Source organism: Alloalcanivorax sp., from assembly GCF_964221125.1.
Taxonomy (GTDB): Bacteria; Pseudomonadota; Gammaproteobacteria; order Pseudomonadales; family Alcanivoracaceae; genus Alloalcanivorax; species Alloalcanivorax venustensis.
The window spans coordinates 1-90,521 of the sequence record NZ_CAXPXK010000033.1 but is presented as its reverse complement, the minus strand read 5'-3'; the positions used below and the strand labels follow the sequence as shown (position 1 = coordinate 90,521).

General features: G+C 65.7%; 84 protein-coding genes, 2 tRNA genes and 1 other RNA gene. 53 read left to right on the top strand and 34 right to left on the bottom strand.

The window, feature by feature from the left end:
• From ACEQZD_RS04665 to bioD, 6 genes are all read left to right on the top strand, one after another.
• The coding region (locus tag ACEQZD_RS04665; RefSeq protein WP_370184297.1) for a TonB-dependent receptor domain-containing protein at positions 1 to 470 on the top strand (470 nt) is incomplete at its 5' end.
• 109 nt (positions 471 to 579) lie between these two features.
• Positions 580 to 1,749, top strand: coding sequence for a biotin synthase BioB (gene bioB / locus ACEQZD_RS04660; RefSeq protein ID WP_194854929.1), 1,170 nt, complete (start codon positions 580 to 582; stop codon positions 1,747 to 1,749).
• A gap of 19 nt (positions 1,750 to 1,768) precedes the next feature.
• Entirely contained in the window at positions 1,769 to 2,926 is a 1,158-nt protein-coding gene (bioF, locus tag ACEQZD_RS04655; RefSeq protein ID WP_335629203.1) for an 8-amino-7-oxononanoate synthase, read from the top strand.
• A complete protein-coding gene (gene bioH / locus ACEQZD_RS04650) occupies positions 2,914 to 3,732 on the top strand; it encodes a pimeloyl-ACP methyl ester esterase BioH (protein ID WP_370184296.1) in 819 nt (272 codons plus the stop codon). The genes bioF and bioH overlap by 13 nt, the downstream gene beginning before the upstream one ends.
• Entirely contained in the window at positions 3,695 to 4,513 is an 819-nt protein-coding gene (locus tag ACEQZD_RS04645) for a methyltransferase domain-containing protein (protein WP_370184294.1), read from the top strand. Before bioH ends, ACEQZD_RS04645 begins: the two co-directional genes overlap by 38 nt.
• Positions 4,506 to 5,162: a dethiobiotin synthase gene (bioD, locus tag ACEQZD_RS04640; RefSeq protein WP_370184291.1), complete on the top strand. Its 657-nt coding sequence runs from the start codon at positions 4,506 to 4,508 to the stop codon at positions 5,160 to 5,162. Before ACEQZD_RS04645 ends, bioD begins: the two co-directional genes overlap by 8 nt.
• A 31-nt stretch (positions 5,163 to 5,193) precedes the next feature.
• On the opposite strand, the gene ACEQZD_RS04635 is transcribed toward bioD, so the two are convergent.
• Positions 5,194 to 5,814: a YbhB/YbcL family Raf kinase inhibitor-like protein gene (locus tag ACEQZD_RS04635; RefSeq protein WP_214012374.1), complete on the bottom strand. Its 621-nt coding sequence runs from the start codon at positions 5,812 to 5,814 to the stop codon at positions 5,194 to 5,196.
• A gap of 259 nt (positions 5,815 to 6,073) precedes the next feature.
• Between ACEQZD_RS04635 and ACEQZD_RS04630 the strand changes: the two genes are divergently transcribed.
• Together ACEQZD_RS04630 and ACEQZD_RS04625 are read left to right on the top strand one after the other, a co-directional pair.
• Complete coding sequence (locus tag ACEQZD_RS04630) at positions 6,074 to 7,822, top strand: alkaline phosphatase D family protein (protein ID WP_335629199.1); 1,749 nt, start codon at positions 6,074 to 6,076, stop codon at positions 7,820 to 7,822.
• The gene (locus ACEQZD_RS04625; protein WP_370184287.1) at positions 7,819 to 9,885 is read left to right on the top strand and encodes a metallophosphoesterase; all 2,067 of its coding nucleotides are present in this window, start codon (positions 7,819 to 7,821) and stop codon (positions 9,883 to 9,885) included. Before ACEQZD_RS04630 ends, ACEQZD_RS04625 begins: the two co-directional genes overlap by 4 nt.
• A 9-nt stretch (positions 9,886 to 9,894) precedes the next feature.
• Here the strand turns inward: ACEQZD_RS04625 and ACEQZD_RS04620 are convergent, their stop codons facing one another.
• Both ACEQZD_RS04620 and ACEQZD_RS04615 read right to left on the bottom strand, forming a co-directional pair.
• Complete coding sequence (locus ACEQZD_RS04620; protein WP_335629197.1) at positions 9,895 to 11,034, bottom strand: alpha/beta fold hydrolase; 1,140 nt, start codon at positions 11,032 to 11,034, stop codon at positions 9,895 to 9,897.
• 101 nt (positions 11,035 to 11,135) lie between these two features.
• Positions 11,136 to 11,606, bottom strand: coding sequence for a flavodoxin family protein (locus ACEQZD_RS04615; protein WP_335629196.1), 471 nt, complete (start codon positions 11,604 to 11,606; stop codon positions 11,136 to 11,138).
• Between the two features lie 143 nt (positions 11,607 to 11,749).
• Here ACEQZD_RS04615 and ACEQZD_RS04610 point away from each other — a divergent pair, with 143 nt between their 5' ends.
• Positions 11,750 to 12,349: a hypothetical protein gene (locus ACEQZD_RS04610; RefSeq protein WP_335629195.1), complete on the top strand. Its 600-nt coding sequence runs from the start codon at positions 11,750 to 11,752 to the stop codon at positions 12,347 to 12,349.
• A gap of 342 nt (positions 12,350 to 12,691) precedes the next feature.
• Here ACEQZD_RS04610 and ACEQZD_RS04605 read toward each other — a convergent pair whose 3' ends face one another.
• Positions 12,692 to 13,183 (bottom strand): Lrp/AsnC family transcriptional regulator, encoded by a 492-nt coding sequence (locus ACEQZD_RS04605; RefSeq protein WP_142948284.1) that lies wholly within the window; start codon positions 13,181 to 13,183, stop codon positions 12,692 to 12,694.
• 274 nt (positions 13,184 to 13,457) lie between these two features.
• Between ACEQZD_RS04605 and ACEQZD_RS04600 the strand changes: the two genes are divergently transcribed.
• Positions 13,458 to 15,143 (top strand): 2-isopropylmalate synthase, encoded by a 1,686-nt coding sequence (locus ACEQZD_RS04600; protein ID WP_142948285.1) that lies wholly within the window; start codon positions 13,458 to 13,460, stop codon positions 15,141 to 15,143.
• Between the two features lie 12 nt (positions 15,144 to 15,155).
• Here the strand turns inward: ACEQZD_RS04600 and ACEQZD_RS04595 are convergent, their stop codons facing one another.
• The 5 genes from ACEQZD_RS04595 to ssrA all read right to left on the bottom strand — a co-directional run bounded on the left by ACEQZD_RS04595 (position 15,156) and on the right by ssrA (position 20,006).
• Positions 15,156 to 15,848 (bottom strand): type 1 glutamine amidotransferase, encoded by a 693-nt coding sequence (locus tag ACEQZD_RS04595; RefSeq protein WP_335629194.1) that lies wholly within the window; start codon positions 15,846 to 15,848, stop codon positions 15,156 to 15,158.
• Positions 15,848 to 16,924, bottom strand: coding sequence for an META domain-containing protein (locus tag ACEQZD_RS04590; protein ID WP_335629193.1), 1,077 nt, complete (start codon positions 16,922 to 16,924; stop codon positions 15,848 to 15,850). Before ACEQZD_RS04590 ends, ACEQZD_RS04595 begins: the two co-directional genes overlap by 1 nt.
• Positions 16,925 to 17,035: 111 nt before the next feature.
• Positions 17,036 to 17,707 carry a monofunctional biosynthetic peptidoglycan transglycosylase gene (gene mtgA / locus ACEQZD_RS04585; protein WP_142948288.1) on the bottom strand — a complete coding sequence of 224 codons (672 nt, stop codon included), beginning with the start codon at positions 17,705 to 17,707 and terminating at the stop codon, positions 17,036 to 17,038.
• 66 nt (positions 17,708 to 17,773) lie between these two features.
• Positions 17,774 to 19,492 carry a SulP family inorganic anion transporter gene (locus tag ACEQZD_RS04580; protein ID WP_335629192.1) on the bottom strand — a complete coding sequence of 573 codons (1,719 nt, stop codon included), beginning with the start codon at positions 19,490 to 19,492 and terminating at the stop codon, positions 17,774 to 17,776.
• Positions 19,493 to 19,648: 156 nt separating this feature from the next.
• Positions 19,649 to 20,006: a transfer-messenger RNA gene (gene ssrA, locus ACEQZD_RS04575) on the bottom strand.
• Between the two features lie 196 nt (positions 20,007 to 20,202).
• Here ssrA and ACEQZD_RS04570 point away from each other — a divergent pair.
• Positions 20,203 to 20,469 (top strand): hypothetical protein, encoded by a 267-nt coding sequence (locus tag ACEQZD_RS04570; RefSeq protein ID WP_142948290.1) that lies wholly within the window; start codon positions 20,203 to 20,205, stop codon positions 20,467 to 20,469.
• Positions 20,470 to 20,497: 28 nt separating this feature from the next.
• On the opposite strand, the gene smpB is transcribed toward ACEQZD_RS04570, so the two are convergent.
• Complete coding sequence (smpB, locus tag ACEQZD_RS04565) at positions 20,498 to 20,971, bottom strand: SsrA-binding protein SmpB (RefSeq protein WP_067606157.1); 474 nt, start codon at positions 20,969 to 20,971, stop codon at positions 20,498 to 20,500.
• 151 nt (positions 20,972 to 21,122) lie between these two features.
• On the opposite strand from smpB, the gene ACEQZD_RS04560 reads away from it, so the two are divergent.
• Positions 21,123 to 22,595, top strand: coding sequence for a sodium-dependent transporter (locus ACEQZD_RS04560; protein ID WP_142948291.1), 1,473 nt, complete (start codon positions 21,123 to 21,125; stop codon positions 22,593 to 22,595).
• Entirely contained in the window at positions 22,595 to 22,894 is a 300-nt protein-coding gene (locus ACEQZD_RS04555; RefSeq protein ID WP_370184283.1) for an RnfH family protein, read from the top strand. Before ACEQZD_RS04560 ends, ACEQZD_RS04555 begins: the two co-directional genes overlap by 1 nt.
• Here the strand turns inward: ACEQZD_RS04555 and ACEQZD_RS04550 are convergent.
• A complete protein-coding gene (locus ACEQZD_RS04550) occupies positions 22,891 to 23,382 on the bottom strand; it encodes an outer membrane protein assembly factor BamE (protein WP_142948293.1) in 492 nt (163 codons plus the stop codon). The two genes, ACEQZD_RS04555 and ACEQZD_RS04550, sit on opposite strands and share 4 nt — an antisense overlap.
• A 109-nt stretch (positions 23,383 to 23,491) precedes the next feature.
• On the opposite strand from ACEQZD_RS04550, the gene fur reads away from it, so the two are divergent.
• The gene (fur, locus tag ACEQZD_RS04545) at positions 23,492 to 23,902 is read left to right on the top strand and encodes a ferric iron uptake transcriptional regulator (RefSeq protein WP_067606162.1); all 411 of its coding nucleotides are present in this window, start codon (positions 23,492 to 23,494) and stop codon (positions 23,900 to 23,902) included.
• Between the two features lie 21 nt (positions 23,903 to 23,923).
• Here the strand turns inward: fur and recN are convergent, their stop codons facing one another.
• On the bottom strand, positions 23,924 to 25,594 hold the full coding sequence (gene recN, locus ACEQZD_RS04540) for a DNA repair protein RecN (protein ID WP_142948294.1): 1,671 nt from the start codon (positions 25,592 to 25,594) through the stop codon (positions 23,924 to 23,926).
• Positions 25,595 to 25,738: 144 nt separating this feature from the next.
• On the opposite strand from recN, the gene hrcA reads away from it, so the two are divergent.
• The 8 genes from hrcA (at position 25,739) to greA (ending at position 37,007) form a co-directional block, all read left to right on the top strand.
• Entirely contained in the window at positions 25,739 to 26,788 is a 1,050-nt protein-coding gene (hrcA, locus tag ACEQZD_RS04535) for a heat-inducible transcriptional repressor HrcA (protein ID WP_142948295.1), read from the top strand.
• A 252-nt stretch (positions 26,789 to 27,040) separates the two neighbouring features.
• Positions 27,041 to 27,670: a nucleotide exchange factor GrpE gene (gene grpE, locus ACEQZD_RS04530; protein WP_370184280.1), complete on the top strand. Its 630-nt coding sequence runs from the start codon at positions 27,041 to 27,043 to the stop codon at positions 27,668 to 27,670.
• Between the two features lie 122 nt (positions 27,671 to 27,792).
• A complete protein-coding gene (dnaK, locus tag ACEQZD_RS04525) occupies positions 27,793 to 29,715 on the top strand; it encodes a molecular chaperone DnaK (protein WP_142948297.1) in 1,923 nt (640 codons plus the stop codon).
• 99 nt (positions 29,716 to 29,814) lie between these two features.
• Positions 29,815 to 30,942 (top strand): molecular chaperone DnaJ, encoded by a 1,128-nt coding sequence (gene dnaJ / locus ACEQZD_RS04520; protein ID WP_370184277.1) that lies wholly within the window; start codon positions 29,815 to 29,817, stop codon positions 30,940 to 30,942.
• Positions 30,943 to 30,982: 40 nt separating this feature from the next.
• Positions 30,983 to 31,810 carry a 4-hydroxy-tetrahydrodipicolinate reductase gene (gene dapB, locus ACEQZD_RS04515; protein ID WP_142948299.1) on the top strand — a complete coding sequence of 276 codons (828 nt, stop codon included), beginning with the start codon at positions 30,983 to 30,985 and terminating at the stop codon, positions 31,808 to 31,810.
• A 209-nt stretch (positions 31,811 to 32,019) separates the two neighbouring features.
• A complete protein-coding gene (gene carA / locus ACEQZD_RS04510) occupies positions 32,020 to 33,156 on the top strand; it encodes a glutamine-hydrolyzing carbamoyl-phosphate synthase small subunit (protein ID WP_335629189.1) in 1,137 nt (378 codons plus the stop codon).
• 92 nt (positions 33,157 to 33,248) lie between these two features.
• A complete protein-coding gene (gene carB / locus ACEQZD_RS04505) occupies positions 33,249 to 36,467 on the top strand; it encodes a carbamoyl-phosphate synthase large subunit (protein ID WP_370184273.1) in 3,219 nt (1,072 codons plus the stop codon).
• 63 nt (positions 36,468 to 36,530) lie between these two features.
• Complete coding sequence (gene greA, locus ACEQZD_RS04500; RefSeq protein ID WP_142948302.1) at positions 36,531 to 37,007, top strand: transcription elongation factor GreA; 477 nt, start codon at positions 36,531 to 36,533, stop codon at positions 37,005 to 37,007.
• A gap of 13 nt (positions 37,008 to 37,020) precedes the next feature.
• Here the strand turns inward: greA and ACEQZD_RS04495 are convergent, their stop codons facing one another.
• Positions 37,021 to 37,332, bottom strand: a complete 312-nt coding sequence (locus tag ACEQZD_RS04495; RefSeq protein WP_067612398.1) for a YhbY family RNA-binding protein — start codon at positions 37,330 to 37,332, stop codon at positions 37,021 to 37,023.
• Positions 37,333 to 37,444: 112 nt separating this feature from the next.
• On the opposite strand from ACEQZD_RS04495, the gene rlmE reads away from it, so the two are divergent.
• The 18 genes from rlmE (at position 37,445) to ACEQZD_RS04405 (ending at position 55,909) form a co-directional block, all read left to right on the top strand.
• Positions 37,445 to 38,062, top strand: coding sequence for a 23S rRNA (uridine(2552)-2'-O)-methyltransferase RlmE (gene rlmE / locus ACEQZD_RS04490; RefSeq protein WP_142948304.1), 618 nt, complete (start codon positions 37,445 to 37,447; stop codon positions 38,060 to 38,062).
• Between the two features lie 66 nt (positions 38,063 to 38,128).
• Positions 38,129 to 40,048, top strand: a complete 1,920-nt coding sequence (ftsH, locus tag ACEQZD_RS04485) for an ATP-dependent zinc metalloprotease FtsH (RefSeq protein WP_185956884.1) — start codon at positions 38,129 to 38,131, stop codon at positions 40,046 to 40,048.
• 10 nt (positions 40,049 to 40,058) lie between these two features.
• Positions 40,059 to 40,898 carry a dihydropteroate synthase gene (gene folP / locus ACEQZD_RS04480; RefSeq protein WP_142948306.1) on the top strand — a complete coding sequence of 280 codons (840 nt, stop codon included), beginning with the start codon at positions 40,059 to 40,061 and terminating at the stop codon, positions 40,896 to 40,898.
• A 32-nt stretch (positions 40,899 to 40,930) separates the two neighbouring features.
• Positions 40,931 to 42,265, top strand: a complete 1,335-nt coding sequence (gene glmM / locus ACEQZD_RS04475) for a phosphoglucosamine mutase (protein ID WP_194854904.1) — start codon at positions 40,931 to 40,933, stop codon at positions 42,263 to 42,265.
• Positions 42,266 to 42,281: 16 nt separating this feature from the next.
• Positions 42,282 to 43,031 carry a triose-phosphate isomerase gene (tpiA, locus tag ACEQZD_RS04470; protein ID WP_335629187.1) on the top strand — a complete coding sequence of 250 codons (750 nt, stop codon included), beginning with the start codon at positions 42,282 to 42,284 and terminating at the stop codon, positions 43,029 to 43,031.
• A gap of 8 nt (positions 43,032 to 43,039) precedes the next feature.
• The gene (secG, locus tag ACEQZD_RS04465) at positions 43,040 to 43,522 is read left to right on the top strand and encodes a preprotein translocase subunit SecG (protein ID WP_142948309.1); all 483 of its coding nucleotides are present in this window, start codon (positions 43,040 to 43,042) and stop codon (positions 43,520 to 43,522) included.
• Between the two features lie 11 nt (positions 43,523 to 43,533).
• Positions 43,534 to 43,620: transfer RNA gene (locus tag ACEQZD_RS04460), tRNA-Leu, on the top strand.
• A 199-nt stretch (positions 43,621 to 43,819) separates the two neighbouring features.
• A tRNA-Met gene (locus ACEQZD_RS04455) sits at positions 43,820 to 43,896 on the top strand.
• 136 nt (positions 43,897 to 44,032) lie between these two features.
• Complete coding sequence (gene rimP / locus ACEQZD_RS04450; protein ID WP_067610333.1) at positions 44,033 to 44,488, top strand: ribosome maturation factor RimP; 456 nt, start codon at positions 44,033 to 44,035, stop codon at positions 44,486 to 44,488.
• A gap of 33 nt (positions 44,489 to 44,521) precedes the next feature.
• Entirely contained in the window at positions 44,522 to 46,027 is a 1,506-nt protein-coding gene (gene nusA / locus ACEQZD_RS04445) for a transcription termination factor NusA (protein WP_142948310.1), read from the top strand.
• 61 nt (positions 46,028 to 46,088) lie between these two features.
• A complete protein-coding gene (infB, locus tag ACEQZD_RS04440) occupies positions 46,089 to 48,788 on the top strand; it encodes a translation initiation factor IF-2 (protein WP_142948311.1) in 2,700 nt (899 codons plus the stop codon).
• 13 nt (positions 48,789 to 48,801) lie between these two features.
• Positions 48,802 to 49,218, top strand: a complete 417-nt coding sequence (rbfA, locus tag ACEQZD_RS04435; protein WP_067610759.1) for a 30S ribosome-binding factor RbfA — start codon at positions 48,802 to 48,804, stop codon at positions 49,216 to 49,218.
• A 16-nt stretch (positions 49,219 to 49,234) separates the two neighbouring features.
• Positions 49,235 to 50,155 carry a tRNA pseudouridine(55) synthase TruB gene (gene truB, locus ACEQZD_RS04430; RefSeq protein ID WP_370184268.1) on the top strand — a complete coding sequence of 307 codons (921 nt, stop codon included), beginning with the start codon at positions 49,235 to 49,237 and terminating at the stop codon, positions 50,153 to 50,155.
• Positions 50,156 to 50,236: 81 nt separating this feature from the next.
• Positions 50,237 to 50,506: a 30S ribosomal protein S15 gene (gene rpsO, locus ACEQZD_RS04425; RefSeq protein ID WP_067610763.1), complete on the top strand. Its 270-nt coding sequence runs from the start codon at positions 50,237 to 50,239 to the stop codon at positions 50,504 to 50,506.
• Positions 50,507 to 50,648: 142 nt separating this feature from the next.
• Complete coding sequence (pnp, locus tag ACEQZD_RS04420; RefSeq protein ID WP_370184265.1) at positions 50,649 to 52,742, top strand: polyribonucleotide nucleotidyltransferase; 2,094 nt, start codon at positions 50,649 to 50,651, stop codon at positions 52,740 to 52,742.
• A 161-nt stretch (positions 52,743 to 52,903) separates the two neighbouring features.
• Entirely contained in the window at positions 52,904 to 53,350 is a 447-nt protein-coding gene (locus ACEQZD_RS04415; RefSeq protein WP_142948314.1) for a MarR family winged helix-turn-helix transcriptional regulator, read from the top strand.
• Positions 53,347 to 54,444, top strand: coding sequence for an HlyD family secretion protein (locus tag ACEQZD_RS04410; protein ID WP_370184263.1), 1,098 nt, complete (start codon positions 53,347 to 53,349; stop codon positions 54,442 to 54,444). The genes ACEQZD_RS04415 and ACEQZD_RS04410 overlap by 4 nt, the downstream gene beginning before the upstream one ends.
• Positions 54,431 to 55,909: a DHA2 family efflux MFS transporter permease subunit gene (locus ACEQZD_RS04405; protein WP_335629182.1), complete on the top strand. Its 1,479-nt coding sequence runs from the start codon at positions 54,431 to 54,433 to the stop codon at positions 55,907 to 55,909. The genes ACEQZD_RS04410 and ACEQZD_RS04405 overlap by 14 nt, the downstream gene beginning before the upstream one ends.
• 45 nt (positions 55,910 to 55,954) lie before the next feature.
• Here the strand turns inward: ACEQZD_RS04405 and acs are convergent, their stop codons facing one another.
• The 12 genes from acs to dksA all read right to left on the bottom strand — a co-directional run bounded on the left by acs (position 55,955) and on the right by dksA (position 69,334).
• Positions 55,955 to 57,904 carry an acetate--CoA ligase gene (acs, locus tag ACEQZD_RS04400; protein ID WP_335629181.1) on the bottom strand — a complete coding sequence of 650 codons (1,950 nt, stop codon included), beginning with the start codon at positions 57,902 to 57,904 and terminating at the stop codon, positions 55,955 to 55,957.
• Positions 57,905 to 58,202: 298 nt separating this feature from the next.
• Positions 58,203 to 58,583: an aspartate 1-decarboxylase gene (gene panD / locus ACEQZD_RS04395; protein ID WP_067612187.1), complete on the bottom strand. Its 381-nt coding sequence runs from the start codon at positions 58,581 to 58,583 to the stop codon at positions 58,203 to 58,205.
• 142 nt (positions 58,584 to 58,725) lie between these two features.
• Complete coding sequence (panC, locus tag ACEQZD_RS04390; RefSeq protein WP_370184260.1) at positions 58,726 to 59,586, bottom strand: pantoate--beta-alanine ligase; 861 nt, start codon at positions 59,584 to 59,586, stop codon at positions 58,726 to 58,728.
• A 5-nt stretch (positions 59,587 to 59,591) separates the two neighbouring features.
• Entirely contained in the window at positions 59,592 to 60,380 is a 789-nt protein-coding gene (gene panB / locus ACEQZD_RS04385) for a 3-methyl-2-oxobutanoate hydroxymethyltransferase (protein ID WP_370184259.1), read from the bottom strand.
• Positions 60,381 to 60,406: 26 nt separating this feature from the next.
• Positions 60,407 to 61,084 (bottom strand): deoxynucleoside kinase, encoded by a 678-nt coding sequence (locus ACEQZD_RS04380; RefSeq protein WP_370184257.1) that lies wholly within the window; start codon positions 61,082 to 61,084, stop codon positions 60,407 to 60,409.
• Positions 61,065 to 61,574: a 2-amino-4-hydroxy-6-hydroxymethyldihydropteridine diphosphokinase gene (folK, locus tag ACEQZD_RS04375; protein WP_142948319.1), complete on the bottom strand. Its 510-nt coding sequence runs from the start codon at positions 61,572 to 61,574 to the stop codon at positions 61,065 to 61,067. The genes ACEQZD_RS04380 and folK overlap by 20 nt, the downstream gene beginning before the upstream one ends.
• Positions 61,575 to 61,580: 6 nt before the next feature.
• Positions 61,581 to 63,044, bottom strand: coding sequence for a polynucleotide adenylyltransferase PcnB (gene pcnB / locus ACEQZD_RS04370; protein WP_142948320.1), 1,464 nt, complete (start codon positions 63,042 to 63,044; stop codon positions 61,581 to 61,583).
• Positions 63,045 to 63,634: 590 nt separating this feature from the next.
• Positions 63,635 to 64,960, bottom strand: coding sequence for a sigma-54 dependent transcriptional regulator (locus ACEQZD_RS04365; RefSeq protein WP_142948321.1), 1,326 nt, complete (start codon positions 64,958 to 64,960; stop codon positions 63,635 to 63,637).
• 15 nt (positions 64,961 to 64,975) lie between these two features.
• The gene (locus tag ACEQZD_RS04360; protein ID WP_370184302.1) at positions 64,976 to 67,921 is read right to left on the bottom strand and encodes an ATP-binding protein; all 2,946 of its coding nucleotides are present in this window, start codon (positions 67,919 to 67,921) and stop codon (positions 64,976 to 64,978) included.
• Positions 67,911 to 68,087: a hypothetical protein gene (locus tag ACEQZD_RS04355; protein ID WP_185956885.1), complete on the bottom strand. Its 177-nt coding sequence runs from the start codon at positions 68,085 to 68,087 to the stop codon at positions 67,911 to 67,913. The genes ACEQZD_RS04360 and ACEQZD_RS04355 overlap by 11 nt, the downstream gene beginning before the upstream one ends.
• 9 nt (positions 68,088 to 68,096) lie before the next feature.
• The gene (gluQRS, locus tag ACEQZD_RS04350) at positions 68,097 to 68,975 is read right to left on the bottom strand and encodes a tRNA glutamyl-Q(34) synthetase GluQRS (protein WP_335629179.1); all 879 of its coding nucleotides are present in this window, start codon (positions 68,973 to 68,975) and stop codon (positions 68,097 to 68,099) included.
• Positions 68,972 to 69,334 carry an RNA polymerase-binding protein DksA gene (gene dksA, locus ACEQZD_RS04345; RefSeq protein ID WP_228547840.1) on the bottom strand — a complete coding sequence of 121 codons (363 nt, stop codon included), beginning with the start codon at positions 69,332 to 69,334 and terminating at the stop codon, positions 68,972 to 68,974. The genes gluQRS and dksA overlap by 4 nt, the downstream gene beginning before the upstream one ends.
• A gap of 136 nt (positions 69,335 to 69,470) precedes the next feature.
• On the opposite strand from dksA, the gene ACEQZD_RS04340 reads away from it, so the two are divergent.
• The 3 genes from ACEQZD_RS04340 (at position 69,471) to sfsA (ending at position 72,306) form a co-directional block, all read left to right on the top strand.
• Complete coding sequence (locus ACEQZD_RS04340) at positions 69,471 to 70,232, top strand: hypothetical protein (RefSeq protein ID WP_370184251.1); 762 nt, start codon at positions 69,471 to 69,473, stop codon at positions 70,230 to 70,232.
• Between the two features lie 179 nt (positions 70,233 to 70,411).
• Positions 70,412 to 71,584 carry an aminotransferase class I/II-fold pyridoxal phosphate-dependent enzyme gene (locus tag ACEQZD_RS04335; protein ID WP_370184249.1) on the top strand — a complete coding sequence of 391 codons (1,173 nt, stop codon included), beginning with the start codon at positions 70,412 to 70,414 and terminating at the stop codon, positions 71,582 to 71,584.
• The gene (gene sfsA, locus ACEQZD_RS04330) at positions 71,581 to 72,306 is read left to right on the top strand and encodes a DNA/RNA nuclease SfsA (protein ID WP_142948325.1); all 726 of its coding nucleotides are present in this window, start codon (positions 71,581 to 71,583) and stop codon (positions 72,304 to 72,306) included. The genes ACEQZD_RS04335 and sfsA overlap by 4 nt, the downstream gene beginning before the upstream one ends.
• A 5-nt stretch (positions 72,307 to 72,311) precedes the next feature.
• On the opposite strand, the gene ACEQZD_RS04325 is transcribed toward sfsA, so the two are convergent.
• From ACEQZD_RS04325 to ACEQZD_RS04315, 3 genes are read right to left on the bottom strand one after another with little or no spacing between them, the layout of a single operon-like run.
• A complete protein-coding gene (locus ACEQZD_RS04325; RefSeq protein ID WP_335629177.1) occupies positions 72,312 to 73,298 on the bottom strand; it encodes a serine/threonine protein kinase in 987 nt (328 codons plus the stop codon).
• 13 nt (positions 73,299 to 73,311) lie between these two features.
• Positions 73,312 to 73,644 (bottom strand): Rieske (2Fe-2S) protein, encoded by a 333-nt coding sequence (locus ACEQZD_RS04320; protein WP_142948327.1) that lies wholly within the window; start codon positions 73,642 to 73,644, stop codon positions 73,312 to 73,314.
• Positions 73,645 to 73,657: 13 nt separating this feature from the next.
• A complete protein-coding gene (locus ACEQZD_RS04315; RefSeq protein WP_194854891.1) occupies positions 73,658 to 74,662 on the bottom strand; it encodes an adenosine kinase in 1,005 nt (334 codons plus the stop codon).
• Between the two features lie 173 nt (positions 74,663 to 74,835).
• Here ACEQZD_RS04315 and mrcB point away from each other — a divergent pair, with 173 nt between their 5' ends.
• The 3 genes from mrcB to ybaK are packed head-to-tail and all read left to right on the top strand — an operon-like array spanning position 74,836 to position 78,079.
• Positions 74,836 to 77,193 carry a penicillin-binding protein 1B gene (mrcB, locus tag ACEQZD_RS04310; protein WP_335629176.1) on the top strand — a complete coding sequence of 786 codons (2,358 nt, stop codon included), beginning with the start codon at positions 74,836 to 74,838 and terminating at the stop codon, positions 77,191 to 77,193.
• Positions 77,169 to 77,618 (top strand): tetratricopeptide repeat protein, encoded by a 450-nt coding sequence (locus tag ACEQZD_RS04305; protein ID WP_194854889.1) that lies wholly within the window; start codon positions 77,169 to 77,171, stop codon positions 77,616 to 77,618. Before mrcB ends, ACEQZD_RS04305 begins: the two co-directional genes overlap by 25 nt.
• On the top strand, positions 77,615 to 78,079 hold the full coding sequence (gene ybaK / locus ACEQZD_RS04300; protein WP_370184243.1) for a Cys-tRNA(Pro) deacylase: 465 nt from the start codon (positions 77,615 to 77,617) through the stop codon (positions 78,077 to 78,079). The genes ACEQZD_RS04305 and ybaK overlap by 4 nt, the downstream gene beginning before the upstream one ends.
• Before the next feature lie 225 nt (positions 78,080 to 78,304).
• Here the strand turns inward: ybaK and hemL are convergent, their stop codons facing one another.
• The 4 genes from hemL to hemJ are packed head-to-tail and all read right to left on the bottom strand — an operon-like array spanning position 78,305 to position 81,440.
• The gene (hemL, locus tag ACEQZD_RS04295) at positions 78,305 to 79,591 is read right to left on the bottom strand and encodes a glutamate-1-semialdehyde 2,1-aminomutase (RefSeq protein WP_142948332.1); all 1,287 of its coding nucleotides are present in this window, start codon (positions 79,589 to 79,591) and stop codon (positions 78,305 to 78,307) included.
• Positions 79,588 to 80,244 carry a thiamine phosphate synthase gene (thiE, locus tag ACEQZD_RS04290; RefSeq protein WP_194854886.1) on the bottom strand — a complete coding sequence of 219 codons (657 nt, stop codon included), beginning with the start codon at positions 80,242 to 80,244 and terminating at the stop codon, positions 79,588 to 79,590. The genes hemL and thiE overlap by 4 nt, the downstream gene beginning before the upstream one ends.
• Entirely contained in the window at positions 80,241 to 81,008 is a 768-nt protein-coding gene (locus ACEQZD_RS04285; protein ID WP_335629173.1) for a hydroxymethylpyrimidine/phosphomethylpyrimidine kinase, read from the bottom strand. Before ACEQZD_RS04285 ends, thiE begins: the two co-directional genes overlap by 4 nt.
• A 9-nt stretch (positions 81,009 to 81,017) precedes the next feature.
• Positions 81,018 to 81,440 carry a protoporphyrinogen oxidase HemJ gene (gene hemJ, locus ACEQZD_RS04280; RefSeq protein ID WP_370184240.1) on the bottom strand — a complete coding sequence of 141 codons (423 nt, stop codon included), beginning with the start codon at positions 81,438 to 81,440 and terminating at the stop codon, positions 81,018 to 81,020.
• A 189-nt stretch (positions 81,441 to 81,629) separates the two neighbouring features.
• Between hemJ and ACEQZD_RS04275 the strand changes: the two genes are divergently transcribed.
• The 6 genes from ACEQZD_RS04275 (at position 81,630) to ACEQZD_RS04250 (ending at position 86,387) form a co-directional block, all read left to right on the top strand.
• The gene (locus ACEQZD_RS04275) at positions 81,630 to 83,036 is read left to right on the top strand and encodes a chloride channel protein (RefSeq protein WP_335629171.1); all 1,407 of its coding nucleotides are present in this window, start codon (positions 81,630 to 81,632) and stop codon (positions 83,034 to 83,036) included.
• Positions 83,037 to 83,106: 70 nt separating this feature from the next.
• Positions 83,107 to 84,171: an N-acetyl-gamma-glutamyl-phosphate reductase gene (gene argC / locus ACEQZD_RS04270; RefSeq protein ID WP_335629170.1), complete on the top strand. Its 1,065-nt coding sequence runs from the start codon at positions 83,107 to 83,109 to the stop codon at positions 84,169 to 84,171.
• A complete protein-coding gene (locus ACEQZD_RS04265; protein ID WP_335629169.1) occupies positions 84,171 to 84,896 on the top strand; it encodes a DUF6776 family protein in 726 nt (241 codons plus the stop codon). The genes argC and ACEQZD_RS04265 overlap by 1 nt, the downstream gene beginning before the upstream one ends.
• A 33-nt stretch (positions 84,897 to 84,929) precedes the next feature.
• Positions 84,930 to 85,388 (top strand): polymer-forming cytoskeletal protein, encoded by a 459-nt coding sequence (locus tag ACEQZD_RS04260; protein ID WP_142948339.1) that lies wholly within the window; start codon positions 84,930 to 84,932, stop codon positions 85,386 to 85,388.
• Positions 85,389 to 85,440: 52 nt separating this feature from the next.
• On the top strand, positions 85,441 to 85,779 hold the full coding sequence (gene erpA / locus ACEQZD_RS04255) for an iron-sulfur cluster insertion protein ErpA (RefSeq protein ID WP_067604808.1): 339 nt from the start codon (positions 85,441 to 85,443) through the stop codon (positions 85,777 to 85,779).
• A 74-nt stretch (positions 85,780 to 85,853) separates the two neighbouring features.
• Positions 85,854 to 86,387: a phosphatase PAP2 family protein gene (locus tag ACEQZD_RS04250; protein ID WP_228547828.1), complete on the top strand. Its 534-nt coding sequence runs from the start codon at positions 85,854 to 85,856 to the stop codon at positions 86,385 to 86,387.
• Positions 86,388 to 86,397: 10 nt separating this feature from the next.
• Here ACEQZD_RS04250 and ACEQZD_RS04245 read toward each other — a convergent pair whose 3' ends face one another.
• Positions 86,398 to 87,489 carry an anhydro-N-acetylmuramic acid kinase gene (locus ACEQZD_RS04245; protein WP_335629168.1) on the bottom strand — a complete coding sequence of 364 codons (1,092 nt, stop codon included), beginning with the start codon at positions 87,487 to 87,489 and terminating at the stop codon, positions 86,398 to 86,400.
• On the bottom strand, positions 87,479 to 88,834 hold the full coding sequence (locus ACEQZD_RS04240; protein WP_142948341.1) for an OapA family protein: 1,356 nt from the start codon (positions 88,832 to 88,834) through the stop codon (positions 87,479 to 87,481). The genes ACEQZD_RS04245 and ACEQZD_RS04240 overlap by 11 nt, the downstream gene beginning before the upstream one ends.
• A 210-nt stretch (positions 88,835 to 89,044) precedes the next feature.
• Here ACEQZD_RS04240 and tyrS point away from each other — a divergent pair, with 210 nt between their 5' ends.
• A complete protein-coding gene (tyrS, locus tag ACEQZD_RS04235) occupies positions 89,045 to 90,244 on the top strand; it encodes a tyrosine--tRNA ligase (protein WP_370184300.1) in 1,200 nt (399 codons plus the stop codon).
• Positions 90,245 to 90,521: the final 277 nt, after the last annotated feature.

Genomic DNA, 90,521 nt, shown 5'->3' with positions numbered 1-90,521 from the left:
AGGCCTACCGGGCCGTGGACGGCGCCCAGACCAACGGCTTCGAGCTGACCGCCTCCGGCGAGATCCTGCCGCGCTGGCAGATGCTGGCCGGCTACACCCACCGGGTCACCGAGGACCCGGACGGGGACGAGCTGAACACCACCTCCCCGGAGGAGATGGTGCGCCTGTCCACCCGCTACCGGTTGAGCGGCCGGTTTGACGGCCTGACGGTCGGCGCCGGCGTGGCCTGGCAAAACCGGATCTACGCCTTCGTCGACCGCCCGGGCCAGAGTGGTCAATACAAATTCGTCCAGGACAGCTACACCCTGGTGGACCTGATGGCCCGCTACCGCTTCAGCCCGGCCCTGGCGGTGACCGCCAATGTCAGCAACCTCACCGACGAGAAGTACTACAACAACCTGGGCTTCTATAACGGCGGCTACTACGGCGACGCCCGTCAGTACAGCCTCAAGCTCAACTACAACTTTTAGGAGCATGATTGGTTAATAAATGATCATTGGTTAACCTTGTTACTTGTTGGAAGTTGACAGGGGCCGGCGCGCTGCTAGTCTGATGCGGACTGTTCAGAGAGATTTCATCATGACTGTAGCCGCCGCCACGCCCCTGTCCGACGCCGCCCCGAACGCCGTACGCCACGATTGGCACCGCGGTGAGATCGAGGCGCTGTTCACCTTGCCGTTCAACGACCTGCTGTTCCGGGCCGCCTCCGTGCACCGCCAGCACTTCGATCCCAACGCGGTGCAGGTCAGCACGCTGCTGTCGATCAAGACCGGCGCCTGCCCGGAAGACTGCAAGTACTGCTCCCAGTCCGGCCACTACAACACCGAGCTGGAAAAAGAGAAGCTGCTGGAAGTGGAGCGGGTGCTGGAAGAGGCGCGCGCCGCCAAGGAAAAAGGCGCTTCGCGCTTCTGCATGGGGGCGGCCTGGCGCAGCCCGCGCGCCAAGGACATGCCCTATGTGCTGGACATGGTGCGCCAGGTGAAATCCCTGGGGCTGGAAACCTGCATGACCCTGGGCATGCTCGACGAGGGGCAGGCACAGAGCCTGGCCGAGGCCGGCCTGGACTACTACAACCATAACCTGGACACCTCGCCGGAATACTACGGCCAGGTGATCACCACCCGTACCTACAGCGACCGCCTGACCACCCTGGCCAATGTGCGCGACGCCGGCATGAAGGTGTGCTGCGGCGGCATCGTCGGCATGGGTGAGAACCGCAACGACCGGGTCGGCCTGCTGCAGCAGCTGGCCAACCTGCCGGAGCATCCGGAGTCGGTGCCGATCAACATGCTGGTGAAGATCGAAGGCACGCCGCTGTCCGACGTGGACGATCTGGACCCGTTCGAGTTCGTGCGCACCGTGGCGGTGGCGCGGATTCTGATGCCCAAGTCCTATGTGCGGCTGGCCGCCGGGCGCCAGGAAATGAACGACGAGGCCCAGGCCCTGTGCTTCATGGCCGGTGCCAACTCCATGTTCTACGGCGAGCGTCTGCTGACCACCGACAACCCGGAAGCCACCCACGACCATCAGCTGTTCCAGCGCCTGGGCATCCATTCCCTGGACCCGCGCCACGAAGCCTCCGACGAGGCCCACGAGGAAGCGCTGCGCCAGCAAGTGGCGGAGAACGAAGCGGCGCAGAGCGGCTTGTACCACGATGCGCTGGCGTACAGCGGGCAGAGCCGGCGCGGCGCCAAGCACGTGCTGGACAAGGACACCGGCCGCCCTGCCCACCGGAAGCTGGACGCCTGAACCGCGCGGAGTCACTCCCTTGGCTTTCGATCTCACGGCGCGCCTGGACGAACGGCGCGCCCGGCAGCGCTTCCGCCAGCCGACGCTGATGGACGGCCCCTGTGGCCGCACCGCGATGGTGGACGGCCGCGAACACCTGAACTTCTGCGCCAACGACTACCTGGGCCTGGCCGGCGACCCGGAGGTGGTGGCGGCGTTCCGCGACGCCGCCGACCGCTGGGGCGTGGGCAGCGGCGCCTCCCACCTGGTGTGCGGCCACCAGCGTCCGCACCAGCAGCTGGAAGAGGCCCTGGCGGCGCACACCGGCCGCGAGCGGGCGCTGCTGTTCTCCACCGGCTACATGGCCAATATCGGCGCCATTACCGCCCTGGTCGGCAAGGGCGACGCCCTGTTCCAGGACCGCCTTAACCACGCCTCCCTGCTGGACGCGGGCCTGCTCAGCGGCGCCCGCTTCCGGCGCTTCGCCCACAACGATGCCGCCGCCCTGGCCGGACAGCTGGCGCGCAGCGACGCCGGGCGCAAGCTGGTGGTCACCGACGGCGTGTTCAGCATGGATGGCGACCAGGCGCCCCTGGCCGCCTATCTGGACGCCTGCGAAGCGGACGATGCCTGGTTGATGGTGGACGATGCCCACGGCCTGGGCGTGCTGGACGGCCAGGGCCGGGGCACCGCGTTCGCGCAGGGGGTCAACGGGCGGGTGCCGGTCTACATGGGCACGCTCGGCAAGGCGCTGGGCACCGCCGGCGCCTTTGTGGCCGGCTCCAACGAACTGATCGAAACCCTGATTCAGTTCGCCCGCACCTATGTCTACACCACCGCCATGCCCGCCGCCGTGGCCGCCGCCACCCTGGTGAGCCTGGACAAGGCGCGCCGTGAACCGCAGCGCCGGGCGCATCTGAACGCCCTGATCCAGCGGTTCCGCCGTGGCGCCGCCGAGCTGGGCTATACGTTGATGGATTCCGACACCCCCATTCAGCCGATCCTGATCGGCGACGACGGCGCCGCGCTGGCGCTGAGCCGCGCCCTGGCGGCGCACGGCGTGCTGGTGTCCGCGATCCGCCCGCCCACCGTGCCGGAGGGCCAGGCTCGCCTGCGCGTCACCCTTTCCGCCGCGCACCGGGAGGCGGACGTGGACCGTCTGCTGGGCGCCCTGGAGGACAATGCATGCCGCGTCTGATTCCTTTCCACAACACCTACAAGGCCACTGGCGTCAGCGACGACCAGGCCCGGGACATCGTGCTGATCCACGGCTGGGGCCTGCACGCCATCGTCTTCGACGACATCGTGCCGGCGCTGCTGGAACGCTTCCGGGTCACGGTGGTGGACCTGCCGGGGATGGGGCAGAGCCCGCTGCCCAATGACCCCTACACCCTGGACTTTCTGGCCGACCAGGTGGCCGCGGTGATGCCGGCGCGCGCCCATCTGCTGGGTTGGTCCCTGGGCGGGCTGGTGGCGCTGCGGCTGGCGCTGGATCACCCGGACCGGGTGCAATCCGTGGTCACGGTGGCCACCACGCCGCGCTTCACCGCCGCCGACGACTGGCCGGCGGCGATGAAGCCGGACATCTTCAACGCCTTCGAGCAGATGTGCCGCGAGGATTACGAAGGCACCCTGGTGCGCTTCCTGGCGCTCAACTGCAAGGGCGCCGAGAGCATGCGCCAGGACGTGGCGCGGCTTAAGGAGATTCTCTACTTCTGCGGCCTGCCCGCCCACCGGGCGCTGCGCGAGGGGCTCGCGATTCTGCGTGATACCGACCTGCGCGGCGACCTGGCGACGCTGGACATGCCGCTGCACATGATCTTCGGCGCGCGCGACAACATCGTGCCGGCGGCGGCCATGGCCGCGGTCGAGCCGCTGCTGAACGAGCGCGGCGACACCGCGCTGATCGAGCAGGTCGCCCATGTGCCGTTCCTGTCCGCCCCCGATACCTTTACCCGGGCCGTTTATGACTTCTATCGCCGACACCAGCTCATTGATGGATAAGGCGGCGGTGAGCGACCGTTTCGGTCGCGCCGCGCCCAGCTACGACGCCCACGCCGGCCTGCAGCTGGCCTGCGCGCTCAGCCTGCTGGACATGGCGCCGGCGGAACTGCCCGACAGCCACGCCCTGGAGCTGGGCTGCGCCACCGCGCCCCTGGCCCGGCGTCAGCAGAGCCGCTGGCCGGACAGCCGCTGGTTGGCGGTGGACCTGTCGCCGTCGATGCTGGCGGAGGCCCGGGCGCGTGGGCGCACCGGCGAGCGCTTCCAGCCGCTGTGCGCGGACGCCGAGAGGCTGCCGCTGGCCGACGCCGGCCTGGGGCTGGTGTATTCCAGCTTCGCGCTGCAATGGTGTTTGCCGGAGCGGGCCATGGCGGAAGCGGCCCGCGTGCTGGTGCCCAGCGGCCACCTGTTGCTGGCGGTGCCGCTGGCCGGTTCGCTGCACGAATTGCGCGACAGCTGGGCCGCCGCCGACGGCGCCCGCCGCCCGCGCCTGAACCGCCTGCCGGCGGAGGCCGACTGGCGCCGGGCGCTTGGGGGCGCCGGCCTGTTCCCCCAGCAGTGGCGGCGGATGGCGTTCACCGAGCACTATCCGGACGTGAGAACCCTGGTCCGGGCCTTCAAGGCCACCGGCGTCGACCATGTCCAGGGCGGCTCGACCGGCCTCACCGGCAAAGCGGCCTGGCGGGCCCTGTGCGACGCCTACGAAGCACGCCGCCAGCCGGCCGGGCTGCCGCTCACCTGGGACGTGCTGTTCGTAGAAGCAATCAAGGAACCCCATGGCTGATACCCCTTCCCCCGAACGTCCCCCGCTGCCCGTTCTCAAGGGCGTGTTCTTTATCACCGGCACCGACACCGAGGTGGGCAAAACCTGGGTCAGCTGCCGGCTGCTGGAGCGTGCCCGGGAGGCGGGCCTGAGTTGCTACGGGCTCAAGCCGATCGCCGCCGGCTGCGAGGAGACCGCCGACGGGTTGCGCAACGAGGACGCCGTGAATCTGATGGCGTCATCGTCGCTGGCGCTGCCCTATGACGTGGTCAATCCGGTGGCGCTGAAAGCGGCCATCGCGCCGCACATCGCCGCCCGGCAGGAGGGGCGTCGGATCAGCCTGTCGCAACTGGCCGGCTATGTGCGCGGTGCCCTGAGCAGCCATCCGGCGGATCTGGTACTGGTGGAGGGCGCCGGCGGCTGGCGGGTGCCGCTCAACGACCGGGAAATGCTGTCCGCGCTGGCGGTGGAGCTGAACCTGCCGGTGATCCAGGTGGTGGGGATGAAGCTCGGCTGCATCAGCCACGCGCTGCTCACCGCCGAGGCGATCCAGGCGGACGGGCTGCGCTATACGGGCACGGTGGCCAACTGTTTCGGTGAGATGGACGTGCGGGAGGAAAATCTGATCACCCTGCGGCAGCACCTGCCGGGGGCGTTCACGGTGATTTAGCGCCCGGCGTGGCCGGGCGCCGCCGCCGTCGTCAGACGTTCGGGTTCAGGGTGTAGGTGCCGGTCACGCTGGCTTGGTCGAGAATGTGCCCCTGCATGGCTTCCACCACCTGGGGGCCGCGAATTTCACCGCTCAGGCCCAGGGACGTCACGTCCAGCGCGTAGACGGTGAAGGTGTAGTGGTGCAGCCGCTCGTCGTTCCAGGGCGGGCAGGGGCCGTCATAGCCGCCATAGACGCCTTTCATGTCCGGGTCGCCGGCCAGGAAGTCGGTGTAGTCGTTGGCGCCGCGAATGCCTTTCGCGGTTTGCCCGATCTCCTTGCCGCGCGGCACCACGCCGTCGGCGTCCTCGCCTTCATCGATCTGCCGCACGTCGGCGGGAATATCCACCAGAACCCAGTGGTAGAAATCCGCCCGGGGCAGATCCGCGGGCACGGTCTTGCCGTCCTGGTTCACGTCGGAGGCATCGGTGGGCGCGTCCGGGTCCACCACCAGCAGGGCGAAGCCACGGGTGCCTTCCGGTACACCGTCCCACACCACCTTGGGGTTGCGGTTGTCGCTCAGGCTCATGTGTTCTTTGGGATCGGGTACCGCGAATGCGAACGGGCCGGGAATCGGCTGGCCTTCGTTCACGCCTTCCACAGTAATGCGCATGCTCTCCTCCTGATTGGCTTAAAAGTGCCGTCTCTACAATACGGCCTACCCCCAGCATTGCGTCTCCGGCACCGGTAATTCAAGCCCCGTGCGCCTTCGATTTCACGCAACGGCCGCGTACCTGTCATCGCCTTGTCAATCTTCGCTGGGCGTTTACAGGGTTTTACAGAGCGCAACAGTTTAGTACGGCCGTGCAACTGTTTAAGTGCAACTTCCTGCTTACGCTTTGCCTGGATTCTTTATTAGGGGAGATCGGGGTATGGATCGCAAGCGTCGTCGTCTGGTACAGGCCATGGCCGTGGGCAGTGCCGCCACCTGGGTAGCCGGTTGTGGTGGGGGGAGTTCATCCGATTCGCCGCCGCCGTCCTCGGCGGCGCCCAATCAACCGGAAACGCCGGAGACCCCGGCGCCCTCGGAGCCCCGGGTTCCGCGGGTGGACTTTTCCCACGGGGTGGCGTCCGGTGATCCGCTCGCCGACCGGGTGATGCTGTGGACCCGCGTTACCCCTCGGGAGGAAACGTCGGGCCCGATACCGGTGACCGTCACGGTGGCCCGGGACGCGGCGCTGCTGGATCCGGTGGCGCGCTTCGAGACCCAGGCCGACGCCGAGCACGATTTCTGCGTCAAACAGGACGCCACCGGGCTGGAAGCGGGGCGCTGGTATTACTACCGGTTCAGCGTGGCGGACCAGCGTTCGCCCATCGGCCGGACCCGCACCTTGCCGGCGGCGGACCGCTACGTGGACCGGGCCCGGTTCGCGGTGGTCTCCTGCGCCAACATTTCCCACGGCTACTTTTCCGTCTACAAGACCCTGGCCGAGCACGGCGATCTGGATTTCGTGCTGCACCTGGGCGACTACCTGTATGAATACGGCATCGGCGAGTACGGCGACGTGCCCGACCGGGACCCGGTGCCGCCCCACGAAATGGTGACCCTGGAGGATTACCGCCAGCGCCACGCCCAGTACAAGGGCGACGTGGACCTGCAGGCGGTGCACCAGCAATACCCGATGATCGTGATCTGGGACGACCACGAAAGCACCAACGACAGCTACCAGGACGGCGCCGAGAACCATCAGCCGCTCACCGAAGGCGACTGGGAGACGCGCAAGAACATCGCCCGCCGGGTGTATTTCGAATGGATGCCGATCCGCGAACAGAACCCGGGGGATTTCGCCACCATTTACCGGCGCTTCCAGTTCGGCGACCTGATCGACCTGAGCATGCTGGACACCCGCCTGGAGGGCCGCGACGAGCCCCTGTCGTTGCCCTTCGACCCGGCCCGCAACGACCCGGAGCGGCGTCTGATCAGCGACACCCAGATGCAGTGGCTGCTGGACGGCCTGAGCGCGTCCACCGCCCGCTGGCGGTTCATCGGCCAGCAGGTGATGTTCGCCCAGCTCAACATCGCCGAGATTCCTTCGCTCAACGAGCACGCGCCGCAACTGCGCGGCAATCTGTCGGCCATCAACATGGATCAGTGGGACGGCTACGCCGCGGACCGCTTGAAGATTCTCAACCACCTGGACGACAACAACATCGACAACGTGGTGATCCTCACCGGCGATATCCATACCTCCTGGGCCAGCGAAATCTATCGCAATCCGGGCACCTTGCTCGGCGACCTGTTTGACGCGCCCCTGGCCGCGGAATTCGTCACCCCGGCGGTGACCAGCCCGGGCTTTCCGGAAGGCGCGGCGGAGCTGGCCGGCGTCGCCGTGCCGGTGGTCAACCCGCACATCCGCTATGTGGAAGCCAAATCGCGCGGTTTCATTCTGATGGACGTGAACCACCAGCGTGCCCAGGCGGAATTCTATTACGCCCGCGACATCGAGTCCTTCGACCTGCGCGGGCAGATCGACGAAAGCAAAACCAAATTGGTGGCGGTGTACAGCGGTGACAGCCGGCTGCGCGAAGAAGGCCTGCGGCCCTCGCGCCCGCGCACCCTGCGCACCGCACTGTTCCACCCGCCGGCACCGGCGAGCGCATCCACGGAGGAGATGGCATGAACTGGACAATCCAACGACTGGCGCTGGCCGCCGCCCTGGGCCTGACCCTGGCCGCCTGCGGCGGCGACAGCGGCAGCGACGGCGGCGCCACGCCGCAGCCCAATGAGCCCGAGGAGCCGGAAACCCCGGTGGACCCGGAGCCGGAACCGGAACCCACGGTGCTGGAGCGGGTTCGCTTCCTGACCATCGGCGATTCCGGCAGCGGCTCGGACGGCGCCTACGCGGTCGGCCAGGCAATGGCGGATATCTGTGCCGTGAAACTGGGCGCGGAAAACGACCCCGAGCGGGCCGGCTGTGATTTCGTGGTCGGCCTCGGTGACAACATTTACGAGTCCGGTGTCACCAGCGTCGACGACCCGCAGTTCGAAGAGAAATTCGAGCTGCCGTTCGAGCCGGTGGACCTGCCGTTCTATCTGGTGCTGGGCAACCACGACAACACCGCCTATGTGGGCGGCGACGGCGCCGGCAACGCGCGCGGTGAATTCCAGGTGGACTACACCTACTTCGACGGCCGTCTGTCGGACCGCTGGATCATGCCGGACCGCTATTTCCAGCAGGACGCCGGCGAGACCGAGAGCGGCGCGCCGCTGGTGTCGCTGTTCGCGCTGGACTCCAACCCGATCGCCGGCGGCTTCGCCGACGCGGACCTGGATTACGCCTACCACACCTACGGCATCAACCAGCTGAACTGGGCGGTGAGCGCCATCGGCGGCTCCCAGGCGGAGTTCAAAATCGGCCTGGCGCACCATCCCTACCTGTCCAACGGCACCCACGGCAACGCCGGCAACTATGACGGCGTGCCCAGCCAGATCCTGCCGGTGCTGGCGGGCGACCGCTGGCGGGCGTTCATGGAAGAAGCGGTCTGCGACAAGACCGATTTCTTCTTCGCCGGCCACGACCACGATCTGCAGGTGCTCGACGCGGTGCCCGAGTGTGGCCGCACCGAGTTCGTGGTCAGCGGCGCGGCCAGCAAGACGCGCAGCCTGGACGACCCGGAGCGCAACCAGGCGCCGTTCCAGATCGGCGATGTGTACGGTTTCTTCTGGATGGAAGCGGTGGAAGCGGACAGCCAGGCCGGCACGCCGGCGCGGCTGTGCCTGGAAGCCTATGTGGTGGAGCCCGGCGTCGAGGGGCTGGGCGTGCTGGACGCCGGCCAGGCCACCCCGGCCTATCAGCGCTGCTACGACAAGCAGCCCGCCGCCGGCATCCCGGCCAGCAATGATTTCTCCAGCGATATCTTCACCAGCGGCGAGGCCTTCCCGCTGCCGCTGCCGGACGGCTTCGACGCGGACTTCAGCGGCCCCCTGCAGGCGTTCCGCGATCAGCTGATTTCCGGGTTCAACCAGGCCATGGCGGGCCTGCCGGAGGGGCCGCAGCAGGAAGTGGCGGCGCAGATTCTGGCCGGGCTGGATACGCTGTTCAGCGCCCTGGACGGCGCCGCGGCGGCGATCTCCGGCGGCGACGACGCGGATATGAGCCAGGCGTTCCAGGGCGCGTTGGCGGCGTCCCAGCAGTTGGAAGCGATCGACACCAGTGTGTTGCCGGCGCCGTTTGACCAGCTCGGCGGTGCCTTCCAGGCGCTCAGTGAAGGGTTCGGCAACAGCGCCGACTTTGAGGGCGAGTCCTCCGGCACCCTGCAGGATGTGGCGTTCCTGGCCGGCCCGCTGGTGCAGCTGGCGCGCAACCTGGACAACATCGTCGACGGCGTCGACGAGCAGACCCCGGACGTGCCGGTGTTGTCCGGTCTCACCAAGGTGCTGTCCAGCGTATCGCTGGGTCTGGCCAACACCCTGGAGCAGTTGGTGCTGCTCGACACCAGCGCCACCGGCGAGCAGTTGGTGGGCACCATCCAGCTGGTCCTGGAGCAAGTGGTCAACGACGTGCTGTGGCTGGAGAGCGTCGACCAGGCCACCTTGCCCGGCAACCTGGTGTCCACCGCGCTGGCCTTTTTGACCCGGGAAGTCACCGAGCAGCTGGATAGGGGCCTGAGCCCGCTCAGCGGCTTGCTGGACCTGCTCTCGCCGGTGACCAACCTGCTCTCCGGATTGCTCGGCTTTCTCTAGCCGGTCCGGCTAGTCCCGCTGGCACAGCCAGTCGGCGATCATCGCCCAGCTCTCCTGCTGGGCGGTGGCGCCGCCGAGAATGCCCATGTGGCCGCCGGGGATGGTGACGTAGGTCTTGTCCCGGCTGCCCACCAGGGTATCCATGGCGTGGCTGCAATCGCGAGTGACAATGGGGTCCCCGGCGCCGGTGATATTGAGAATGCTGGCCTGGACGCGGCTCAGCTGGCCACCGCCGCCGGGCATCGGCAGCTGGCCCCGGGCCACCACGTTGTCCACCCACAGATAGTGAATGATGTCCTGAATCACGCCGCCGGGGTAGGCGACCATGTCGTTCAGAAAGGCGCCGTTGGTGGCGTGGGCACTGACGAAATCCCGGTCGTGCAGGTTCTTCACCAGGTTCCAATAGCCCTGCACGCTGGCCACCGGGTTGGTCAGCTTGAACGCCAGGCTGTTGGCCCACCCCGGTGACCGCAGCCAGGCCGGATTGAGGTCATGGGCACGCAACCCGGTACGCCGGCGCAGCCACTTCAGGTTGCGGCTCAGGCGCCGGTACTGTTTGCCCAGGGCGCCGTTGCGGTGATAGTCCGTGGGCGTGCCCACCAGCACCAGATTGGCGAGGTCCGGGTCCTGCCCGAGCCCCGCGTAGCAGAGGCTGAACAGGCCGCCGAAGCTCCAGCCGTGCAGGCTCAAGCGGCGCTCGCCGCTGTGCTCGCGCACCCGTTCCAGCAGCGCCGGCAGCTTTTCCGCGAAGTAGGTCGCCAGGCTGTGATGGTTTTCCGCCCGCCCGGGCCGCCCCCAGTCCACCAGATAGAGCTCGAAGCCCCGTGCGCGCAGATAGCGCACCAGGCTGCGCCTTGGGAACAGATCGTAGATCAGCATGTTCACCGCCAGCGGCGGCACCAGCACCAGCGGCGTACGCTGGGTGCGGGTACTGACCGGCACCACGTCGCCGTTGTCCAGTTCGATCTCGGTGTCCCGCAGCGGCGGGTAATAGCGCAACTGCACCAGGCCGTCATCGCTGATCACCTGAAAAGGCGTGGCGTCGGCCTGCACCAGGGCGTCGCTGCGGAAAAGGCGCTGGCCGGCGTTGCCGAGCCAGCGGCGGGCGGATTTCAGAGACGGCACCGAGGGCGCCGACAACATGGCCATGATTCAATCCTGCGAGCCGTTTTCGGGGCCGCGAAGTGTAGCGGGGAGGATCGAAACTGGCCGTCGCCGAAGCGACATGGGCGCCTGGCGCCGGGGTAAAACTAGAAGATGCCGGAATCCAGGCCGGCGGCCATGTACATGCCCAGCTCTTCCACCTGGTCGGCGAAGGCGTCCTGCCACTCGCCCTTGCACACCAGCGGGTCCTGCACCCAGTTCCAGCGCAGGCCGGTGACGATCGATTCCACCGCCCGGCGGGTGCCGGTGCCGTCCAGGCCGGCGCGGATATAAAGCGCGCAGGGCAGCCCCTGCTTGTCGTCGATCACCGCGTAGTAGGTGCGGTCAAAGAAGTCCTTCAGCGCGCCGCTCATGTAGCCCAGGTTCTCGGTGGTACCGAGCAGAATGGCGTCGCAGGCGAGCACGTCCTCCGGACCCGCCTCCAAGGGCGGCTTCCAGGTCACCGACACCTGCTCGATATCCGGGTGGCCGGCCCCCTTCAGGGCCGCGTCCACCAGCCGGCGGGTGTTCGGCGACGGCGCGTGCGCGACGATCAGTAGCTGTTTGCGATTACTCATGGGCTCAGTGTAGGTCATCCGGCGGTGAGTCTCATCGTTCCTCTCATCACTTCGCCGTTGAGAGTCCGGCTTGCTTTTGTGACAAGCCTCACATAAAAAGGTCGGGCTATATTCAGGAAAGTGCTTATAAAAGGGAGATAAGAATGAAACGTTTAGTTTTGGGGGTGGCGATTACCGTGATGGCGCCCGCCGCATTGGCGTCATCGAATCTGGATTCTTCTATCTATGTGGCGGCGGAGTTCACGCACACGGATTTTGGTATTTCCAAATCTGACTTCCCTGCCATGTCAGTGGGCGGGACCACCTTCGCGCCGACGGATGTCGATTCGCGGGATAGTGGTACCCATTTCCTGGTCGGTCTGCGACCGCACAGGAATTTTTCTTTTGACGTGGGGCGTATTGATTTCGGCGATGCATCCGTCACGTACCAGCCTTTCAGTATTGAGAGTGAGGTCTCGGTGGACGGGCTGGCATTGGGGGCGAACGCCTTGTTCCCGCTACACAACCAAGTCACTTTGTTCGCCCGGGTCGGGATGCTTGACTGGGATCTGGACGTGGAAGGCAGCGCAGCCGGCACGACTCTGGTAACCGGCGGCGATGATGGCTCCGACCCGTTCATGGGGGCCGGCTTCCTGTTCGGGTGGGACGCATTGAAGTTCCGGGGCAGTTTTACCCGTTATGAGATCGACGGCGACGACCTGGACACCTTTAGCGCGGGCTTGCAGTACTTCTTCGCTATCTAGCGTCGGTTCATTGCGCGTTAGCGAGAGGGCTCTCTCCATCGGGGACGCCGTCGCCCCGGGGGCCAGACAACCGCGAGGACCATTCTACTGCAAGGCAAGCTCCCACAATCCGCGCTTTGTAGAATGGTCCGGGCGGCGTTTCTGACCCGTGGCGGTTCCGCTGCCCAGTGAGCGGGGCAATGGTGGTGCCTGGAGGGAGATGTTTGGCCATGGACGGCCAAACTAACAGCGATCAGGGAAGACTTGAGCGGTCCCGGAAGGCACCACCATTGCACCGCGTCCCTGATGGAGGGTTCCAATGGTGATCAAAAGAGCTGCCGCTAAAGCGCGGAAAACCTGAATCTAATCAATGTAATCCAGCGGCAGGGCGGAAGTGTCGATCACCCGGCGCATCACGAAGCTGGAGTGGACGCCGCTGACGCCCTCGATGCGGGTGATCTTGTTGAGCAGGAACTGCTGGTAGTGGTCGATATCCGGCACCACCACCTTGAGCAGGTAGTCCGCCTCCTGGCCGGTGACCAGATAGCACTGCTGCACTTCCGGGTACTCGCCCACGGTGGCTTCGAAATTGGCGAAGCGCTCCGGGGTGTGGCGGTCCATGCTGATCTGGATCATCACGGTGAGATCGAGCCCCAGCTTGCGCGGGTCGAGCACGGTTTCCCGGCGCAGGATCACGCCCGCCTGTTCCAGCTTCTGCACACGCCGCGAGCAGGGTGAGGGGGACAGGCCGACCTGTTCCGCCAGCTGCTGGTTGGTGAGGCCGCCGTCCTGCTGCAAGGCGCGCAGGATACGCACGTCGGTACGGTCGAGATTTGCCGGTTTTTCCTTGGCCACGCAATAAACCCTCGCGTTTCGGTGGTTTCTGGCTCTTTCATTGCTAAAAGTGGCGAATATTCCGGGAAAAAGCAAGCACATTGCCGGGCCAGGCGCCTAGACTGTGTCCTGTCGCTGCGGGAAGGCCATAAGCCGGACCGCAGTCGGTCACGGGCCTCCGCCTTACCGGGCGGGGGTCGGTACCGAACCCAACGCCACGGCTTGATCAGCCGCGCGGCCAACACACCGGCGATCCCGGACCCGGCCCAGGCATACCGAATTCAAGGAGTCCGTCATGAGTTTTGATCATCGCAAATACGCGCCTTTCCCCGTCGTCGATAAGCCGGACCGCCGCTGGCCGTCCCGCCGCATCGAGAAAGCCCCCCTATGGGCGGCGGTGGACCTGCGCGACGGCAACCAGGCGTTGATCAAGCCGATGAACGTGGCTCAGAAGAAGCGCTTTTTCCAGTTGCTGGTGGAGCTCGGCTATAAGGAAATCGAGGTGGGTTTCCCGTCCGCCAGTCAGATTGACTACGATTTCTGCCGGGCCCTGATCGAGGATGACCTGGTGCCCGACGACGTCAGCATCCAGGTGCTGACCCAGGCGCGCCAGGAACTGATCGAGCGCACCTTCGAATCGCTGCAGGGCGCCAAGAAGGCGATCGTCCACATCTACAACGCCACCTCGCCGACGTTCCGTCAGCAGGTGTTCAATGTGGACAAAGAGGGCTGCAAGAAGATCGCCGCCCAGGCCGCCCAGTGGGTGCGGGATTGCGCCGCCGCCCAGCCGGACACCGACTGGAGCTTCCAGTATTCACCGGAAACCTTCAGTGCCACCGAGACCGATTTCGCCATTGAGGTGATCGACGCGGTCAACGACGTGTGGCGCCCGGATCAAGGCCAGCGGGTGATCATCAACCTGCCGGCCACCGTGGAAGTGAGCACGCCCAATGTGTTCGCCGACCAGGTGGAAACGGTCAACGACAACATCCGTTACCGCGAGCACGTGCTGATCAGCGTCCACACCCACGACGACCGTGGCTGCGGCGTGGCGGCGGCGGAACTGGCGGTGATGGCCGGCGCCGACCGGGTGGAAGGCACCCTGCTGGGCAACGGCGAGCGCACCGGCAACATGGACCTGGTGACCGCGGGCATGAACCTCTATGCCCAGGGCATCGACCCGGAAATCGACTTCTCGCGCATGAAGGAGATCATCGCGCTGGTGGAGGAGATCACCGAGATCCAGACTCATCCGCGTCACCCGTACGCCGGCGATCTGGTGTTCACCGCCTTCTCCGGCAGTCACCAGGATGCGATCCGCAAGTGTCTGGCCCAGTACAAGCCGGGTGACACCTGGCGCGTGGCGTACCTGCCCATCGACCCCCACGATCTGGGCCGCCGCTACGAGGAAGTGGTGCGCATCAACTCCCAGTCCGGCAAGGGCGGCGTCGCCCATGTGCTCGAGCGGGACTTCGGCCTGACGCTGCCGCGCTGGTTGCAGCAGGAGCTGGCGCTGGTGGTGCAGCAGGACGCCGAGGAAGACGGCGGCGAGATCACCGGCGAGCGCATTCATCGTCGCTTTAACGGCGACTACCTGAACGTGCCGGCGGGTTGGACGCTGCGCTCCTACGACCTGCACCGCACCGACGCCGGCGTCAAAGCCAGCATCAGTGTCGGCGAAAAAGGCGACACCGTGGATCTCAACGGTCAGGGTGAAGGGGCGGTGGGCGCCCTGGTGGACGCGCTCAACCGTCGCCACGGCTGGCAGATCCGCGTGGAGGCTTTCGATGAGTCGTCCCTGGGCGATGACACCGAAGCCAACGCCATGGCCTGTGTGCGGGTGCGTGTCGGTGAGCGGGTGCAGAGTGCGGTGGCGCTGGCCGCCGACACCACCGCCGCGGCGTTGCAGGCGATCCTGTGCGCCGCCGGTCGGGTGGCGGAAACCGCCGACGTGGAGGCGCCGGCCCGGGCCCAGGCCTGAGCCGCCGCCGGTTCAGATCTCCAGAAACGTCTCCAGAACCCGGCCCAGGCGTCGCTGCGCGGCGCTGAAGCGGGCCGGGTCCGCGAGCATCTCCGCTTCGCTCTGAATCCAGGGCCCGTCCTTGAGTTCGTCGGCGCATTCGCGACACAGCGCGCGCGCCTCGTGTTCACCCAGTTCCAGATGAAACTGCAGCGCCAGCACCCGGTCGCCGAACCGGAATGCCTGGTTCTCACAGCCCCAGCTGCGTGCCAGATGCACGGCGCCGTCGGGAATCGCGAAGGTGTCACCGTGCCAGTGCAGTACCGGCGCGCCGTCATCGAACAGGGCGCCGATCGGATCGTGCCGCCCGGCGTCGGTGCTCTGCACCGGAAACCAGCCGATCTCCGGCTCCGGGTTGGCGGTCACCGGAGCGCCCAGCACGCGGGCGATCAGTTGCGCGCCGAGACACACCCCCAGCACCTTTTTGTCCGCCGCGATGCACTGTTCGATAAAACGCTTTTCCGCCGCCATCCACGGGTAGCGGGCTTCGTCGTCGGCGCCCATGGGGCCGCCCATTACGATCAGGGTATCCAGCTGCTCCGGTTCGGGCAGCGGTTCGCCTTGGTAAAAGCGGGTGGCGGACAGTCGCGCGCCGCGCTGTCCCAGCCAGGTTTCCATGGTGCCGAGCTTTTCGAACGGTACATGGGACAAGTAGTGAACGCGCATCAGAACAGATACTCCGCTTGCAGAATCGCCAGCGCCTGCTCGCCCTCGCCGTACAGCATCAGGCGCTGCCCCTGGATCTCGAACCGCCGGGTGCGCTCCAGGGCGTCGGTGAAGGCCTGGGCCTGATCCGGGCCGCTGCAGGCGCGCTTGGTGGTGGCCAAGGCTTCCAGGGTAAGACGGCCGTCGTCGTTTTGGTAGCCGCCGGAAAGGCTGTTGCAGCCGGTGCTGCCCTTCACCCGCTGCCCCTCGCTGTGAAATACCAGGTGCGCCTGGGTGTTCTGGTCCCGGGGCGGCGGGGTCTGCTCGTCGCCCACCTGGATCAGTTTCCAGTAGGTGTCGGCGAACGGCGGCTCGGCGGTGGCGGCGTGCAGCGACAGGCTGGTCGGGCCGTCCGAGGCGCCGTTGAGTACCCGGTGGGGCGCCGTGGTGGTGAACTGCACGGCGCCGTCCAGGATCACGCGGGCGTCCACCACGTAGCGGTGCGTGTCGTCGATCATGTCGCCGTTGTAGTAGAGCCGGAACGGCATCTTGCCGTCTTCGACCACCAGGCGTGTCAGCCGTTGAACCACCGGGGTGGCGTCCGCCGCGCCCTGGTCCCGGAGGGTCAGCACCAGCACGCTGGTGTCCGGTACCTCGGCGTCGTCGGGCAGCACCACCTGGCCTTCCAGGGTGCCCACGCCGGATGCGTCGCGCCGGTAGTCACCGGCGAAGGGGCCGTCGCCGGCCAGCGTCAGGGACGGGTTCTCCAGGGTGATGGTGAGCGGGTCCTGGTTCAGGGGGTCGTCGTCGCGGGTGTTCAGGTAGCTGAGCAAAAGGGTGTCGTCGTCCTGTTTTTCCCAGCGCACGCCGCGGTGGCCGTGGTCGCCGACCAGATAGAGCTGGCCGTCGTTCTCCAGCACCAGCGCGTGCAGCGGGTTCTCGCCCTCGGGCCGCCAGATGCCGGCCAGGCCGTCGCGGGCCTCGGTGGCGTCCTCGGGCGATGGGGCCGAAACGGGCTCCACGGGTGACGGCGTGTCCGTGTTGTCACAGGCCGCGAGGGCGAACAACAACGGCAAGGCGAACCAAACAGGTCTCATAGGGCGGTCTCCGGACTACGGGAAAGCGGACGGTCGGATTGTAGTTGCGGCCGCGGGGCGGCGGATGGGGTTCAGAGTCCCCCGGCGGCGGATAAGTTCGCCGCGCCGCGGTCAGGGTGGTGGAATCCTGACCAGCGGCAGCTGCTTCTGAATCCACAGTGTGCGCTGTTCGACGTACACGGTGGTGCCGCGCACATCGTAATAGCTGGGGCGGGGCAGCAGTACCGCCAATTGCGCCGCCTGGGCCGGGCTCAGGGTTTGCGCGTCGACGTCGAAATAGTGCCGGGCGGCGGCCTGGGCGCCGAACAGGCGGTTGCCCCACTGGGCGGTGTTCAGATACAGCTCCAGGATGCGCTTCTTGGACAGGGTCGCTTCCAGCATCAGCGCGATCAAGGCCTCCTGAATCTTGCGGGCGTAGGACTTTTCACTGCTCAGGAACAGGTTCTTGGCCAGCTGCTGGGTCACCGTGGAGCCACCGGCCACCGGGCGGCCCGCTTCCTCGTTGCGCTCGATGGCATGGCGGATGCCGCGCCAGTCGAAGCCGATGTGCTCCATGAAGCGGGCGTCCTCGGAAATCAGCACCGCGCGCTTGAGGTCGTCGGCGATCTGCTCGTAGTCCCGCCACTCGTAGCGCACCGCGCCGTGCTCCCGGGCGCGCTCCATGAACGCGGTGTCGTCCGGGTTGTGGTCGCGCAGTTCCAGCACCGGGATCAGATAGCGCAACTGAGAGGCCACACCGACGGCGATCACCAGCGTCAGCGCGATGAGAAAGAATCGTTTCATACGGGAATCGGCATCCTGCTCCGCAAGAGGCTTATCTTCGCCAAAACGGCGGGCGTTGTCAGGTACTCAGTCCCCGCTTCGGTGATTTTCCCCCGTTGCCTGGTCGCCGGTGGCGCTCAGCGCGGCGACCGCCTCCCGGTTGTTGACGAACAGATTGTCTTCACCCAGCTCCGCCATCAGGCCGGTGTGGTCGAGCACGTCGCGAACCTGTTTCTTGACGCCGGAGAGCGTCAGCCGCACGCCGCGCAGGCCCAGGTCACGGCGCAGGGTGGCCAGGGTGTCGGCGCCGGTGGCGTCCATGGCGTTCATCGCCGAGGCGCAGATCAGCACCACCCGGATCTCCGGTTCGGCGCGCAGTCGCTCGCGGATAAAGCGGTCCAGCAGCGGCGCGGTGATGTAGGTCAGCGAAGCGTCCATGCGCAGCGCCAGCACCCCCGGCGCCACCGGCGGCAGGCCGTGCAGGGCACGGTCGCGCAGGGTGCCGGCGGCGTGCAGGCCCAGCTCGATCAGGCGCGGGTGCGAGCGGCGGTACAGGAAGAACAGGATCGACAGCAGGAAGCCGGTGAGTACCCCCCAGTGCAGGTAGGGCACCGAGGCCAGCGTAACCAGGAAGGTGGCGAGGCCGACCAGGCCGTCGTCCACCGAGGCCCGCCACAGGCGGACAAAGGCCATCGGGTCAAGCAGCCCGAATACCGGCACGATAATGATCGCCGCCAGGATCGCCCGGGGCAGGTGTTGCAGGTAGCCGGTGAAAAACAGCAAACACAGCAGGGTGCAGAGGGCCGCGAACAGCGCCGACCAACCGCTGGTGGCGCCCACATAGCGATTCAGCGCGGTACGGGAAAACGAGCCGCTTACCGGGAAGGCGCCGCTCAGGCCGCTGGCCACCTTGGCCAGCCCCTGGCCGACCAGCTCCTGGTTCTGATTCCACAGCCGCCCGTCCGGCGACGGCAGCGACCGGGCGCTGGACATCGCCTCGGTGAAGCTGATCAGCGCGATGATCACCGCCGCCGGCAACAGCGAGCGATGCTGCTCCATGGTCAGGGCGTCGGGCCACTGCAGCACCGGCAGGCCCGAGGGGACGGTCCCCACCACGTCGCCGCCCAGCGCCTGAAAGCCCAGCCAGGCGCTGAGTGCGATGCCCAGCACGCACACCAGCAGGACGCCGGGAAAGCGCGGCAGGGTACGCTTCTGCAGCCATAACAGCAGTAAGGCGCTGGGCCCGAACACCAGGGTCCATAACCAGGCGGCGTCGGGGTGCAGGCCGTGGTCGGCCAGTTGTCTGAGCGCCGGGAGCAGTCCCTCACCGGAGAGGCCCAGCAGGGCGGGCAGCTGCGACACCAGAATGATCAGCGCGGCGGCGTTCAGAAAGCCGGTGATCACCGCGTTGGAGACGAAGTTGGCGATCACGCCGAGCCGCAGCGCGCCGAGCAGGAACTGGATAACGCCGGCGTAGAGGGCGAGCCAGATCGCCAGGGTCACCCAGTGCGGGCTCTCCGGCTCCGCCATCGGCGCCAGGGCCGCGTAGGTGAGCAGGCTGGTCAGCGCCACCGGACCCACCGCCAGCAGTGAAGACGACCCCCAGAGAATGCCGATGATGCCGGGCAGCAGGGCGGCATAGAGACCGGTGATCGGCGGCATCCCGGCGAGGGTGGCGTAGGCGATCGCCTGCGGAATCAGCACCAGACCCACGGTGATACCCGCGACCGCGTCCTTGCGCAGCGCCGGCCCGGTGGGACGGGGCCATTGCAGGAAGGGCAACACAGCTTGGATCCAGGACGTCATTAAAAAAAGCTCCGCAGGCCGCTCGCCGGGGCGCCTGGACGCGGTGAGCGTCGGCGCGGCAGGAAAATTTAATGGTACTAAATTATTTTTGCCGCTTGAAGCGCGAGCAGGGTCCGGAAACAAAAAAACCCGGGCGGGGCCCGGGTTTTTCGGTGTTGGTGGAGGCGGGGGGGATCGAACCCCCGTCCGCCAGCAATCCGCCTGTAGATCTACATGCTTAGTCGTGTCTATTGATTTAAGTGGCTGCGGCCCGACAGACAGGGCGCAGTCACCGAGTCCCTAAAGGTTTTAACAGCGCCATCCGGGACGGACTTTGCTGCGAGCCTGTGTAGCGATGCTCGCCTCACTTCCCCACAGGCTGGGTCGTTTGGCGATAAGCAGGGTTTAAGCTGCTAGTGCGTAAGTATCGTCGTTTGCGATTACTTTAATGTGCCACAAGGTATTTACGAGCATTGCGACGCTACTCGACATGCACCACAGGTTTCTTTACCGGCGTCGAATCCATGTCGCCCCCTGTTGCGGTCATTGTAGGAGATGGGGACGCGGAAGTCGAAGACAAGAGGGTGGTGTTTTTCGCTATAACAGTGCTTTACAAATATTGTCCGACAATCAAACCGGCTGATATGGGTTTGTCACATTGAGGGTGCATCATCGGGGCTGTGTCGCAGTGGATGCGACCACAATGAGCCATTCATTGAGGAGTGGAAACGATGAAGACGATCAACCATCTTTGGGCGCCGGTGGCGGCGCACCCGCTGCTGGCCCGGACCCTGCAACTGGTGCTGACTCTGGCCCTGTACGCCGGCGGTGCTTACGCGGTCGCTCTGGTGAGCGGCGACGCGCGCATCCCGCTGGTGCTGTACGCGGTGTACTTCCTGCCCGCGGTGCTGCGGTCCTGGTTGCAGTTCTACTGGCGCCTGCGTGATGACGTGAAGTCGCTGGGCGGACACCGCGGCAAGACCAACAAGGCGCTCTAGGGCGCCTCGAACGGACGCTTCCGCCGGCTCAGCGCTGGCGGAGGATGCGCTGTTTCTGCCGTTTCCAGTCGCGCTCGCGTTCGGTGGCGCGCTTGTCGAACTTCTGTTTGCCCTTGGCCAGGGCGATGTCCAGTTTCACCAGGCCGCGCTTCCAGTGCAGGTTCACCGGCACGCAGGTGAAGCCGTCCTTTTGCACGCCACTGAACAGCCGCGCCAGCTCCTTGCGGTGCAGCAGCAGCTTGCGGGTGCGCTGGGGGTCCGGCACGGAGTGGGTGCTGGCGGTGGGCAGGGGCTCTATCCGGGCGCCGAACAGGAACGCCTCGCCCTCCTTGAGCATCACGTAGGATTCGGTCAGGTTGCCCTTGCCCTCACGCAGCGCCTTCACCTCCCAGCCTTGCAACGACAGGCCGGCCTCGAAGAATTGTTCCAGGTGATAGTCGAAGCGCGCTTTGCGGTTTTGCGCAATGGCGTTCGGAGACGATTGTTTTTTCGGTTTGCCCATGGGGCGGCGATTATAGAGAGTGGCCGCGGCCCTGGCGAGGGCCGTGGCACTTGTTTCTGCGCCCGGGCGGGTAAGCGGTTACGTACCCGCGCTTGAGCGGCCTGGCGAAAATCAAGACAATGGCCCGATTGCGTCGAGGGGTAAGTTGCCGATGAAGAAGGAATACAAGCCGGTCCACGGTATGTGGACCAGCCGGTGGGTCTTTATTCTCGCCGCCACGGGCTCCGCCGTGGGATTGGGTAATATCTGGCGGTTTCCCTACATCACCGGGGAGTACGGCGGTGGCGCCTTCGTGGTGCTTTATCTGCTCTGCATCGCCCTGATGGGGATTCCGATCATGGTGGCGGAAGTGATGCTCGGCCGCCGTGGCGGCCTGAGCCCGATCCACACCATGTCGAAGCTGGCGGAGCAGAGCAAGGTGACGCGCCGCTGGGCGGGCATCGGTTACCTGGGCGCGTTGTCGGGCTTTTTGATCCTGTCTTTCTATTCCGCGGTGGCCAGCTGGGCGCTGATCTATGTCTGGGAAGCGGCCCAGGGCGTGTTCCAGGGCATCACGGCGGTGCAGTCCAAGGCGCACTACGAGGACATGCTGGCCAATCCCTGGCTGCTGCTGGGCTCTCACACCCTGTTCATGGTGATCACCATGGGCGTGGTGGCGCTGGGCGTGAAACAGGGCCTGGAGCGCGCCGTGCGCGTGCTGATGCCGGTGCTGTTCGCGCTGCTGGTGGTGCTGATCGGCTATGCCTCCACCACGCCGGGTTTCGCCGAAGGCGTGGGTTTCCTGTTCGCGTTCGATTTCTCCAAGCTGTCCGGCGAGGCGGTGATCGTGGCGCTGGGCCAGGCGTTTTTCACCCTGAGCCTGGGGATGGGCGCGATCATGGCCTACGGCGCTTACATGCCCCGCGAGATCAAGGACAAGAGCGGCCGTTCTCGGCCGGTGTCCATTGTCTCCTCGGTGGTCACCATCGCCGTGCTGGACACCCTGGTGGCGCTGGGCGCCGGCCTGGCCATGTTCCCGCTGCTGTTCACCGGCGGTCTGGAAGTCGGCCAGGGGCCGGGCATGATGTTCGTGACCCTGCCGCTGGCGTTCGGGCAGATGCCCGGCGGGCTGCTGTTCGGCACCCTGTTCTTCGTGCTGGTGGTGTGCGCGGCCTGGAGCTCCTCGATTTCCCTGGGCGAGCCGATGGCCGCCTGGCTGGTGGAGCGCGGTCTGGGGCGCGGCACGGCGGCGCTGGCGGTGGGTCTGGCGGCCTGGCTGCTGGGCGTCGGTTCGGTGCTTTCCTTCAACGTCTGGAAGGAGCATGAATTCCTGGTCGGCACCTTCTTCGACAATATCGAGTTCCTGTCCACCAGCGTCATGCTGCCGCTGGGCGGGCTGTTGATCGCCATCTTCGCCGGCTGGGTGATGAAGGAGACCCATGCCCGCAAGGAGCTGGCGATGAAGAGCTTCCCGCTCTATCTGATCTGGCGGGCGCTGGTGCGGGTGGTATCGCCGACGGCGGTGATCGCCCTGTTTATCTACTCCCTCTGGTCGGTGCTGGCGGCGGACGACGGCAGCGCCGAGGCCGGCGCCGACGGCGACCCGGTGGAACAAACCGCGCCCGCTGACCAGGAGACACGCTGATGGCCACGGATCGGCTGCATGTGGAGGTGGTCTACGCGCTGCCCGAGAAGCAGCGGCTGATCGCGCTGGACGTGCCCGTCGGGACCACCATGCTGGAGGCGGCCCGTGAGTCGGGCATCGCCGAGCATTTCGAGGGGCTGGATCTGGAGCGGGCCGCCATGGGCGTGTTCGGCAAGGCGGAGCCGGCGCCGGCGCAGCGGGTGCTGATGGACGGTGAGCGTGTGGAAATCTACCGGCCGCTGAAGATCGACCCCAAGGCGGCGCGCAAGGCCCGCGCGCAGCGGGCCGGCAAGGACTAGCTGCGCGGGATCGGTACCGAGGTGGCGTCCGGGGTGGTCTGGGTGCCCGGGTCCGGGGCCGGATCGTTGAGCGGCTCCGGATCGACCACGTTGTCTTCCTTGCGATCGCGGGCGCGCTGCTCCAGCTCCCGGTCGCGCCGGCCGGAGGTGCGCTCACGCACGTTTTCCACCGGCTCGCCGTCGTAGTGGCTGTACTGGCCCCCTTCGAAGAACACCACGATCTGCTGTTCCACGGTTTCCGCGTTACCGGTCTGGTAATGCAGTAAATAGAACCAGGTGTCCGGCGTGAACGGGTCGGTCAGCGTTGGCGGACCGAGCACGAAACGCACCTGTTCCGGCGTCATTCCCGGCTCCAGGTCGGCGAGCATCTCCCCGGTAACCACGTTACCCTGAGGAATATCAATACGATATACCCCCGGGAAGCGCAGGGAACTGCAACCGGCCAGCAGGACGGTCAATAACAGCGATAGTGCAATGAACCTTGGCATGGTGTTTCGACTTGGCATAATGTTCGGGCGATAATACAGACTTGGCAACAGGGGACAAGGTTCCCGAGAGAACCGGACATCCTCCACGGCGGCATACGGAGCAAAGACATTGGATAATCAGGATCTTAGAAAAGCGGGTCTGAAGGTGACCCTGCCGCGGATGAAAATTCTGCAGCAGCTGGAATCCTCCGAAGAACGCCATCTCAGCGCCGAGGACATCTACAAGGCTTTAATGGATACCGGCGAGGACGTGGGCCTGGCCACGGTTTACCGGGTGCTGACCCAGTTCGAGCAGGCCGGCATCGTGCTGCGCCACAATTTCGAGGGCGGCTCCGCCGTGTTCGAGCTGGCCGATGAAGAGCACCACGACCATATGGTGTGCATGGAGACCGGCGAAGTGGTGGAGTTCATGGACGAAGAGATCGAAAACCGCCAGCACATGATCGCCGAGAAGCACGGCTACGAAATCGTCGATCACTCCCTGGTTCTCTACGTCAAACCGAAGGGCAAAAAGCGCTGACAGAGGCGCCGGGCCCCCTCTCTAGGCCACCCGCTGACCCTTGTCCAGCATCTCGCGGGCATGGGTGAGGGTGGACTCCGTAATTTCCACGCCGCCCAGCATGCGGGCCACTTCCTCCACCCTGGCCCCGGTATCCAGGCTCTGGATGCGGGTGTGGGTGGTGTCCTTGCCCTGAATCTTGTGCACCTGCCAGTGCTGGTGCCCCTGGGCGGCGACCTGCGGCTGGTGAGTGATGCACAGCACCTGGGCGTGCTCGCCCAGTTCGCGCAGCAGGCGGCCGACGATCTCCGCCACGCCACCGCCGACCCCCACGTCCACCTCGTCGAAGACCAGGCTGGGCACGGTCAGGTTGCGCGCGCAGATCACCTGAATCGCCAGGCTCACCCGCGACAGCTCGCCGCCGGACGCCACCTTGGCCAGGGCCCGTAGCGGCTGCCCCGGGTTGGCGGAAAAGCGGAACTCCACCTCTTCCAGGCCGTCCGGCCCGGGTTTGCTCTCTTCCAGCACGGTTTCCAGGCGCGCCGCCTTCATGCCCAGCGCCTTGAGCTGCTTCTGGATTTGCTGGGTCAGGCGGGTGCCGGCCTCCCGGCGGCGCCGGCCCAGGGCGCGGGCGCTTTCCATATAGGTTTCGCGGGCCGTCTGCTCGGCGGCGGCGAGCGCTTCCAGATGCTCGTCGAAATGCTCCAGGGTGTTCGCTTCCTCGGCCAGCTTGCGGTGGTGCTCAATCAGTTCCTCGGGGCGCAGGCGGTGTTTGCGCGCCAGCGTGTAGGTCTGGTCGAGCCGTTCTTCCACCTGGCTGAGACGCTGCGGGTCCAGATCCAGCTTTTCCAGGTAATGGCGCAGGTCGTCGGCGGCGGCCTCCACCTGCAGGCGGGCGGATTCCACCGTGTCGAAAACCGTGGCCAGGGCGTCGTCGCTGCGGCGCGCCTCCTCCACCCAGTGGCTGACCTGGCCGAGCTGATCGTTGCAGGTGCCCTCGTCGCCGTCGTAAAGGGCGGTGACCGCCTGCTGGCAGAGCCGTATCAGCGCTTCCGCGTTGCCCAGGCGCTGCTGCTCCTGTTCCAGTTCCGGCAGCTCCCCTTCGCTGAGCGCCAGGGCGTCCAGCTCCTCGAGCTGAAAACGCAGCAGTTCCTGCCGCTCGGTTTGCTCGCGGGCGCCGGCCAGTGCCTGGTCGTGGGCGCGGCGGGCCTTCTGCCAGGCGCGCCAGTGCTCGCGCACCTGCTCCGCCTGGGCGCCGGCCTCGGCGAAGTTGTCCAGTAACTGGCGGTGGGTTTCCTTGCGCAGCAGCGCCTGGTGCTCATGCTGGCTGTGGATGCTGATCAGCATCTCGCCGAGCTCCCGGACCTCGGTGAGCGGCGTGGGGGTGCCGTTGATGTAAGCCCGCGAGCGGCCGTCCGCGCGCACCGTGCGGCGCAGCAGGCACTCGTTGCCGTTGTCCAGTTCCCGCTCGCCCAGCCAGGCCCGGGCCGCCGGGTTGTCGGCCACATCGAAGGTGGTGAGTACTTCCGCGCGGTCGCAGCCGGGGCGCACCACGGCGCTGTCGGCCCGTTCACCCAGGGTCAACGACAGAGCGTCGATGATCACCGACTTGCCGGCGCCGGTCTCGCCGCTGATCACGGTAAGGCCGGGCTCGGGCTCCAGCTCGAGCTGGTCGACGGTGGCGAAGTGGCGAACACTGAGGTGCGTGAACATGGACTGTCCTTTTGGCCAGTAGTGAGTCGATATTAGGCGATTCCGGCGGCCAGTGTAAGCCCCGTTTCTGGACGACGGTGCGTCGGTGTGCGGAGAATGGCCCTTCCGTGGTTATACTGAGGCTTCATCACGGGTAATAGAAGTATGGCCAAGTTGGAATTGAACGAACGCAAACAACGGTTGCTGATGGCGCTGGTGGAGCGCCACATCCGCCACGGCCAGCCGGTGGGCTCCAAGACCCTGGCCACCGGCAGCGGCCTGGCGGTCAGCCCGGCCACCATCCGTAACCTGATGGCGGAACTGGAAGACATGGGGTTGCTGGCCAGCCCCCATACCTCCGCCGGCCGGGTGCCCACCGAACGCGGCTACCGGCTTTACGTGGACACCCTGTTGGCGTCCAGCACCATGGAGCGCCCGGATAACGCCCGCCTGCGCGACGAGCTGCGCCAGATGCTGGCACCGGACCAGTCGCCCGAGGCGCTGGTCTCCCAGGCCTCGCGCAGCCTGGCGGAACTGACCCGCATGGCGGGCCTGGTGGCGGTGCCGCGCCGTGACGTGACCACCCTGCGGCAGGTGGAGTTTCTGCCCCTTTCCGGCCAGCGGGTGCTGGTGGTGCTGGTGGTCAACCGCTCCGAGGTGCAGAACCGCATTATCCAGACCAGCCGGGACTACACCGAGGTGGAGCTGCGCCAGGCCGCCAACTACATCAACAAGACCTACGCCGGCTGCGACCTGGACAATATCTGCGAGGGGCTGCTGAGCACCATGGACGCGGACCGCGCGCAGATGGACGTGCTCATGCAGGCGACCATGGACATCGCCGGCAAGGCGCTGCGCCAGGACCGCAAGGACTCCGATTACGTGGTGTCCGGGGAATCCAATCTGCTGGAAGGCGGCCAGATGGACAGCATCGAGAAGGTCCGCGATCTGTTCGACGCGTTCAACCGCAAGCGCGACATCCTGCATTTGCTGGAACGCAGCATGAAAGCGGACGGCGTGCAGATCTTCATCGGCCGCGAGTCCGGCTACCAGCCGTTCGAGGAGTACTCCCTGGTCTCCGCCCCCTACAAGGTCGACAACGGCCCGGTGGGCGTCCTGGCGGTGGTCGGCCCCACCCGCATGGACTACGAGAAGGTGATTCCCACCGTGGACATCACCGCCCGCATCCTCTCCGCCGCGCTTACCCAACTCTGAGAACAGTTAAGAGTTAACAGTGAACAGTTAATAGCGAAGACCCCGCGGGCCGCCGGCTGCGGGCCTGTCGGAGGGCCGAGTGCCCTCGAAAAGCCGGCGCGGGCACGGCCTTTGCGAGGCACCACGCTCGCCCGCGCACTATTAACTATTCACTGTTAACTGTTCACTGCCTCCCCTTCTTCCCTTGAATCCGGCGCTGCCGTTCCCATATCTTTGCCCGCTTTCCCAGAATTCGGGACGTGTGGAGTGGATATGAGCGAACAGGACAAGCAACAACAGAACGAACAACAGGCTGAGGCCCGGGACGAGCAGGTTGCCCGCGAGGAGCACCAGGACGCGCCCGAGGCGGAGCCCGTGGCCGGGGACGTGGAGTCCGCGGCGGAGCAGGCTTCGGAGCCGGAACAGCCGTCCGTGGAGGAAGAGCTGGTGCAAACGCAGGAACGGCTCGCCAAGGTGGAGAAGGCGCTGGCCGAGGCCGATATCCGGGCCCAGGCCGAGATGCAGAACGTGCGCCGCCGCGCCGAGCGGGACGTGGAAAGCGCCCACAAGTTCGCGCTGGAAAAGTTCGCCGGTGACATCCTCACCGTGGCGGACAGCCTGGAACGGGGTCTGGCGACCCTGGACCCGCAGGACGAAGCGCTGAAGCCGGCCCGTGAAGGGCTGGAGCTCACCCTGAAGGTGCTGCTCGATGTGTTCGCCAAGTACAACCTGGAACAGATCGACCCGCAGGGCGAGCCGTTCAATCCGGAGCACCACGAAGCCATGACCATGATTCCGGCCCCCGATGTGGAGCCCAACTCCGTGGTCGAGGTGTTGGAAAAAGGCTACCAACTCAACGGCCGTCTGATCCGTCCGGCCCGGGTGGTGGTCAGCAAGGCCTGAGAGCGCCTGCCAAGGGCTCTTGAAAAGAACACGCCAGCCGCCATATAGCTGGCAAGTCAAACAGTTTCAGCCGTCCGGGCGGTCATTCGAGGCCCGGACCGTGTGAAGGAGAAGGAATCGTTATGGGTAAGATTATCGGTATTGACCTGGGTACCACCAACAGCTGTGTCGCTGTTATGGAAGGGGACAAAACCAAGGTTATCGAGAACGCCGAGGGCGCGCGCACGACGCCGTCCATCATCGCCTACACCGAGGACAACGAAGTCCTCGTCGGCCAGGCGGCCAAGCGTCAGGCGGTCACCAACCCGACCAACACCCTGTACGCGGTGAAGCGTCTGATCGGCCGTCGTTTCGAGGACGAAGTGGTCCAGAAGGACATCAAAATGGTGCCCTACACGATCACCAAGGCCGACAACGGCGACGCCTGGGTGGAAGTGAAAGGCGAGAAGATGGCGCCGCCGCAGATCTCCGCGCAGGTCCTCAAGAAAATGAAGAAGACCGCGGAAGACTATCTCGGTGAAGAAGTCACCGAGGCGGTGATCACCGTGCCCGCCTACTTCAACGATTCCCAGCGCCAGGCCACCAAGGACGCCGGCCGCATCGCCGGTCTCGAGGTCAAGCGGATCATCAACGAGCCCACCGCCGCGGCCCTGGCCTATGGCCTGGACAAGAAAGGCGGTGATCGCACCATCGCGGTCTACGACCTGGGTGGCGGTACCTTCGATATCTCCATCATCGAAATCGCCGAAGTGGACGGTGAGCACCAGTTCGAAGTGCTGGCCACCAACGGCGACACCTTCCTGGGTGGCGAGGACTTCGACCTGGCGATCATTAATTACCTGGCCGACCAGTTCAAGAAGGACTCCGGCATCGACCTGGGCGGCGACGCCCTGGCCATGCAGCGTCTGAAGGAAGCGGCCGAGAAAGCCAAGATCGAGCTGTCCTCCGCCGAGCAGACCGAGGTCAACCTGCCGTACATCACCGCTGACCAGAGTGGTCCCAAGCACCTGGTGGTGAAGCTGACCCGGGCCAAGCTGGAATCCCTGGTCGAGCAGCTGGTGACCCGCTCCCTGGAGCCGTGCAAGACCGCGATCAAGGATGCCGGTGTGAAAACCTCCGACATCACCGACGTGATCCTGGTGGGCGGTCAGACCCGCATGCCCATGGTGCAGAAGAAGGTGGCCGAATTCTTCGGTAAGGACGCCCGCAAGGACGTCAACCCGGACGAAGCCGTGGCCATCGGCGCCGCCATCCAGGGCGCGGTACTGGCCGGCGACGTCAAGGACGTGCTGCTGCTGGACGTGACCCCGCTGACCCTGGGTATCGAAACCATGGGTGGCGTGATGACGCCGCTGATCGAGAAGAACACCACCATCCCGACCAACGCGTCGCAGGTGTTCTCCACCGCCGACGATAACCAGACCGCGGTGACCGTGCACGTGCTGCAGGGCGAGCGTAAGCAGGCCAACCAGAACAAGTCCCTGGGTCAGTTCAACCTGGAAGACATTCCGCCGGCACCGCGCGGCGTGCCGCAGATCGAAGTGACCTTCGACATTGACGCCAACGGCATCCTGCACGTGGGCGCCAAGGACAAGGCCACCGGCAAGGAACAGACCATTCAGATCAAGGCGTCTTCCGGCCTGTCCGACGACGAAGTGGATCAGATGGTCAAGGACGCCGAGGCCCACGCCGACGAGGACAAGAAGTTCGAGGAGCTGGTGCAGGCGCGTAACCAGGGCGACCACCTGGTGCACGCCACCCGCAAGACCCTCGAGGAAGCCGGCGACAAGGCCTCCGAAGAGGAAAAAGAGGCCATCAACAAGGCCATCGGCGAGCTCGAGGAAGCGCTCAAAGGCAGTGACAAGGACGACATCGACGCCAAGACCAAGGCGCTCACCGAAGCGTCCGGCAACCTGGCTCAGAAGATGTACGCCGAAGCGCAGCAAGCCGAAGGCGGTGAGGCCGGCGCCGGCGAGCAGCAGAAGTCCGGCGATGATGTGGTCGACGCTGAGTTCGAGGAAGTGGACGACGATAAGAAGAAGTGAGGGCGTCGGACGCCAGGCGTCCGATGTCGGACCAGCAGCGCCGGGCCCCAGGGTCCGGCGTCTTAGCTTAAAGTCGACGTTGAATAAAGCGGACCCATTATGTCCAAACGAGATTATTACGAAGTGCTGGGGGCCTCCAAGGACGCCAGCCAGCAGGATCTGAAAAAAGCCTACCGCCGCCTGGCAATGAAATACCATCCGGACCGCAACCCGGATGACCAGGAAGCGGTGGCCAAGTTCAAGGAGGCCAAAGAGGCCTACGAAGTGCTCTCCGACGAGCAGAAGCGGGCCGCCTACGACCAGTTCGGCCACGCCGGCGTCAACGGCCAGGCCGGTGGCGGCGCCGGGGCCGGTGGTTCCGGCGGTGGCGGCTTCGGCGATATTTTCGGCGACATCTTCGGCGATATTTTCGGCGGCGGTGGGGGCCGTCGCGGTCCGGCCCGCGGCGCGGACCTGCGCTACACCCTGGAGCTGAGCCTGGAGCAGGCGGTGCACGGCTGCGAGGAAAAGATCCGCGTGCCCAGCTGGGACCCCTGCGAGGTCTGTGACGGCTCCGGCGCCAAGGCCGGCGAGCAGCCGGTGACCTGCCCGACCTGCGCGGGCATGGGTCAGGTGCGCATGCAGCAGGGCTTCTTCACGGTCCAGCAAGCCTGCCCCACCTGTCACGGCGAAGGTCGCGTGATCGAAAACCCCTGCGACCACTGCGGCGGCCAGGGCCGGGTGCAGAGCACCAAGACCCTGTCGGTGAAGATCCCCGCCGGTGTCGATACCGGCGACCGTATCCGTCTGGCCGGCAAAGGCGAGGCGGGCATGCAGGGCGCGCCGCCCGGGGATCTGTACGTGCAGGTGGCGGTGCGGCCGCACAATATCTTCACCCGCGAGGGCGAAAACCTGCATGTGGAAGTGCCGGTCAGCTTCGTCGACGCGAGCCTGGGCGGCGAGCTGGAAGTGCCCACGCTCAACGGCCAGGTGAAATTGAAGGTGCCGCCGGAAACCCAAACCGGCAAGCTGTTCCGCCTGCGTGGCAAGGGCGTGACCCCGGTACGCGGCGGCCCGCCCGGCGACCTGCTGTGCAAAGTGGTGGTGGAGACCCCGGTCAAGCTGTCCAGCGAGCAGAAGGACCTGCTGCGCCGGTTCCAGGACTCCATGGACAAGGGCGGCGAACGGCACAACCCCCGCCGCACCAGCTGGTTCGAGGGCGTGAAGCGCTTCTTTGAAGGCCTCTGAGGCGCTACCTTGTGATGAAACTGAACAGCGGGCAAACGTGATGAAAGTAGGCATTATCGGCGCTGCCGGGCGCATGGGCCGGATTCTGATGGAGGCCACCCTGGCCAACCCCGACACCGAGCTGGCGGCGGCCGTGGACGTGCCCGGCTCCAGCCTGATCGGCGTCGACGCCGGTGAGTTGATGGGGCAGGGGCGCCTGGGCGTGACCCTGGCGGACAACCTGGAACAGGTCGCCGGCGACGCCGACGTGTTCATTGATTTCACCGTCCCCGAGGCCACCGCGCGCAACGTGGAAATCTGCCGCGCCGCCGGTACCCGGCTGGTGATCGGCACCACCGGGCTGAGCGCGGACCAGCAAGCGGCTCTGCGCGACGCCGCCGAGGAGGTCGCGATCTGTTTCGCGCCCAATTACTCGATCGGCGTGAATCTGTGCTTCAAGCTGCTGGAAACCGCCGCCCGGGTGCTCGGCGACGAGGTGGACATTGAGGTGATCGAGGCCCACCACCGTCATAAGATCGATGCGCCCTCGGGCACCGCGCTGCGCATGGGCGAGGTGGTGGCGCAGACGCTGGGCCGCGACCTGGACCAGTGCGCGGTCTACGGCCGCGAAGGCCGCACCGGCGAACGCGACCGCCAGACCATCGGTTTCGAGACCATCCGCGCCGGTGACATCGTCGGCGAGCACACGGTGCTGTTCGCCGCCGACGGCGAGCGGGTGGAAATCACCCATAAGGCGTCCAGCCGCATGTCGTTCGCGCGCGGCGCCGTGCGGGCCGCGGTATGGCTGTCCGAACAGCCCAAAGGCCTGTTCGATATGCAGGATGTGCTGGGCCTGGCCGGCGAAAGTGCCGGTTGGGGCAAACGTTAGGGCAGTCTCGGCGTGACAGCGTGCTGTGAACGTCCTAAAATACGGCCCTGCCCAAGATGGGCGAGCGGGCGGCCGAGTGAAGATGTGTATTTCCTGAAAAGCGAGGTGGAGCAATCCATCTCGCTTTTTTGCGAACCCTGCCAAACGGTTGCGGTAATGCACGGCCCCCGCCACCGATCTCCCAAGTCCCTATCCGCCAGGAGGTTGCGTTGACGGTACCCGCCATACTAGCTCTGGAAGATGGAAGCCTCTTTCGGGGTGTCGCCATTGGCGCCACGGGTGAAACCGTGGGTGAAGTGGTGTTCAACACCGCCATGACCGGCTATCAGGAAATTCTCACCGATCCGTCTTATGCCAAGCAGATCGTGACCCTGACCTATCCACACATCGGCAATACCGGGGTGAACCCGGAAGACGATGAATCCGATCGCGTCTGGGCCGCCGGCCTGGTGATACGTGATCTCACTCTCACCGTGAGCAACTGGCGCGCCCAGGAGACCCTGCCTGAGTACCTCAAGGCCCGGGGCATCGTCGCCATCGCCGACATCGACACGCGCCGGCTGACGCGCATTCTGCGTGACAAAGGCGCCCAGAACGGCTGCATTCTGGCCGGCGACGATGTGGACGAAGCCCGCGCGCTGGCCGCCGCCCGCGACTTCCCCGGTCTCAAAGGCATGGACCTGGCCAAGGAAGTCAGTGTGAAGGCGCCCTATCAGTGGAAAGAGGGCACCTGGGACCGGGCCGAAGGACACCGGGAACAGAGTGATACCCGCTACCACGTGGTGGCCTACGATTACGGCTGCAAGCGCAATATTCTGCGCATGCTGGCGGATCGTCATTGCAAGCTCACCGTGGTGCCGGCGCAAACACCCGCCGCCGAGGTGCTGGCGATGAAGCCCGACGGTGTGTTCCTGGCCAACGGCCCCGGGGATCCGGAGCCCTGCGATTACGCGATCACCGCGATCCGCGAGATCCTGGACACCGGGCTGCCGGTATTCGGCATCTGCCTGGGGCACCAGCTGCTCGGCCTGGCCAGCGGCGCGCGCACCCTGAAGATGAAGCACGGCCACCACGGCGCCAACCATCCGGTGAAGAACCTGGAAGACGGCACGGTGATGATCACCAGCCAGAACCACGGTTTCGCAGTGGACGAAAGCACGCTGCCCGACAACGTCAAGACCACCCATGTGTCGTTGTTCGACGGCTCCCTGCAGGGGATCCACCGTACCGATGTGCCGGCGTTCAGCTTCCAGGGCCACCCGGAAGCGAGCCCGGGGCCGCACGACTGCGCCCCGCTGTTCGATCATTTCATCGAACTGATGGAGGCCCGCGCCAACGCCGGCTGATAACAGGAAACACGGGCGGCGCGGCCGCCCGAAGCGTCCGGCCCTGACGTCGGACCCAAGCGAAACGCTCGAATCTGGACGGTTACTCAGACATGCCTAAACGGACTGATATTCAAAGCATCCTCATCATTGGCGCCGGTCCGATCGTGATCGGCCAGGCCTGCGAGTTCGACTACTCCGGTGCCCAGGCGTGCAAGGCCCTGCGCGAGGAAGGCTTCCGGGTGATTCTGGTGAATTCCAACCCGGCCACCATCATGACCGATCCGGCCATGGCCGACGCCACCTACATCGAACCCATCACCTGGGAAACGGTGGCCAAGATCATTGAGCGCGAGCGTCCGGACGCGCTGCTGCCCACCATGGGCGGCCAGACCGCGCTGAACTGCGCGCTCGATCTGGAGCGCCACGGCGTTCTGGACAAATTCGGTGTCGAGATGATCGGCGCCAACGCCGACACCATCGACAAGGCCGAGAACCGCGACCGCTTCGACAAGGCGATGAAGAACATCGGCCTGGAGTGCCCCAAGGCGAAGATCGCCAAAACCATGGAGGAAGCCTGGGAGATCCAGCAGGAGCTGGGCTTCCCATCCATTATCCGGCCGTCGTTCACGATGGGCGGCTCCGGTGGCGGGGTGGCGTACAACAAGGAAGAGTTCGAGGAAATCTGTACCCGCGGCTTCGACCTGTCGCCCACCCACGAGCTGCTGATCGACGAATCGCTGCTGGGCTGGAAAGAGTACGAGATGGAGGTTGTCCGCGATAAGAACGACAACTGCATCATCGTTTGCACCATCGAGAACTTCGACCCGATGGGCGTGCACACCGGTGACTCGATCACCGTGGCGCCGGCGCAGACGCTCACCGACAAGGAGTTCCAGGTGATGCGCGACGCCTCCCTGGCGGTGCTGCGCGAGATCGGCGTGGAAACCGGCGGCTCCAACGTGCAGTTCGGCATGTGCCCGGACACCGGCCGCATGGTGGTGATTGAAATGAACCCGCGGGTGTCGCGCTCCTCGGCGCTGGCCTCCAAGGCCACCGGCTTCCCGATCGCCAAGGTGGCCGCCAAGCTGGCGGTGGGCTACACCCTCGATGAGCTGCAGAACGAGATCACCGGCGGTGCCACCCCGACCTCTTTCGAGCCGTCCATCGATTACGTGGTCACCAAGATTCCGCGCTTCAACTTCGAGAAGTTCGCCGCCGCCGATCCGGTGCTCACCACGCAGATGAAATCCGTGGGCGAGGTGATGGCCATCGGCCGCAACCTGCAGGAGTCCCTGCAGAAGGCGATGCGCGGGCTGGAAACCGATTCCGTGGGCTTCGATCCCAAGATCGACCTGAACGCGCCGGACGCCTCCGAGCGCATCGCCCAGTTGCTGTCGACGCCGGGTCCGGAGCGTATCTGGATTGTCGGCGACGCCTTCCGCAGCGGCCTGAGCGTGGACGATGTCTTCCACATCACCCAGATCGACCGCTGGTTCCTGGTGCAGATCGCCGACCTGATCGCCGAAGAGCAGCGGCTTGAGCCGGGCAGCTTCAGCGAACTGGACAAGGCACGCCTGTACGCGCTCAAGCGCAAGGGCTTCTCCGACGCGCGCCTGGCGCAGCTGCTCGGCGTCAAGGAGGCGGATGTGCGCGCCAAGCGCCGCGAGCTGGGCGTGCAGCCGATCTTCAAGCGGGTCGACACCTGCGCCGCCGAGTTCGCCACCAGCACCGCCTACATGTACTCCAGCTACGACGAGGAGTGCGAATCGAACCCCTCCGACCGTGACAAGATCATGGTGATCGGCGGTGGCCCCAACCGTATCGGCCAGGGCATCGAGTTCGATTACTGCTGCGTGCACGCCGCCTTCGCCATGAAGGACGACGGTTACGAGACCATCATGATCAACTGCAACCCGGAGACCGTCTCCACGGATTACGACACCTCCGACCGGTTGTACTTCGAGCCCGTCACCCTGGAGGACGTGCTCGCCATCGTCGACATGGAGAAGCCCAAGGGCGTGATCGTGCAGTACGGCGGCCAGACGCCGCTGAAGCTGGCCCGCGACCTGCAGGCCGCCGGCGTGCCGATCATCGGCACCAGCCCGGACGCCATTGACGAGGCGGAAGACCGCGAACGCTTCCAGCACATGGTCAATAAGCTGGGCCTCAAGCAGCCGCCCAACCGCACCGCCCGTTCCATGGACGAAGGCATCAAGCTGGCCGAGGAAATCGGTTACCCGCTGGTGGTGCGTCCCTCCTATGTGCTCGGCGGCCGGGCCATGGAGATCGTCTACAACGAGGCGGAACTGCGTAGCTACATGAACAACGCGGTGAGCGTGTCCAACGACTCGCCGGTACTGCTGGACCGCTTCCTGGACGACGCCATCGAAGTGGACGTGGACGCCATCTGCGACGGCACCGACGTGGTGATCGGTGGCATCATGCAGCACATTGAACAGGCCGGCGTGCACTCCGGTGACTCCGCCTGCTCCCTGCCGCCGTACTCCCTGGGCAAGGAAGTGCAGGACGTAATGCGCGAGCAGTCCGCCGCCATGGCCCTGGAGCTGGGCGTGGTGGGCCTGATGAACGTGCAGTTCGCGGTCAAGGGCGAGGAAGTCTATGTGCTGGAAGTGAACCCGCGCGCCTCGCGCACGGTCCCCTACGTGTCCAAGTGCATCGGCGTGTCCCTGGCCAAGGTGGCGGCGCGCTGCATGGCCGGCACGTCGCTCAAGGCGCAGGGCTTCACCGAGGAAGTGACGCCGCGACACTACTTCGTCAAGGAAGCGGTGTTCCCGTTCGCCAAGTTCCCCAAGGTGGACCCGATTCTCGGCCCGGAAATGAAGTCCACCGGCGAGGTGATGGGCATTGGCGCCACCTTCGCGGAAGCCTTCGGCAAGGCGTCCCTGGGCGCCGGCGAACGGCTGCCCGACGGCGGCACCGCCTTTATTTCGGTGCGCGACGCGGACAAGAACGCCGCCGTGGACGTGGCCCGTTCACTGATCCGCCATGGTTTCCGGCTGGTGGCCACGCGCGGCACCGCGCGCATGCTCTCCGAGGCCGGGCTGGACGTGAAGCCGGTCAATAAAGTACTGGAAGGGCGTCCGCATATCGTCGACATGATCAAAAACGACGAGGTGGACCTGATCGTCAACACCACCGAGGGCAAGCAGGCGATCCGCGATTCCTTCGCGATTCGCCGCTCCGCCCTGCAGCACAAGGTGTTCTACACCACCACCATTACGGCGGCCCACGCGGTTTGTCAGGCAATGGCCATCAGCGGCGAACCCGAAGTTCGCCGGCTGCAGGACCTGCACGCCGAAATGCATTAACCGTAAGTCGCCTCGGGGCCGTCCCCGGGGCGGGCCCAAGGAAGACATTAAGAGGTTAATACTATGCAACGTGTTCCCATGACCACCGCGGGCGCCGAGGCCCTGCGCAAGGAACTCGATCAGCTTAAAAAAGTGGACCGTCCGCGCATTTCCGCCGCCATCGCCGAAGCCCGCGAGCACGGCGACCTCAAGGAAAACGCCGAGTACCACGCGGCGCGCGAGCAGCAGGGGTTCTGTGAAGGCCGCATCCAGGACATCGAGAGCAAGCTGTCCAACGCGCAGATCATCGACATCACCAGCATCCAGAACACCGGTAAGGTGATCTTCGGTGTCACCGTGACCATCGTCGACGTGGACTCCGATGAAGAGAAGGTCTACCAGATCGTCGGCGACGACGAGGCGGACATCAAAAGCGGCAAGCTGAGCGTCAACTCACCCATCGCCCGCGGCCTGATCGGCCGGGAAGAGGGAGATACGGTGCAGATCGACACCCCCGGCGGCACCAAGGAATACGAGATCGACAAGGTCGAGCACCTGTAGGGCGCCGGCGCCTTCAGACGTCGGCGCGCAGTACGTTCGAAAGTTTCGGATCCGGCTTGGCGGCGGCCCGGTACAGCAGCGCGATGTTGCCGATGCGCTGCACCAGGTCGGCGCCGGTGCTTTCGCACAGGCTTTCCACCATGCCGGCGCGCTGCTCCCGGGTGGACGCATTGATCTTCACTTTGATCAGTTCGTGGTCCTCAAGGCGGCCTTCCAGTTCTTCCAGGAAGGTTTCCGTGAGGCCCTTGTCACCGGAAATCAGTACCGGCTTCAGATGGTGGCCGATACGGCGCAGGCGTTTCTTGTCCTGTTGGCTCAAAGGCATGGTGTTCTCCAAAAACGGAGCGCTATTCTAGGGAACCGGGGCGGTCCCCCGCAATCACCGCCTTGCGCCGTCTCCGGCGCCGGCAATCCAGGCGCGACTACCCAAGGCTATTATGGCGAAATCGAAAAGCAGCCAGCGCTGGCTCAAAGAGCACTTCGACGACCACTGGGTGACCCGCGCCCGGGCCGAGGGCTACCGCTCCCGGGCCAGCTTCAAACTGCTGGAAATCCACGAAAAGGACAAGCTGTTCCGCCCCGGCATGACGGTGCTCGACCTGGGCGCGGCGCCGGGCGGCTGGTCCCAGGTGGCCGGCCGCCTGGTTGGTTCACGGGGCACTGTCGTGGCCAGCGATATTCTCGCCATGGATGCGATCCCCGACGTCACCTTCGTACAGGGCGATTTCCGGGAGCAGGCGGTCTATGAGCAAATCGTGGCCCATCTCAATGGGCGGAAAGTCGACCTTGTATTGTCCGACATGGCCCCCAATATGAGTGGGAACAAGGCGGTGGATCTGCCGCGCTCCATGTACCTGGCCGAACTGGCCCTGGACATGGCGCTGAATGTTCTGGAACCCCGGGGCGCCTTTCTGGTCAAGGTGTTCCACGGCGAAGGGTTCGATCAGTACCGCAAGGCCCTGCAAGGCCATTTCCAGCGGGTGGTCAGTCGCAAACCGGCGGCCAGCCGACCGCGCTCTACCGAGGTGTACCAATTGGGGTCGCACCTGAAGTAGTGTAGAGTTGAAAGTCTGTCAGTACGCGCGAATGCGCCCAGTAAGGCGAGGTCTCCCTTGAACGACATGACCAAGAATATTGTGCTGTGGCTGGTGATCGCCGGGGTCCTCTATGTAGTGGCCTCCAGCATCAACACCCAGCCGACTCAGCAAATGCTGAACTACTCCGCGTTCATCGATAACGTGGAAAACGGCAATGTGGATCAGGTCACCATCGGTGACACCCGTATTTCCGGCCAGATGAACGACGGCACCCGCTTCGAGACCGTCAAGCCGCCGGCGATGGACACCAACCTGATTCCCACGCTGATCCAGAACGAAGTGGAAGTGACCGGTAAGGAACCCGAGCGTCAGGGCTTCCTGACCCAGCTGTTCCTGTCCGTGCTGCCGATTCTGCTGATCCTGGCGATCTTCATCTTCTTCATGCGCCAGATGCAGGGCGGCGGTAAAGGCGGCGGCGGGCCGATGACGTTCGGCAAGTCCAAGGCCCGCCTGATGGGCGAAGACCAGATCAAGACCACCTTCGCCGACGTGGCCGGCGTGGAAGAGGCCAAGGACGAAGTGCAGGAACTGGTCGAGTTCCTGCGTGATCCCGCCAAATTCCAGCGTCTTGGCGGCAAGATTCCCCGTGGTGTGCTGATGGTCGGCTCGCCGGGTACCGGTAAGACCCTGCTCGCCAAGGCCATCGCCGGCGAAGCCAAGGTGCCGTTCTTCAGCATTTCCGGCTCCGATTTCGTGGAAATGTTCGTCGGCGTGGGCGCGTCCCGGGTCCGTGACATGTTCGATCAGGCCAAGAAGCACGCCCCCTGCATCATCTTTATCGACGAGATCGACGCCGTCGGCCGCAGCCGTGGCGCCGGCCTGGGCGGCGGTCATGACGAACGCGAGCAGACCCTGAACCAGCTGCTGGTGGAGATGGACGGTTTCGACGACAACGACGGCGTGATCGTGATCGCCGCCACCAACCGTCCCGACGTGCTGGACCCGGCGCTGCTGCGCCCGGGCCGCTTCGACCGTCAGGTGACGGTGCCGCTGCCGGACATCCGTGGCCGCGAGCAGGTGCTCAAGGTGCACATGCGCCCGGTGCCCATGTCCGAGGACGTGGACGCCTCGCTGATCGCCCGCGGCACGCCGGGCTTCTCCGGCGCGGACCTGGCCAACCTGGTCAATGAGGCGGCACTGTTCGCGGCCCGCGCCAATAAGCGCGTGGTCTCCATGGAGGACTTCGAGAAAGCCAAGGACAAGATCCTGATGGGCGCCGAACGCCGCTCCATGGTGATGAGCGAGAAAGAGAAGCTGAACACCGCTTACCACGAGTCCGGCCACGCCATTGTCGGCCGGCTGGTGCCGGATCACGATCCGGTCTACAAGGTCAGCATCATCCCCCGTGGCCGCGCCCTGGGCGTGACCATGTACCTGCCCGAGGAAGACAAGTACTCGGTGTCCAAGCGGGCGCTGGAATCCTCCATCTGCTCGCTGTTCGGCGGCCGTATCGCCGAGGAGATGACACTCGGCTTCGACGGTGTCACCACCGGGGCCTCCAACGACATCGAGCGGGCCACCAAGATGGCCCGGGCGATGGTCACCAAGTGGGGCCTGAGTGAAAAGATGGGCCCCCTGGCCTACGAGGAAGACGAGGGCGAAGTGTTCCTCGGCAAGCAGATGTCCCAGCGCAAGCACGTTTCCGAGCAGACCTCCGAGGAGATCGACCGGGAAGTGCGCGCCATCATCGACAGCTGTTACCACCGGGCCAAGGACCTGCTGGAAAGCAACCGCGAAAAGCTGGATCTGATGGCGGAAGCCCTGATGCAGTACGAAACCATCGACGCGGACCAGATCAGCGACATCATGTCCGGCCACAAGCCCCGTCCGCCGAAGGACTGGCGCGACCAGGGCCCCGGCCCCGGCGCCTCCGCCTCTTCGGACGAGTCCGGCGACGGTCAGACCGGCGACGACGCCATAGGCGGGCCCGCCAATACCCATTGATGATGGTTCGATGAACACCAACACGCTGAGCTGTGGGGCGCGGACATTGGATTTGTCCGCGCCCGTTGTTATGGGGGTCCTGAATGTGACCCCCGATTCGTTTTCCGACGGTGGCCGCTACACCTCCCTGGATGCCGCGCTGCGCCAGGCCGAGCAGATGCTCGCCGACGGCGCCGCGATCATCGACGTGGGCGGCGAGTCCACCCGGCCGGGCGCCGCGCCGGTCTCCGAGCAGCAGGAGCTGGACCGGGTGATCCCGGTGGTGGAGGCCCTGCACCGGGAGCTGGACGCCCTGGTTTCCGTGGACACCAGCACGCCGGCGGTGATTCGCGCCTGCGCCGACGCCGGCGCCGGCATGATCAACGACGTGCGCTCATTGCGCCGTCCGGGCGCCCTCGAGGCCGCCGCCGGTACCGGTTTGCCGGTGTGCGTGATGCACATGCAAGGCGAGCCCGGCACCATGCAGAACGACCCCTTCTACGAAGACGTCACCGCCGAGGTGATCGCGTTCCTGGAGCAGCGCGTCGCCGCATGCGTGGACGCCGGTATCCCCCGCGACAAGCTGCTGGTGGACCCGGGTTTTGGTTTTGCCAAGACGGTGCAGCATAATCTGCGTTTGCTGGCGGAGCTGTCGCAGCTGGCGCGGCTGGAACTGCCCCTGCTGGTGGGCCTGTCGCGCAAGTCCCTGTTCGGCAAGGTTCTGGACCGCCCGGTGGAACAGCGCCTGGCGGGCAGCCTGGCGGCGGCGGTGATGTGTGTGGAGCGGGGCGCGCGTATCGTGCGCGCCCACGACGTAAAAGAAACCGTGGACGGTGTGCGTTTCGCCCACGCCGTGCACCGCAGCCTGTAAACGATGACGGTGCTGCTTCAGGGAGGCTAAGGATGAGTCGCAAATATTTCGGCACCGATGGCATTCGCGGCACCGTCGGGGAACCGCCGATCACGCCGGATTTCGTGCTCAAGCTGGGCTGGGCCGCCGGCCGGGTGCTGGCCGCCCACGGTGGCAGCAAGATCCTGATCGGCAAGGACACCCGCATTTCCGGGTACATGTTCGAGTCGGCCCTGGAAGCGGGCATTTCCGCCGCCGGCGTCGACGTCAGGCTGCTCGGGCCCATGCCCACACCGGCGATCGCCTATTTGACCCGCACCCTGCACGCCCAGGCGGGCATCGTGATTTCCGCGTCGCACAACGCCTACACCGACAACGGCATCAAGTTTTTCGGCGACAACGGCCGCAAGCTCAGCGATAAGATCGAAGCGGAAATCGAGCGCATGCTGGATGAGCCGATCTCGGTGGTCGCCACCGACCGTCTCGGCAAGGTGCGCCGCATCGACGACGCCCGCGGCCGCTACATCGAATTCTGCAAAAGCACCACGCCGGGGCTCAATCTGCACGGTCTGAAAATCGTGGTGGACACCGCCAACGGCGCGGCCTATCACATTACCCCGGACGTTCTGGAGGAGCTGGGCGCCGAGGTGGTGGCGATCGCCAACCAGCCGGACGGCTTCAACATCAATCTGGAGTGCGGCTCCACCAAACCCGAGGCCCTGTGCCGGCGGGTGGTCGCCGAGGGCGCCGATCTCGGGCTGGCCCTGGACGGCGACGCCGACCGCCTGATCATGGTGGACGACCAGGGCACCCTGGTGGACGGCGACCAGCTGCTCTATCTGATCGCCCGCGACCGCCAGCGCCGGGGCCGGCTCAATGGCGGCGTGGTCGGTACCCTGATGTCCAACCTGGGCCTGGAGTTGGCGCTTCAGGATCTGGATATTCCCTTCGCCCGCGCCAAGGTCGGCGACCGTTACGTGATGGAGCAGCTCGATCAGCGTGGCTGGCTGCTGGGCGGCGAGTCGTCCGGGCATCTGGTCTGCCTCGACCGCACCTCCACCGGCGACGGCACCGTGGCGGCGCTGCAGGTGCTGGACGCGCTGCGCCGCGAGGGCCTGTCCCTGCGCGAGGCGGCCCTCGCCGCGCCGCTGCTGCCGCAGACGCTGATCAACGTGCGCGGCAGCCGGCGGGACGGGTTCATGGAAGAGGACGGCGTGCGCGCCGCCATCGATAAGGTGGAGCAGGAACTGGGCCGTAACGGCCGTTTATTGTTGCGCCCCTCCGGCACGGAGCCGCTGGTGCGGGTGATGGTGGAAGGCAAAGACGCCGACCAGGTGGAGCGGCTCTGCCGCCATCTGGCGGAGGCCGTGGAAACGGCGATCGCATGACAGGAGCAACGCTCGAATGACAAGAACACCGTTAGTGGCGGCGAACTGGAAGATGAACGGCCGGTACGGCCTGGTCGCCGAACTGGGCGCCGCGCTGGCGGCGGCGGATCTGGGCCGCGCGGAAGTGGCGGTGTGCCCGCCGTTCCCGTACCTGCAGGCGCTCGGCGCCGAACTGAAGGACAGCGGCGTGGGGCTGGGCGCGCAGACCCTGTGCGACCACGAGGACGGCGCCTTCACTGGGGAAGTATCGGCGGAAATGCTGGTGGATATGGGCTGCCGCTACGTGATCGTCGGCCACTCGGAGCGCCGCGAGTACTTCGGCGAGGACGACGACCTGGTGGCCAGCAAGTTCCTGCGCGCGCAAAAGGCCGGGCTGATACCGATTCTGTGTGTCGGCGAAACCCTGCGCCAGCGCGAAGCCGGCGACACCGAGCATGTGGTGGTCCGGCAGCTGATGGCGGTGGTGGAAGCCGCCGGCAGCGCCGCTTTCGACCGCGCGGTGCTGGCCTATGAGCCGGTCTGGGCGATCGGAACCGGCCTCACCGCTTCGCCGGAACAGGCCCAGGCGGTGCACGCCGACGTGCGTGCCGCCCTGGCCGCCCGCGACCCGGATGTGGCCGCCGGCCTACGCCTCCTTTACGGCGGCAGCGTAAAGGCGGATAATGCCGCCCCTCTGTTTGCCCAGCCGGACATCGATGGTGGACTGATCGGCGGGGCCTCACTGAACGAAAAAGAATTTATCGCCATTTGTCGGGCGGCAGGTTGATTTAACTTATGGATATTGTGCTTCATGTGGTGCACGTGCTGGCGGCCCTCGGTCTTATCGGCCTGATCCTGATCCAGCATGGCAAGGGGGCCGACGCCGGCGCCTCTTTCGGTGGCGGCGGTTCGCAGACCGTATTCGGCAGCGCCGGGTCCGCCAATTTTCTGACCCGTTTCACGGCGGTTCTGGCGGTGGTGTTTTTCGTCACCAGCCTGGGCCTGGCCTGGATGGCGCGCCAGGAAGCGGAAGGCGCGGGCAGCTTCCTGCCGGCCCTGGAATCCGTGGACGACCAGGACGTGCCGGCGCTGGACGACGCCGACGAGCCGGTCTCCGGCGACGTGCCGTCCACCGGCCCGGCCCAGGGCGCGGACGTTCCCGCCGAGGCGCCCGGGATGGATTCCGGGAAATCTGAAAAAGAGACTTCAGATGTGCCGTCGGCTGGGTTAGAATCCCCGGCCCCGGATGAGACGACGTCCGATTCCGGGAAGCAGTAAATCAGTTCTTCGCCGAAGTGGTGGAATTGGTAGACACGCTATCTTGAGGGGGTAGTGACCTTACGGTCGTGCCGGTTCAAGTCCGGCCTTCGGCACCAAAATCAGGACAGGTTCCGTTTGGAGCCTTCCGCGGCTTCCAAGGAAGCCCGCGGTTTTTTCAGCCTGGTCCCCGGGGCGGGGCAGGGCTGGAAGCAACCGCCGGAAGATGAGTATAAATCCTGGAAAAATAAACGTTTTTTTCAGGATTAGGTTTGACAAAACCGGCGTGAATATTTAGTATTTGCGCTCGATTTCAAGTGCGGGGTGGAGCAGTCTGGTAGCTCGTCGGGCTCATAACCCGAAGGTCGTAGGTTCAAATCCTGCCCCCGCTACCACTTATCAGGGCCGACTCCCGGTTCTGACGAACAAAAAGCCCCTCTAGAAGGGGCTTTTTGCTATACACAACCGGGGTCGCAAGTGGGAATGGGCGTTATGCCCATTTTTTGTTTGTGGCACCGGAAAAGAGAGGCAATGTCGAAACGCGCGGAACAACTCAAGGAGCTGCTGGCTCCCGTGGTGGAAGACCTGGGTTATACGCTCTGGGGTGTGCAATATCTCCAGGGCCGCGGTGCGGTATTGCGTCTTTTTATCGACCACGATGACGGCATTAACGTCGACGATTGTGCCCTGGTGAGCCACGAGGTGAGTGGCGTACTGGACGTGGAAGATCCGATTCCCGGTGATTACAACCTGGAAGTGTCCTCCCCGGGTCTGGATCGCCCTCTCTTCGAGCTTTCCCACTTTGAACGCTACCAGGGCGAATCCGTGCAGCTCACGCTGCTGGCCCCGGTGGCGGGCAAGCGTAAAATGACGGCGACCCTGGTGGCCGTGGACGGCGACACGCTGGTAATGGAGCTTGATGGCGAAAGCCTGCGCGTTCCTTACAGTCAGGTGGATCGCGCCCGATTACAGCCTCGCTTTGATTGAGCGTGCCCTGGAGAATTTTGTAAAGGCCTGGCCATGAACAAAGAAATCCTGCTGGTAGCGGAAACAGTTTCCAACGAGAAAGGCGTCAGCCGCGACGTGATCTTCGAGGCCATTGAATCGGCCCTGGCGGCGGCGACCAAAAAGCGCTTCAAGGAAGAAGATGTGGAGATTCGTGTCGAGATCGACCGCGTCAGCGGCGACTCACGCACCTTCCGCGTCTGGCACGTGGTGCCCGATGAAGAGCTCTATGAATTCGGCCGTCAGCTGACGCTGGACGAAGCCCACGAGCACGACGAGAAGCTGCAGATCGGCGACACCTATGAAGAAGAGGTGGCGTCGGAAAGCTTCGGTCGCATCGCGGCGCAAACGGCGAAACAGGTGATCGTGCAGAAGGTGCGCGAAGCGGAGCGGCGTCAGATCGTCGAAGAGTACCGCGACCGCATCGGCGAGCTGATCAGCGGCGTGGTCAAGAAGGCCAGCCGTGATTCCATCGTGCTCGACCTGGGGGCCAACGCCGAGGCGCTGATCACCCGCGAGCACATGATCACCCGCGAGAGCGTGCGCCAGAACGACCGCCTGCGTGCGTATCTGCTGGGCGTCAACGAGGAAAACCGGGGCCCGCAGCTGTTCGCCAGCCGCGCCTGCCCGGAAATGCTCGTCGAGCTGTTCAAGATCGAGGTGCCGGAGATCGGCGAAGAGCTGATCGAGATCAAGGGCGCGGCCCGTGACCCGGGTTCGCGCGCCAAGATCGCGGTGAAGACCAACGATCAGCGTATCGACCCGGTGGGCGCCTGCGTCGGCATGCGCGGCGCGCGGGTACAGGCCGTTTCCAACGAGCTGGCCGGCGAGCGCATCGACATCGTGCTGTGGGACGACAACCCGGCGCAGCTGGTGATCAACGCCATGCAGCCGGCGGAAGTCGCTTCCATCGTCGTCGACGAGGAAAGCCACACCATGGACATCGCGGTGGAAGACGAATCCGCGCTGGCCCAGGCGATCGGCCGCAGTGGTCAGAACATCCGTCTCGCCTCCGAGCTGACCGGCTGGGAGTTGAACGTGATGACCACCGACGACGCCGAGAACAAGCAGCAGGAAGAAGCGGAAAAAGCGCTGGAAACCTTTATGGCGTTCCTCGACGTGGATGAGGATGTGGCCGGTGTGCTGGTGGATGAAGGCTTCTCCACCCTCGAGGAAGTGGCCTACGTGCCCACCGAGGAAATGCTCGCCATCGAAGGCTTCGACGAGGACATCGTCGAGGCGCTGCGCCAGCGGGCCAAGGACGCGCTGCTGACCCGGGCGCTGGTATCCGAAGAGAAATTTGATCAGGCCGAACCCGCCGACGACCTTCTGGCAATGGAAGGCATGGACCGTGATCTGGCGGTGGAATTGGCCTCCCGAGGCATCGTCACCATGGAAGACCTTGCCGAACAAGCGGTGGACGACCTGCTCGACATTGAAGGGCTGGAGGAAGAGCGCGCGGCCCAATTGATTATGACCGCCCGTGCCCCCTGGTTCGAAGGCGAGGAAGCCGGCGAATAAGTAGCACGCCGGAATTTGAAGCAGGGCGCCACCAAGACGCGGACAGGAGAGTGTTGCTGACATGGCAGAAACGACCGTAAAGAAACTGGCCGACGTGGTTGGCATCCCGGTGGATACACTGCTCACGCAGATGAAGGAAGCCGGATTGCCACACACGGACGCCGGTGAAGGCGTCTCGGACGAACAAAAGCAGCAGCTGCTCGCGCACCTGCGCAAGTCCCATGGTGCCCAGGATGCGGAGCCCAAGAAGATTACCCTGAAGCGGCGCTCCACCAGCACCATCAAGACCACCGGTGCCGCGGGCAAGGCGAAAACGGTAAACGTGGAAGTGCGCAAGAAGCGCACCTACGTGAAGCGCGCCGCGGTGGAAGAAGAGGAGCGCCTGGAGCAGGAGCGCCTGGCCGCCGAAGAGCAGGCACGCATCGAAGCCGAGGAAGCCGCCAAGCGCAAGGCCGAGGAAGAGGAAGCTAAGCGCAAGGCGGAAGAGGAAGACGCCCTTCGCCGCGAGCAGGAAGCCAAGGCCCGCGCCGAGCAGGAGCGTCAGGCCGGCGAAGAGAAAGCCAGCCAGGAGAAGACCAAGCGGACCTCCGTGCCCAAGGCGTCCACCAAGAAGGTGGCGAAGGAAGAAACCCCCGAGCAGCGTGCCCAGCGCGAAGAGGAAGAGCGCAAGCAGCGTGAAGCCGAAGAGGCGCGCCGCAAGCAGGAGGCCGAAACCCGCAAGAAAGCCGAGGAAGAGGCCGCCCGCCGCACCGCCGAGGAAGCTCAGCGCATCGCCGAGGAGCTGGAGAAGCGCGGCGGCGAGCCCGAGCCGGCGAAAACAGAAGAGGAGGACGACAAAGGGTCCTCCATCGTCCGTGATGCCGTTGAAGCCGGTTATCGCACCGAGGAGCGTCAGTCCCGCCGCCGCCGTCGCAAGAAGGGTTCGGTCGGCGTGGCCCATGGCCAGATGCGCAGCTCCATGAACAAACAGCACGGGTTCAAGAGCCCCACGGAGAAAATGGTATACGACGTAGAGATTCCCGAAACCATCACCGTGGCTGAGCTGGCCCAGCGGATGAACATCAAGGCCAAGGAACTCATCAAGGCAATGATGAAGATGGGTGAAATGGCCACCGTCAATCAGTACATCGACCAGGAAACGGCGGTATTGCTCACCGAGGAAATGGGCCACACGCCCAAGCTGGTGAAAGGCGAGGAAGAGGCGCTGGAAGACGATCTGGCGGATCTGGTGGATTACACCGGCATCGAGGAAGGACCGCGTGCGCCGGTCGTGACCATCATGGGCCACGTCGACCACGGCAAGACCTCGCTGCTGGACTATATCCGCAAGGCCAAGGTGGCGGCCGGTGAAGCCGGCGGCATTACCCAGCACATCGGCGCCTACCACGTGCAGCACGAGAAAGGCATGATCACCTTCCTGGATACCCCGGGCCACGCGGCGTTCACCGCCATGCGGGCGCGCGGTGCCCAGGCGACGGACATCGCGATCATCGTGGTGGCCGCGGACGACGGCGTGATGCCGCAGACCGAGGAAGCGATCAACCACGCCAAGGCGGCGGGTATCCCGCTGATCATCGCGGTCAACAAGATCGACAAGGAAAACGCTGACCTGGATCGGGTTAAAACCGAGCTGGCCGGCAAGGACGTGATCCCGGAAGAGTGGGGCGGCGAGTACCAGTTCGTGAACGTGTCCGCGCACTCCGGTCAGGGTATCGACGAGCTGCTGGACGCGGTGCTGCTGCAGTCCGAACTGCTGGAGCTGCGTGCCCCCGCCACCGGCCCGGCCGGCGGTGTGGTGATCGAATCCCGCATCGAGAAGGGTCGCGGTACCGTGGCCTCGGTGCTGGTGCAGTCCGGTGAGCTGCAGGTCGGCGACATGCTGCTGGCCGGCGCCCACTACGGCCGCGTCCGCGCCCTGGTCGACGAGACCGGGCAGCAGGTCAAGAAGGCCGGTCCGTCGATTCCGGTGGAAGTGCTGGGCCTGGACGGCGCGCCGGAAGCCGGCGAGCAGATCCAGGTGGTGCCCGACGAGAAGAAGGCCCGCGAAGTGGCGGAATTCCGCCAGGACCGCGACCGCGATCTCAAGCTCAAGCGTCAGCAGGCCTCCAAGCTGGAAAACCTGTTCGAGAACATGGGCAGCAAGGAAGCCAGCCAGGTCAACATCGTGCTCAAGACCGACGTGCGCGGTTCTCTGGAAGCGCTGGTCGGCGCCCTGCACGACCTGTCCACCGACGAAGTGAAGGTGAGCCTGGTGTCCTCCGGCGTTGGCGCGATCAACGAATCCGACGTCAACCTGGCGATCACCAGCGAGGCGGTACTGCTGGGCTTCAACGTGCGTGCCGATTCCAAGGCCAAGCGCCTGTGCGAGCAGGAAGGCATCGACCTACGTTACTACAGCGTCATCTACGAGCTGATCGATGACGTCAAGCAGGCCATGAGCGGCTTGCTGGCACCGGAGAAGCGCGAGGAGATCCTCGGCGTGGCGGAAGTCCGCGACGTGTTCCGCTCCTCCAAGTTCGGCGCCGTGGCTGGCTGTATGGTGGTGGAAGGCACCCTGTACCGGAACCGCCCGATCCGCGTGCTGCGCGACGACGTGGTGGTGTTCGAGGGCGAGCTGGAATCCCTGCGCCGCTTCAAGGACGACGTCCAGGAAGTCCGCAACGGCGTCGAGTGTGGTATCGCCGTGAAGAGCTACAACGACGTCAAGGCCGGCGACAAGATCGAAGTGTTCGAAGTGAAGGAGGTGGCGCGCTCTCTCTGAGTGCGTCCTCGTTATGAGCCGTCATCGCCGCCCCAGTGGTTTTCAGCGCACCGACCGCATCGCGGATCAGATTCAGCGTGAGTTGTCGCGGTTGCTTCAGTTTCAGCTGAAGGATCCGCGCGTGGGGCTGGTGACGGTGCAGGACGTGACCGTATCCCGGGATCTGTCCTACTCCGACGTCTATTTCACCTTGTTGGGTGAGGGGGCCGAAGCGGGCTACGAGGCCGAGAAGGTGCTCACCGGCGCCGCCGGCTTCCTGCGCAGCTCGCTGGCGCAGACCCTCAACACCCGCACCACGCCGAAATTGCGTTTTCACTATGACGAAACACCGGAGCGCGCCTCGGAGCTGTCGCAGCTGATCGACGAGGCGCGCGCCGAGGATCGGGAATTGCGTCCCGATCAGGACGACGACGACACCAAGAACGATTGATCACGGAGCGAAGACAGTGGGAAAACGGCGCCGTGGAGGTCGTGATCTGAATGGCATTCTGTTGCTGGACAAGTCCCAGGGCGTGACCAGCAACGGGGCCCTGCAAATGGCCAAGAAAATGTTCGCCGCGGCCAAGGCCGGGCACACCGGCAGCCTGGACCCGCTGGCCACCGGCATGCTGCCGATCTGTTTCGGCGAGGCGACCAAGTTCAGCCAGTTTCTGCTGGACGCGGACAAGCGCTACCGGGTCACCGCCCAGCTGGGCGTGGCCACGGAAACCGGCGACGCGGACGGCGAGGTGCGTGAAACCCGCTCGGTGAACGTGACCGAAGGGCAGGTGGCCGAAGCTTTGGAGCGGTTTCTCGGCGACATCGAGCAGATCCCCAGCATGTATTCGGCGATCAAGCACCAGGGCACGCCGCTCTACAAGCTGGCCCGTGAAGGCATCACCGTGGAGCGCCAGCCGCGCCCGGTGACCATCCACGAAATCAAGGACGTGCGCCTGGAAGAGGGCGACCGGGTGGATTTCGAGGTAGCCTGCTCGAAAGGCACCTATGTGCGCTCGCTGGTCGAGGATCTCGGCGAAGCGCTGGGCTGCGGCGGCCATGTGGCCGCGCTGCGCCGGCTTTCCGCGGGGCCCTACCCGGCGGAGCGCATGCTGACCCTGGAGCAGCTTGGCGAGATCAAGGCGGAGGGCGGTTTCGAGGCCCTGGACGAATTGCTCTTGCCTTTGTCGACCAGCGTGGCAGACTGGCCGCGCGTCCAGCTGGCCGAGAGCGCCGCGCATTACCTGCGCCAGGGCCAGCCGGTGATGACCAGTGACCGTCCCCAGGACGGCTGGGTAAGTATTTATGAAGCTTCCACCGACACCTTCATGGGCGTCGGTGAAGTGCTGGAAGACGGGCGCATCGCGCCGCGTCGTCTGGTATCCGGCTGACCGAGGGTCGGCCTTCAACGAGGGCGGCGGCTGTAAATATGCGCGGCCGACCGCGACTTAACCGCATATTGGAGCGAAAAAATGGCTTTGACCACCGAGCAAAAAGCACAAATCCTGAAGGATTTTGCCCAGAAGGAAGGTGATACCGGTTCCCCGGAAGTGCAGGTTGCCCTGCTGTCCGAGAACATCAACCAGCTTCAGGGTCACTTCAAGGATCACCACAAGGATCACCACAGCCGTCGCGGCCTGATCCGCATGGTTAACCAGCGCCGTAAGCTGCTGGACTACCTGGCCGGCAAGAACCGCGACCGCTATCTGAAGTTGATCGAACGTCTGGGCCTGCGCCGCTAAGCAGGCCCCGGTGTGACCGGTGATTGAAACGGAAGCTCGGCCCGGTGCCGGGCTTCTGTTGTTTTGGGGGCAGGGTTATGATGCCCCGGCACGCGATGAAAAAGCGAAGAGACGAAAGACGAGACGAGAGACGAGAAGCGATATGTTCAATATAGTGCGTAAAGAGATTCAATACGGCGGCGACACCGTTATCCTGGAAACCGGGCAGATCGCCCGCCAGGCCACCGCCGCCGTGATGGTCACCATCGGTGACACCCAGGTGCTGGTCACCGTGGTCGGCAAAAAAGAAGCCGACCCCAACAAGCCGTTCTTCCCGCTCACCGTGAACTACCAGGAAAAGACCTACGCCACCGGCCGCATTCCCGGCGGCTTCTTCAAGCGTGAAGGTCGTCCCAGCGAGAAAGAAACCCTGACCTGCCGTCTGATCGACCGGCCGATTCGCCCGCTGTTTCCCAAGGGCTTCATGAACGAAGTCCAGATCGTGGCCACGGTCATGTCCTCGGACAAGAACCAGGATCCGGATATCGCCGCCATGATCGGCACCTCCGCCGCCCTGGCGATCTCGGGCATTCCGTTCAGCGGCCCCATCGGCGCGGCACGCGTGGGCTTCAAGGACGGCCTGTACCTGCTCAACCCGACCTATTCCGAGCTGGAAGAGTCCGCCCTCAACCTGGTGGTCGCCGGTACCGAAGCCGCCGTGCTGATGGTGGAATCCGAAGCCCAGGAGCTCAGCGAAGACCAGATGCTGGGCGCGGTGCTGTTCGGCCACCAGGAAATGCAGGGCCTGATCCAGGCGATCAACGAGTTCGCCTCCGAAGTGGGCACCCCCGCCTGGGAGTGGCAGCCGGCTGAAGAGAACACCGAGCTGAAGAATGCCATCAAGGGCAAGTACGAAGCCGCTCTGGCGGACGCCTACACCATCACCGACAAAATGGCCCGCCAGCAGAAAGTCGGCGAGCTGCGCGACGCCTGTGTGGCCGAGTTCGCCACCGAAGAAGACGGCGCGCCGGAAGCCGGTGAAGTGAAGGACCTGTTCGGCAAGGTGGAAAAGAACGTGGTGCGCGAGGCGGTGGTCTCCGGCAAGCCGCGTATCGACGGCCGTGCCCTGAACGCGGTGCGCCCGATCGAATGCAAGGTGGGCATGCTCAAGAAAACCCACGGCTCCGCGCTGTTCACCCGCGGCGAAACCCAGGCGATCGTCACCGCCACCCTGGGTGGCATGCGCGATGCCCAGTTCATCGACGCCCTGGAAGGCTCCCGCCAGGACCACTTCATGCTGCAGTACAACTTCCCCCCGTACTGCGTCGGTGAAACCGGCATGATCGGCAGCCCCAAGCGCCGCGAAATCGGCCACGGCCGTCTCGCCCGCCGTGGCGTCGAAGCGGTGGTGCCCGATGAGAAGCAGTTCCCGTACTCAATCCGCGTGGTGTCCGAAATCACCGAATCCAACGGCTCCTCCTCCATGGCGTCGGTGTGCGGCACCTCCATGGCGCTGATGGACGCCGGCGTACCGCTGACCGCCCCGGTGGCCGGCATCGCCATGGGTCTGGTCAAGGAAGAAGACGGCCGCTTCGCGGTACTGTCCGACATCCTCGGTGACGAGGATCACCTCGGCGATATGGACTTCAAGGTGGCCGGTACCGCGCGCGGCGTGACCGCTCTGCAGATGGACATCAAGATCGAGGGGATCACCGAGGAGATCATGGAGAAGGCGCTGGAGCAGGCCCAGGAAGGCCGGCTGCACATTCTCGGCGAGATGGCCAAGGCGATTTCCGAGTCCCGCTCCCAGGTGTCCGACAACGCGCCCACCCTGCTCACCCTGAAGATCAACCCGGAGAAAATCCGCGACGTGATCGGCAAGGGCGGCGCCACCATCCGCGGCCTCACCGACGAAACCGGGTGCACCATCGATCTGGAAGACGACGGCAGCGTGAAGATCTACGGCGAAACCCGTGAGGCGGCCCTGGAAGCCAAGCGTCGCGTGGAAGAGCTCACCGCCGAGGCGGAGATCGACAAGATCTACGAAGGCAAGGTCATGCGCGTGGTGGACTTCGGTGCCTTCGTGCAGATCATGCCCGGCACCGAAGGCCTGCTGCACATCTCCCAGATCGCCGAAGAGCGCGTGGAGAAGGTGTCCGACTACGTCAACGAGGGCGACATCATCAAGGTGAAAGTCCTCGACGTGGACCAGCGTGGCCGCATCAAGCTGTCCATGAAGGAAGCGAAGGAAAGCTGATTTTCCCTGGCTCCGTCAGTACTAAAAAGACCCGCTTAGGCGGGTTTTTTTATGCTCCGTCGAAAAAGACAACCGGGTTGCCATAGTTGGATCAATATCATAAGCTTGCTTACGATAAGTGCGCTTACTAAAGCGCGGATAGGCAGCCGGGAGACCTCGCGATGACCAAAGACACCATGGTCGGGCTCAACGTCCATGACGTGGCGCGTATGATCCGCCGCGACTTCGACCGGCGCGCCCGCGAACAGGGACTGACCCGCGCCCGCTGGCAGGTGCTCTGGCATCTGGCCCGCCACGAGGGCGTCCACCAGGCGGCGCTGGCCGAGATACTCGATGTGGCGCCGATTTCGCTGACGCGGCAACTGGAACGGCTGGAACAGGAAGGCCTGGTGGAGCGTCGGGGGGATCCTTCCGACCGGCGCCGGCGCCGGCTTTATCTCACCGAAGCGGCCACGCCGGCGTTGGAGCGGCTACGCCAACTGGCGGCGCTGACCCGCGAGCGGGCCTTCGACGGGCTGACCAGCGAGCAAATCGATACGTTCAGAGAGGTGCTGGAGGCGATGCGCGCCAACCTCTGTGATCGACCGGATCAGGGGGACGCACAGTGACCACAACGCAACGCAACCGGCGGCTGGGGATGGGGCTGGGCCTGTTGATCGCTCTGGCCGTGGTGCTATGGCTGATATTCGGCGGCCACCGCTACGTGACCACCGAAAACGCCTACATCAAGATCGACATGATCTCGCTGACCGCCGACGTCAGCGGCCCTCTGGTGGCGGTCAACGTGGAGCGCAACCAGCCGGTCCAGCGCGGCCAGGTGCTCGCCGAGGTCGACCCCCAGCCTTACCGCATTGCCCTGGCGGAGGCGCGCGCCGATCAGCGCGCGGTGCGTAACCGCATTCTTTCCGAGCGTGCCGACTATGCGCGGCTGCAGGCCCAGCGGGCTCAGGCGCGCCGTGACCTGAGCTACTACCAGCGGGAATTGCAGCGCTTCCAGGGGCTCGACAAGGTGGCGGTATCGCAATCCCAGTTGGAGGCGGCGCGGCAGAAGCGCGACAAGGCCCGGGCGGACGCGGAGGTCATCGACCAGCAACTCGCCAGCCTGCGCGCCAAGCTCGGCGGCGGGCCGGATGTGGCGGTGGAGGAGCATCCGGACTATCAGGCGGCCACCGCCAAGCTGGACCAGGCCGAATACGACCTGGCCCACACCCGCATCGTGGCCCCCGCCGACGGTATTCTCGGCGGCGCCACGCCGATGGTCGGTGAGCGCGTCAACGCGGGCGTGCCGGTGCTCACGCTGGCCCGCGACCGCTCCGCCTGGGTGGAAGCCAACCTGAAGGAAACCCAGCTCACCAACGTGCGTGAGGGGCAGACCGTGGAGGTGGTGGTGGACACCTATCCGGGGGTCACCTGGCGGGCCCGGGTGCGCAGCCTGAGCCCGGCCACCGGCTCCGAGTACGCGCTGATCCCGCCGCAGAACGCCAGCGGCAACTGGGTCAAGGTGGTGCAGCGGGTGCCGGTGCGGCTGCAGTTGCTGGATGTCGACGGCAAGCCGCCGCTGCGCTCGGGCATGAGCGCGGAAATCACCATTGATACGCAGGCGTCGCCGCTCGCCGACAAACCGTTGGCCGGCACGCCGGTGGCCGGCACGCCGGTGGCCGACAAACCGGTGGCCGCCAGCGGCGACCATGGCACGCCTTAACGACCAGCGCCTGGTCACCGTCAGCATCATGCTGGCGACGGTGATGCAGGTGCTCGACACCACCATCGCCAATGTGGCCCTGCCGCACATGCAGGGCAGCCTGTCCGCCAGTACCGACCAGATCACCTGGGTGCTGACCTCCTACATCGTGGCCGCCGCCATCATGACGCCGACGGTGGGGTTCATGGCCAGCCGCCTGGGGCGGCGCCGGCTGTTCCTCTGGTCGGTGGCCGGGTTCACGGTGACCTCCGGCCTGTGCGGGTTGTCCGCCTCGCTGGATCAGATGGTCCTGTTCCGCATCCTGCAGGGGGTGTTCGGCGCCGCGCTGGTGCCGCTGTCCCAGTCGGTGCTGCTGGACGCCTACCCGGTGGAAAAACACGGCCAGGCCATGGCGATCTGGGGCATGGGCGTGATGGTGGGGCCGATCCTGGGGCCCACGCTGGGCGGCTGGCTCACCGAGTGGTACAGCTGGCGCTGGGTGTTCTACATCAATCTGCCGTTCGGCTTGCTGGCGTTCGCCGGCATCTGGCTGAGCGTCAGTGAAACCGAAACCCGCAAGGTGCGCTTCGACATCATGGGGTTCGCCTATCTGGGCCTGGCCATCGGTGCCTTCCAGCTGATGCTGGATCGCGGCGAACAGGTGCAGTGGTTCGAAAGCTTTGAGATTCAGCTGGAAGCCGTTCTGGCTCTGCTCGGCTTGTATCTGTTCGTGGTCCATTCGCTGACCCGCAAGGACCCCTTTATCGATCCGGCGCTGTTCAAGGACCGTAATTTCGTCACCGGGCTGGTGTTCATCTTCGTGGTGGGGATCATTCTGCTGGCGACCATGGCTCTGTTGCCGCCGTTTCTGCAGCAGTGGAAAGACTATCCGGCGGTGACCACCGGCCTGGTGCTGGCGCCGCGCGGGCTGGGCTCCATGTTCTCGATGATGCTGGTGGGGCGCCTGATGCGCACCCGGCTGGACCCGCGGGTGCTGGTGATCACCGGGCTGCTGTTCATCACCTTCTCGTTGCACGAGATGGCCGGTTTCACGCTGGAGGTCAGCCGCAATACGCTGATCTGGACCGGGGTGCTGCAGGGGCTGGGCCTGGGGCTGGTGTTCGTGCCGGCCAGCGCGCTCACCTACGCCACGCTCAACCCGTCACTGCGCACCGAGGGCGCCTCGCTGTTTTCGTTGTCGCGCAACCTGGGCTCCAGCGTCGGCATCTCGATCATGACCGCCATGTTGTCGCGCAATCTGTGGATCAACCAGCAGCAGCTCGGTGAGCACCTGCAGCTCGCCCCCTGGCTGAGCCAGGGGCTGCCCATGAAAGAGATGGTGGGGAGCGTGCCGGCGGCGGTCTACCAGACGCTGTTGAGCCAGGCGGCGGAGATCAGCTATATGAACGATTTCCGCCTGCTGATGTGGATCAACATGGCGGCGATCCCGCTGGTGTTCCTGCTGCGCCACCAGCGGCGGGCATAAAAAAGGCGGCCCGAGGCCGCCTTTTTCCTTATCACAAAAGAGCCGCTATCCGCTGTCGCCGTTGTTCTTGCGGGTCTTGATCAGCTCGTCCACCACGCCCGGGTCCGCCAGGGTGGAGGTGTCGCCCAGGCTGTCCAGCTCGTCGGCTGCGATCTTGCGCAGAATGCGACGCATGATCTTGCCGGAGCGCGTCTTGGGCAGGCCGGGGGCGAAGTGAATCAGGTCCGGCTTGGCGATCGGGCCGATTTCCTGGGTGACCAGATCGCGCAGCTCCTTGATCAGCTCATCGCTGCCCTCGGCGCCGCGCATCAGCGACACATAGGCGTAGATGCCCTGGCCTTTGACGTCGTGCTGGTAACCCACCACGGCGGCCTCGGAGATGCTCTTGTGCAGCACCAGAGCCGATTCGATCTCGGCGGTGCCCAGCCGGTGCCCGGAGACGTTCAGCACGTCGTCCACCCGGCCGGTGATCCACCAGTAGCCGTCCTCGTCGCGGCGCGCCCCGTCGCCGGTGAAGTAATAGCCGGGGTAGGCGCTGAAGTAGGTGTCGATCATGCGCTGGTGGTCGCCGTACACGGTGCGGATCTGGCTCGGCCAGCTGGCCTTGATTACCAGGTTGCCGGAGGTGGCGCCTTCCAGTTCCTTGCCGTCCGGGTCCATCAGGCCGGGCTGTACGCCGAACATGGGCAGGGTGGCGGAGCCGGGCTTCAGGTCCACCGCGCCGGGCAGCGGCGCGATCATGATGGCGCCGGTCTCGGTCTGCCACCAGGTGTCGACGATCGGGCAGCGTTCCTCGCCCACCACCTTGTGGTACCACTGCCAGGCTTCCGGGTTGATCGGCTCGCCCACGGTGCCCAGCAGTTTCAGGCTGGAGCGGTCGGTTTTGGTCACCGGCTCGTCGCCCTGGCCCATCAGGGCACGGATGGCGGTGGGCGCGGTGTAGTAGATGTTGACCTTGTGCTTGTCCACCACCTGCCAGTGACGGGAGGCGTCCGGGTAGGTGGGCACGCCCTCGAACATCAGGGTGGTGGCGCCGTTGGCCAGCGGCCCGTAGACGATGTAGCTGTGGCCGGTGATCCAGCCCACGTCGGCGGTGCACCAGTAGATGTCGCCGTCCTGATAGTCGAACACGTACTTGTGGGTCAGGGCGCTCTGCAGCAGGTAGCCGGCGGTGGTGTGCACCACGCCCTTGGGCTTGCCGGTGGAGCCGGAGGTGTACAGGGTGAACAGCGGGTCCTCGCTGTCGACCCATTCCGGCTCGCAGTTCGCGTCCGCCTTGGCGAGCGCGTCGTGGTACCAGATGTCACGCTGGTCGTCCCAGTCGATATCGCCGCCGGTGCGTTCCACCACCAGGCAGGTGTGGACCGAATCGCAGCCGCTCAGGGCCTTGTCGGCGTTGGCTTTCAGTGCCACCACCTTGCCGCCGCGCACGCCTTCGTCGGCGGTGATCAGGGCGCAGGCGCCGGCGTTCTGGATGCGGTCCTTGAGGGCTTCCGGCGAGAAGCCGCCGAACACCACCGAGTGAATCGCGCCGATGCGGGCGCAGGCCAGCATGGCGTAGGCCGCTTCCGGGATCATCGGCATGTAGATCACCACCCGGTCGCCTTTTTTCACGCCGCGGTCCTTCAGGGCGTTGGCGAAGCGCGACACCTGCTCGAACAGTTCCTGGTAGGTGATGTGCTTTTCCTGGTCGGGCTCGTCGCCCTCCCAGATGATCGCGGTCTGCTGGGCGCGCTCGGGCAGGTGGCGGTCGACGCAGTTGTAGCAGGCGTTGAGCTTGCCGCCCTGGAACCAGGCCGCGCGGCCTTCCTTGAAGTCCCAGTCGCTGACCGTGTCCCAGCGGGTCTGCCAGTCGAGCAGTTGGTCCGCGCGCTCGGCCCAGAACGTATCGGGATCGTCGATGGATTGCTGATACCAGCGATCATAGGTTTGCCGATCCATCAGTGTCTGGCGTTTAAACGCCTCCGGAACCGGGTAGATCTTTTGCTCGGACATGTCAGCCTCCTTCGTACTGCCCGCTGATGTTTATTGTCTGGCCGCCCCGCCCTGAAGCCGCGGGGGTAATACGGCGCCGTATTATCGTGCCAACGGCGATACGCCTGGAATTAAACTATTGTCTAAAGACCGGCTTATCAAATGCCATTGAGGACAGTGTACCGCTAGCGGCGCTGGGAAAGGGACGTCTACTACCAAAGGCGAAGAGATGCGCGCGCGGGGAGGGGGTAGCATCAAGGGGCTGGATACAAAAACGCCGGCTCGAGGCCGGCGTTCAGGGCGAGGTGGTACAGGCGGCTCAGGCCACCTGCACCGGGATAGCGTTGCTGGTCCCTTTAACCTCGTTGCCTTCGTCCATGTAAATCAGACGGGGCTTATAATTGATCAACTCGGAGCTGGAATAGTTGGCGTAGGCGCAGATGATCACGCGGTGCCCGGGCTGCGCCTTGTGGGCGGCGGCGCCGTTCACGGAAATCATCTTCGAACCCTCTTCGCCGCGGATCGCGTAGGTTTCGAAGCGCTCGCCATTGTCCAGGTTGTAAATCTGGATCTGCTCGTATTCAAGGATGCCGGCCATGTCCATAAGACGGCCGTCGATGGCGCAGGAGCCTTCGTACTCAAGTTCCGCATGGGTGACGCGGGCCTGGTGCAACTTGGCTTTCAGCATGGTGCACTGCATGTTGGTACCTCTCTAAACAACCCTTGCACGGGCACTGAATAACGGCCGCTGACAGGGGGGCGGCAGTATGCATGAATCACCGGTCACATACAATAAACCGGTGGGGGGCACCCCGTGCCCTGAGCCGACGCTGAGAGCGGCATTATAGGGCAGTCTCAGCCAATTTCACGGTCACATTGTCGATCAATCTGGGACGCCCCAGGCGCGCCGCCGCCGCGACCACCAAAGAGCGGTCGCCGGGGCCGGCGGGGACCAGGCTGTCGGCGTTGGCCACGGTCACGTAATCGACATCAAAGCCGTGCCCGGCGAGCGACGCCGCCAGGCGCTGTTCCAGGGCCCGGTAGTCGCGTTCGCCGGCCTCGATGGCGCGCCGCGCCTCCTGAAGGTGCTGCTGGAGCAGCGGCGCTCTGGTGCGCTCCTCGGCGGTGAGAAAGCCGTTCCGGGAGCTGCGCGCCAGGCCGTCCGGCTCCCGGTCGGTGGCGGCGCCGATCACGCGCACCGGCATCAGCAATTCCGCCACCATTCGGCGGATCACCGCCAGCTGCTGGAAATCCTTCTCGCCGAACATCGCCAGATCAGGCTGAACAATATTGAATAATTTGCTTACCACCGTGGTCACGCCCCGGAAATGGCCGGGCCGGTCGGCGCCGCACAGATAATCGCCCAGGGCGTCCACGTCCACCCAGGTCTGGTTGGTCCCCAGCGGGTAGATTTCCTCCACCGGCGGGGCGAACGCCATGGCCACCCCGGCGTCGCGCAGCTGGGCGCAGTCCGCGTCCAGGGTGCGCGGGTAGGCGTCGAAGTCCTCATTGGGGCCGAACTGGGTGGGGTTGACGAAAATCGACACCACCACCTCGTCGCTGTGGCGCCGGGCCTCGCGCACCAGGCTCAGGTGGCCCTCGTGCAGGTTGCCCATGGTGGGCACGAAGCCCACCCGTTTTCCGGCCTGGCGCCACTGGCGCACGCGCTCGCGCACCTCGGCGACGGTATGCAGCAATTCCATGGTGATCAGAAGCAGTGCTGTTCGGCGGGGAACTGGCCGTCCTTGACGGCCCGGTCATAGGCGCGGAACGCCGCGGCCACATCGCCGCCGGCCTCCGCCATGAAGTCCTTCACGAAGCGCGCCGGGCTGGCATTGAGCCCGAGCATGTCGTGCATCACCAGCACATGGCCGTCGCACTCCGGGGCGGCGCCGATACCGGTCACCGGGATGTTCACGGCGGCGGTGATTTCCGCGCTCAGGGCGCGCGGCACGCACTCCAGCAGCAGCATGGCGGCGCCGGCCTTTTCCAGGGCGACGGCGGCCTCCAGCAGCTCGCGCGCGCCCTGCTCGTCCTTGCCCTGGACCCGGTAGCCGCCGAAGGCGTTGACCGCCTGCGGGGTCAGGCCCAGATGCACGCAGGCCGGGACGCCGTTGCGCTTGAGCACGGTGACCGCTTCGGCCAGCCAGGCGCCGCCTTCCAGCTTGACCATGTTGGCGCCGGCCTGCATCAGCGCGCCGCTGGCCTCGAGAATGCGCTCCAGCGTGGCGGCGCCCAGGAAGGGCACATCGGCCAGCACCAGGCTGCCCTGGTTGCCGCGGGCCACGCACCGGGTGTGGTAGACCATGTCGTCCAGGGTCACCGGCACGGTGCTGTCACGGCCCTGGATCACGTTGCCCAGGGAGTCGCCGATCAGGACGGCGTCCACGCCCGCTTCGCTGATCAGACGCGCGAAGGTGGCGTCGTAGGCGGTGAGCATGGAGAACTTCTCGCCGTCCTGCTTGCGCTTGTTGAGAGTGCGGATGGTAACGGGCATGGGTGTCTTCCCCCGGGAAACTGCGTTTAGACCAGCGGCCGGGGGTTAAAATAGTGGCGCCCGGTGCGGATGTCCAGCAACTCGGCCACCAGTTGCTGGTAGTCCGCGTCACCGCTGGCCAGGTCGATTTCCGCCGCGTTGACGATCAGCAGCGGGGCCCGGTCGTAGAAGTGGAAAAAGCGGGTGTAGGCGTCGTTGAGGCGGTCCAGGTAGTCCGGGTCGATGCGTTGCTCGAAGGCGTTGCCCCGTTTCAGCACCCGCTGGCGCAGAACCGGCGTGGGCGCCTGCAGGTAGATCACCAGGTCCGGCGCCGGGGCGTCGATCAGCATGTGCTGGTAGACGTTGTCGTAGAGGGCGAACTCGTCCTCGTCGAGATTCACCTCGGCGAACAGGCGGTTCTTGTCGACCAGGAAATCCGCCACCCGCGGGCCGGAAAACAGGTCCTGCTGGCGCAGCCCGCGCAGCTGGTCGGCGCGCTGAAACAGGAAAAACAGTTCGGTCTGCAGGGCGAAGCGGGCCGGGTCCTGATAGAAGCGGGTCAGAAACGGGTTGTCGTCGGCGCGCTCGAACAGGGTGTCGAAGCCGAAGGTGTCCGCCAGACGCTGGGCCAGGGTGGTTTTGCCGGCGCCGATGGGGCCTTCCACGGCGATGAAACGGGGCAGTTCGCCGTTGTCGCGCAGACGGTTAATGCGTTCGGTCAGCAAAGTGGTTCTCCTCCAGGCAGTGCAGGCGCTGCAGTGGCTGGGCGGCGACCGCAGGCCAATAGTCGGCCACCGGGGTGCCGTCCGGCAAGCGGCAATCGGGCAGCAGGTCGACCAGCGGGCCGATCACGAAGGCGCGCCGCGTGAGCTCGGGGTGGGGGACGGTGAGGCGGGGCAGGTCGAGGGTCCGCTGGTCCCATAACAGGATGTCCAGATCCAGGGTGCGCTCGCCCCAATGCCGGTGCCGCTCGCGGCCGGCGGCGTTTTCCAGCTGCTGCAAGGCGTCCAGCAGGGCCAGCGGGGCCAGCGTGGTTTCCAGGGCCGCCACCGCGTTGATGAAGTCGGGCTGGTCCTGGGGCCCCACCGGGGCGCTAGCGTAGAGATCGGAATGGCCCACCAGCCGGGTGTCGGGCAAGGCGGCCAGCGCCTCCAGGGTCCGGCACAGTCGCCGGCGGGGATCCGCCAGATTGCCGCCCAGCCCGATCACCACCATGCCTGTTCAGCCCTGGCTGTTGGCGGGTTTGCGCCGGCGCCGGCGGCGCTTGCCACCGCCGCTGGCGCCCTGGTTGGGGCCGAGCGCCTGCACCATCGCTTCGCGCTGGTCCTCGTCGGCGTCCTGGTAGCGCGTCCACCAGTCACCCAGGCCGGCGGGCAGTTCACCGGCCTGCTCGCGCAGCAGCAGGAAATCGTAGGCGGCCCGGAAACGGGGATGCTGCACCAGCGCCTCGGCGCGGCGGCCGCCACGGCGTGGCAGCCGATCCTGCAGGTCCCACATTTCCCGCATCACGGTGGAGAAGCGGCGCGGAATGGCGGTGTGCTGAACCTGCTGGTTCAGGGCCCAGCCGGCGGCCTTGTGCAGGGCCGGAGCCGGCGGCATGCCGTCGGCGCGCAGCTTTTCCAGGCGCGCCACGGTCACCGGCCACAACAGTACGGCGAAGATGAACGCCGGCGTCACCGGTTTATCCTGCGCCAGCCGCCGGTCGGTGTTGTCCATGGCGGCCAGAATCAGTTTCTCCCAGACCTTGCCCTGGGGGCCCTTCAGGCTGCGGTCGGTTTCCGGGAACAGGAAATGGAACAGGCCCAGGTCCTGCAGTTGCTGCATGGAGGCGCGGGCATGGCCGCTGAGGAACAGTTTCAGCACCTCGTCGAACAGCCGCGCCGGCGGCACCTGCAGCAGCAGCTCGGCCAGTTCGGGAATCTTGCGGCTTGCCTTCTGGTCCAGCCGGAAGCCCAGCTTGGCGGCGAAGCGGGCGGCGCGCAGCATGCGCACCGGGTCTTCCCGGTAGCGCTGTTCGGGGTCGCCGATCAGGCTGATCTCGCCGCGCTCGATGGCGCGCCGGCTGCCGACAAAGTCGTACAACGCGAAGTCGGCGATATTGTAGTAGAGCGCATTGATGGTGAAGTCGCGGCGCAGGGCGTCTTCCTCGATGCTGCCCCAGGTGTTGTCGCGCAGCACCAGCCCGGTCTCTTCGTGGGCGGAGTGCTGGTCGCGGTCGAGTTCCTGGTCGTCCCGTTGAAAGGCGCGGAACGTGGAGACTTCGATCACTTCGCGGCCGAAACGCACATGCACGATCTGGAAGCGGCGGCCGATGATACGGCTGCGCTTGAACAGGCGCTGGACCTGCTCCGGCGTGGCGTCGGTGACCACGTCGAAGTCCTTGGGCTCGCGGCCGCACAGCAGGTCGCGCAGGCAGCCGCCCACCAGAAAGGCTTGAAATCCCTGCTCGTGCAACCCATACAGCACATTCAGCGCCGCTCTGGAGATCTGCTTGCGGGAGATCGGATGCTGGTCCCGGGGTATGATCCGCGCCTCGGGCAGGGCGGTGCCGCCGCTGGAACCTTTGCTCGCCACGGCGGTCAATGTTCTCAGAGGGCGGCCAAGCAGGCGTAGCGGGTAGGTGACGATGCCGGCGAGCCGGGCCAGGGCCCAGGTAAGAATTGCGTCGGCCCAGACCACGGGCATGACAAGCCAGGTAAGGGCGCTTTTAAGCCTCGGTGAAAGGTTACGTGCCATTGAGCAAAAAACGTCCTGACGGAATGAAAGGCGGCATGGTAGCACTTTTTGCCACGGGCTGGTTATTCGATCTGGAGAAAGGGCGGGCGGTCCGCCGGGCGTAAGCGATATGGCGGGCCTGGAAAGTAAAAAGGGACCACAACCTCGGTTGTGATCCCCTATGCGCTGATTCTGTTGTTGTTATTGTTTGTGTTTTTTTCTGCCTTGCGCCATAACCAATTTTTGTTACGGCATCTTGTTTTGGCTCCAAGTTTATTCTTCTTCTTCTTTTCTTGTTCTTATTATGAGCCTTAACGCCGTTGTTGTTTTCCTTATGTGGCGTGGGATTCATAGTGCATGGATGGTTTTTCCATTGCAACAAGTTGTTAAACCCTTTCAAATCAAGCACTTATAAAAAAATGAAGAAATGTGAACAGTTATAAGCTCCGGCGCGGTAGCACACCTGTTACCGGCCTGTGTAGTAAGGTAACACTTCTGGGGTAACACCCCTCCCGGCCCCGTCCTGCATTGATTGAAACCGCAAAGGCAAGCACTGAAATTCACCGGCGGGTGCTCTTGCGGCGTGGAATGCCCAGGCGTTGCCGGCGTTCCCACAGGCTTTTGCGGCTGATCCCCAGCTTCTGGGCCAGCTCGGTCTCGGTCATGCTGTCCTGGTTTTCCAGTACGAAACGGGTGAAATAGTCCTCCAGGGACAGATCCTCGGAGGGGTCCAGGCTGGCCCGGCTGACCCGCTGCGGGGTGCGGTTGGGGTTCAGGCCCAGCTGCGCGGGGCCGATGCCGTCCTCCTCGGTGAGAATCACCGCCCGCTCGATCACGTTTTCCAGCTCTCGCACGTTGCCCGGCCAGCTGTAGGCGCGCATGGCGGCGAGCGCGGCGTCGGTGAAATACAGCGCGCCCCGGCTGAGCTTTTCGCAGCTGCGCGTCAGCAGGGTGGCGGCCAGCTGCTCGATGTCGTCCTCGCGCTCGCGCAGTGGCGGCAGCTCCAGCTCCATCACGTTGAGGCGGTAATACAGGTCCTCACGGAAGCGGCCGTCGGTGACCCGGGCCGGCAAATCCATCTGGCTGCTGGCGATCACGCGCACGTCCACCCGGCGCGGCGACAGCGAGCCCTGGCGGTGGATTTCCCCTTGTTCCAGCAGGGTCAGCAGGCGGCTTTGCGCCTCGTTGGACAGCTCGCCCACTTCGTCAAGAAAAAAGGTGCCGCCGTCGGCGTTCTCGATGCGGCCGGGCTGGCTGTCGCTGCCGAACAGTTCCTCCAGTTGCAGGGTCTTGGGCAGAGCGGCGCAATGCACCGTTACCAGCGGCGCGGCGGTGCGCTCGCTGTGCTCGTGCAGGGCGCGCGCAGTGAGCTCCTTGCCGGTGCCGGCCTCGCCGAGAATCAGCACCGGGGTGTCGGTGGGGCCGACCCGGCTGATGCGGTGCTTGAGATCGCGCATCGGCTCGCAGTCGCCGATCATGGAGCGGACCGGGTAAGTGCGCTCCATGTCCTGGCGCAGCGCCTGGTTGCCCCGGTTGATGCGGCCTTCCTTGAGCACCCGCTGCACCGACATCAGCATTTCGTCGTGATCGAAGGGCTTGGGAATGTAATCCACGGCGCCTTCGCGCATGGCGTCCACCGCCGAGCGCAGGCTGGCGTAGCTGGTCATGATCAGCACCGGCACCGGGGCCGCCAGCTCGATCAGCGCGGTGCCGGGCTCGCCGGGCAGACGCAGGTCGCTGATGATCAGGTCGCACTGGGTGAGGCCGTTCTCGCGGGCCTGCTCCACGGATTCCGCCTCAGCCACGGAGTGATCGTGCCGTTCCAGTAGTTTGCGCAGGGCGCCGCGAATCACCGGCTCGTCTTCAACGATCAGGATATGGCTCATGGTGCCGTTCCTTTTTTAATGCGTGCTCAAGGCGCCGGCGCTGAAGCGCGGCAGCTCGATGATAAAGCGGGTTCCACGGTCGCCGTCGATGGGGCTTTCCACCCACACCGTGCCGTGGTGGTCCTCGATAATACTGTAAACCAGCGCCAGGCCCAGCCCCGTGCCCCTGCCGGGCGGTTTGCTGGTGACAAACGGCTCGAACAGGGCGGCGCGCAACTCCTCGGGAATGCCGTGGCCGTGGTCCTCCACCTGGATGCGCACCTTGTCGCCGTGGTCTTCACTGAGCACGCGGATCGCGTCGCCCGCGTCGCTGGCGTCCGCCGCGTTGCCGAGCAGGTTGACGAACACCTGCAGCAGGCGCTGTGGGTCGCCGATCACTTCCAGATCCGGCGCGCACTGGTTCTCAAAGCGCTGCGCCCGATGGTCCGGGTCCAGCAGCAGCAGCGCAATGGCCTCGGCGGCGGTGGCGGCCACGTTCACCGGGCCCTGGATGGTATCGCGCAGGCCGCCGGAGTGGCTGAACGTGACCAGGGATTCGACGATGCGGGTGATGCGGCGGGTCTGCTCCATGATCTGGCTGGCGCTGAGGGTCTGCTCCTCGCGGTCGCATTCGCCGTCCAGGTTCTGCGCCAGGCAGGCGATGGCGGTCACCGGGTTGCCGATCTCGTGGGCCACGCCCGCCGCCAGCCGGCCGATTGATGCCAGGCGCTCGTTGTGGGCCAGGTGGGATTCCATCTGCCGCAGTTCGGTGATGTCCTCCAGCACCAGCACCAGGCCGCCGGCCTGCTCGCTGGGGCCCGGGCTCTGGATCAGTGACTTGTGCAGGCTGACCCAGCGGGACTGGCCGTCCACCTCCAGATGGCGCTGCGGCTCGTGCATCGCTTCGCCGCGCCCGAACTCCGACAGCAGGTCGCCCCAGGGCGCCGGCAGATGCGCCAGCCGCGAGCCGATGGTGTGCTCGGCGTCGATGCCGGTGAGGTGTTCCACCGCCCGGTTCCAGCCGATGATCTCGCCGTCGCCGCCCAGGGAAATCACGCCCATGGGCAGCTCCAGCAGGGTCTGGCGATGGAAGCGGCGCAGGCTGTCCAGCTCCGCGGCCAGGCCGGAGAGGCGGTCGCGGTATTGCTCCAGGCGCGATTCGATGAACTGGATGTCCTCGCTGGATTCGCCGTCCTGGGGCTTGTAGGGCAGGTTGTCGTCCATCAGCTGATGGGCCACGGACGGCCCCAGCAGGCCGGACAGGTTGGTCTCCAGCTGGTCACGCAGGCGCCGCAATGCATAGGGCCGTGTTTCGTTGGCATTCAATTGCAGGTCGCCGAGGGCCATGTCCACTTCCCGGGCGGCGGTGCCGGGCCCCAGCGGCCCGCTCAGCGCGGTCACGAATTCGTCCACGGTCTGGGCGCTGAGATCCCAGCGGTAGGGGCGGCGCAGGCTGTCCACCGCACAGGCTTCGGCGGCGGTGCGCTCGGCGCGGGACATGGGCGTGACGATGGAGACGATGGCGTACACGATACCGTTGAGCACCACCGACACGATCGCCACCTGGTTCCAGTGGTCGGCGCCTTCGGCCCGGCGCAGGCCGAACATTTCCACCAGATGCTGGGCGTGCCAGTCCGGGTACACCATGGGCAGCAGCAGCGCCGCCAGCCACACCGCGAAGCCGGCGCACAGACCGGCGTACAGGCCGTTGCGGTTGCCGGACGGCCAGAACAGGGTGCCGATCAGACCGGGCACGAACTGCAGCGCGGCGACGAACGACAGCACGCCCAGTTCCACCGCCGAATGATTGGGTCCGGCCAGGCGGTAGAACACATAGGCCAGGGCGAGAATCGCGGCGATCAGCACGCGCCGGGTCCAGAGCAGATTCCGGTACAGGTCCTGGGCGGAATTGAGCGGGCTGGCGGGCAGGATCAGGTGGTTCAGGCACATGCCCGACAACGACAGGATGGCGACGATCAGCATGCCGCTGGCGCCGGCCAGCCCGGCCAGATACCCCAGCACGGCGCCGCCGCCACCGTTGGCCAGGCCCACACCCAGAGTGAAGTAGTCCGGTGAGGTGGTGGCGTTGCTGGCCAGCGCCGCCCACAGAATGATCGGCACGCACAGCGCCATCACCAGAAACAGCAACGGCAGCCCCCAGCTCGCCGACACCAGGGCGCGGGGATTGAGGTTCTCGGTGAACGCCATGTGGAACATGTGCGGCATCACCACGGCGGACACGAAAAACGCCATGATCAGGCTGTGCCAGGTGTTGTCCTGCAGCGGCGCGTACAGGCGCGACAGCATCTCCGGGTGCTGATCCAGCCACACGCCCAGGCCGCTGGGCCCGTCGAACACGCCGAACAGGCCGATCAGCGCCACCGCCGCGAACGCCGCCACCTTGATCAGGGACTCGGTGGCGATGGCCACCACCAGGCCTTCGTGGCGTTCGCGGGCGGTGGCATGGCGGGCGCCGAACAGAATCGCGAACAGCGTGATCAGCAGGCAGAACCAGAACGCCACCCAGGCCGGGTCCGGCTCGCCGGTGAGAATCTGGATCGACTCCGCCACCGCTTTTATCTGCATCGACAGCAGCGGCAGCATGCCGACCACCATCATCACGGTGGTCAGCGCGCCGGCCAGGCGGCTGCGGTAGCGGAACGCGAACAGGTCGGCCAGGGAACTGAGCTGATAGGTGGTGGTGAGCCGCAGGATCGGCGCCAGCAGTATCGGCGCCAGCAGGAACACGCCGGAGATGCCCAGGAAGTAGGCGAGGAAGTTGTAGCCGTAGTCGTGGGCGTAGCCCACCGAGCCGTAGATCGCCCAGGCGCTGGCGTAGACCCCCAGGGAAAACACATAGACCGCCGGGTGGCGTACCAGACGCGCCGGAATCCAGCCTTTCTCGGTGATCCACGCCACCAGAAACAGAAACAGCAGGTAGGCGCCGGCGATCAGAATCAGATCGCTGACACTATAGGCCATCGACATCCCGACTCCTGGCGATCCAGTAGCTCAATGCGATCAGCCCCAGCCAGACCAGATAGGGGCGGTACCAGGCGCGGCCGCCTTCGCTCCACCAGTCGATCAGGGACGGTGACAACAGATAGGTGCCGAGAATAAAAATGATCAGCAGCCGGTCGGTGTACATGATCGCTTCCTAAATCGAGGGTGGCGGCAGCCGGCGCCCGCCGGGCTGATGGGCCGGCGTCCAGTTCGCGCGGGCCCAGGCCAGTTGCTCCGCCACGCCGGCGTCGCGCAGTGTCGGCGGCGGTGTCAGCCCCACATAGCCGAGAGCGGTGAACAGGAAGCCGCCGGGCCGTTCACTGTCGAGCGCGGCGGCGCCGGCGGACTTGCTCATCTTGCCGCCGGCCGGGTCCATCACCACCGGCAGATGAGCGTAGCATGGCGCGGCCTGGCCCAGGCACTCCAGCACCCATTGCTGGCGCAGGGTGGAGGCCAGCAGGTCGCTGCCGCGGACCACGTCGGTGATCGCCATTTCCGCGTCGTCCAGCGCGCACGCCAGCTGGTAGCCGAACAGCCCGTCGCGGCGGCGTATCACGAAGGCGCCGCCCTCCAGGGCCAGATCGGCGTGCACCCGGCCCTGCAGCCGGTCGTCAAGCCACAGCGGCGTGTCGGGCACCGTCAGACGCACCGCGCGGTCCGGCCCCCGCGGCTGGGCCACGGCGGGGCCGGGGTGAATGTGATCCAGGGCTTTCAGTTGTTTGCGCGACAGGGTGCAGTAAAACGCCTTGTCCTCCGCCAGCAGGGTGTCCACCGCCCGCTGATAATGATCGCCACGCCGGCTTTGATAGACCGGGGCGCCGTCCCAGTGCAGTTGAAAGGCGTCCAGTTGTCGCAGGATGGTGTCCACCGCCCCCGGTTGCTGGCGGGGCGGGTCCAGATCGTCGATGCGCAGCAGCCACTGGCCGCCGTGGTAACGGGCGTCCAGCCAGCCGGCCAGCGCCGTTACCAGCGAGCCGAAATGCAGCGGCCCAGATGGCGTGGGGGCGAAGCGCCCCCGGTACGGCCGGTTCACCCGGCCAGCTGTTTTTCCTTGATTTCCGCCAGTTCCTTGCAGTCGATGCAGAGCTCGGCGGTGGGGCGGGCTTCCAGGCGGCGGATGCCGATTTCGATGCCGCAGGCATCACAGAAGCCGTAATCGTCCTTGTCGATCTGGTCGAGCGCTTTTTCGATCTTCTTGAGAAGCTTGCGCTCGCGGTCGCGGGTGCGCAGCTCCAGAGCGAATTCTTCTTCCTGGGTGGCCCGGTCGGCCGGGTCCGGCAGGTTGGCCACTTCGTCCTGGAGGTGGTGCATGGTGCGGTCGGCTTCCTCCATCAGTTCCTGGCGCCAGGCCAGCAGAATCTGACGGAAATGGGCGCGCTGTGCTTCGTTCATGTACTCCTCGCCTTGGTTGGGCGTGTAAGGCGTAAAACCATGAATGAGCGTTTCCGCCTTGGAGGCGGAGGATGCGGATTTCTTCACCTTGGATGTCACCTGATTGGAAGATGGAGAACGGGACGGCGGCCTGTCCATGCTGCCGGTAGCCCTCCTGGCGGTCCCCGGGGAACGCGTGCTGCTCGGTTGGGCGGAGGCCGGACGATTGGGGTTCGTGGCCGGCGCGGCGGTAGCCTTCCGAGCGGTGCTTTTCTTCGCCGCCGCCTTTTTGGCGACGGGTTTGGCGGCTTTGCCGGCGGCGGTTTTTGCCGGCGCCTTTTGGGCCGCGCTCTGTTTGGCCGGTGCTTTCGGCGTTGTCGCGGATTTAGCGGTCGCGGTTTTCTTCACGGCGGCTTTCTTCGCCGTGGGCTTTTTCGCGGCGGTCTTCTTCACTGCGGCCTTTTTGGCCGCCGGTTTGCTCGCCGGCTTTTTGCTGGCGGCTTTCTTGGCCGGAGCGGCTGCGGCTTTTTTCACCGTGGTCTTCTTCGCCGCCGGTTTCTTTACCGCGGCTTTTTTCGCGGTCGCCTTTTTGGCGGCCGCTTTGGTAGCGGTGGTTTTCCTGGTGGGGGCGGCCGTGGCGCGTTTCGGGGTGGTCTTGGCGGCGGCTTTTTTAGCCGGGGCCTTCTTTACGGCCGCTTTCTTGGCGACCGCTTTTTTAGCCGTCGTCGTTTTCGTGGTGGCTTTTTTGGAAGCCGCGCTGCCCGCCTTGCTGGCCGTTTTCTTCTTGCTCTTGCTACCGGTGGCCATTTTGATCAACTCCCTTAACATAGTCACGACTCGCTACCTAAGAGCCCAGATCCCTGCAGGCGACAGCCGCCCTTGCACAGGGCCGCCCAATCCAGGACAGATAATAGTGTAACCTTCGACCTTACCGCTTTATTGCAAGCCTTGTCACTATTCAGCACAGTCGCGGTTTTTCCGGCGAGATTCGCTGTTGGCGCGGCTTGCGAAGCGGGGGCGTTCCCTTGCCCGCGCACGCATTGCGTGGCGAAACCACGGGATTATAACGACACCCAGGCCACAGGAAAGGGGTTTTTCTTGAACCGTCCCATCTTGTCTCATCTTGCCGAACAGGCGCCGCCGTTTCATGTCATGGCGTTGCTGGAGCGGGCCCAGGCCCTGGAAGCCGCCGGCCACGACATCCTGCACCTGGAAGTGGGCGAGCCGGATTTTCCCTGCGCCGCCCCGATCATGGACGCGGCGCGGCGCGCCCTGGACCGCGGCCAGACGCGCTACACGCCCGCCGCCGGGCTGCCCGCGCTGCGCGAAGCCATTGCCCGGGACTACCGTGATCGGCTCGGCGCCTCGGTGAGCCCGGCCCAGGTGGTGGTGACGCCGGGCGCTTCGGGAGCGCTGCAATTGATTATGGGCGCCCTGTTGAACGCCGGCGACGAGGTGCTGCTGTGTGACCCGGGCTACCCCTGCAACCGCCAGTTCGTGACCCTGTTCGGCGGCGTGCCCCGCCCCCTGCCGTTGAGGCCCGAAGACGGCTTCCGGCTGACCGCCGACACCCTGGAGGCTGCCTGGACCGAGCGCACCCGGGTGGCGATGGTGGCCAGCCCGGACAACCCCACCGGCAACCGCACCGACGGCGCCGGGCTGGCGGGCCTGGCCCGCGACTGCAGGGCGCGCTGCGGCACCCGGGTGGTGGACGAGATCTATCAGGGGCTCTGTTACGGGGCGCCGGCGGATACCGTGCTGCGCCACGGCGACGAGGCGGTGGTGATCAACAGCTTCAGCAAGTACTTCGGCATGACCGGCTGGCGGCTGGGCTGGCTGGTGGCGCCGCAAGCCTGGGTGCCGGCCATCGAGCGGCTGGCGCAGAACTGGTTTCTGGCGCCGTCCACGGTGGCCCAGCACGCCGCCATGGCCGCCTTCGGCGAGGAGAGCCTGGCGATCGCCGAGCAGAGGCGCCAGCTTCTCGACCGGCGCCGCACCCTGCTGATGGAGGCCCTGCCCGGCATGGGCCTGCCGGTGGTGGGCGGCGCCGAGGGCGCCTTCTACCTGTATCTGGATGTGAGTGCGCACACCGACGACAGCTTCGCGTTCTGCCGGGACCTGCTGGAACGCACCGGGGTGGCGCTCACGCCGGGGCTGGATTTCGGCGCCCACCATCATCCCGAACGCTATCTGCGACTCGCCTATACCTGCGAGGAAAGCCGCCTGCACGAAGCCCTTGAGCGGCTGCGCGCCTATCTGGAGAGACCGTGAATTTTGATCCCCCTCTGCGCGAGGTGACGCTGCTGCGCCGCTACAAGCGTTTTCTCGCCGATGTACGTCTGCCCGACGGCAGCGAGACCACGGTGCACTGCCCCAACACCGGCTCGATGAAAAACTGCGTGCTGCCCGGCCAGGAACAGGCGGCGCTGATCTCCGACAGCGGCAACCCCAAGCGCAAATACCGCCACACCCTGGAAGCGGTGCGGGTGGCGCACGGTTACTGGGCGGGGGTGAACACCGGCCGCACCAACGCTCTGGTGGCCGAGGCGCTGAGCGCCGGCCGCATCGACGGCCTGTCCCCGGCGGACGGCGTGGAGCGCGAAGTGACGTTCGCGGAGAGCCGCTTCGATCTGGCCCTGGGCGAGCGCGCCGCGCCGCACACCTTTATCGAGGTCAAGAACGTGACCCTGGGGCCGGCACCGGGCGAGGTGGACAGTGGCGAGATTCGTTTCCCGGACTCGGTGACCGAACGCGGCCAGAAGCATTTGCGTACCTTGATGGCCGCCGCGCGGGAGGGGTACCGGGCGGTGCTGTTCTTCTGTGTACAGCATGGCGGCGCCCGTTCCGCCGGGCCCGCCGACGATGTGGACCCGGTGTACGGGCAGCTGCTGCGGGAGGCGGCGGGCGCCGGGGTGGAAATCCTGGCCTGGCGCACGCGGATGAGCACCGGCGAATTCGTGCTGGATGCGCCGGTGCCGGTGGTGCTGCCCTGACGGTGTCAGTGCTCGAGCAGGCGCTGCATGGTGGCCAGCTCCTGCTCGAGATCATTGATGTGGTCCTGCCAGTAGCGCGGCGAGTCGAACCAGGGAAACGCCAGCGGGAACGCCGGGTCGTCCCAGCGCTGCGCCAGCCAGGCGCTGTGGCGCAGCATGCGCCGGGCCCGTAGCGGCTCGATCAGGCGGCGCTGCTCCCAGGGAAACGGCAGGAAGGTTTCATAGCCCTCGGACAGGGTGCGCAGTTGCTGGCTGTTCTCCTCCGCGTCGCCGGAGAGCAGCATCCACAGATCCTGCATGGCGGGGCCGCGCACGCTGTCATCCAGATCGACGAAGTGGGGCAGGTCGTCGCGCCACAGAATATTGCCGGTGTGGCAGTCGCCGTGCACATTGATCGCCTGCCAGGTGATCCCGTCCAGCCGCCGCTCCATGGCCTCGATCAGCGCCCCGCCCAGGTCCCGGTAGCGCCCCGAGAAGTTGGGGTCGACCACGCCCTGATTGACGTAGTCCACGGCGGCCCGGCAGTCGGCGATGATGTCGATGGCCGGGCGGGTCTGGAAGGGGCGGTCGTTGCCGGCCGCGTGCCAGCGGGCCAGGGTGCGGCCCAGCACCAGCAGGTGGTCGGCGTTGTCCAGTTCCGGGGCATGGCCGCCCTGGCGCGGGAACACCGTGAAACGGAAGCCGGCGTGGTAGAACAGGGTCTCGCCGCGGTCGTTGGCCAGGGGCGCCACCACCGGCAGTTCCTGCTCGCGCAGGAAGCGGCTGAAGGCGTGCTCCTCGAGAATCTGGGCGTCGCTCCAGCGCTGCGGCCGGTAGAACTTCACCACCACCGGCGTGGTGTCTTCCAAACCGACCTGATAGACCCGGTTTTCGAAGCTGTTGAGCCCCATCAGTCGGCCGTCGGTGACGAAGCCGGCGCTGTCCACGGCGTCGAGAATCACGTCCGGGGTGAGGGCGTCGAACGGATGGGTGGAGCCTTCCTGGTCGGTCATGACGAATGCTCGGTTAAGCGGTGGCTTCGGCGTTGCCCACCCAGATTTCCCCGTCGCGGACGTCCAGCGGTACCGCGGTGAGGCTGTCGCCGCTGCAGGGGCCGGACAGACAGGCGCCGTTTTCCGGTTCAAACAGGGCGCCGTGGTTGGCGCACACCAGAAAGCGGCCGTCGTCGTCCATGAACTGGTCGGGCATGAAGTTCAGTTCAATGCCCAGGTGCGGACACCAGTTCAGGTACGCATGGAACTGGCCGTCGAATTTGACCACGATCACCGACTGCTCGCCGACCATGAATTCCCGGGCGCTTTCCTCGCCGATGTCCTCGGTTTTGCAGACTGCTTGCATGGCTCCCCCTTTTTTATTCGCCCAGTACCTGCTTGCGCACTTCCAGATGCGCCTCGGCGGGGAGGCGCGGGCCGAATTCGGTGACCAGCCGCGAGCTGGCGGCGGCCGCCAGCCGGCCGGCGGTGGCGTGATCATGGCCGTGGGTGAGGGCGTACAGATACGCGCCGGCGAACATGTCGCCGGCGCCGTTGGTGTCGATGGCTTTAACCGGCGTCGCGTCGACCTGGTGGACCCGCTCGCCGTCCCAGATCAGCGCGCCTTCCGCGCCGCGCGTCATCACCAGGGCGCGGCACAGCGGCTTCAGCGCCTCCAGCGCGGCCTGCGGGCTGTCGGTGTCGGTGTAGCCGAGGGCTTCCGCCTCATTGCAGAACAACAGGTCGACGCCGTCGCCCAGCATTTCCGCCAGGCCGTCGCGGAAGAACTGCACCATCGCCGGATCGGAGAACGTCAGCGAAGTGCGCACGCCGTGCTTTTCCGCCAGCTGGCGCAGACGGACGGCGGCGGCGCGGGCGCTGTCGGAGCTCACCAGATAGCCTTCCAGGTAGACGAACTCGGAGGCGGCGATGGCGTCTTCGTCCAGTTCCTGTTCGCCGACCGACTGGGAGATGCCCAGAAAGGTGTGCATGGTGCGTTCCGCGTCCGGTGTGATCATCACCAGGCATTTGCCGGACACACCGTCCTCGCGGGTGCCGGTCATGTTGGTGTCGACGCCGGCGGCCTGCAGGTCGCGCACGAAAAAGTCACCGGTGTCGTCGGCGGCCACCTTGCAGGCGTAGTAGCCACGGCCGCCGAAGTGGCGTGCCGCCACCACGGTATTGCAGGCGGAGCCGCCGCAGGTGTGCTTGTGGGGTTCGGCTTCGCCGGCCAGCGCCGCCACCAGCTCCTGCTGGCGCGCCTCATCGACGAGCGTCATCAGGCCCTTGCTCAAATCCAGACGGGTCAGGAATTCATCGGTTACTTCCACTTCGGTATCCACCAGGGCATTGCCGAGGGCGTAAACGTGGTATTTCTTTTCCATGCGGACTCCGGGCCGGTTAACAAAAGAGGCCATTATGGTGGCGCCGACCTCCTATGCCAAACCGGGTTTGCCCGCCCGGTGACTGTGACGCCACTCATAAAGACACCGATAACAGTGTAAAACCGGGTGTTCTTGCGTAGGCTCCCGGCCACCGTCTCACTATACTCGCGACCATGGCGAAGAATGCGAAAAAGCCGGCGTCCGCCCGTAAAGGGTCCGCGCGCCGCCCCGCTAAGTCGGGAAACAAACGAAACAACCGGTCCGCGGGGCGGCGCTGGTTCAGCTGGCGGTTCATCGCCAAGGTCTCGGTGGTGCTGCTGGTGCTGGCGGCCGCCGGGCTGGCCTATCTGGACGCCTATGTGCGCGACCGGTTCGACAGCCACGTCTGGCAGTTGCCGGCGCGCGTTTACGCGCGTCCGGTGGAGTTGTATCCCGGCCGGGTCCTGGCGCGCAACGACATGCTCAAGATGCTGGAGTTGATGCGCTACCGTCGCGCCGGTGGCGCGCCCACCCCGGGCAGCTACACCACCGACGGCAACACCCTGGTGATCCATACCCGTGGTTTCCGCGACAGCGACGGCGGCGAGCCGGCCCAGCGCATCCGCGTCACGCTCGGCGGCGGACAGATCAGCGCGCTGGACAGCAACGACGGCGATTCACTGGCCCGGCTGGAGCCGCTGCAAATCGGCAGCATCCACCCCGGCCACACCGAGGACCGGGTGTTCGTGCCCCTGGACCGGGTACCGCCGCTGCTGGTGCAGATGCTGCTGGCCACCGAGGACCGTGATTTCTATGAGCACCACGGGGTCTCGCCACGGGGGCTGGCCCGCGCCATGGTGGCCAACGTTAAAGCCGGCGGCCTGGTGCAGGGCGGCAGCACCCTGACCCAGCAGCTGGTGAAGAATTTCTGGCTCACGCAGGACCGCACTCTCGCCCGCAAGCTGGTGGAAATGCCGATGGCGGTGTTGCTGGAGCTGCACTACAGCAAAGAGCAGATCCTCGAGGCCTATCTTAACGAGGTGTACCTGGGCCAGGACGGCAAGCGCGCCATCCACGGCATGGGGCTGGGCGCCCAGTTCTATTTCGGGCGACCGCTGGAAGAGCTGGAGCCCCACCAGCTCGCCACCCTGGTGGCCCTGTTGAAGGGCCCCAGCTACTACGACCCGCGCCGTAATCCGGAGCGTTCCCTGGCGCGTCGCAACACGGTGCTCAAAGTGGCCCTGGAAGAGGGCGCGCTGAGCGATCAGGAGTACCGGCGTTTCCGCGAACGGGATCTGGAAGTGGTGCCGCGCGGCGCGTCGCCGCTGTACGCCTTCCCGGCGTTCATTGATCTGGTGCGCCGTCAGCTGGCCCGGGATTATCCGGCCGACGTGCTGGGCGAGGAGGGCCTGCGGATTCACTCCACCCTGGACGTGCTGGCGCAGCTGGCCTCCGAGAAGGCGCTCAGTGAGCACCTCAACAGCCTGGATGCTTCCGGCGACGCGCTCAACGGCGCGGTGGTGGTGGTGGCGCCGGCCCAGGGCGACGTGCTGGCGTTGGTGGGCAGCCGCGAGTCCCGCGCCCAGGGTTTCAACCGCGCCCTGGACGCCACCCGGCCGATGGGCTCGCTGGTCAAGCCGGTGGTGATGCTCACCGCGCTGCAGCAGCCCAAGCGCTACAGCCTGGCCACCCCGGTGGCGGACGAGCCGATCACCGTGCCGCTGACCACCGGCAAGAAGTGGACCCCGCAGAACTTCGACGGCGAATCCAAGGGCCCCATCCCGCTGGTCGACGCGTTGGCCTATTCACGCAACCAGGCCACCGTGCGCCTGGGCATGGACGTGGGGCCGGACGCGGTGGTCCGGACCCTGTCCCAGCTGGGCGTGAAAAAGACCGTTCCGGCCTACCCCAGTATTCTGCTCGGCAGCATCGGCATGACGCCCTTCGAGGTGGCGATGCTGTACCAGCCGCTCGCCACCGGCGGCTTCGCCACGCCGTTGCGTTCGATCACCGATGTGCTGGATAAGGACGGCGAGCCGCTGGCCCGCTATCCGGTGGACACCGAAGAGGTGATCGATTCCGGGCCGGCCTATCTGATTCAGTGGGGCATGCAGCAGGTGGTGGAGAAGGGCACCGCCCGTTCCGCCCGCTCGGTGCTGCCCGCCGACCTGAAAGTGGCCGGCAAGACCGGCACCAGTGATGAATACCGGGACGCCTGGTTCGCCGGCTTCTCCGGCAACCACCTGTCGGTGGTCTGGGTGGGCCGTGACAACAACGAAAACGCCCGTGTGACCGGCTCGTCCGGCGCGCTCCCGGTGTGGAGCCGGCTGATGGCCGGTCTGCCGCAGACCAGCCTGTCCCAGGTGCCGCCCCCGGGCGTGGAAGAGGTGTGGATGGATCCCTCCGGGGAGAAAACCAGTGGCAAAGGCTGTTCCGGGGCGCGGGAATACCCGATGCTGGAGGCCTCCATCCCGGAGCAAAGCGACGGTTGCGGTAACGCGACCCAGGTTAAGGAAGGAGTGGTGGAATGGTTCAAGGGCTGGTTCGACTAACGCTGCTGGCGGTGCTGTTGCTGTCCGGCTGCGCGGTGACGCCGCCGGCGGAGAAAGCGGAGCCGGTCACCGCCGACACCGAGTTGCAAGGGTCTCCGGCGATGGCGCTGCTGAGCCGCGCCGAGCAGGCCCGCGCCCAGGGCGAGACCGGCGCGGCCAGCCGCTACCTGGAACGGGCGCTGACCATGGCGCCCAACTCCTCGTGGCTGTACCGCGAGCTGGCGCTGCTGCGGCTGGAAGAGGGCGACGGCCATGCCGCCGAAGGCTTTGCCCAGCGCGCCCTGCGCCTGGCGCCGGACAACGACGACTACCGCGCCGAGCTGTGGGAGCTGGTGGCCGCCGCCCGCGCCGAGCAGGGCGACCGCAGCGGCGCCGATGAAGCGCGCGCGCGGGCCCAGGCCCTGCGGCAGCCGGACCGCGCATGACCCCGGCGGTAAAAATGGCGGAGGACGCCGGCGTCGATTTCCGGCTGCACCGCTACCAGCACGACCCTGGTGCCGAAAGCTACGGCCTGGAGGCCGCGGAGCTTCTGGATCTGGACCCGCGCCGCGTGTTCAAGACGCTGCTGGCGGTGGTCGACGACCAGCCACAGGTGGCCATGGTGCCGGTACACCTGAGTCTCGACCTGAAGGCGCTGGCCAAGACCGCCGGCGGCAAGAAAGCACGGATGGCCGACGCCGATCTGGCGCAGCGGATCACCGGCTATGTCCTGGGCGGCATCAGTCCGCTGGGTCAGAAACGCCGGTCGCCGCTGTGGCTGGATGAGAGCGCCCTGAGCTTCGATACCCTTTACATGAGTGCCGGACGGCGGGGTCTGGAAATCGAGATGGCCGCGGTGGATCTGTTGGCGCTGACCGCGGGCCAGTGTGCTGTTCTGGCTCGTTGACCCGGAGTTCCTTGGAAGATTCATCGCCAGGGCTGCTACGAAGCTCGGTTTGTGGGAGCTTGTGCCTTGCAAGCGAAAGGCCGGCTTTGCCGGCCGGCAGGATTCCAGAGACCTTGTTTGAGCTGCCGTTAGAGAGGGCTCTGGCATCCTGCCGGGAGCTTCGCTCCCTTTCGCGGGCAGGGCCCGCTCCCACAAGCTACCACCATGCTAGCCCGCTGAGCCCCATTAAAGCGTGTTGAACGCGTCCCGGGCGGCCTGGATGGTGGCGTCGATGTCGTCGTCGCTGTGGGTGATCGACACGAAGCCGGCTTCGAAGGCGCTGGGCGCCAGATAGACACCGCGGTCCAGCATGGCGTGGAAGAAGCCGTTGAAGCGCGGCTGGTCGCAGGCCATGACCTCGTCGAAGCGGCTGATGCGGGTCTGGTCGGTGAAGAACAGGCCGAACATGCCGCCCGCCTGCGTGGTGTGGAAGCCGACGCCGGCGCCCCGGGCGGCTTCGGCCAGCCCCGCGGTGAGCCGTTCGGTTTTCGCTTCCAGCTCTTCGTAGAAGCCGTCGCGGCGCAGCTGTTTCAGCGTCGCCAGGCCGGCCGCCATGGCCACCGGGTTACCGGACAGGGTGCCGGCCTGATAGACCGGGCCCAGCGGTGACAGCTTTTCCATGATTTCCCGTTTGCCGCCCAGCGCGCCCACCGGCATGCCGCCGCCGATGATCTTGCCCAGGGTGGTGAGGTCAGGGGTCACGCCGTAGCGGGCCTGGGCGCCGCCCCTGGCGACCCGGAAGCCGGTCATCACCTCGTCGAAAATCAGCACCGCGCCGTACTGGTCGCACTGCTCGCGCAGGGCTTCCAGAAAGCCCTGGGTGGGCGGCACGCAGTTCATGTTGCCGGCCACCGGCTCGACGATCACGGCGGCGATCTGGTCGCCCTGGGCCTTGAACACTTCGGCCAGGCCGCCGGCGTCGTTAAAGTTGAGGGTCAGGGTGTCGTCGGTGACTGCCTTGGGCACGCCCGGTGAGCTGGGGGTGCCCAGGGTCAGCGCGCCGGAGCCGGCTTTCACCAGCAGGCTGTCCACGTGGCCGTGGTAGCAACCCTCGAATTTGATCACCTTGTCGCGGCCGGTGTGGCCGCGCGCCAGGCGCAGCGCGCTCATCACCGCTTCGGTGCCGGAGTTGACCATGCGCACCATGTCCATGGACGGCACCATCTCGCAGACCAGGTCGGCCATGTCCACCTCGGCGGCGGTGGGGGCGCCGAAGCTGAGGCCGTCGGCCACCGCCTTGAGCACCGCTTCGCGCACTTCCTGGTTGTTGTGGCCGAGGATCATCGGCCCCCAGGAGCCGACGTAATCCACGTAGCGGTTGTCGTCCTCGTCGAACAGATAGGGGCCTTCCGCGTGGCGGAAGAACACCGGTGTGCCGCCCACGCCCTTAAAGGCGCGGACCGGGGAATTAACGCCACCGGGGATGTGTTTCTGGGCACGGCGGAACAGTTGTTCGGAATGCTTGCGACTCATTGGGACTCCTTGAAGGGGGGCGCCGGGAAGGCGGCGTGCAGCCGCCGGGCGGCGGCTTCCACGTCGGCGTCGTCGGCGTGGCCGAACAGGGCGTGGATAACGGCCACCAGGTCGGCGCCGGCCTCGATCAGTTGCCGGGCATTATGCGGATTCACTCCGCCGATCGCCACCAGCGGCAGGGAGAAGCGGCGGCGTGCTTCGCGTAGGGTGTCCAGGGACGCGGGCGGCGCGCCCGGCTTGGTGCGCGATTCGAAAAAGCGGCCCAGGGCGAGATAGTCGGCGCCCTCGTCGGCGGCTTTTTGCGCCAGATCAAGACGACCATGGCAGGACACGCCGATCAGCTTGTCGTCGCCGAGCAGCATGCGCGCGCGGCCGACCGCGCCGTCGCTCTGGCCCAGGTGCACGCCGTCGGCTTCCACTTCCGCCGCCAGGGCGGCGTCGTCGTTGACGATAAAGCGCGCGCCGTAGTCCTTGCACAGCAGGGCCAGCCGCGCGGCCCGGTGGCGGCGGGTGTCGGCGTCGGCGGGTTTGTCGCGGTACTGCAGCAGCGTGGCGCCGCCGCGCAGGGCCGCTTCGGCGGCGCTGAGCACGCGGTCGCCGGGCGTCAGCTGCGGATCGGTGATGGCGTAGAGGCCCTGCAGGGGCTGGCTCATGGTGTCAGGCTCCGGTCCGGTACGAACTGGCCGCCGCCGGGCTGCCAGGCGTGCTGCAGGGTGCGGTGCAGCCACGCCTGGGCGTCGCCGACGGCGTCTTCCAGGGGCAGGCCGCGGGCCAGCAGGCTGGCGATCGCCGAGGCCAGCGAGCAGCCGGAGCCGTGGTACACCTCCGGCAGGCGCGGCCATTCCCATTGGCGGTGGTGCTCGCCCTGGAACAGGTGGTTGGCGACCTGGTCGGTGTCGTCGTGGGTCCCGGTCACCAGCACCGCGCGGCCGCAGCGCCGGGTGAGCGCGGCGCCCGCCTCGGCCACCCCTGTTTCGCCGCTCAGTTGGCCGGCTTCGGGGAGGTTGGGCGTGAGCACGGTGGCCTGGGGGGCGACCCGGTCCATCAGGGCCTCGTTGAGGTCGCCCTGCGCCAGGCTGCCGCCGGACTCGGCGGCGAGCACCGGGTCCAGGACCACGGGCACGCCGGGCAGGCGGGCCAGCAGGCGGGCGATCCATTCCACCGTGGCCACCGAGCCGGTCATGCCGATCTTCACCGCCTGGAACTCATAATCGGCGAGCAGGGCGTCCGCCTGCTGTTCAAGAAGCTCCAGCGGGGTCAGTTGAAAGCTGCTGACCTTGCGGCTGTTTTGTACCGTCAGCGCGGTGATCAGCGTGCTGGCGAAGCCGCCGGTGCTTTGGATCGCCTCGATGTCGGCGTGGATGCCGGCGCCACCGGACGGGTCGTGGCCCGCGATGACAAGAATATTAGGTCTCATTGAATACGCTCAAAACGGTTTCACCACCGCCAGGATAACAATCGCCACCAGCAGTAACACCGGCACTTCGTTAAAGATACGGTAGAACTTGTCGCTCTTGGTGTTGGCGTCGGCGGCGAACTTCTTCAGGTAGGCCAGACAGACGTGATGGTAGCCGATCAGCAGTACCACCAGGGCGATCTTGGCGTGCAGCCAGCCCTGGGTTTTGTAGTAGTCCCAGTTCAGCGCCAGCATCCAGATGCCCAGCACCAGGGTGGCGATCATGGACGGGTTCATGATGCCCCGGTAGAGCTTGCGCTCCATGATCTTGAAGCGGTCGCGGCTGGTCTGGTCCTCGGCCATGGCGTGGTACACGAACAGGCGGGGCAGATAAAAGATCGCCGCGAACCAGCAAATCACGGCAATAAGATGGAACGCTTTCAGCCAGAGCATTGTAGGGTTCTCCCGGTACGCAGGGTGGTCGGGGGTGCACCGCGTTGGAGTGTCACCCGCTAGCCGCTGTATACTACAGCGCCTTGCTTGTATCGTCCCGCGCCGCCGAGGCCGCGGGGCGCTTCCGGACCCTGTTCCGCCACTCCCGGTGCCAGCCGCTGACGCCGATCTGACACAAAAGAGGATGCCGTGACCAAGCCACCGCGCGCCAGCCGCCTGCTGCGATACTATCTGTTTCGCACCCGGCGTCTGTCACGCCGGCAGCTGGGCACCCTCCAGGACTGGAAGATGCGGGTGGTGTTCTGGATCGGCGCGCTGATGGTCGGTCTGGTCACCGTGGGGTTCGCCTGGGTGGCGGAAATGTGCGCCGAGGCGTTCGCCGAGATGGAGCGGCACTCGTCGTTGTGGCCGGTGCTGATCACTCCGCTGGGGATGCTGGCGACCGTGTTCGTGATGCGCCGTACCGGCGCCGAGTCCCAGGGTAGCGGTATTCCCCAGGTACTGGTGGTGCTCAAGCAGCGCTACCACTGGCTGCGGCCCACCTTTCTGTCGTTCCGCGTTATCGTCATGAAGTTCGCGCTCACCTGCATGGGGCTGCTGTGCGGCGCCAGCATCGGCCGCGAGGGGCCCAGCGTTCATATGGGCGCGGCGATGATGTACTCGGTGGGGCAGGTCGGCCGCCTTCACCAGAAGTACGTGGACAACGCCCTGATCGTGGCCGGCGGCGCCGCCGGGGTGTCGGCGGCCTTCAACGCGCCGCTGGCGGGCATCGTGTTCGCGATCGAGGAGCTGTCCGGCTCGTTCGAACAGCGCACCAGCGGCACCCTGATTCTGGCGATTATCCTGTCCGGCGTGGTGGTGCTGGCGATCGCCGGGCATTACAGCTTTTTCGGCCATCCCCAGGGGGCGCTGGACATCACCCAGGACTGGCTCGCCATCGGCGTCACCGGTCTGGTGTGCGGCTTGCTGGGCGGGGCTTTCAGCCGTCTGCTGATCACCGGCAGCCGTTTTCTGGCGCCCTATGGCCGCAAGCACCCTTACCGGGTGGTGTTGCTGTGCGCGCTGGTGCTGGTGCTGCTGGGGCTGGTCACCGGCGGCATGACCTACGGCAGCGGCTATGAACAGGCGCGCCACCTGCTCAGCGGCGACGCCGACGGCGACTGGAGTTTCCCGCTCGCCAAGATGGCGGCCACCCTGGTGTCCTATTTCACCGGTATTCCCGGCGGGCTGTTTTCCCCCAGCCTGGCCGCCGGCGCCGGCGTCGGCAATGTGATCGGCGGGCTGTTTCCCGACTCCTCGGTGGTGGGCGTTACCCTGGTGGCGATGGCGGCCTTTCTGGCCGGGGTGATCCAGCGGCCGATCACCTCCTTCGTGATCGTCATGGAGCTCACCGGCAACCGCCACGACATTCTGTTGCCGCTGATGGCCGGCGCGTTCGTGGCGGCGGCGGTGGCCAAGCTGGTCTGGGTGCGCCCGCTTTACGACTCCCTGGCGGAACGGCTGCAGGAAGGCGAGGGCATGGCCCTGGACCGGGCGCGGGTGGTGAGCACCGAAAGCGGCCCGGCGGACGAGCGGGGCCGAGGCGGCGGCCAATGAAGTTGCCGCCCATGGCGGTGGTGCCTATCATGCGGGTCCTTTAGTGGAAAGTAGTAACGGGAGTAATGGTATGACCCAGGTCGACGCGGCGAACCCTTTGAAAGTCGGCATTGTCGGCGGCACCGGGTACACCGGTGTGGAGTTGCTGCGCCTGCTGGTGCGGCATCCGCTGGTGCGCCTGGAAACCATTACCTCGCGCAGCGAGCAGGGTCTGAAGGTCAGTGATCTGTACCCGACCCTGCGCGGCTACACCGACCTCAAGTTCGAGGAGCCGGACGTGGCCGCGCTGGCGGCCTGTGACGTGGTGTTCTTCGCCACGCCGCACAATGTCGCCATGCGGCTGGTGCCGGAGCTGCTGGCCGCCGGCACCCGGGTGGTGGACCTGTCGGCGGATTTCCGGCTTCGCGACGCCGGCGTCTGGAGCCAGTGGTACGGCGAGCCCCATGCCTGCCCGGAACTGCTGGATCAGGCGGTCTACGGCCTGCCGGAAGTGAACCGCGAACGCATTCGCGGTGCCCGGCTGGTGGCCTGCGCCGGCTGTTACCCCACCTCGATTCAGCTCGGCTACCTGCCGTTGCTGGAGCGCGGCTGGGTGCGCCCGGAACAACTGATCGCCAGTGCCGCCAGCGGCGCCAGCGGCGCCGGACGCGGCGCCAAGGTGCCGATGTTGCTGGCGGAGGCGTCGGAGAGCTTCAAGGCCTACGGCGCCGGCGGGCACCGGCATCTGCCGGAAATCGAGCAGGGCCTGGGTGACATCGCCGGCGGGCCGGTGTCGGTCACCTTCGTGCCGCATCTGGTGCCGATGGTGCGGGGCATCCATGCCAGCCTGTATGCCACCGTCAACGGCGACACCCCGGCGCTGGATCAGGTGCAGGCGGCCTTCGAGGCGCGCTACGCCGACGAACCCTTCGTCGACGTGATGCCCCAGGGCAGCCACCCGGAGACCCGTTTCGTGAAAGGCTCCAACCATTGCCGTCTGGCGATCCACCGGCCCGGGGACGGCGACGTCCTGGTGGTGTTGTCGGTGATCGATAACCTGGTCAAGGGCGCGTCCGGCCAGGCGATCCAATGCATGAACATCATGTTCGGCCTGGAAGAAACGGCCGGCATTGATCTCCCCGCGTTGCTGCCCTGATGGCGACGGGAAGCCGGCCCAGAGCGGGCGTCGACGATGTCATTCTGGTTCCGGTGAGCCCGTCGCACCGCCGGCGTACCCGCGTGCTGCTGACAGTCACCGCGCTGGTGGCGGTGATCGTGGCGTTTCTGGCGGGCTCCTGGCTGGGGCAGAGCGGTGCCCTGGACAGCAACATGAAAAACAGCGAGCTGCGCGCGGAATTACGCGACGCCCGCCAGGAATTACGCACCGTGCGCCACGATCTGGCCCGCTACCGGGCGGAGGTGGAGGTGGCCGATCAGGCCCGCGAGCAGTTGCGCCAGGAGATTCGCGGCCTGCGTGACCAGAGCGCGGAACTGGAAGAGGCGGTGGCGTTCTACAAGAACGTGATGTCCCCGGGGGCGTCCGACGCGCCCATGCAGGTGGAAAAGTTCGAGGTGAGCCCGGAGAACGGGGAGCGGCGCTTCCGTTACCGTTTGATACTGGTTCAGTCCGGTGATAACCGGGGATACTTGTCGGGCACGGTGAGCTTCGCGCTGAAAGGCTCCCGGGACGGCGAGCCGGTGACGCTGGATGGCGGTGAGCTGTTGGGGGAAAACAGCGATTTGCGATTCCGTTTCCGGTACTTCCAGGAGCTTTCCGGTACGCTGACGGTGCCCGAGGGCACGCGCATCGACGCTTTGGAGATGACCGCGACAGCCACCGCGCCGCGTCGCGCGGAGGTGGTTCAGAGCCTTCCTTGGTGATGGCGTATCGAATAATCAAGCAGGAGACGACAGGTGATTGGGCGAGACAAGAAGAGCACGGGTGGTCAGCAAAATTTCCGCGATCACACCCTGATCGCTCCCAGTGCCCGCATCGTGGGCGATATTGAGTTCAACGGGGGATTGCACGTTCAGGGCGAAGTGGACGGCAATATCACCGTCGGTGAAGACGGCGGCCAGCTGGTGATCGGCGAGAGCGGCGTGGTGCGTGGCGAGATCCGCGTGCCGAGAATCACCATCAACGGCCGGGTGGAAGGCGACGTGAACGCCACCGAGCATCTGGAACTGGCCAGCAAGGCGCAGGTGGAGGGCAATGTCTTCTACGTGATGATCGAGATGCTGATGGGCGCGCGGGTGAACGGCAAGCTGGTGCGTCTGGACGAAGAGCGCCGCAACCTGCCGGCGCCCGAGAAGCCCGGCGGCCGGCCGGATGCGGACCCTGCGGAGGCGGACGCCCGGCCCGAGAATACTTGACTGTAATAGTCGGGTACTGGACTATGGCGATGTGATAACGGCATTGAGTGACATGAGCGAATCCGGACCCATAATCCTGACCGAACGGGCCGCCGCCAAGGTGCGCGAGCTCCGTGACGACGAAGGCAACCCCGAGCTGAAACTGCGGGTGTACATCACCGGCGGCGGCTGCGCGGGGTTTTCCTACGGCTTCACCTTTGATGAAGCGGTGAACGAGGACGATACGGCGGTGGCCCGTGAAGACGTGACGCTGCTGGTGGACGCCATGAGCATCCAGTATCTGGACGGCTCCCAGGTGGACTACGAGCAGGGCCTGATGGGCTCGCGGTTTATCGTCAATAACCCCAACGCGGCCACCACCTGCGGCTGCGGTTCGTCGTTCTCGGTGTGAGTCGGCCCGGCGCTGTCATTTAACGGTCATTAAAGTATCAGAATATTGTCTTGAGCAGCATGGAGGCTGTAGGCATGACGATACAGAGACCTTCCATCCAGAAAATGACGGCCGCGGATACCCGCGCCATGTGCTGGTTGCTGGCCCAGCCCCGCGCCGCCAGCCGCGCCCGCATGGCCAGGGCCATCTCCCGGTTCGGTGACGGCCCCTTCTACGCGGCGCTGGTCGCGATGCTCTGGCTGGTCGACCCCGAGGACGGCACCCGCTTCGCCCTGGCGGCGGCGGTGGCCTACGGCCTGGAAGTGCCGGCCTTCATGGTGCTCAAGAACCTGATCAAACGCCCCAGACCCGCCGATTCCGAGATGGCGCTGTGCGCCTTTATCAAGCCCGCGGGCCGTTTCAGCTTCCCTTCCGGCCACACCGCTGCGGCCTTCGTGATGGCCACGCTGCTGGGTATCTTCTATCCGGTGGTGGCGACGCTGGCGCTGGCGTTCGCGCTGTTGGTGGGGTTGTCGCGGGTGCTGCTCGGCGTGCACTACCCGTCGGATATCGCCGCCGGCGCCTTGCTCGGCACCAGCTGCGCGATGATCGGCTCGCTCTTCGTATAATTCCCGCGATTCAAGGCAGGCTCAGATGGCCGAGCACCGCCGACCGGCCGGCCCCGGTCACTTGCGGTGCGTTGCCCGGCACCCGTTCCCAGAAGGCCCAGGCCAGCCAGGCGAAGGCGGCCGCTTCCACCCATTCCGGTGCGACACCGGCGTCTTCGGTGCTGCCCGCCGGCAGCCCGCAATGCCGGGCGAGCCGGTTGAGAAGATCCCGGTTATGCACGCCGCCGCCGCAGACCAGCAGGCGGTCGGCGTGGAACCCGCTGATCGCCTCGGCGACGGTGCGGGCGGTCAGCTCCGCGAGGGTGGCCTGCACGTCGCGCGGTGCCATGTCGGCACCCAGATGCGGGGCGAGCCAGTCCTGATGGAAGTACTCCCGGCCGGTGCTTTTGGGCGGCGGAAGGTGGAAATAGGGGTCGCCCAGCAGGCTGTCGAGCAGGGCTGGAATCACCTTGCCGCCGGCGGCCCAGTCGCCCCGCGGGTCGTAGTCGCCGCCCTGGTGCCGCTGGTGCCACTGGTCCAGCAGGGTATTGGCGGGGCCGGTGTCGAAACCGCCGATCAATGCGCCTTTGTCCAGCAGCGAGACGTTGGCGATGCCGCCCAGGTTGAGAACCACCCGGCGCTCGCGCGGATCACCGAAGGCGTGCTCGTGGAAGCGCGGCGCCAGGGGCGCGCCCTGGCCACCGAGCACCATGTCCTTGTTACGGAAATTGCTGACCACCGGCAGGCCGGATCGGACCGCCAGGGTATCCGGGCATCCGAGCTGCACGCTGAACCCGGCGTCGCCGGGGCGGTGGCGCACGGTCTGGCCGTGGCAGCCGATGGCGGTGACGGCGTCCGCCGGCACGTTCGCTTTGCTGAGCAGGGCGGCCACGGCGTCCGCATAGTGAGCGCCCAGGGCCCGGTGGCAGGCGCCGGCCCGGTCGATTTCATCGTCGCCGGGGCGGCACAGCCGCTGCAGGTCCGCGCGAAGGGCGCTGGGAAGGTCGCTGCCGTGGTGGGCCAGCACCCGGGTGCCGGCGTGGGTGACGCTGGCCAGGACGGCGTCCACGCCGTCCAGGCTGGTGCCGGTCATCAGACCGACGAACAGCGATTCAGAAGACATTGCTGCTGGCCAGGGTGGCGGCCTCGGCGAACATGGTCATTTGCGCCGCCAGACGGCTGCTCTGAAGACGGAACTGGGGCTTCTCGCTGCTGGCGATGCCGCTGGCCTTGGGCAGCGGTACGGTCTGCGGATTGCGGTGCACGCCGTCGATGCGGAACTCGTAATGCAGGTGCGGGCCGGTGGCCAGGCCGGAGGCGCCCACATAGCCGATGGTCTGGCTTTGATTCACCCGGCTGCCGACGCGAATGCCCTTGGCGAAGCCGCGCATGTGGGCGTACAGCGTGGAGTAGCGCTGGCCGTGCTTGAGAATCAGCACATTGCCATAGCCGCCTTTGACGCCGGCGAAGATCACCTTGCCCTTGCCGGCGGCTTTGATCGGGGTGCCGCTGGGGGCGGCGTAGTCGATGCCGTTGTGGGCGCGTACTTTGTTCAGAATCGGATGCTTGCGGCCGGTGCTGAAGCGCGAGCTGATGCGCGAGAAGGCCACCGGGGTGCGGATGAACTCCTTGCGCATGGAGTTGCCGTCGCTGTCGAAGTAGGACACGTCGCCGTCGCGGGTCTGGTAGCGGTAGGCGGTGAGGTGGCGGCCCTGGTTCCAGAATTCCGCGGCGATGATTTCGCCTTCGCCGACCTTCTCGCCGTCCAGATACAGCTCCTCGTAGAGCACCCGGAAGCGGTCGCCGTTGCGGATGTCGAGCACGAAGTCGATGTCCCAGCCGAAGATGTTGGCCAGCTGCATGGTCAGGTTGTCGCTCATGCCCGCGGCGTGGCCGGCCAGGAACAGGGAGTTGTCGATGGTGGCCTCGGCGAAGCGGGTGCGGCGCTGATATTCGCGCACCACGTTCTCCACCCGCCAGTTGCCGTCTTCCAGGGTGGCTTCCACGGTCTCCACCCGGGACGGGCTGTAGCGCAGCGAGGTCAGCTCGCCGGCTTCGTCCACGGAAATATTCAGGGAATCGCCGGGGCGGATGGTGGCCAGCTCGGCCAGGCGCTCGTCACCGGTAACCAGGCGGTGCACCTGCGCCGCGCTGACGCCGCGCGACTGCAGCAGCCCGGACAGGGTGTCGCCGGACGCCACGGTGATCTTGATCCATTGCTCCTCGTCGGGCGTCTCCGCCGGCGCGCGGACGTCGGCGACCGGCTGGGCACTTTCCTGGCGGACCAGTTCCTCGCTGGCCGACGGCTTGGGCAGCTCCAGCGTCTGCAGACGTTCCGGGCGGGATTCTCCGGATTCCGGGGTCAGGGCGATCAACCCCACCGTGATCACCAGCGCCCCGGAGAGGATCAGATGGGTGCGGGGGAAACGGCGCGCGGCACGGCCGAGGGCGGATAATTTAATACTCATGCTTTTACTACGCTCTGAGGTGCGCCGCCGAGGGCGTTCATTTAGTTGCAGCAAAGATACCCGCCTTCTACAACCCGCTTCAAGTGCTACAATGGCGCGCTTTTCAGGGTGAGATGTGGTCGGCGGGTTGGCGTTTGAGACCGGTGCCGCCGGGGCAAGTTCCTAAAACAGGCTGGGTCCGGCCATTCCCGGGCCGTGAATGAGGTGATGATGATCAAGGTGGACGAACAGCTGGCGCTGCTGCGCCGTGGCGCGGATGAGATCATTCAGGAAGACGAATTGCGCGAGCGCATCGCCAGCGGCCGCCCTTTGAGAGTCAAGGCGGGCTTTGATCCCACCGCCCCGGATCTGCACCTGGGTCATACGGTTCTGATCAACAAGCTGCGCCAGTTCCAGGAACTGGGCCACCATGTGATGTTCCTGATCGGCGACTTCACCGGCATGATCGGTGACCCCACCGGCAAGAGCGCCACGCGCCCGCCGCTCACCCCCGAAGAGATAGAGCGCAACGCGGAAACCTATAAAGAGCAGGTGTTCAAGATCCTGGACCCGGAAAAGACCGAGGTGGTGTTCAACTCCACCTGGATGAATCAGGTGAGCGCCGCCGGCATGATCAAGCTGGCCAGCCAGTACACGGTGGCGCGCATGCTCGAGCGCGACGACTTCGACAAGCGCTACCGGGCCAATCAGCCGATCGCGGTGCACGAGTTCCTGTATCCGCTGGTGCAGGGCTACGATTCGGTGGCCATGGAGGCGGATGTGGAGCTGGGCGGCACCGATCAGAAGTTCAACCTGCTGATGGGGCGCACCCTGCAGAAGGCCTACGGGCAGGCGCCGCAGATCTGCCTGACCATGCCGATTCTGGAGGGGCTGGACGGGGTCCAGAAGATGTCCAAGTCGCTGAAGAATTATGTCGGCGTTAACGACGCCCCCGGGGAGATGTACCGCAAGCTGCTGTCGATCCCCGACGATATGACCTGGCGCTACTATGAATTGCTCAGTGGTCTCTCCAATGAGGCTCTGGAAGAGCGCAAGGCGGAAGCGGCGCGGCTGGGCAGCCCGCAGGAGGCCAAAAAAGCGTTCGCGTTGGAGATGGTGACCCGCTTCCACGGCGAGGCGGCCGCCCAGGCGGCGCCTTCCTCGGCGGGCAATCTGACCTCCCTGGGGGCGATACCCGACAACGTCCCGGAAGTGGAGGTGGTCCTGGAGGAGGGCGACGAGGTGCACGTGGTGCCGTTGCTCCGCCTTGCCGGTCTGGCCCAGAATGGTAAAGCCGCTAAGGACGTGTTCGGGCGGGGCGCGGTCTACGTGGACGGCCAGCAGCTCACCGAGGAGCGCACCTTCGTCCGTGGCGAAAGCGCGGTGATCCAGGCGGGCAAGAAGAAGATCGCGCGGGTCACGATTCGCTAGCAATCGGGCCCTAAGGCCTGGATTTGAATGAAAATTGGCCGACCACAAAGAATTTCGAGGAATCCGCCAAAAAAGGTTTGACAGGAAAGGCCCGATCCGTAGAATGCGCATTCCTCGACGGGGCGACATCAACAACGCCGACCCCGCAGCTCTTTAACAATCAGGCAAGCAAACGTGTGGGACCTGTTTGGAGTAGGTATCTCAAAAAGATATCGGCTTTGAACAAGTCAACCTAGTTGAATTTGTTTCGAGCTGAGCATGATTTAAGTGCGCAGGC

Coding starts and splice junctions, on each gene's coding strand:
- bioB (WP_194854929.1), top strand. CDS start 580: ATGACTGTAGCCGCCGCCACGCCCCTGTCCGACGCCGCCCCGAACGCC.
- bioH (WP_370184296.1), top strand. CDS start 2,914: ATGCCGCGTCTGATTCCTTTCCACAACACCTACAAGGCCACTGGCGTC.
- ACEQZD_RS04645 (WP_370184294.1), top strand. CDS start 3,695: ATGACTTCTATCGCCGACACCAGCTCATTGATGGATAAGGCGGCGGTG.
- bioD (WP_370184291.1), top strand. CDS start 4,506: ATGGCTGATACCCCTTCCCCCGAACGTCCCCCGCTGCCCGTTCTCAAG.
- ACEQZD_RS04635 (WP_214012374.1), bottom strand. CDS start 5,814: ATGCGCATTACTGTGGAAGGCGTGAACGAAGGCCAGCCGATTCCCGGC.
- ACEQZD_RS04630 (WP_335629199.1), top strand. CDS start 6,074: ATGGATCGCAAGCGTCGTCGTCTGGTACAGGCCATGGCCGTGGGCAGT.
- ACEQZD_RS04625 (WP_370184287.1), top strand. CDS start 7,819: ATGAACTGGACAATCCAACGACTGGCGCTGGCCGCCGCCCTGGGCCTG.
- ACEQZD_RS04620 (WP_335629197.1), bottom strand. CDS start 11,034: ATGGCCATGTTGTCGGCGCCCTCGGTGCCGTCTCTGAAATCCGCCCGC.
- ACEQZD_RS04615 (WP_335629196.1), bottom strand. CDS start 11,606: ATGAGTAATCGCAAACAGCTACTGATCGTCGCGCACGCGCCGTCGCCG.
- ACEQZD_RS04610 (WP_335629195.1), top strand. CDS start 11,750: ATGAAACGTTTAGTTTTGGGGGTGGCGATTACCGTGATGGCGCCCGCC.
- ACEQZD_RS04600 (WP_142948285.1), top strand. CDS start 13,458: ATGAGTTTTGATCATCGCAAATACGCGCCTTTCCCCGTCGTCGATAAG.
- ACEQZD_RS04595 (WP_335629194.1), bottom strand. CDS start 15,848: ATGCGCGTTCACTACTTGTCCCATGTACCGTTCGAAAAGCTCGGCACC.
- ACEQZD_RS04590 (WP_335629193.1), bottom strand. CDS start 16,924: ATGAGACCTGTTTGGTTCGCCTTGCCGTTGTTGTTCGCCCTCGCGGCC.
- mtgA (WP_142948288.1), bottom strand. CDS start 17,707: ATGAAACGATTCTTTCTCATCGCGCTGACGCTGGTGATCGCCGTCGGT.
- ACEQZD_RS04580 (WP_335629192.1), bottom strand. CDS start 19,492: ATGACGTCCTGGATCCAAGCTGTGTTGCCCTTCCTGCAATGGCCCCGT.
- ACEQZD_RS04570 (WP_142948290.1), top strand. CDS start 20,203: ATGAAGACGATCAACCATCTTTGGGCGCCGGTGGCGGCGCACCCGCTG.
- smpB (WP_067606157.1), bottom strand. CDS start 20,971: ATGGGCAAACCGAAAAAACAATCGTCTCCGAACGCCATTGCGCAAAAC.
- ACEQZD_RS04560 (WP_142948291.1), top strand. CDS start 21,123: ATGAAGAAGGAATACAAGCCGGTCCACGGTATGTGGACCAGCCGGTGG.
- ACEQZD_RS04555 (WP_370184283.1), top strand. CDS start 22,595: ATGGCCACGGATCGGCTGCATGTGGAGGTGGTCTACGCGCTGCCCGAG.
- ACEQZD_RS04550 (WP_142948293.1), bottom strand. CDS start 23,382: ATGCCAAGGTTCATTGCACTATCGCTGTTATTGACCGTCCTGCTGGCC.
- recN (WP_142948294.1), bottom strand. CDS start 25,594: ATGTTCACGCACCTCAGTGTTCGCCACTTCGCCACCGTCGACCAGCTC.
- hrcA (WP_142948295.1), top strand. CDS start 25,739: ATGGCCAAGTTGGAATTGAACGAACGCAAACAACGGTTGCTGATGGCG.
- grpE (WP_370184280.1), top strand. CDS start 27,041: ATGAGCGAACAGGACAAGCAACAACAGAACGAACAACAGGCTGAGGCC.
- dnaK (WP_142948297.1), top strand. CDS start 27,793: ATGGGTAAGATTATCGGTATTGACCTGGGTACCACCAACAGCTGTGTC.
- dnaJ (WP_370184277.1), top strand. CDS start 29,815: ATGTCCAAACGAGATTATTACGAAGTGCTGGGGGCCTCCAAGGACGCC.
- dapB (WP_142948299.1), top strand. CDS start 30,983: ATGAAAGTAGGCATTATCGGCGCTGCCGGGCGCATGGGCCGGATTCTG.
- carB (WP_370184273.1), top strand. CDS start 33,249: ATGCCTAAACGGACTGATATTCAAAGCATCCTCATCATTGGCGCCGGT.
- greA (WP_142948302.1), top strand. CDS start 36,531: ATGCAACGTGTTCCCATGACCACCGCGGGCGCCGAGGCCCTGCGCAAG.
- ACEQZD_RS04495 (WP_067612398.1), bottom strand. CDS start 37,332: ATGCCTTTGAGCCAACAGGACAAGAAACGCCTGCGCCGTATCGGCCAC.
- rlmE (WP_142948304.1), top strand. CDS start 37,445: ATGGCGAAATCGAAAAGCAGCCAGCGCTGGCTCAAAGAGCACTTCGAC.
- ftsH (WP_185956884.1), top strand. CDS start 38,129: ATGACCAAGAATATTGTGCTGTGGCTGGTGATCGCCGGGGTCCTCTAT.
- folP (WP_142948306.1), top strand. CDS start 40,059: ATGAACACCAACACGCTGAGCTGTGGGGCGCGGACATTGGATTTGTCC.
- glmM (WP_194854904.1), top strand. CDS start 40,931: ATGAGTCGCAAATATTTCGGCACCGATGGCATTCGCGGCACCGTCGGG.
- tpiA (WP_335629187.1), top strand. CDS start 42,282: ATGACAAGAACACCGTTAGTGGCGGCGAACTGGAAGATGAACGGCCGG.
- secG (WP_142948309.1), top strand. CDS start 43,040: ATGGATATTGTGCTTCATGTGGTGCACGTGCTGGCGGCCCTCGGTCTT.
- rimP (WP_067610333.1), top strand. CDS start 44,033: ATGTCGAAACGCGCGGAACAACTCAAGGAGCTGCTGGCTCCCGTGGTG.
- nusA (WP_142948310.1), top strand. CDS start 44,522: ATGAACAAAGAAATCCTGCTGGTAGCGGAAACAGTTTCCAACGAGAAA.
- infB (WP_142948311.1), top strand. CDS start 46,089: ATGGCAGAAACGACCGTAAAGAAACTGGCCGACGTGGTTGGCATCCCG.
- rbfA (WP_067610759.1), top strand. CDS start 48,802: ATGAGCCGTCATCGCCGCCCCAGTGGTTTTCAGCGCACCGACCGCATC.
- rpsO (WP_067610763.1), top strand. CDS start 50,237: ATGGCTTTGACCACCGAGCAAAAAGCACAAATCCTGAAGGATTTTGCC.
- pnp (WP_370184265.1), top strand. CDS start 50,649: ATGTTCAATATAGTGCGTAAAGAGATTCAATACGGCGGCGACACCGTT.
- ACEQZD_RS04415 (WP_142948314.1), top strand. CDS start 52,904: ATGACCAAAGACACCATGGTCGGGCTCAACGTCCATGACGTGGCGCGT.
- ACEQZD_RS04405 (WP_335629182.1), top strand. CDS start 54,431: ATGGCACGCCTTAACGACCAGCGCCTGGTCACCGTCAGCATCATGCTG.
- acs (WP_335629181.1), bottom strand. CDS start 57,904: ATGTCCGAGCAAAAGATCTACCCGGTTCCGGAGGCGTTTAAACGCCAG.
- panD (WP_067612187.1), bottom strand. CDS start 58,583: ATGCAGTGCACCATGCTGAAAGCCAAGTTGCACCAGGCCCGCGTCACC.
- panC (WP_370184260.1), bottom strand. CDS start 59,586: ATGGAATTGCTGCATACCGTCGCCGAGGTGCGCGAGCGCGTGCGCCAG.
- panB (WP_370184259.1), bottom strand. CDS start 60,380: ATGCCCGTTACCATCCGCACTCTCAACAAGCGCAAGCAGGACGGCGAG.
- folK (WP_142948319.1), bottom strand. CDS start 61,574: ATGGTGGTGATCGGGCTGGGCGGCAATCTGGCGGATCCCCGCCGGCGA.
- pcnB (WP_142948320.1), bottom strand. CDS start 63,044: ATGCCCGTGGTCTGGGCCGACGCAATTCTTACCTGGGCCCTGGCCCGG.
- ACEQZD_RS04365 (WP_142948321.1), bottom strand. CDS start 64,960: ATGAGCCATATCCTGATCGTTGAAGACGAGCCGGTGATTCGCGGCGCC.
- ACEQZD_RS04360 (WP_370184302.1), bottom strand. CDS start 67,921: ATGGCCTATAGTGTCAGCGATCTGATTCTGATCGCCGGCGCCTACCTG.
- ACEQZD_RS04355 (WP_185956885.1), bottom strand. CDS start 68,087: ATGTACACCGACCGGCTGCTGATCATTTTTATTCTCGGCACCTATCTG.
- dksA (WP_228547840.1), bottom strand. CDS start 69,334: ATGAACGAAGCACAGCGCGCCCATTTCCGTCAGATTCTGCTGGCCTGG.
- ACEQZD_RS04340 (WP_370184251.1), top strand. CDS start 69,471: ATGCTGCCGGTAGCCCTCCTGGCGGTCCCCGGGGAACGCGTGCTGCTC.
- ACEQZD_RS04325 (WP_335629177.1), bottom strand. CDS start 73,298: ATGACCGACCAGGAAGGCTCCACCCATCCGTTCGACGCCCTCACCCCG.
- ACEQZD_RS04320 (WP_142948327.1), bottom strand. CDS start 73,644: ATGCAAGCAGTCTGCAAAACCGAGGACATCGGCGAGGAAAGCGCCCGG.
- ACEQZD_RS04315 (WP_194854891.1), bottom strand. CDS start 74,662: ATGGAAAAGAAATACCACGTTTACGCCCTCGGCAATGCCCTGGTGGAT.
- mrcB (WP_335629176.1), top strand. CDS start 74,836: ATGGCGAAGAATGCGAAAAAGCCGGCGTCCGCCCGTAAAGGGTCCGCG.
- ACEQZD_RS04305 (WP_194854889.1), top strand. CDS start 77,169: ATGGTTCAAGGGCTGGTTCGACTAACGCTGCTGGCGGTGCTGTTGCTG.
- ybaK (WP_370184243.1), top strand. CDS start 77,615: ATGACCCCGGCGGTAAAAATGGCGGAGGACGCCGGCGTCGATTTCCGG.
- hemL (WP_142948332.1), bottom strand. CDS start 79,591: ATGAGTCGCAAGCATTCCGAACAACTGTTCCGCCGTGCCCAGAAACAC.
- thiE (WP_194854886.1), bottom strand. CDS start 80,244: ATGAGCCAGCCCCTGCAGGGCCTCTACGCCATCACCGATCCGCAGCTG.
- ACEQZD_RS04285 (WP_335629173.1), bottom strand. CDS start 81,008: ATGAGACCTAATATTCTTGTCATCGCGGGCCACGACCCGTCCGGTGGC.
- hemJ (WP_370184240.1), bottom strand. CDS start 81,440: ATGCTCTGGCTGAAAGCGTTCCATCTTATTGCCGTGATTTGCTGGTTC.
- argC (WP_335629170.1), top strand. CDS start 83,107: ATGACCCAGGTCGACGCGGCGAACCCTTTGAAAGTCGGCATTGTCGGC.
- ACEQZD_RS04265 (WP_335629169.1), top strand. CDS start 84,171: ATGGCGACGGGAAGCCGGCCCAGAGCGGGCGTCGACGATGTCATTCTG.
- erpA (WP_067604808.1), top strand. CDS start 85,441: ATGAGCGAATCCGGACCCATAATCCTGACCGAACGGGCCGCCGCCAAG.
- ACEQZD_RS04250 (WP_228547828.1), top strand. CDS start 85,854: ATGACGATACAGAGACCTTCCATCCAGAAAATGACGGCCGCGGATACC.
- ACEQZD_RS04245 (WP_335629168.1), bottom strand. CDS start 87,489: ATGTCTTCTGAATCGCTGTTCGTCGGTCTGATGACCGGCACCAGCCTG.
- ACEQZD_RS04240 (WP_142948341.1), bottom strand. CDS start 88,834: ATGAGTATTAAATTATCCGCCCTCGGCCGTGCCGCGCGCCGTTTCCCC.
- tyrS (WP_370184300.1), top strand. CDS start 89,045: ATGATCAAGGTGGACGAACAGCTGGCGCTGCTGCGCCGTGGCGCGGAT.